This is a genomic window from Streptomyces sp. NPDC044704, assembly GCF_056433525.1.
The window spans coordinates 55,779-166,939 of record NZ_JBWKGY010000008.1 but is presented as its reverse complement, the minus strand read 5'-3'; the positions used below and the strand labels follow the sequence as shown (position 1 = coordinate 166,939).

Below are 111,161 nucleotides of genomic sequence, written 5' to 3'. Positions count from 1 at the left end.
GGGCCGGGGTGATCGCGGCGAGCGAGGCGATCTGGAGGAAGTAGCCGCGGCTCTCGGCGAGGACGGGCAGGAAGGCGCGGGCGGTGACCGCCCCGCCGATGAGGTTGACCTCGATCACGCGGCGCCAGGCCACGGGGTCGGAGTCGGCGAACGGGCCGCCGGCGGCGACGCCCGCGTTGGCGACGACGACGTCCACCTTGCCGAAGCGTTCCTTGACCTCCTGCGCGACGCGGGCCATCGCCTCGTGGTCGGTGACGTCGGCGTGCCAGTGGGCGCTGTCGGTGTGGAGCCGCTCGGAGACCTCCTTGAGGGCTTCCGGCTCCAGGCCCACCAGGGCGATCTTCGCGCCGCGCGCGGACAGCTTGCGGGCGAGGAGCTCGCCCACCCCGCGGGCGGCGCCGGTGACGACGGCGACCTGGCCTTCCAGACTGCTGCGGCTCACGGCGTCTTCTCCTTCTCGGCCTCGGTGACTGCTGCCCCGTCGGCCGTGGCGGCCGGCCGTACGGGGAGGTGCTCGGCGGTGAGGGCGCGCAGGGCGGCCGTGACCGCCTCCGGCGCCTCGACGGGCGTCATGTGGCCCGCGCCGGTGAGTTCGGTGAGGCCCGCGCAGTGCGGCAGGGCCGCGGCGAGGGCGCGGGCGTGCGCGATGGGGGTGAGCCGGTCGTCCGTGCCGCCGATGACGGCGGTGGGCACGGTCAGCCGGGCCAGTTCGGCGTCCAGGTCCAGGCCGGCCAGTACCCGGGACCAGGCGTGGCGGACCCCGGTGGGACAGCCGTGGACGATGCGGGCGCAGGCCTCCACCCGGTCCGGGGCGGAACCCGGGCCCATGGTCGCGTACTTGAGGACCGAGCGGGCGAGGGGCGTGACGGGCCCGAGGGGGGCGCGCGAGCCGAGCACCGCGTGCGTCGCCCGGGTCCGCAGCCGCCCGGGGCGCAGCGGCAGTACGGTCGCCTCCTCGACGAGCCGTGAGCTGCCGGTGCTGCACAGCAGGGCGGCCGCGGCGTGCTCGGCGAACTCGGGCCGTCCGGCGGCCGCCATGACGGTCATGCCGCCCATGGAGTGCCCGGCGACGACGGCCCGCTCGCCCGGGGCGAGGGTGGCCTTCAGGACGGCGACCAGGTCGTCGGCGAGGGCGTCGGTGCCGTAGGCCCGGGCTGCGGGGCTGCGGCCGTGGCCGCGCTGGTCGTAGGCGACGACGCGGTGGTCCTGCGCCAGGTCCCGTATCTGCGCGGCCCAGAAGGCGGTGGAGCAGGTCCAGCCGTGGGCGAGGACCACGGCCGGGGCGCCTTCGGCGCCATGGACCTCGGCGTGCAGGCGGGCCCCGTCGGCGGAGGTGACCTCCAGTACGCGGGCCGGGGCGGGCGGCGCGTAGCGCCCGGTGGTGACGTGCGCGGGCCGGCTCACGCCGCCCCCTCCTCGGCGACGGCGGGGGCGACGGCGGGGGCCGCGGCCGGTTCCACGGGTGCGGGGCGCGGCGCCGGCCCGGCGGGGGCCCCGGCCCGGGCCTTCCCGGCCTTCCCGGACGCCGCCGCGGCGACGGCCGGGGCGCGCTCGCGGTCCCGGACGCGGATGACCTCGTACTCGGAGAGGTCGACGGTCCGGGTCTCCTTGCGGAACTCGCCCGTCGTGCCCGGCCAGACCGTGGTGTTGCGGCCCTGGGAGTCCAGGTACCAGCTGGTGCAGCCGCCGGTGTTCCAGACGGTCCGCTCCATCCGTGCCTGGACGTTCCGGTTCCACTGGTTGACGGCGGAGGGCCGCGCGGCGAGCGCGGTCCGCCCGCCCTGACCGCCCCCGTCGAGGAGGGTGAGCTGGCGCATGTAGTCGGCCATGTAGTTCAGCTGGGACTCGATCATGAGGATCATCGAGCTGTTCCCGAGACCGGTGTTCGGCCCGATGATCGTCATCCAGTTGGGGAAGCCGGCCGCGGTCGCCCCGCGCAGCGCCTGCATCCCGTCCTTCCAGGCGTCGGCGAGGGTCCGGCCCTCCGCGCCCACGACCCGGTCGGCGATCGGCATGTCCGTGACGTGGAAGCCGGTGCCGAAGATGATCGCGTCGACCTCGGTCTCGGTCCCGTCGGCGGCCACGAGGACCGAGCCGCGGACCTCCTTCAGCCCGGAGGCCACCAGGTCCACGTCGGGCCGGGCCAGCGCCGGGTAGTAGGCGTTGGACAGCAGGATCCGCTTGCAGCCGATCCGGTAGGAGGGCGTCAGCTTGGCCCGCAGCTGCGGGTCCTTGATCGAGCGGGACATGTTGGCCTTGGCCAGGGACTCGACCAGGCCGAGCTGGTTCGGCCGCTTGGTGAAGGCGCTGACCTGGAGCTCGCGGATCCCCCACAGCAGCCCGCGGCGCGCGGCGCGGGTGAAGGGCAGCTGGCGGTGCAGCCAGCGCTCGACCGTGCTGATGGCCCGGTCGGTGCGCGGCATGACCCACGGCGGGGTCCGCTGGAAGAGCGTGAGGCGCTCCACCTCGGGGGCGATGGCGGGCACGATCTGGATCGCGGAGGCCCCGGTGCCGATCATCGCGACGCGCTTGCCGCGCAGGTCGTAGTCGTGGTCCCAGCGGGCGGAGTGGAAGACCTTGCCCGGGAACTCCGCCAGCCCGGGGATCTCCGGCACCTTCGGGTCCGACAGCGGCCCGGTCGCGGACACCACCACGTCGGCGGTGAGCTCCCCGGCTGAGGTCTCGATCTCCCAGCGCAGTTCCTCGGTGTCCCAGCGCATCATCCGGACCTCGTGGTTCAGCCGGATGTGGCGGCGCAGTCCGAAGACGTCGGCGACGTGCTCCAGGTACTCCCGGATGGCGGGCTGCCCGGAGAAGGTCCGCGGCCAGTCGGGGTTGGGCGCGAAGGAGAAGGAGTACAGGTGCGAGGGGACGTCGCACGCGCACCCCGGATAGCTGTTGTCGCGCCAGGTCCCGCCCACGGAGTCCGCCCGCTCCAGGACGACGAAGTCCGTGATCCCCTCCCGCCGCAGCCGTACGGCGGCGCCGAGCCCGCCGAACCCGGACCCGATCACCGCCACGCGTACGTGTTCACGTCCCACGTGTGCACGCTCGTCCATGCCGCCCATGCCCGCCGCCTTCCGCTTCCGCAGTCCCAGCCACCACACCGCAACACTGCCAGCAATCACTGGCACAATCGGGAGAGTAGAGCAGCGCCGTACCCATGGGTAGGGGTCGCGCCCGGAAAGTTACCGACGGTACGCCCTAGGCTGCCCGTGTGGCGGACGAAGTGACAGCAGTGACGACGGAGGACGGGCCCGCGATGGCACGCGAATACCGGACCGGGGAACTGGCCGAGGCGGCCGGCATCCCCGTGCGCACCCTGCGCTTCTACCGCGAGCGCAAGCTGCTGCCGCCGCCCCGCCGCGAGGGCCGGATCGCCTGGTACGACGACCACCACCTCGCCCGGCTGCGCACGATCGCCGCCCTGCTGGAGCGCGGCCACACCCTCGGCGGCATCGCCGAACTCACCGCCGCGTTCGAGAGCGGGCGCGACGTCACGCAGCTCGGCGAGCTGCTCGGCATCGGCTGGTCGGAGGAGACCCCGGTGCGGCTGTCCCCGGAGGCCCTGGCCGACTACTTCGAGGGCGAGGTCACCCCGGAGAACCTGGCGGCCTCCCTCGACCTCGGCTACCTCGCCGTCGACGGCGAGGCGATCGTGCACGTCAGCCGCCGCCTGCTGGACGTCTCGTCGGCGCTGGTCCGCGAGGGCGTACCGCTGGCGGTGGTGCTGGAGACGGGCCGCCGCGTGCGCGAACACGCGGACGCGATGGCCGCCCTGTTCACGGAGCTGATCTCCACGCACCTGTCCGAGGAGGCCCTGCCCCGCCTGCGGCCGCTCGCGAAGAGCGTGGTCGAGGCGGAGCTCACCATGGCGATGGACCGGCTGCTCGCCGCCGGTCAGGACCCGAGCGCGTAGACCACCGTCACCGGGGCGTGGTCCGACCACCGCTCCGGGTGCGTCTCGGCGCGCTCCACCCAGGCCTTCACGGCCTTGCCGGCCAGTCCCGGGGTCGCGACCTGGAGGTCGATCCGCCAGCCGGCGTCGTTGTCGAAGGCCCGGCCGCGGTAGGACCACCAGGAGTACGGACCCTCGGCGTCGGGGTGCAGCTCGCGGACGACGTCGACGTAGCCGGCCTCCGCGTACACCTTCCCCAGCCACTCCCGCTCCTCGGGCAGGAAGCCGGCGTTCTTGCGGTTGGTCTTCCAGTTCTTCAGGTCCGCTTCCCGGTGGCAGATGTTCCAGTCCCCGCACACCACGACTTCGCGCCCGTCCGCGGCGGCCCGCACCTTGAGCGCGGCCAGATGGGGGAGGAACTCGGCCATGAAGCGGTACTTCTCGTCCTGCTTCTCGGTGCCCGCCTCGCCCGACGGCAGGTAGAGGCTGGCGACGGTCACGCCCGGCAGGTCGATCTCCAGGTACCGCCCGGAGGCGTCGAACTCGTCGCTGCCGAAGCCGACCCGCACCCGCTCCGGGGCCCGGCGCGTGTACAGCGCGACCCCGGCCCGGCCCTTGGCGGCGGCGGGCGCGAACACGGTGTGCCAGCCCTCCGGCTGCCGCACCTCCTCCGGAATCTGCCCTTCCTCGGCCCGTACCTCCTGGAGGCACACGACGTCGGCGTCGGATCCCGCGAGCCACTCCCCGAAGCCCTTCTTGGCGGCGGCGCGGATCCCATTCACATTCACGGAGGTCACAGTGAGCATCCCAGCACCATAGCCGGACGCTTCCGTACGATGTCCTGATGTCTCACGGGATACATCTGCGCACCGTCGCCTACGACCACCCCGACGCGGTCAAGCTCGACGCCGAGGTCCAGCTCGAATACCAGGAGCGCTACGAGGGCGACGGCGACGCCACCTTCCTCGACCCCGGGATGTTCGTCCCGCCGAACGGCCTCTACCTCCTGGCCTACGACGCCTCGGACGCCCCCGTGGCCAGCGGCGCCTGGCGCCGCCAGGACAAGAGCGACGAGGGCTACTCCGACGGCGACGCGGAGATCAAGCGCATGTACGTCGTCCCCCCGGCCCGCGGCCTGGGTCTGGCCCGCCGCATCCTGGCCGAGCTCGAAGCCGACGCCCGCGCCGCGGGCCGCGTGCGGATGGTCCTCGAAACGGGCGACCAGCAGCCGGAGGCGATAGCCCTCTACCTCTCCTCGGGCTACACCCCGTCCGAGAAGTTCGGCTACTACCGCTTCCACGACTCCAGCCTCTGCATGGCGAAGCCCCTGAACCCCTGACCCGCCCCCGCCGCCCCGCCTGACGACGGCTCACCGGCGGGGCGGGACGGGCCGGCGCGGCCAAGTCCCCCCGCACGGTCCGGACATGCAGAAGATCCCGCCCGGTCTTCCGACCGGACGGGATCTCATGACGTTCCCGAGAGCTACTCGCGAACTGTCGTTTGTGGACCTGTGGGGATTTGAACCCCAGACCCCCTCGATGCGAACGAGGTGCGCTACCAGACTGCGCCACAGGCCCTTGCGACGTGTGAAACATTAGCATCCCCTCGCGGGTGCTCCAAAACGGGTTGTCGGGAGCGTCCGCGCAGGTCACCGATCACTCGTTCGCGGCGCGCGGCCGGTCCTCGCCCTCGTACTGGTCGAAGAGCGGGGTGCGGCCCCGGTCGCGGCCGCGGGGGCGCGGGGTGGCGGCGGCCTGGGGCCGCGGGTCCGGCTTCGGCTCCGGCGCGGGCACCGGCTCCGGCCTGGGCTCCGTCTTCGGCTTCGGGACCCCGGGCTGGGCGCGCAGCCGGGGCTCCGTGGGCTCGGCGGTGCTGGAGCGGGTCGCGCTCCAGGCGTCGGGGGCGGCCGGGCCGGTGGCGCGCGGGGCGACGGGGGCCGTCACGTAGGTCGGCAGCGGAACCGGGACCGGCTCCCAGCTGTCGCCGCGCGCGGGACCGCGTTCGCGCTCGCGCTGCTGGTCCACCCACTCGGCGTGGTCGGTCTGTTCGACGAGCGCCCGGCGCCCGGCCTCCTGGGGGGAGACCGGTGGCGCAGGGTCCGGTTCGGCCGCGCCCGCGGCGGCGGAGTCCTCGGAGGTCCGGCGGCGGGGGCGGTTCTCGCGCAGGTTGCGGGCGGCGGCCTCGGCGCGGCGCCGGTCCATCGTGAACTCGTAGCGGCGGCGCTCCTGGACGCGCAGGTGCACGATGTACGCGCTCAGCAGCAGGGCGGGCACCGCGGGCGCCCACAGGTACTGGAGTCCGCCGACGGCGGCGACGATCGCGCCGGCGCTGAAGGCGAGGAAGAGCAGCGCGGTGGTGCGCCGGCGGCGCGCGAGCACCTGGAGGCGCTGCTGGCGCCGCACCCGTTCGGCCTCGGCGAACCTCGGCTCGGTCCTGGTCGGGGGCACGCCGAAGGCCCGGGCGTCGGCGTCCACGGAATTCACCGTTTCCGTCGCGGCGTCCGGGTCCGCGTGGGGCTGGGGCTCCGCCTGTTCGTCACCGCGCTCACGCAGCCCCTTGGCGTAACGGCGCTCCATTCCCGCCCGGCCGGAAAGCAGCCGGATGGCAGTGGAGAAGCGTTCCGTCGGACGGGCTTCGTTCAGCTCGTCCTGCCTCCGGAGCCACATGGGCACCAAGTAGGCGGCCCAGGCCCCGACAATGACTGCGTAGATGAGGCCGCTGCTGCTCACACCCCACACCGTAGAGGGGCGCGGGCGGGGGGATCAGCCAATTGAGCCGGTGTGTCGCACGATCAGGCTGATATCACGGACTTTTTTTCCGATTCTTCGGATCAGGTTATGGGCGAATCGGCAAGAATTCGAACGCCTTTGCGATAACCGGGTTTCAGGCGTTCGCCGGGGGGCTTTCCTGCGGCCTCGTGCGGTGCCAGCGGCGCAGCAGTCCCTCCGGGACCTCCTCCAGGGTCAGCGCGTAGACGAGGTGGTCCCGCCAGGCGCCGTCGATGTGCAGGTACCGCGGCCGCAGGCCCTCCTCGCGGAAGCCGAGCTTCTCCACGACGCGGCGGCTCGGACCGTTCTCCGGGCGGATGCACACCTCGATGCGGTGCAGCCCGACCTTCCCGAAGCAGTGGTCCACGGCGAGCGCGACGGCCGTCGGCATCACCCCGCGCCCGGCCACGTCCCGGTCCACCCAGTAGCCCACGTGGGCGGCGCACATCGAGCCCCAGGTGATCCCGGCGACCGTCAGCTGGCCGACGAGGCGCCCCTCGTACTCGATGACGAAGGGCAGCATCCGGCCCGCGTTGGCCTCCGCCCGCAGGTGGCGGACCATCTGCCGGTACGTCGGCCGGTGGATGACCGGGCCCCACGGCGCGGGCGGCGGGATCGTCGCCTCCCACGGCCGCAGCCATTCGCGGTTCCGCCGGTTGACCTCGCGCCAGGCGCGCTGGTCCCGGAGCTTTATCGGCCGGAGCGTGACATCGCCGTCCGCCAGTGCCACCGGCCAGGACGGGCCGTTCAGCTCGGGCTCCCGGGAGCCGGCGCGGGTCTGGGGTGGTCGCCGCCGCGGATCTGGTCGACGGCGTGCGGCAGGATCCGCGCCAGCACGGCGAGGCCGTCCTTCACCCCGCCCGTCGAGCCGGGCAGGTTCACGATCAGGGTGCGGCCGGCGACGCCCGCCAGGCCCCGGGACAGCGCGGCGGTCGGCACCTTCGCGAGGCCCTCGGCGCGGATGGCCTGCGGGATGCCGGGGATCTCGTAGTCCAGTACGCGGGCGGTGGCGTCCGGGGTCCGGTCGGTCGGCGAGATGCCCGTGCCGCCCGTGGTCAGGACGACGTCGTACCCGGCGGCCACGCCCTCGCGCAGCGCCTGTTCGACGGGATCGCCGTCCGGGACCACGCGCGGGCCGTCCACCTCGAAGCCGAGCCCCTCCAGCGCCTCGGCGAGCAGCGGGCCGCCCCGGTCGGCGTAGACGCCCTGCGAGGCACGGTTGGAGGCGGTGACCACCAGGGCGCGCGGCGCGGGCGCCGGGGCGGCGGGCCGACCCGCCGCGGTCCAGGCCTCGCCGGCCACCGGCGGCACGTGGCTGTGCACCTCGCCGCCGCGGGGGGCGTTCATCCCCGGCTCCAGTCGCCGGACTTGCCGCCGGTCTTCTCCTCCACCCGGACGTCGGTGATGACCGCGCCCTTGTCGACCGCCTTCACCATGTCGATCACGGTGAGTCCGGCGACCGCGACGGCGGTCAGCGCCTCCATCTCGACGCCCGTGCGGTCGGTCGTCTTCACGGTGGCGAGGATCTCGACGGCGTCGTCGGCGACCGAGAGGTCGACCTTCACCCCGGAGACCGCCAGCGGGTGGCACAGCGGGATCAGGTCGGGGGTCTTCTTGGCCCCCATGATCCCGGCGATCCGCGCGGTGGCGAGGGCGTCGCCCTTCGGCACGCCCTCGCCGCGCAGCAGCTCGATCACCCGGGGCGAGACGAGGACGCGTCCGCTGGCGCGGGCCGTCCGGGTGGTGACGTCCTTCGCCGAGACGTCGACCATCCGGGCCGCGCCGGCCTCGTCGATGTGGGTGAGCCTGCTCTCGGTACTCATGCTGTGCCGCTCCGCTCTGGGTCCCGGGGGACCTGTGTGGTGCGACACACGCTACCCGCCCGGGCGGGTGGTCAGCCGAGCAGGATCACTTCCAGCTCGGTGCCCGGCTCGACCGAGGTGACGTCCTCCGGTACGACGATCAGGGAGTCGGCGTGCGCCAGCGCGGCGATCAGGTGCGAGCCCGATCCGCCGACCGGGGAGACCGTGCCGGTGCCGGCGTCGTACGTGCCGCGCAGGAACTGCCTGCGGCCGGACGGGGAGCCGATCGCCTTGTCGCTGCGGAGCCCGGCGCGCACGCTCGGCCGGCTGACCTCGGTGGCGGGCAGGCCCATCAGCGCCCGGATCGCGGGGCGCACGAACAGCTCGAAGGAGACGTACGAGGACACGGGGTTGCCGGGCAGCGCGAGCAGCGGGGTGTGGTCGGGGCCGACGGTGCCGAAGCCCTGGGGCTTGCCGGGCTGCATGGCGAGCTTGCGGAAGTCGACGTTCCCGGCCTCCACGGCCGCGTCGCCGGCCGAGACGGAGGTCAGGGCCTCCTTGACGACGTCGTACGCGCCGACGCTGACGCCGCCGGTGGTGACCAGCAGGTCGGCGCGGATCAGCTGGTCCTCGATGGTGGACCGCAGGGTGTCGGCGTCGTCCGCGACGGCACCGACCCGGTAGGCGATGGCCCCGGCATCGCGCGCGGCCGCGGCCAGCGCGAAGCTGTTGGAGTCGTAGATCGTCCCGGCGGTCAGCGCCTCACCCGGCTGGACCAGTTCGCTGCCGGTGGACAGGACGACCACCCGGGGCCGCGGCCGGACCCGGACCGTGCCGCGTCCGATGGCGGCCAGCAGGGCGATCTGCGGCGGGCCGAGGACGGTCCCGGCGGCCAGCGCCAGGTCTCCGGCCTGTACGTCGCTGCCGCGGGCCCGGACGTGCGCCCTCGCCTCGGCCGCGCGGTGGACCCGTACCTCGCCGCCCGCGCCCTCGGGCGCGGTGCTGGCCGGGGTCATCCCGGAGGCCGCGCCGCCACCCGTGCCGCCGTCGGTCCACTCGACCGGTACGACGGCTTCCGCGCCGGGGGGCAGCGGGGCGCCGGTCATGATGCGGGCGGCCTGGCCGGGGCCGACGGTGGGCAGGTCACCGCTGCCGGCCGCCACGTCCCCGATGACCGCGAGCACCGCGGGGAACTCCTCGCTCGCACCCTGGACGTCGGCCGTGCGGACGGCGTAGCCGTCCATGGAGCTGTTGTCGAAGGGCGGGAGGGCGACGGGCACGGTGACGTCCTCGACCAGGACACAGCCCTGGGCGTCGAGCAGCTGGAGCTCGATGGGCTCCAGCGGCCGGACGGCGGCGAGTACGTCCGCGAGGTGCTCGTCCACCGACCACAGACGCTGGTGGCCGGTGTCCTGCGGTGCGGGACTGCTCAAGGTGCTACATCTCCTCCGTGACGTAACGGTGAAGCCAGGTGCGGAACTCCGGGCCGAGGTCCTCGCGCTCGCAGGCGAGTCGGACGATGGCCCGCAGGTAGTCCCCTCGGTCCCCGGTGTCGTAGCGGCGGCCGCGGAAGACCACGCCGTGCACCGGACCGCCCACGCTCTCGTCGGCGGCCAGCTTCTGCAGGGCGTCGGTGAGCTGGATCTCCCCACCGCGGCCCGGCTCGGTCTCCCGCAGTATGCCGAAGATCGCCGGGTTCAGGACGTACCGTCCGATGACCGCGTAGTTGCTGGGCGCCTCGGAGGCGTCCGGCTTCTCGACGAGACCGGTCACGCGGACGACGTCGGTGTCGTCCGTCGGCTCGACGGCGGCGCAGCCGTAGAGGTGGACGCTGGCCGGGTCGACCTCCATCAGCGCGACGACGGTGCCGCCGGTGCGCGCCTGGATGTCGACCATCTGGCGCAGCAGCGGGTCACGCGGGTCGATGAGGTCGTCGCCGAGCAGGACGGCGAAGGGTTCGCTGCCCACGTGGGGCTCGGCGCAGAGCACGGCGTGACCCAGGCCCCGCGGGTCGCCCTGGCGGACGTAGTGCATGGTCGCCAGGTCGCTGGACTCCTGGACCTTCTTCAGCCGGTCGTCGTCGCCCTTGGCGATGAGCGCCGACTCCAGCTCGTAGTTCCGGTCGAAATGGTCTTCGAGGGCCCGCTTGTTACGTCCTGTGATCATGAGTACGTCGTCCAGGCCGGCCGACACGGCCTCCTCCACGACGTACTGGATGGCCGGCTTGTCCACGACCGGGAGCATTTCCTTGGGGGTCGCCTTGGTCGCCGGGAGGAACCGAGTGCCGAGGCCCGCGGCCGGAATGACGGCCTTTTTGATCACGGGGTGCGACTGAGTCATGGGCAGAACGATAGTGGGTCCGGCCGAACACCTCGTGAGATTACGGTGAATACCTCCCGTTATGCCCGAATGAGCAAGGAATTGAGACTCAACTGTGGTAGAAAATCCGCCCGAAAACGGACCCCGGACGCCCGAGAAGGCCTCCCTGCGCCGGGAACTGCTCGCCGCCCGTCGTGCCTTGTCCCCCGAGGCGCGCCGGACGGCCGCCCGCGCGCTCGCCCGCACCGCCCTCGCGCTGCCCGAACTGGCCGGTGCGCGCACGGTGGCCGCGTACGTCTCCGTGGGCGGCGAGCCGGGCACGCGTGACCTGCTCGACGCGCTGCGGGCCGCCGGGAAGCGGGTGCTGCTGCCCCTGCTGCTGCCCGACAACGACCTCGACTGGGCGCGGTACGAGGGGCCGGACGGCCTCGCCGAGACCGCGCACCCCGGCAAGATGCGGCTGCTGGAGCCCGCCGGGCCGCGGCTCGGGCCGGACGCGGTGACCGGGGCGGACGCCGTCCTGCTGCCCGGGCTCGCGGTGGACGGGCGCGGCATGCGGCTCGGGCGCGGGGGCGGCTCGTACGACCGGGTGCTGGCGCGGCTGGAGCGGGCCGGGGTCCATCCGGCGCTGGTGGTGCTCCTCTACGACGAAGAGGTGGTCGCGCGGGTCCCGGAGGAACCGCACGACCACCCCGTCCAGGCGGTCGCCACCCCGTCGGGGGTGGTGCGCTTCGGCTAGTTCGGCTTCAGCGTCAGGGTCTCGACCGTCGCCTTGTCGACGGCCGCCTTCCCGAAGGGCCAGTCCAGGAGCTCGCCCTTGGCCCAGAGGGTCGTCTGGTCCGTGTAGTTGGAGTGGTACGCGTGGCCGGAGGCGCCGGTGAGGTTGATCCAGCGGGACTTGTCCAGGTCGTTGAGGTTCACGACCATGCGCATCGACGGGACCCAGGTGACCCCGTACCCGCTGGAGGCGTTCCAGCCGGTCGCGTTGACGGTGGCCTCGCCGCCGCCCAGGTTCCACGGGCCGCGGTTGAGGAGCCACTGCATGAAGCCGGGGCCCTCGGTGCCGATGGTCTGGTTCTTCAGCGTCAGCTGGTGCAGCCGGCCCCAGCTCCAGGTCGACTGGTCCTTGCCGAGCTTGGCGGTCAGCTCCCAGCGGGCGTCCTCCATGGCCCGCGCGAACAGCTCGTCGCGGGTGGTGGTCGCCTTGTCGGCGCGGACCGCGGGGCTCTGCCACCACGCCGACTTCTCGTCCTTGACCAGCCTGCGGACCACCTCGAACCAGCGGTCGCCGCCGTCGGGCTGCGCCGAGTCGGGGCCGCGGGTGCCGCATTCGCGGACCAGCTCGGCGAGGTCGTCGGCGGGGCCGCGGGTCTCGTCACGGACGTTCACGCAGCTGCCCTCGACCCGCAGCTCCTTGGGCATCTTGTCGCCGAAGGCCAGCTTGAGGATGTTGCGCCAGACCGCGTTGAAGTACGCGGCTGCGGCCGAGTCGGGCTCCTGGGTGTAGTTCCAGCCCTCCAGCAGCTTCTGCGCCGAGCGCACGTCCGGGTCCGAGACCTGGATCTTCGCCAGCATCGGGGTCAGCAGCGCGGCGATCTCACTGCTGTTGTCCATCTGCATGGTGCGCATGTCGTCGGTGGAGATCTTGCCGCTGTCCTTGATCTTCGCCTCGATGAGGTCGTTGATCCGCTGGCTGCGGGCGCCGTAGCCCCAGTCGGTGGTCAGCAGGTGCGGGTACTTGCCCGCGCCGGTGCCGCTCTCCGTGACCGCCTGGTTCGCGGTGACCACGTAGCCGCGCGCCGGGTTGAGCTCCCACGGCATCTCGTTCTGCGGGATGTAGCCCGCGTTGCCGTCCTTGCCGCCCTTCCAGGCGTACTTGGGGTCCCAGCCGGGGGCGGGCATGCGGCCGTCGCCCTGGGTGCGGATCGGGATGCGGCCCGGGGCCTGGTAGCCGATGTTGCCGTTGGCGCCCTTGTTGTCGGCGTAGATCAGGTTCTGGGACGGGACCTCGAAGTCCGCGGCGGCCGCCCGGAAGCTGTTGAAGTCCTTGGCCCGGTTGAGCTTGAAGACCGCGTCCATCGACTTGCCGGGGTCCAGGGCGGTCCAGCGCAGGGCGATCGCGTAGCCGTCGCCCCGGTCGGGGGCGGAGCTGGGCACGGGGGCGCGGGAGCCGACGGTGCCGAGTTCGTCGCTGCGGTCGGAGATCAGCGGTCCGTTGTTGGTGGAGCGGACGGTGATCTTCTTGCTGGGGCCGCCCGCGACCTTGATGACCTCGTCGCGGACGGTGAAGGGCTGCGTCTTGTTGTCGAAGACGTAGCCGTCGGTCCGCACCTGCTCCAGGTAGAGGTCGGTGACGTCGGCGCCCAGGTTGGTCATGCCCCAGGCGATGTCGGCGTTGTGGCCGATGACCACGCCCGGCATGCCGGAGAAGGTGTAGCCCGCCACGTCGTACTGGCACTGGGGCGAGGCCGCCCGGCAGTGCAGGCCCATCTGGTACCAGACCGAGGGCAGCTGCGGGGAGAGGTGCGGGTCGTTCGCGAGGAGGGGCTTGCCGGTGGTCGTGTACTTGCCCGAGATGACCCAGGAGTTCGAACCGATGCCGCTGCCGTTGGGGCCGAGGATGGCCGGGATCTCGTCCAGGGTCTTGGAGAGGGCGGTCAGCTGCGTGCGCAGGCCGACGCTCGCGCCCTGGGCGGTGGCGTTGCCGGCGAGCCCGGTGGGGGTGCCGCCGTGGGGGGCGGCCTGCGAGCCGGTACCGGTACCCGTGCCGGTTCCGGTGCCCGTACCCGTGCCGGCGCCGTTGGACGTGCCGGTTCCGGTGCCGGTACCCGTACCCGTGCCGGTGCCCGTACCCGTACCCGTGGCCGGGGTGCCCTGGGGGGCGAACTTGCCGCCCGCGACCGTGCCGCCCTCGACGATCGGCTTGTTCCGGTCGAAGGGGTACGGCGGGTAGAGCTCGTCGATCTGCGCCTGCGACAGCTTGTTCGCCATCAGCGAGCGGTCGATCTCGTCCTGCATGTTGCCGCGCAGGTCCCAGGCCATCGCCTTGAGCCAGGCCACCGAGTCCACCGGCGACCACTGCTCCGGCGCGTAGCCCTCGCTCAGCTTGAGGGTCGCGTGCTCGACGGAGAGGTCCTTGCCGGACTTCCCCTTCAGGTACGCGTTGACCCCGTCGGCGTAGGCCTGGAGGTACTTCTTCGTCTCGGGCGAGAGCTTGGTGTCGTACTCGGCCTGCGCGACCTGCCGCCAGCCCAGCGTGCGCAGGAAGGCGTCCGTCTCCACCTGCCCGGAGCCGAACATCTCGGAGAGACGGCCGGAGGTCATGTGGCGGCGTACGTCCATCTCCCAGAACCGGTCCTGGGCGTGCACGAAGCCCTGGGCGCGGAAGAGGTCCTCGTCGTTGTCGGCGTAGAGCTGGGGGATCCCGTGCTCGTCGCGCTTCACGTCGACGGTCCCGGTCAGGCCTGGAACCTTCAGGGAGCCGGTCGTCTGCGGGAACGAGGCGCGCACGGTGTCCGCGCTCCAGTACGCGCCGTAGCCGAGGCCCGCCAAGAGCGCCAGGACCATGACGAGCACGAGCAGGCGTGCGCGTCGTCCCTTCTTCTTGACGGAAGGTCCGGATTCGTTGGCGGGCATCGCTGTCCTTAGAGGGGCAGGGTGGTCCTGGGAGTACTGGGAGCAACCATAGGCGCAGACCCGGGTGCGTTGATCCGCCAGGGGTCGAGGGGCTGCCCGGCCCGACCGGGATGTCCGGTCCCGGGTGCCGAGGACAAGGCCGGTGCGGCGTTTCACAATGTGAGGAGCGCGTTAAGGAAGCGTCAAAGATTAGGTAAGGTAACGAAGTACTTGCCGAACGCGCCCTCGGGAGGAACGATCCGCCGGGCGGCGCCTTGAGGAAGGGCCGCCCGCTGACTGTCCACACGCTCAATGAGCTCCTGCTGGTCTGCTCGCTCGTGCTGCTCGTCGCGGTCGCGGCGGTACGCGTCTCCTCGCGAAGCGGTCTCCCCAGCCTGCTCATCTACCTCGGCATAGGCGTCGCGATAGGCCAGGACGGCATCGGCAACGTCGTTTTCGACAACGCCGAGCTGACGCAGGTCATCGGCTACGCCGCGCTCGTCGTGATCCTCGCCGAGGGCGGTCTGGGCACCAAGTGGAAAGAGATCAAACCCGCGCTGCCGGCCGCGGTCATGCTGTCGCTCGTGGGCGTCGCGATCAGCGTGGGCGTCACGGCGGCGGGCGCGCACTACCTGGTCGGGCTGGAGTGGCGCCAGGCCCTGCTGATCGGCGCGGTCGTCTCCTCGACCGACGCGGCGGCCGTCTTCTCCGTCCTGCGGAAGGTCCCCCTCCCCTCCCGGATCACGGGTGTGCTGGAGGCCGAGTCCGGCTTCAACGACGCTCCCGTCGTCATCCTGGTGGTGGCCTTCGCGACGGTCGGGCCCGTGGACGAGTGGTACGTCCTGATCGGCAAGATCGCGCTGGAGCTGGCGATCGGCGCCGCCATCGGCCTCACGGTGGGCTTCCTCGGCTCGTACGGGCTGCGGCACGTGGCCCTGCCCGCCTCGGGCCTCTACCCGATCGCGGTGATGGCCATCGCGATCACGGCGTACGCGGCCGGCGCGATGGCCCACGGCTCCGGCTTCCTCGCGGTGTACCTGGCCGCGATGGTGCTCGGGAACTCCAAGCTGCCGCACTGGCCGGCGACGCGGGGGTTCGCGGACGGACTCGGCTGGATCGCGCAGATCGGCATGTTCGTGCTGCTGGGCCTGCTGGTCACCCCGCACGAGCTGGTCCACGACTTCTGGCCCGCCGTGATCATCGGCCTGGTGCTGACGATGGTGGCGCGGCCCCTGGAGGTCTTCGTCAGCCTGCTGCCCTTCCGGATCCCCTGGCAGGAGCAGGCCCTGATGTCGTGGGCGGGGCTGCGCGGTGCGGTCCCCATCATCCTGGCGACCATTCCCATGGTGTCCGGGATCGAGGGCAGCGACCGGGTCTTCAACATCGTCTTCGTCCTCGTCGTCGTCTACACCCTGGTGCAGGGACCGACGCTGCCGTGGCTGGCGCGCAAGCTGGAGCTCGGCGACACCGACGAGGCCGCCTCGGACCTCGGGATCGAGTCGGCGCCGCTGGAGAAGCTGCGCGGGCACCTGCTGTCCTTCTCGATCCCGCCCGCCTCGCGCATGCACGGCGTGGAGGTCGGCGAGCTGCGACTGCCCGCGGGGGCCTCCGTGACCCTCGTGGTCCGGGACGCGAAGAGCTTCGTACCGGCGCCGTCGACCGTGCTGCGGCGCGGGGACGACCTGCTGGTGGTCGCCACGGACCCGGTGCGGGACGCGGCGGAGGCGCGGCTGCGGGCGGTCGCGCGCGGGGGCAAGCTCGCGGGGTGGCTCGGAACCGGCGGCGCGACGTCACTCTAGGTGGCGGAGGGTGTCCGGAGCGGCCGCGCGCGTGACCGTTTTGACTTAGAGTGACGTTCTAATTCACACGGTTTCGGTGGCGTGTGCCCGCCCTTGCCCCCATATCGGTGGCAGGGGAATGCGAAATTCCAGTTAATCGCAGGTGAAGACACGAGTTGTCACCGTAATCACAGGGCGTGGTAGCGGATTCCCCTGTACGATGAAGGCACAACAGATCGAACCAACTCTGCCTGACGCAGAGCTGGCGCGACCGCAAAGCGGCCGTGGCTCCCTCCCGCAGTGGGCGCCCAGGTATCACTCGGTTCTGCGCAAGAGGACAGCTCTCGGGGCTCCCACATGTACGGGTGCGGCCGCTCACAAAGCGGCCCATCGTCCGCAGACGGGGAGTTCTACCAGGCAGCGGAAAGGCCAGGCCGTGACATCCGCGGTCACGACCGACAAGTCCGCACGACCCGGCTACGGGCAGCTCCTTCGCACGCCCGGTGCCCTCTCCTTCGTCCTCCCCGGCTTCGCCGCGCGCCTGCCCTTCGGCATGCTGACCATCAGCATCCTGCTGCTCGTCCAGCACGCCACCGGCTCCTACGGCTCCGCGGGCATCGTCGCCGCCGTCACCGGCGTCTCCATGGCCCTGTTCGCCCCGGTCATGGGCAAGTTCACCGACCGCCGCGGCCAGAGCGCCGTCCTCGTGCCGGTCGTGCTCCTGCACGCCGCCGCCGTGAGCGCGCTGACCGCGCTGGCCCTGATCGGCACCCCGCTGTGGGTGCTCGCGCTGGCCGCCGTCCCGGCCGGCGCCTCCGTCCCGCAGGTCGGACCCATGGTCCGGGCCCGCTGGGCGGCCAAGCTGGAGGGCTCCCCGCTGCTGCCGACCGCGGCCGCGTTCGAGTCCGTCACCGACGAGTTCACCTTCGTCGTCGGACCCGTCCTCGCCACCGCGCTGTGCACCGGCGTCCACCCGGCGGCCGGTCTGGCCACCGAGGCGGCCCTGACCCTGCTCGGCGGCCTGTTCTTCGCCGCCCAGCGCTCCACCGAGCCGAAGGCGGCCCCCGCCCTCGCGAACGGCGAGAAGCACGCCTCCGCGCTGTCGTTCCCGGGCCTGCGCGTCCTGATCGTCGCGTTCATCGGTATCGGCGCCGTCTTCGGCGGCATGCAGGTCTCCCTCGCCGCCTTCTCCAACGAGATCGGCAACCCCGGCGCCAACGGCCTGCTCTACGGCGTCTTCGCCGCCGGCAACATGACCGCCGGCATCGCGATGGGCGCCATCGCCTGGAAGATCGGCCCGCGCCGCCGCCTGATCCTCGGCTACATCGGCCTGACCGCCGCCGCCTCCGTCCTGTGGGCCGCCCACTCGGTGATCCTGCTGGGCGCGCTCGGCCTGGTCGTCGGCCTGTGCATCGCCCCCGCGCTGATCACCGGCTACACCATGATCGAGCAGCTCATCCCGGCCGCCTCGCGCACCGAGGCCTTCACCTGGCTGACCGGCGCGGTCGCCTTCGGTCAGGCCGGCGCCGTGACCCTGGCCGGCCGCCTGACGGACGCGCACGGGTCCTCGTACGGCTTCCTCGTGCCGCTCGTGGCCACCGCGCTCGCGCTGGCGACGCTGCTGGCGCTGCGTGCGAAGCTGGCCCCGCAGGCCCCGAGCCGGATCGTGAACTCGTCCTCGGCCGCCGTGCCGGCGGCCGCCGCGCCCGTCACCCGTAATCGGGTGAACGAGCGTGGGATCGGTCACCGCACGCCGGTGACGGTGGACTGATCCGCCGGAATACGTCACCATGGAGCGTCGTTAGCACTCATTGAGTGAGAGTGCCAGGAGGAAATTCGTGCCGACCTACCAGTACCAGTGCACCGAGTGCGGTGAGGGCCTTGAGGCCGTGCAGAAGTTCACCGATGACGCGCTGACCGTGTGCCCGAGCTGTGACGGACGCCTGAAGAAGGTGTTCTCCGCGGTCGGCATCGTCTTCAAGGGCTCCGGTTTCTACCGGAACGACAGCCGCGGCGCCTCGTCGAGCAGCACCCCTGCCTCGAAGCCGGCGTCCACGTCGTCCACGACGACGTCCACCGCTGCCGCCGCCCCTGCCGCTTCGTCCTCCTCGACGTCGTCCAGCACGGGCAGCAGCTCCAGCTCGGCTGCCTGACCTCGTACGTTCCGCCGCAAGGCCCCGCCGCCCACCACGGGCGGCGGGGCCTTGCGCGTACCCGGTTAGGGTGACGGCATGGCGAACGCAGAGATCGGTGTAATCGGCGGATCGGGCTTCTACTCCTTCCTGGAGGACGTCTCCGAGATCCAGGTGGAGACCCCGTACGGGGCCCCGAGCGACTCCCTGTACCTGGGCGAGCTGGGCGGCCGCCAGGTGGCGTTCCTGCCCCGGCACGGGCGCAGCCACACCGTGCCCCCGCACAAGATCAACTACCGGGCCAACCTGTGGGCCCTGCGCTCGGTCGGCGTCCGCCAGGTACTGGGCCCCTGCGCGGTGGGCGGCCTGCGGGCGGAGTACGGGCCGGGCACGCTGCTCGTCCCCGACCAGCTGGTGGACCGTACGAAGTCCCGCGCCCAGACCTTCTTCGACGGGGAGCCGCTGCCCGACGGGTCCGTCCCCAACGTCGTGCACACCACCTTCGCCGACCCGTACTGCCCCGTCGGGCGCTCCGTGGCCCTGGCGGCGGCGCGGGGGCGGGACTGGGAGCCGGTGGACGGCGGCACCATGGTCGTCGTCGAGGGGCCGCGGTTCTCGACGCGCGCCGAGTCCCGGTGGCACGCGGCGGCCGGCTGGTCGGTGGTCGGCATGACCGGGCACCCCGAGGCGGTCCTCGCCCGCGAGCTGGGGCTCTGCTACACGTCGATGGCGCTGGTCACGGACCTGGACGCGGGCGCCGAGACGGGCGAGGGCGTGTCCCACACCGAGGTCCTGAGGGTGTTCGGCGAGAACGTGGGACGGCTCCGCGAGGTCCTCTTCGACGCGGTGGCGGCGCTGCCGGCGACGGAGTCCCGGGACTGCCTGTGCACCCACGCCCACGACGGGTGGGACCTGGGCATCGAACTGCCGTAGGGCGGGGCGGGAGACCCGGTCGAGGGCCGGTCGAGACCCGGCACGGGACCGCCCGGCGGCCGGCTCCGGCGGGCTCCGGGGTGACCGGCCGGGCGGGTTCGCGCGTCCCGTGCGGAGGAATTCCGCGGGAGGTGTCACGTTCCGCGGGGCTCGCTTGTCCCTCTGGCGAAGGGGGCACCAAGCCCCCCCGACCGGAAGAGGCCGATCATGCCGCGCATCTCGCTCACCCCGCCGCGCACGCTCCTCGTGCGGATCGCCGCCTGGTACTCCCGCCGCACCTACGGCAAGGAGCTCGACCCCGGCCTGGCGTACGGCCACAACCCGCGCGTGCTGTTCGCGTACGTCCGCCTCGAACAGCGGGCGGCGAAGTGGAACAAGCTCGACGCAGGGCTGAAGCACCTCGCGGTGATGGCCGCCGCCGCGCGGGTCAACTGCTCCTGGTGCATGGACTTCGGCTACTGGGAGGGCCGGGAGCTGGGCCTGTCGCCGGAGAAGATCGAACGGGTGCCGCGCTGGCGGGAGGCCGGCGCCCGCGAGGCGTTCACCGGGGTGGAGCTGCTCGTCATGGAGTACGCCGAGGCCATGACCGAGACCGAGCCGACGGTCACCGACGGGCTGGCGGCGCAGCTGATCGCCCGGCTCGGTGAGGAGGCGTTCGTCGAACTGACCGCCGTGGTCGCCCTGGAGAACTTCCGCTCGCGGGTGAACAGCGCCTTCGGGCTGACCAGCCAGGGATTCGCCGAGGCCTGCACGGTGCCGTCCAGGCCCTGACGCCCCGGGCTCCGGTGGCCGGACGGTTCGGGGCCACTCGTGCGGGTGACCGCGTTGTCCACAACCTGGGGACGGTCCACAGGCGGGAGCGGGATCCGGGGCGGCGGCGGATCGTGAGGGGTGTCCGGGCACCGGCCCGGACGGCGGAACACGACCAGTTCGGCGGTGCCCACCATGTCCAGGACCTCTCCTCCTTCTCCTTCTCCTTCTCCTTCGGCTCCTTCCTCTCGTCTCTCCCCCTCGTTCCCTCATTCGCCCTCCGCGTGTCCCCCCGCGCGCCCCGTTCCCCTCTTCCCCCCGCTGCGGGTGGGGGGGAGCGGGCGCCGGCTGCGCCGCGCGGTACGGCGCCGGCGGCGTGCCGCGTCGGCCGCACTGGCCGTGGTGGCGGCCGCCCTGGCGGTCGGCGGGACCGAGGCGCGGGCCGCCCGGGGGGCACCTCCTCCCGAGGTGAAACCGCCTCCGGCGGTGGTGCGCATGGTGTCGGCTCCGGTGCGCATCGCGGACGGGGCCACGGTGGGGCTGCTGCGGCCCGGGGACCGGGTGGACGTGGTCGCCGCGGAACGCACGGGGCCGCCGCGGCTGGTGGCGGCCGGGGCGCGGGTGTCCGAAGTCCCGCGTACGGAAGGGGAGGTGGGGGAAGGCGGGGCCCTGGTGGTGCTGTCCGTGCCCCGGGAGACCGCGCGGGAACTCGTCGGTGCGGGCACGGTGACGAAGCTGGCGGTGACGTTGTGCTGAATCGCACGGACGAGCAGTCAAGTCACCGCGAGGAGGGCAGCGATTGGACACGCCCGGCCTTGACTGCCGTAGCTTTCGGAACCGTTGGCTCCGTGTTCCGTAGATGCGAAGAAAGGCTCAGTGGTGAGCGAGAAGAAGAAGGAGAGCGTCCTGGCGGGCTTCAAGGCCTTCCTGATGCGCGGCAACGTGGTCGACCTGGCGGTGGCCGTCGTCATCGGCGCCGCGTTCACGAACATCGTGAACTCACTGGTGAAGGGCATCATCAGCCCGGTGATCGGTGCCATCGGCACGAAGAACCTGGACGTCTACAAGTCCTGCATCAAGAACCCGTGCGGCGTCGGGGCGGACGGCCAGCCGACGGGGGTGGAGATCCTCTGGGGTTCGGTCCTCAACGCCACGCTGACCTTCCTGATCACCGCGGCCGTCGTGTACTTCCTGATGGTGCTGCCGATGGCGAAGTACCTCGCCAAGCAGGAGGCGCGCCGCAAGGCCAAGGAGGGCGTGCAGGAGACCATGGAGATCACCGAGCTGGAGGTCCTCAAGGAGATCCGGGACACCCTGGTCGCGCAGCGCGCGGCGAACGGCGGGGGCGCCCCCGGGGCGCCGGGGTCGCGCGACGCCTTCTGACCGCCCCGGCGGATCAGATGTGGTGCGGGGGCTTCTCGTCGAGGAAGCGGGCCAGGTCGGCCGCGCTTCCGCCGGCGGGGGCCCGCTCTCCCCAGCCGCGGTCCGTGTCGTCCGAGGACTGCTGGTCCAGCGGGTCGTCGAAGACCAGCCGGGGCCTGGGCTTGGCCGGCAGCGCCCCGGTTTCGGGCTGCGGGGGCTGCGGTTCGGAGGCGGGGGCGGTGCTCATGCCTCAAGGGTACGGCCGCCCCGGCAGCGGGCCCCGCTCCTGCCCCCGCCTCCCGCGCCGGTCAGCTGGGGGCTTCCGCGCCCTTGCGGGCGTAGAACCACCAGCACACGGCGAGGCAGGTGGCGTAGAAGCCGATGAACAGCCACAGCGCGTGCGGGACCGCCATGGCGGCGAACATCGCGGGGATGAAGAAGAAGCCGTAGGCGGCGATGGCGGAGGAGAAGCCGGTCACGGCTCCCGACTCCATCTCGGACTGCTTCAGCGCGGCCGCCTGCGCCTCGGGGCCCTTCCCCTCGGCCTCGCGCATGTGCTGGTCGCGGAAGATCACCGGGATCTGCCGGAAGGTGGAGCCGTTGCCCAGCCCGGAGAAGGCGAAGGCCGCCAGGAAGCCGATGAAGAAGGCCCAGAAGCTGCCCTGGTCGCCGCCGGCCGGAAGCGCGAAGACCACGACGACCAGGGACGCCGCCATCCCGACGAAGGACAGCATGGTCACCCTGGCGCCGCCCATCTTGTCGGAGAGCCAGCCGCCGGCCCACCGCATCAGCGCGCCGATGAACGGTCCGATCCACGCATAGGTGGTGGCCTGGTAGCCCTGGGACTCGAAGTTGTTCTTGATCAGCAGGGGCAGGCCCGCGGCGAAACCGATGAAGGAACCGAAGGTGCCCACGTAGAGCCAGGTCATCAGCCAGTTGTGCTTGCGCTTGAAGATGATCTTCTGCTGGCTGAAGGGGGCCGAGGCCACCCTGAGGTCGTTCATCAGGAACCAGGCGAGCAGCGCCATGATCACCAGAAGGGGCACCCAGAGGAAGGCGCCGTTCTGGAGCCAGATGTCGGTGTCCTTCTTCGCGTCGTGCTGCGGGCCGCCCGCCGGGGCGCCCAGTACGGCGGCGGTGACCACCAGCGGGGCCACCAGCTGGACCACGCTGACGCCCAGGTTGCCGAGGCCTCCGTTGAGGCCGTTGGCGCTGCCCTTCTCCCGTTTGGGGAAGAAGAAGCCGATGTTCGCCATCGAAGAGGCGAAGTTCGCGCCGCCGATGCCGCAGACGGCCGCGATGAGCACCAGCTCCCAGTAGGGGGTGCCGCTGTCCTGGAGCGCGAAGCCCAGCCACAGCATGGGGGCGACCAGGATGACCGTGCTGAAGGCGGTGAACCTGCGCTCGCCGAAGATCGGTCCGATGAAGGTGTACAGGATCCGGAAGGTGCCGCCGGTGATGCCGGGGATGGCGGTCAGCCAGAACAACTGCGACTTGGAGAAGGCGAAGCCGACGTCGTTCAGCTTGACCACGGTCACCGACCAGACCTGCCAGACCACGAAGCCGAGCATCAGCGCCGGGATCGACACCCACAGGTTGCGCTGGGCGACCTTGCGGCCGGTGGACTGCCAGAAGCCTTCGTCCTCGGGACGCCAGTCCCCGATGGTGGCACCCGGCTTGTAGGTCTCCGCGCGGTGCGAACGCACCGCGGACGGGGTGGGCGTGGGTATGGACATGGTCATCGGTCCTTCGGGTCGAGGAGCCACAGGCCGATCACGACCAGGAAGGACAGGACGAGGAATCCCGCCCCCCACCAGGCCGTGCCGGTGTTTCCCTTCATCCACTCGTTGACGGTCACGGTCAGCGCCCAGAGCTGTCCGATCACGACGGTGAGTGCCAGGGCCAGCCGGGCGTTGAGCTTCGAGGAGCGCTCCGGCTCCTGTTCGGTGCCGGCCCCGGGGCCGGGGCCGGTGTGCCGGATCCGCGGGTCTCCGTATCCGCTGGTGGAGCGGATCTGCGGATACCGCTCGCGCACGGGCCGGTTCAGCCGGGGCTCGGCGCTGCCGGGCCGGTACGCGGGACGGGGAGGCAGCTGCGCGTCGCTCACGTCCGCCTGCTCTCGGTCGAGGTGGCACGGTCCGCCACGGGACAGCCCAGGCGCTGGGCCATCTCCGGACGGGACTCGCCGATCTGCCGGCACAGGGCTTCCTGGGCCTGTTCCCCCGACCGGACGGTGGCGACGGCCCAGACGCTGCCGTCGGCCTGCTCGGTCAGGAGGATCCTGGGGAGGGGGCGTGGCGGCGGTCCGGCCGTCACCTCGCCGGTGCGGGCGTCGAAGACGCCTTCGTGGCAGGGGCAGTACAGCTCCCCGGCGGGGCCGCGGTCCTCGCGCCAGAGGACGCCGCAGGCCAGGTGGGTGCAGACGGCGGAGTAACCGACGAGGCTGCCGTCGGACAGCCGGACGGCCAGGGCTCGGTCCTCCTCGCCGGGGAACCGGAAGGCCACGGACTGTCCCGGGGGCAGGTCGTCGGCGACCTTCTTGGCCTCGGGCAGCCGCTCGCTGTCCCCGTGCCGGTGCAGGATGCCGGCGGCGACCCCGACCCCGCCGATGGCCAGGCCCCCGGAGACGGTGGCGACGATGCGCAGGTAGTCGCGGCGGGTGGTGAGGGAGTCGGCGCTGATCCGGTCGCGCAGCCGGTCGGCGGCGGCGTCGCCGTCCGAGTCGGGACCCGTTCCGGGTGCGGGCTGTTCGGTCACGCTCATCGGACATCCACTCCGTTGATCTCGACGACGGGCAGGCCGCCGGGAACGGGCCACTGGACCTTGTCGGCGGGTACGACCATCGCGACGCCCGTGCTGACCATGACGTCGCCGAAGACGAAGGAGTCGGCGACCTGCACGCCGGGACGCTCGGCCTGGAGCTCCTCGAGGGTTCCGTAGAAGAGGGCCCCGGTCGGGCAGACGGTGGCGCACATGGGGGCCAGGCCGTAGGCGGTGCGGTCGTAGCAGAGGTTGCACTTCATCTGGAGCTTCGCCTGGAGGTCGATCTTCGGAACTCCGAAGGGGCAGGCGTTGACGCAGTTGGCGCAGCCGATGCAGCGGGTGGTGTCGGCCTGCTGGACCACACCGTCGGCGGTGACCAGGATCGCGTCGGCCGGGCAGACCTCGGCGCAGGGGGCGACCGGATCCTCGCAGTGCATGCAGACGGTCGGGAGGGAGGCGACGGACATGCCGGGGTCGGTGTAGTCCAGGTGGATCATCGACTTGCCGCGGTGGGAATCGCATTCGCGGCAGGCGGAGACGCAGGCCTGGCACCCGATGCAGCGGCCCGGGTCGATGAAGATCGTGCGGCCCATCATGGCGCGTCAGCTCCTCTCGCCCGTGCCACGGCCCTGGGAGGACGTGGGGGGCTGGGCGTCGGTGCGTGAGACCTGCGTTTGCGGATAGGCCTGGTGGCCGGGGGCCGTGGGCGGCGCCGGAACCTCGTCGACCCGCTCCGCGGCCTCGATCCGGGCGGCGCACACCTTGTACTCGGGGATCTTGGACCGGGGATCGAGGGCGTCGATGGTCAGGGCGTTCGCGGCCGTCGGGACGGGCCAGTGATAGGGGATGAAGACCGTGTCGGGGCGGATGGCCTCGGTGACCAGGGCCGGGAAGACCTCGCTGCCCCGCCGGGTGACGACCCGGACCGGGTCGCCGTTGCGGAAGCCGTGCGAGGGGTGGACCTCCACCCAGGGCCGCGGGGTCTGTTCCACCAGGGCGCCCAGGCGGCGCGTCTGGTTCCCGGAGAGGAAGTGCGCGACGGTACGGCCGGTGGTCAGGGAGAGGGGGTACTCCTCGGTGTAGGGGTCCATCGGCGCGTGCCACTCGACGACCTGGAGGTGGACCTTCCCGTCGGGGTGGTAGGTCTTGCCGCCCTCGAACAGCCGGGGCGTGCCCGGGTGGTCGGTGGAGGGGCAGGGCCACATGATGCCGCCGGTCTCCTCCAGGCGCTCGTAGGTGATGCCGTAGTAGTCGTTGACGGTGCCGGCGGAGGCGACGCGCAGTTCCTCGAACACCTCGCGGGAGCCGGCGAAGTCGAACTTGTCGCCGACGCCGAGGCGGCGGGCGAGTTCGCACATCACCCAGGTGTCGGTGCGCACTCCGGCGGGGGGCTCCTGCGCCTTGTTGTGCTTGACAACGCGGGCCTCGGTGTTGGCCATGACGCCCTCGTCCTCCGCCCAGACGGTGACGGGGAAGACGACGTGGGCGTTGGTGGCGGTCTCGGAGAGGAAGAAGTCGAACTGGGCGTGGAATTCGAGGGTGTCGTAGCCGTCCTTGACCGCGCCGTAGTTGGGCAGGGACACGAACGGGTTGTTGCAGATCCCGATCAGGCCCCGGATCTCCTGACGCTGCATCTGCCAGACCATTTCCATCATGGAGGTTCCGGCGGGCGGCAGTTCGGACTCCTCGATGCCCCAGATCGCGCAGATCTGGCGGCGGTGCTCCTCGTTCATGATGGAGCGCCCGCCGGGCAGCAGGTCGGACTTCTGGCCGTGCTCGCGGCCGCCCTGGCCGTTGCCCTGGCCGGTGATGGTTCCGTAGCCGGCGCCCGGCTTGCCGAGGTTCCCGGTGGCGACGCACAGGTTGATGATGGAGAGACAGTTCTCGACGCCCTGCGAGTGGTGTTCGACGCCCCGCGCGTGGAAGGCCATGGCGCTCGCCGCCCGGCCGAACGTGCGGGCGACCTGGACGATCTGCTCTTCGGGGATCCCGCAGATCGCGGCGGACCGGGCGGGCGGGTAGTCCTGGACGTTCTCGCGGACCTCCTCCCAGCCGGTGGTGTGGGCGGCGAGGTAGTCCTCGTCGGCGAGTCCCTCGGCGACGATGACGTGCAGGACGGCGTTGAAGAAGGCGGAGTCGGTGCCGGGCTTGAGGGCGACGTGGATGTCGGCGGTGCGGGCGATGGCGGTCTCGCGCGGGTCGACGACGATCAGCGAGGCGCCCCGGTCCCGGGCGCCCCACACGTACTGGGTCATCACGGGGAAGCACTCCCCCACGTTGGACCCCGCGATCAGCAGGCAGTCGGTGAGGAGGATGTCCGAGAAGGGGTTCGCGGCCCGGTCGATGCCGAAGGCGAGCTTGTTGGCTCCGGCCGCGCTGACCATGCAGAGACGGCCGTTGTAGTCGACGTGCCGGGTCTTGAGGGCGACCCGGCCGAACTTGCCGACGAGGTAGGTCTTCTCGGAGTAGAGGCTGGCGCCGCCGAGGAGCCCGAAGGCGTCGTTGCCGTGGGCACCCTGGATCCGGCGGACCTCGGAGACGGTGAAGTCGAGGGCCTCGTCCCAGGAGCACTCGCGGAACTCCTCGTCGCGGGAGCGGCGCATGAGCGGGGCCGTCAGCCGGTCGGGGTGGTTGACCTGCTGGTAGGCGTTGATGCCCTTGGGGCACAGCCGCATCCGGTTGATGTCGTGGTTGCGGGGCTCCACGCCGAAGACCTTGCCGCCTCTGTCCACGCGCAGGTACATGCCGCACTGCACGCCGCAGAAGCAGCAGTGGGTGGGGACGAGCGTCTCGCCGTTCTGGTCGGCGTGCCACTGGTCGGCGGGGATGCCGCCGGCGTCGCGGAAGTTGCGGGTGCCGGGCGGGGCGATGGACGGGTCGAGCGGCAGCGGCGCCGTCTTGGCGGGGTCCGTCGCGGTCACTTGTAGCCCTTCTTGACGTGGGTCAGGTAGGCGTTGCCGCGCAGCACCCGCTTGCAGCGCGGGCAGTACTCGGCCCAGGCGTCGAAGCCGAGCTTCAGGTCCTGCATCGTGCCGCGCAGGTTCTCCACGTACGGGGTGGTGTCGATGGGCTCGCCGCAGCGCTTGCAGGCGAAGACCTGCTCGTCCTGGCGGGCGGTGTACTTGAAGAGCTGCATGCCGACGGCGGCCGGCCGCTGCACGATGTGGAAGAACTTCCCGAAGGGGATGTAGATGAGGGTGAAGACCACCGACACCATGTGCAGGATCGCCAGGAACTCGTAGCCGCCGCCGTGCAGGAAGATCGACGAGAAGGTCAGCAGCAGCCCGGTCACCGAGATGACGATCAGGCAGATCAGCGGGAGCAGGTCGTAGGCGAAGCGCTGGCCGGTGATGGCCCCGCGGTCCTTCATGCGGCGCCACAGGAAGTACGAGGCCCCGGGGATGACGAGGACGGCGGCGATGTCCAGGCCGTGGAACATCAGCCAGCCCAGGACGTTCAGCGAGTCGAAGCCGAGGACCTTGAACCCCCAGACCCGCATCTCGTACCCGGGCCCGGAGCCGCTGTCGGCGGTGAAGGTGAACCAGCCCCAGGTCAGGGGGAAGGTGATCGCGGCGGCCAGCAGGCAGCCCCAGAAGATCAGCTGGTGTGCGGCCCAGCGGCCGCGCGAGCGGGCGCCGAGGAACTTCTGGAAGCCGAGGTAGGTGGCGATCATCTTCGGCAGGGCCGTGGGCGCCTTCTTGAAGTTGGCCGCCGAGAAGAAGCTGCCGAAGCCCTTCTTGAAGAGGCGTCGCGCGCCGGGCGCCGAGACCCAGACCGTGTACCGGTAGGCCACGCCGAAGGCCAGGAAGACCGTCGCGACGGCGTACGGCAGCAGGGCGGAGTCGAAGTCCCGCAGGAGGCGGCTGCCGAGCACGATCGCGGCGATGAGCAGGAGCGAGACGACGACTCCGGCCAGGGTGGCCCGTGCGGTGACGGGCCGTCCGGCCGGAGGCGGGGGCTCCGGGGGGCCGGGCGGGGGTGGCGGGGCGTCGGCGAGTACTTCCGTGGGCTCGGACACAGCACCACGCTAGGCGGTTCGTACCGTTTCAGCCCGTTGTGCCGGATCTTCGGCTACTCCGAACGGGGTCACACGGCCGTCAGGCCGTGCGCGGCGAAGACGGCCTTCGCCCTGGCGACCTGCCCGGCGGTCGGCGAGGGGGTGTCGTGCAGGGTGAACGGCATCCCCAGGGCGTCCCACTTGCCCTCGCCCAGCTTGTGGAAGGGCAGGACGTCGACCCGCGAGACGTTGCCGAGCGTCGCGGCGAAGGCGGCGACGCCCTCGATGTTCTCCCGCGCGTCGGTGAGCCCGGGCACCAGGACGAACCGCAGGTGGACCTCCTTGCCGAGGTCGGCGAGTCGGCGGGCGAAGTCCAGGGTGGGCTCCAGCGGGCGTCCGGTCACCTTGCGGTACGTCTCGCGGTCCCAGGACTTGATGTCGAGCAGGACCAGGTCGACGTCGCGCAGCAGGGCGTCGGTGGCACGGGCTCCGAGGAAGCCGGAGGTGTCGAGGGCGGTGTGGAGGCCGAGGTCGTTCTTCATCCGGTGCAGCAGCTCGCCGGCGAAGACGGGCTGGAGCAGGGGTTCGCCGCCGGAGACGGTGGCGCCGCCCCCGGAGGCCGAGATGAACCGCGTGTACTTGCGGGCCTCGGCGATGATCTCGTCGGCCGAGGTGCGCTTGCCGTAGCGCATCCGCATGGTGTCGGGGTTGTGGCAGTACAGGCAGGTGAGCGGGCAGCCGGAGAGGAAGGTCACGAAGCGGGTCCCGGGGCCGTCGACGCCGGTGGACAGGTCCCAGGAGTGCACCGACCCCTCGCTCGGCCGCCGGGTCGCGGCGGCGGCCGGGGTGCGGCCGGCGCCGGCGAATGCGGCGGCGGCCGGGCCGACGGGGATGCTCGTACCGAAGAGGACGCTCATGGCAGGTGCTCCAGTGATCCGGTGTCTGTACGTGGGACGGCGCGGTCGTCCTAGAGAGAGCCGTGGAAGGTGCGGTTCAGCACGTCGAGCTGCTGGTCCCGCGTGAGGCGGACGAAGTTCACCGCGTAGCCGCTGACGCGGATGGTCAGCTGCGGGTAGTTCTCCGGGTGCTCCATCGCGTCCATGAGCGTGTCGCGGTTGAGGACGTTCACGTTCATGTGGAAGCCGTCGCTGGCCATGTAGCCGTCGAGGACGCCCGCCAGGTTCCTGATCCGCTCCTCGGGGGTGCGGCCGAGGCCGTCGGGGGTGACGGTGTTGGTCAGCGAGATGCCGTCCTCGGCGTCCTCGTAGGGGAGCTTGGCGACCGACAGCGCCGAGGTGACGTAGCCGTGGGTGTCGCGGCCGTTCATCGGGTTGGCGCCCGGGGAGAAGGGTTCGCCGGCGCGGCGTCCGTCCGGTGTGTTGCCGGTCTTCTTGCCGTAGACGACGTTCGAGGTGATCGTCAGCACGGACTGGGTGTGCTCGGCGCCCCGGTACGTCTCGTGCTTGCGCACCTTCTTCATGAACTCCTCGACGAGCCAGACGGCGATGTCGTCGACGCGGTCGTCGTTGTTGCCGTAGGCGGGGTAGGCGCCGTCGACGACGTAGTCGGTGGCCAGGCCGGTCTCGTCGCGGACGGCCGTGACCCGGGCGTGCTTGATCGCGGAGAGGGAGTCGGCCGCGACCGACAGTCCGGCGATGCCGCAGGCCATGGTGCGGCGGACGTCGCGGTCGTGGAGGGCCATCTCGATGCGCTCGTAGGCGTACCGGTCGTGCATGTAGTGGATGACGTTCAGGGCGTGGACGTAGGTGGCGGCGAGCCATTCCATCTGCTCGTCGAACTTCGCCATGACCTGGTCGTAGTCCAGTACCTCGGAGGTGAGGGCGCCGGTCTCGGGGCCCACCTGGGCGCCGGACTTCTCGTCCCGGCCGCCGTTGATGGCGTAGAGCAGGGTCTTGGCGAGGTTCACCCGGGCGCCGAAGAACTGCATCTGCTTGCCGACGGGCATCGCCGAGACGCAGCAGGCGATGGCGGTGTCGTCGCCGAAGCGCGGGAGCATCAGCTCGTCGGACTCGTACTGCACCGAGGAGGTGTCGATCGAGACGCGGGCGCAGAACTCCTTGAAGCCCTGCGGCAGTCGCGGGGACCAGAAGACCGTCATGTTCGGCTCGGGGGCCGGGCCGAGGTTGTAGAGGGTCTGGAGGTAGCGGAAGGAGGTCTTCGTGACCAGCGGACGGCCGTCCTCGCCCATGCCGGCGATCGACTCGGTGACCCAGGTGGGGTCTCCGCTGAACAGCTCGTCGTACTCCGGGGTCCGCAGGAAGCGGACGATGCGGAGCTTGATGATGAAGTCGTCGACCAGTTCCTGGGCCTGCTCCTCGGTGAGGAGGCCGGAGTTGATGTCGCGCTGGAGGTAGACGTCGATGAAGGTGGAGGTGCGGCCCAGCGACATGGCCGCGCCGTTCTGCTCCTTCACGGCGGCCAGGTAGGCGAAGTACAGCCACTGGATGGCCTCACGGCCGGTGGAGGCGGGGCGGGAGACGTCGTATCCGTAGGCGGCGGCCATCGCCTTGAGTTCGGCGAGCGCGCGGATCTGCTCGGAGAGCTCCTCGCGCAGGCGGATCGTCTCCTCCAGTGAACGGGGTCCCGCTGGGAGGGCGTTCAGCTCCTCCTTCTCCTCCTTCTTGAAGGCGATGAGGCGGTCGACGCCGTACAGGGCCACGCGGCGGTAGTCGCCGATGATGCGGCCCCGGCCGTAGGCGTCCGGGAGGCCCGTGACGATGCCGGCCTTGCGGGCGGCGCGGATCTCGGGGGTGTAGGCGTCGAAGACACCGGCGTTGTGGGTCTTGCGGTACTCGGTGAAGACCTTCTCCAGGTCCTCGGAGACCGGGTAGCCGTAGGTCTCCAGCGCGCCGGCGACCATGCGCCAGCCTCCGTACGGCATGATCGCGCGCTTGAGCGGGGCGTCCGTCTGGAGGCCGACGATCAGGTCCTTGTCGCGGTCGATCCAGCCGGGGGCGTGCGCGGTGATCGACGACGGGATGTCGTGCGCGATGTCGTAGACGCCCCTCTCGCGCTCCTCGGGGAACTTGTCCGTGATGGCCTTCCACACGGCGGTGGTGCGCTCGGTGGGGCCGGCGAGGAAGCTGTCGTCACCCTCGTACGGCGTGTAGTTCTGCTGGATGAAGTCGCGGACGTCTATGGCGTCGCGCCACAGACCGCCCTTGAAGCCGTCCCAGGCCTCGGCGTTCTTCGTGGTTTCCGCAGGGGTGGCAGTCATGGCCGGCACCTTCTTGAGTCGCCTCGTTGCTTGTGTCCATTGCACGCCTTTTGATCGATCATTTGGCGCCGCGTTGGTCCCGAGCTGGGGCCCGAAGGTCCCTCCCTGGGGGGCGGCCGGGCCTACACATGTGGCTTGACCTGGTGTTTCCGTAGGGTCGAAGGTCCGTCGTGCGCTTGTGAACGTATTCACAAGAATCTTCTGACCGGGTCGCCGGAGGCCCGATAAGTCAGATGATCCGCACCAGGGCGAAGCCTGTGGATACGGCGACGCACGTCGTGACGAGCCCCGGCAGCATGAAGGAGCCGTTCACCGCGGGCCACGCGGCGATCAGGGGGTCCGGGATGCCGAGGGCCGGACCCGGCGGCATCAGGGCCTTGGCGGTGGTGGCCTGGCCGAAGGGCAGGGCGGAGAGGAGGAGCAGCATGACCGGGGAGAACCAGGGGTGGGTCCGCGCCACGCCGCCGAGGGCGCCGGTGATCCGGGCCTCGTCGGCCCCGATGAAGGACAGGACGACGACGGCCACGGCCCCGCCGAGGAAGAGGTACGCGGACCAGCGCGCCCGCGGCGGCGCCGGCCGCGGGCCGGTTCCGGCGGGGGCGGTGGGCTCGATCTCGCCCGAGGCCGGCATCCGCAGGCACCCGGGATCCTGGTGGAGGTCCCGGCCGGTCCGGGCCTGCACGGTGGCCGCCACGAGGACGCCCGGCAGGGTCGCGGGCGGGCGCGACGAAGCCGACGCGGCGGGGGTTGCGCCGGAGCGTGCGATCGGCCCGGCCGACCAGGAAGTCGATGGCGCCCGCCGCTTCCCTCGCGGCGGGCGCCATGATCACCGCCAGGATGATCGGCATGGCGTCGACGATGCCGGGGGTGCCGGCGGGCGCCACCCCCGGAGCAGGTGGCCGGGACGAACACCCCGACGGCTCCCCACAGCCCCATGGCCACCCCTCCCTTGCTGGAGCCGCGCTCTAGCTGGGGGCTTCCGCGCCCTTGCGGGCGTAGAACCACCAGGCGACGACCACGCAGCTGGCGTAGAAGGCCACGAAGCCCCACATCGCGCTGGTGACCGCGAAGTTGGCGAACATCGCCGGGATGAAGAAGAAGCCGTAGGCCGCGATGGCGGCGGTGAAGCCGGTCACCGCACCCGACTCGATCTCCGCCTGCTTCAGGGCCGCCGCGTACTGTGCCGTGCCCTCCGTCAGGCCCTTCAGGTGCTGGCTCCGGAAGATCACCGGGATCTGGCGGAAGGTCGACCCGTTGCCGATGCCCGAGAAGAAGAACGCCGCCAGGAAGCAGAGGAAGAAGCCGGGGAAGGAGCCCGGACCGGAGCCGGCCGGCAGGAAGGTGATCACTCCGATGATCGAGGCGGCCATGCCGACGAAGGAAAGGATCGTCACCCGGGCGCCGCCCAGCTTGTCGGCGATCCAGCCCCCCGCCCAGCGTGCCAGGGCGCCCAGGGCCGGGCCCATCCACGCGTAGGTCGCGACCGAGTAGTCCGGGAAGGTGGTCTTGATGAGCAGCGGCAGCGCGGCGGCGAAGCCGATGAAGGAGCCGAAGGTGCCGACGTAGAGCCAGGTCATCAGCCAGTTGTGCTTGCGCTTGAAGATGATCTTCTGCTGGCTGAAGGGGGTGGAGGCGACCTTCAGGTCGTTCTGACCGAACCAGGCGACCGCCGCGAGCACGATGAGGACCGGGACCCACACGAACGCGGCGTTCTGGAGGTACAGCTCCGAGCCGTCGGCCTTCTTCTGGCCCGCGCCGATCGCCAGGACCGAGGAGGTGATCAGGATCGGCGTGAGCAGCTGCACCACCGAGACGCCCAGGTTGCCCAGGCCGCCGTTGATGCCGGTGGCGTTGCCCTTCTCCCGCTTCGGGTAGAAGAAGCCGATGTTGGCCAGCGAGGAGGAGAAGTTGGCGCCTCCGATGCCGCAGAGCGCGGCGATCGCGACCATCGTGGTGTAGGAGGTGTCCGGGTTCTGCACCGCGAAGCCGAGCCACAGCAGCGGGACGATCAGCACCACCGTCGAGAGCGCCGTGAAGCGGCGCTGCCCGATCATCGGGCCGAGGAAGGTGTAGAAGATGCGGGCGGTACCTCCGGTGATGCCCGGGACGGCGGTCAGCCAGAACAGCTGCGACTGGGAGAAGCCGAAGCCGACGTCCTTCAGGTTCGTCGCGGTGATGCTCCACACCTGCCAGACCACGAAGGCCACCAGCAGCGCCGGCACGGCGATCCAGAGGTTGCGCGTCGCGACCTTCTTGCCGGTGGTGCGCCAGAAGGAGGGATCCTCCGGCGTCCACTCGGTGATGGTGCGGCCCGGGCGGTACTGCGCCGGATCGGCCAGCACTTCTGGCGCTTGCTGCGTGGCGGAGCTCATGGCGTGGTCCTGAACGTCGAGAAGGGTCCTGACTTATCCAGGTTCATCCGCCGGGCGCGTCCCGCGTCAGGGGCGAACGTCGTGTGGGCGACAGGACAAGGTCCCGCCGCCCCCAGTGCGTTCGTCGCCCTCCGGGAGGCCGGGCACGACCGGGTCGCGGTGACCGCGCACCCGCCGCCCGGCCGGCCGCGGATCGCCCGGCCGGTGCCGGACCGGTACGGGTCCCAGGAGTCCGCCCGGGGTACCCGCGTGCCGCGGGCCGCGCGCCTCGCCTGCCAGGGCGCCCGGCTTTGCTGTCCTGGGCGGTATGACGACGTACGTACCGATGACCGCCCGCAGCCGCCACGAGGACCATCGGGCGGCGACCCCGCTGGAGCTGTTCTTCGACCTGTGCTTCGTCGTCGCGATCGCCCAGGCCGGGGCGCGACTGGTACACGCCCTCGCGGAGGGGCATCCGGGGACCGGCGTGATCGGCTACTTCTTCGTCTTCTTCGGCGTGTGGTGGGCGTGGATGAACTTCACGTGGTTCGCCTCCGCCTACGACTGCGACGACGTGCCGTACCGGATCGCCACGCTCGTGCAGATCGCCGGTGTCCTCGTCTACGCGGCGGGCGTGAGCCGCGCCTTCGACGACAACGACTGGGTGGTGGCCGTCGTCGGCTACCTCATCATGCGCGTCGCGCTCACCGCCCAGTGGCTACGGGCCGGGGCGGGCGAGAGCGGCCCGGCACGGACGGCGGCGTTCACGTACGCGGCGGGACTGGTGGTGTGCCAGGCGGGCTGGGTGGGGCTGCTGTTCGCCCCGGACGACTCGAAGCGCTGGCTGTTCGTGGTGCTGCTGTTCGCGGAACTGCTCGTCCCGGTGGTGGCGGAGCGCCACCACCAGACGCCCTGGCACGCCCACCACATCGTGGAGCGGTACGGCCTGTTCACCATCATCGTGCTCGGCGAGACCATCGCCGCGAGCACCGTGGCCGTGAAGTCGGCGCTCGACGAGCACGAGGCCCTGGGCGAGCTGCTGCCCATCGCCGCGGGCGGACTGCTGATCGTCTTCGCCGCCTGGTGGATCTACTTCGCGGTGCCGATGCACACGCGGCTGAACTCCAACCGCGAGGCGATCCCGTGGGGCTACGGCCACCTGCTGGTCTTCGGCGCGGGTGCGGCGATCGGCGCGGGCATCGAGGTCGCGGTCGAGCACGCCGTCGGCAAGGCGCACATCTCGCAGGTGGCGGCCAACGCCGCGGTCACCGTCCCGTCCGCGCTGTTCCTGATGATGGTGTGGGCGCTGCACTCGCGGCACTTCAAGCGCGGCCTCGCCCAGCAGCTGGTGCTGCCGCTCTCCGCCGTCGCTCTCCTCGCCTGCACCTGGGCGGGCCCGTACGCGGTCCTCTACGCGGGCCTGGTCGCGACGCTCACGGTGGCGGTCGGCCAGACCCTGGCGGTACACGGCCCGGGTGCCCGTACCGCGACCGGGTGAACGGCGCCCGACCCGTCACTCCCGCGCCCCCGGACCCGTTCAGCAGCTCAGCGCAACGGCGACAGGAAGAGACGGACCATGACACTCCCCCCACAACGCCACGCGGACGGCACCGGCCCCGGAGCGGAGCTCGCCGACCCGGGGTTCTGGCAGCTCCCACCGGAGCGGCGGCTGGCGGCCTTCGCCCGGCTGCGCGCCCTGGAATCGCCGGTGTTCGTGCCCGAAGGGGCCGGCCACTGGGCCCTCGTACGGCACGCGGACGTGCAGGAGGCGAGCCGCCTGCCCAAGGTGTTCGCGAGCGCGCCCGGAGTCACGACGCCCGAGCCCGCCCGGTGGGTGCGGGCCCTGTTCGGGGACTCCATGGTCAACCTGGACGGGCCGGACCACGCGCAGCTGCGGAAGATCGTGCAGCGGGCCTTCACGCCCCGGCTGCTGGCGGCCGCGGAGGAGGACATCCATGCGGTGGCGGCCCGCATCGTGGACGACGTACTGGCCGAAGAGCCGGACGAGTTCGTCTCGGCGGTGGCCTCGCGGCTCCCGCTGGAGGTCATCTGCAACATGATGGGGATCCCGGAGCGCTACCGGGCGGAGATCGCCGACCGGGTCAACCACGCCTCGGAGAACATCGGTGTGGAGCGCGGCCTGGCGGCCCGGCTGCGGATGCCCGGGCGCGGCCTCCGCGCCCTGGCGCGGATGCAGCGGATGGTCGCGGGCATCGGCCGGGAGCGGCGCAGGCACCCGACGGACGACCTGATCTCGGCGCTGGTCACCGCGAACGTGGACGGCCAGGCGCTCGGCGCCCGCCAGCTCGGCGCGTTCTTCTCGCTGTTGATGGTGGCCGGGGTGGAGACCACCCGCAACGCCATCACCCACGGCCTGACCCTGCTGACCGACTTCCCGGAGCAACGGGACCTGCTGCTCTCGGACTTCGAGAAGTACGCCGACGGCGCGGTGGACGAGATGATCCGGCACTCGACGCCCATCATCCAGTTCCGCCGGACGGTCGCCGCCGAACACACCCTGGGCGGGCACCTGTTCACGCCCGGCGACAAGGTGGTGCTGTACTACGCGGCCGCCAACCGCGACGAGGCGGTCTTCCCGGACCCCGACGCCTTCGACATCACCCGCTCCCCCAACCCCCACCTGGGCTTCGGCGGCGGCGGACCGCACTTCTGCCTGGGCGCGCACCTGGCGCGGGTGGAGATGAAGGCACTGTTCCGCGAGCTGCTCACCCGCCCCGTGGGCCTGCGGGCGGTGGGCCTCCCCGATCTGGCGGGGTCCAGCTTCGACAACCGGGTCCGTTCGCTGCGGTTCGCCTTCGAACGGCCCTGACCGGCGGCCCTGACCTCCGGCGGGCCGGGACCGGCGGCCCGGAGCGGCGGAACCGGCCACCGGGCAGGCTGGGAGCCCGGCGGCCGGAGCGGGTGGCGGCGCCGCCGTCCCCGCGGGCACCACCGCCCCCGCGGGCGGCGCTGCTGCGAGTGGCCGCCGCGGGCGCTACTTCTGCAGGCTCTGCACGGTGACGACGCAGTGGGCGCTGCTGGTGAGCACCTCCTCGTCACCGGCGAACGCCTGGAGGACCTCCGCGGTGACGGGCTTGCCGGGGACCGCCTCGGGCCAGGCGCGGGTGGCGAAGAGGAAGTACGCCTGCCCGCTCTCGTTGGCCGCGTCCACCCACTCCGGCGGGGCGGTGCAGGTCGCGTTCAGCCCCGGCATGGTCAGCGCGATCTGGTTGTCCGCGAGGAGGACCTTGACGTCGAACTTGTGCGGGTTGCGGGTGCCGTCCATGACCACGTCCCCGATGGGCAGGCCGATCTCCTCCAGCAGCCCGCGGGCGGCCGCCTCGCCGGCCTCCCGGCCCTGGGGACCGTCGCCCAGCGTGTAGGCGAGGAGGTACGGGATGTCGTGCCCTTCGGAGGGGTCGCCGATCCAGGCGAGCACCGAAAGGGTGCCGAGGTGGGACCGGTCGATTTCGGCTTGCGTTGAAGTCATGCGCCGCACCTTAGTGCTCCGTCACCCGGCCCTTTCACGGCCTTTCACCCGGGCGGGCTAGACCGCCCAGAAACCCCCTCCGGAATTCGGCAGCATGTTCGCGTCCTGGTACTGGACCCGTACGACGCGCGCGTTTTCCGGGATTTCGAACACGACCCATCCCTCGGCCCGCTCACCGACCGAGAGGGAATCGAAGACGAGGGGTTTGCCGGTCGTCAGTTCACCGGTGCGCACCACCGGGTGACGCTTTCCCGCGCTGTCGTGCGCCCACATGCGCCCGAGCGCCCCGTACGAGGCTCCGCCGACGTTGACGAACGACATCGAGGCGGCCACCCAGCGCTTCCCCGCGGGCGGCACGAAGTTCGGCTCGACGCTGACCGCCGGGTCGACGTACGCGGCGAGGACCACCTGGAGGTGGCGGCCCACCTCGCGCCCTTGCACCCGTACGGGGTCACCCACATGGGCTTCCTTCACGGCGGCCGGCACCGCCCCCTGCGCGGGTGCGGCCGGGTCTTCGTCGGCGCCGGGCGCGCCGTCGTCGACCGGGACGGCGGGCGCCGCGGCGGGGGCGAGCACGGGCGCCTCGGCGGTGCCGGAGCAGGCCGTGGCACCGAGGAGCAGGAGCGGGAGGAGGGCGGCGGCCGCGAGGGCGGGAGCGGAATGGCTGCGCATACGGGATCCCTTCGGGGATCTTCGGGGGATTTATTCCGGTCAGTCTCACGCGCCCGAGCGGGCAATTGCACACACCGACACGGGCGCGGGGAGCGAGTTGCCCGCCAACTGCCAGCACAATGCGTTCCGACGGAATGCCAACACCCTCGTCCACCTGGAGGAAGAATGCGTACGATCGGCAGCCGGCTGGCCCTCACGGCCTTCTCCGCACTGGCCGTCACGGCCGTCATGGCCGTGCCCGCGGAGGCCACCGTTTTCCATCAGGAGATTTCCGTACGGTCGGATGCTCACATCGCCGAGGACGGCCGGGTCATCCTTTCCGGGTCCTACCGCTGCGAGGCCGCGTCACCCGTGGGGGCGGTCCAGATCAAGGCCACGGTGATCCAGGAGGGCGTCCGCCTGACGATGGGCGGCGGCGAGGCCGTGTGCGACGGCCACGAGCACCCGTGGCGGGCCGAGAGCAAGCCGGGTCGCACCTGGGGCGTGCACGGGGGCGGGGCGCGGGCGGAGGGCCGCCTGGAGGAGATCCACTTCGGCGGCGGGATGCTGCCGCGGGCCGTCGACACGGTCGCCGAGGACGTCCGCGACGTCACGGTGTACGACCACCGCCGCTAGCGCCGTGGGGGCCCAACGGTCCGGTAGCCGCCGCTGCCGGCCTCCGGGCGCCCCGGGCAGGTGCTCCCGTACCGCGGGCCCGCGCCTACCTGCATTCGGGCGCGACGCCCGTCATCGACATGAACGCCACCGTCTGGCACCCGGGGTCCGCGTGCGGACGCCCCGTCGTCCAGTCCACGACCGTGGGGACCCCGGCCGCCAGGAGCAGCGCCGCCAGGAGCGCGGTGACCGCGCCCCGGTTCAGGCGGCGCACAGCGGGTTCCGTCGGGAAGCCTTCAAGACCGTCCGTTCCATGGCCGCATCATCACCCCGCACCCCGCCCGCCACAACCCGGGGTAGGCGGCCGGTCACCCTCCGGCGCGACGCACCCCTCCCACGTCGAACTCGCACCAGACGGCCTTGCCGTCCCCGCGGGACTCCACCCCCCAGTGCGTGGCCAGCGCGTCCACCAGCAGCAGCCCGCGCCCCGTGGTGGCCGCCTCGCCCGGGCTGCGCCGGCGCGGCCACACGCTGGAGCGGTCCTTGACCCAGAGCCGGATCCGCCGGACCGGCTCCGGCAGCACCTCCATCGTCAGCACCGCGCCGCCGTCCGTGTGCAGCAGGGCGTTGACCAGCAGTTCCCCTGCCGCGAGTTCCACGTCGTCGGCGAGCTCGGCCATGCCCCAGTCCCGCAGGGCCTGCCGCAGGGCGTAGCGGGCCTCCGAGAGCCCTTCGGGGTCGGCCTGGTGGACGTACTGGTGGATGCGGGGCGCGCGGTGCGTGCCCGGGTCCGGGGCGCGCCGCAGCACGAGCAGGGCTACGTCGTCCCCGGAGCCCCAGCGCTCCCAGAGCCGGTCCGAGAGGTGGTCGGCGAGCGCCCCCGCCCCCTGCGGGCCGCTGCGCACCGCGTGGGCGAGGGCCTCCATGCCCTGGGTGATGGCGGTACCGGGCTCCTCGACCAGGCCGTCCGTGCACAGCACGAGGGTCTCCCCGGGGACCAGGTCGAGACGCGTCTCGGGGAACTCCTCCTGCGCGAAGACCGAGGCGAGCCCGAGCGGCAGGCCGCCGCGCACGTTGGGCCAGCCGGTACGCCCGTCCGTGTGCCGGATCAGCGGGCCGAGGTGGCCCGCGCGCACGGCCCGTACGCCACCGGTCTCCAGGTCCACCTGTGCGTACATGCAGGTGGCGAAGCGTTCGGTGTCGAGCTCGGCGAGGAAGCGCGAGGCCCGCGCCAGCACGGTCGACGGCGAATGCCCCTCGCCCGCGTAGGCGCGCAGCGCGATCCGCAGCTGGCCCATGATGGCCGCCGCGTGCGTGTCGTGGCCCTGGACGTCACCCACGACGATCCCGACGCGGTCGCGGGGCAGCGCGATCACGTCGTACCAGTCCCCGCCGACCTCCCGCCCGCTCCAGGCGGAGTGGTAGCGGACCGCGATCTCCCCGCCGGTGATCTCCGGGATCCGGCGGGGCAGCATGGCGGCCTGGAGGCCCGTCGCGAACTCCCGCTCCTGGTCGAAGAGCAGCGCCCGCTGGAGGGACTGGGCGACGATGCCGGCCAGGCCGAGGCACAGGTTGCGCTCCTCGGGGCTGAACTCGCTGCGCCGCCGGTAGAAGAGCACGAGTCCGCCGATGGCCTTGGCCTGGGCGATAAGGGGGAGGTAGGCGGCCGCGTCGTAGCGGATCCGGTTCAGGTAGTCGGCCAGCAGCGGGAACTCGTCGGCGAGCTCGGTGAGCGAGGTGACGAAACGCGCCGTACGGGTGATCACCGCCCGGGACAGCGGAAGCGATCCGTCCAGCCGGGTGAAGCGCCGCTCGCTGAGGATCTCCAGCGTTTCCCCGCTCAACGCGATGATCTTGATGGCGCCGTTCTCGACCAGCCCCAGGGCCAGCCCGTCGGCGCCGAGCCGCTCCAGCGCGCCCGCGCCGGTCAGCGCGGCCGTGACGTCGTCGACCGTCACCGCCCGCGACAGTGCCTCCGTGGTGCGCTGCACGATGGTGGCCTGCTGGGCGCGCGCCGTCTCCAGCTTGCGCAGCACCGTGGCGTGGGCGAGCTCGGCCGTCGCGTCCCGGACGATGCCGACGATCCGCCGGGGGCGGCCGTCCGGGTCGCGCAGTACCCGGCCCTGGGTGTGCGTCCACTGGTCGACGCCGTCGCGCCGCTGCACCGTGAAGTAGGAGCCGTACGTCTCCCCGCCGCCGTCCAGGACCCCGAGCACGGTGTCCCCGAGGCGCGCCGCTTCGTCGGGCGGGATCCTCAGCCCGAGGCCCTCCGGGGTCCGGTCGAACTCCTCCGGCTCCAGGTCGAAGACGACCAGTCCGGCCTCGTCGAGCGTCAGCGTCCCGGTGCCCAGGTCCCACTCGAAGCTGCCCATGCCGTTCAGGGCGAGCCGCTCGCCCGGCCCGGTCAGGGGACTCTCCCGGCCCTGCTCGGATCTGTCGCGCTCCGCCGCTGCCAAGAGACACACCACCTAACGGCCGGGCCAGCACGGCTGGGAGATCAGCCGCTCCCATTCCTCGTCAGGATGCCCCGGAAGGGTGCGTCCGGCCTCCCGCCACCGCTTGACGAGGGAGAGGTAGATCGCGCACGGGTCCCCGGCCGGAAAGGCTCCGGATCCGCGGGGCTGCGGCTGGGGCGCGGCGGCCGTGGACCCGTACGCCGGAGCCCCGTAGGCCGGTGCCCCGTACGCCGGGGCCCCGTAGGGGCCGGGCGCGGCCGTCCTGGCCGGGGGCTGTTCGCCGCGGCTGGCGGGGATGCGCACCCAGCCACGGCCGCCCTGTGCTCGCTCCGCTCCCATCGCGGACCCCTCTCAGGTGGATCTCAGCGCAGATACGTCTTCGGATGACCGGCGGCCGCCCGGTCGGACCGGGCGCCGCCCGTGGAGCCCGGCAGCGGACCCCGGGCGCCGAGGCGCCTGCGGACTCCTTTCACCAGTCTCCCCGCCGTGAACCCCGCACCGTGCACGAATCGCATGGAAGGGCCGAATGAGGGAGCCGTCAGCAGTCCCGCGAAGAACAGTCCGGGCCAGGAGGACTCGAAGCCGGCGCTCAGCTCCGGCGTCCCGCCGTCCGCCACGGTCTCCAGCGCGGCCCGCAGCCGGGCGTCGAGGAGCTCCAGCCGCCGCAGGTCCGGCGCGAACCCGGTCGCCGCGATGACGTGCGCCGCGTCCAGTACGACGGACTCCCCCGCGGCGGTGGTCAGACCGAGCCGGGTCCGCCCGCCGACCGCCGCGGCCGCCCGCTGCAACCGGTGTCCCAGCAGCGCCGGCACCCGCCGCTCGAAGCGCTCCCGCAGCCACCAGGCCCCGGCGGGCCCGAGCGCCGTGGCCGCGATCCGCTCCCGCGTCGGCGCGGGCAGCCGCCGCACCGCCCAGGGCAGCTCCGACCACACCCAGCTGCGCCAGCCCGTGCCGAGTCCGCTGTGCGGTTCGCGCAGGGCCCGCAGCAGCGGCCGCTCCAGCGGCTGCGGGACGGTGTTCCAGTTCAGCCGGGCGCGCCGGGCCACCAGGCACGGCCGGGCGCCCGCCTCCGCGAGCAGCGCGGCCGTCTCCAGGGCGGCCTGCCCGGCCCCGAGCACGGCCACGTCGAGGCCGGCGAAGCGTGCCAGGTCGCGGTGGTCGCTGCTGTGCGACACGTGCCCGGGCGGCAGCGCCCGCAGGATCTCGGGGTACCGGGTGAAGGGCATCACCCCGACCGCTACGGCCACCGTCCGGGCCAGCAGCGGGGGCCCCTCGGCGGTGCGGATCAGGAAGCCCTCCCCCTGCGGGGTGACCTCGGTGACGGTCACCTCCTCCACCTCGGGCGCGGCCTGCCGGGCGAACCAGAGCCCGTACGCGCTGAAGGTGCCGATCGGCAGCGGGCCGCCGTGCTCGGCCGTCACGCCGAGCCCGGCGCAGTAGTCGGCCAGGGTGTGGCGCCCGCCGGGCGCGGAGAGGTTGGAGGACCAGGGCTCCGACTTGAGGAACATCCCCTCGGGCATGTGGTCCCGCCAGGACGCCATGGGCCGCCCCAGCACGCGCACCCCGAGCCCGGCCGCGGCCGCGTGCGCGGCGATCGACAGCCCGTACGGTCCCGCGCCGACCACCACGAGGTCGTCCACCCGCGTCACGGCCCCTCCTCCGATCCGATCGTCACCAACCCGGCCCGGCCCCCCGTGGGGGCGGACCCTCCCCTCACCGGGTCACCAGCTCGTCCGGCTCCGCCGAGGTCTCGGGCGGGGCCGGCCGGGACGTGCCGGACGCCGGGGGCTGCGCCCGCTGCCGGGGGGCCCGGACGGCGGCGCGGGCCGTACGCCGGCCCTGGGCCGGGACGCCCCGCAGGGCGCGGGCGCCCTTGCCGATCCCGCGTCCCAGGAAGGCGCCGAGCATCGCCAGGAACGGCCCGAGGTCGTCGGCGGCGAACCAGGCCGCCTCTGTCCGCCCCCGCTCCCCCTTCGGCGCCACCCGCACCGGCCCGCGCCGCGCGGCCCCGCCGACGGGAGCCCGTACGGGAGCCCGCCGCCCGGCGCCTTCGGCCGGCCCGGCCGGGGTGCCGGCCCCGGGGTCCGCCACCGGGGCCTGCGCCGCCGCCTCCGGACGCCGCCCGCCCGGCAGCAGCGGCGCCTCCGCGGCCCCGACGGCCGCCCCGGAGCCGCCGACACCGCCGGAATCCCTGCCTCCGCGCCGTCGCGGCAGCGACCGCCCCCGTACGGCCGCGAGCAGCGCGTAGTTCTCCGCGACGAAGACCCGGCCCGGGCCGCCGACGGGCTCCGGTACCCGCTGGCCCGTCAGGTCCAGGTACATCGCCTGGACCACGTCGAGCCCGGAGTCGTCCGTGAAGAGCCTGAACTGTGCGCCGGGGCGCGGGTTGAAGTCCACGAGCCGGAAGCAGCCCCCCTCGTCCCGCCGGAAGTCGAGGTCGAGGATGCCCTGGTAGCCGAGCCGGTCCGCGAGCCGCAGCCCCGCCTCCTCGACGGCCGGGTCCGGCAGCCAGCGGCCCACCGCCGTCAGCCCCGTGCGCACCGGCCACGACAGCTCCTTGCGGCCCGACCCCGCGATGAGCGGGTGCCCGCCCCGGGCGAAGGCGCCGTGGAAGAACCAGTCGGTGTCCGGTCCGGCCGGCAGGAACCGCTGGAGCAGCAGCCGGCTCCCCGCCTCCGCCGACCGCTCGTACAGCCCCCGCGCCTCGGCGGTGGTGTGCACGAGCGTGGTGCTGCGCAGCCCGGCGCCCGCGGGCAGCAGCCACGGCCGGCTCCACTTCGCCACCACCGGCAGGCCGAGCCGCCAGGTGGCCTCCGCCGCCTCGGCCCCGCTCGCCGGGATCACGGTCTCCGGGTGCGGGACGTCCCAGCGCGCGCACAGCCGCGACAGTTCGGCCTTGTCGGCCACCCGGGCGGGCAGGCCGTCGGGCTGATGGGGGATCCGGAAACGGTCCGTCAGCACCGGGGCCAGCCGTGACACCGCGATGGCGCTCAGGTCGTCCATGGCGACGAGCACGGCGGGCCTGCCGATCCGCTCCGACACCCCGGCGAGGCATTCCAGCAACGCGTCCGGCGCCTCGGGGTCGACGCCCCCGTCCGGACCGGGATGCGTGGCGCGCAGGTAACGCGAACGCCCCATGGGACCTCCCCCGGCCTCGACGACTGCATGGACCTCCACGCCCTTGCGCCCCAGGGATCTGACGGCGCCGAGGGTTCCGTGGTGGAACGGATTCCGATCGAGTCTGAGCAGAACTGCGGGCACATGGTTGGCGAACGCGTGCATGGAAACGGTGTCTTTCACCTAGTCGGACCAAGCGGGATGGATGCGCACCTGCGAATGGCCTACGCAGCGGCCACCGGACAGGCCATTCGTCAGATGTGATGCCTAACGTCTTTGGTAAGCACACCGGTTCAGGAAAGCTCGGGAGACGCCATGCCCAGACCACGCCGCCGACTGGCGAGCACCTGCATCGGTACGGTCACGGCCGGACTGCTCGCCACCGGAGCCGCCCTGGCGGCACCTGACGAGGAGTCGGCCAAGGGCTCCGACATCGCGATGGGCGCCTATCTCGACTACGGGCCCCCGGGAGTGGCCAGGATCCCGTTCCTGTCGCGCTGGCTGGGCGGCAAGGAGATCCGGGTCGGTCACACCTATCTGCCCGGTGACGTGTGGGCGGGCATCGAGGGCAACGTGAGCTTCCTGGACGACTGGGCCGACTGGCGCAAGGCCGAGGACGACCGGATGTTCGTGCTGAACGTGCCCATGCAGGCGCGCAACGAGAGCCGGGTGCCCGACTCCCAGGTGGCCCGGCTGATCCGGGCGGGCGCGGCCGGCGAGTACGACGGCCACTTCCGCAAGCTCGCCGAGCGGCTGGTGGCCCTGGGCGTACCGGACACGGTCATCGTCCTCGGCTGGGAGATGAACGGCACCACCTACACGCACCGCTGCGGACCCGACCCGGAGAACTGGAAGGCGTACTGGCAGCGCGTCGTCAAGACGATGCGCGCCGTGCCCGGGCAGGAGTTCAAGTTCGACTTCGCCCCCAACCGGGGCACGGACGCGATCGGCTGGACCAAGTGCTACCCGGGCGACGACTGGGTCGACGTCATCGGGATGGACTCGTACGACCAGGGTCCCGGCCGGAACTTCGACGAGCAGATCACCCAGCCCTACGGGCTCCAGCAGCACGTCGACTTCGCGAAAGCACACGGCAAGGAGATCTCGTACCCGGAGTGGGGCCTGTTCCGCAACGGGGACAACCCGGAGTACGTGCGGCGCATGCTGAAGTGGATCGAGCAGCACAAGCCGCTCTACCACACCATCACCGACTACTGCCCGCACGGCGTGTGGCAGTGCAAGGCGAACCCGGAGTCCTCCCGGGTGTTCCGCGAGGCACTGACCCCCGAAGTGCCGGGCCCGGTGATCCCGACGCCGGTGGTCCCGACCCCGGTGGTCCCGACCCCGGTCGTACCCACCCCGCAGGTGCCCACGCCCCAGGTCCCGACCCCCGAGGTCCCGACCCCGGCCGTACCCACCCCCGCCGTGCCCTCGCCCGCCGTACCCGCGCCGGAAGTCCCGACTCCGGTCCCGAGCCCCGACGTCCCGAGCCCGGCGGTCCCGAGCCCGGCGGTCCCGAGTCCGGTCCCGGGCCCCGTGGAGCCGTCGCCCGTCGACCCCGCTCCCGTGGAGCCGAGCCCCGCGGTCCCGAGCCCGGCGGTCCCGAGCCCCGTGGACCCCGGCCCCGTCGTGCCCAGCCCCGTCGTTCCCGGCCCCGTCGTGCCGAAGCCGGACGTCTCCGTCCCGCCGGTGCTGCCCCCGGTCCCCTCCCCGGAGGTCCCGTCCCCGGACGTCTCGGTGCCGCCCGTGCTCCCGCCGGTGCCGTCCCCCGAGGTCTCCGTGCCCGTGCCCGTACCCTCGCCGCTGACGCCCACTCCGCAGCCGCCCCAGCCCCAGCCGCCGAGGCCGCCCGTCAACAGCAGCCAGTGGTGCGTGCCGCTCAACTTCGGCGAGTGGCTGTCCAAGCTGGTCGGCGGCCAGGCGGTCTGCATCAAGCTGGACTGGGGTAAGGACAACGGCTTCTGGCCCTTCTAGCCCCCGCCCCCGTCCCCCGCGCGGCGAGCGCACCGGCACGGTCACCGGACCCGGAGTTCGTTGATCCGTGCCCGCCAGTCCCGCGCGGCCGGCAGGGCCTCCCGCAGCGCGTCCACCGCCCGCTCGCGCCCCGTCACCTGCGACTCGTGCAGCCGCAGCAGGGGGGCGAGCGCGGCCGTGGCCATCAGGAGCCGCTGGTTGACCACCGTCTCGGGGCGCCAGTGGTTCTTGTACGGCTCGCTGCCGCGCAGGAAGCTCACCACGGACCGGCCCTCGGCGAGGGCCCGGCCGGTCTCGTAGCGCAGCAGCAGCGTCGCCACGTCGACCTTCCGCTCGCGCAGGTCCGGATCGGCCCCGTACAGGTAGCCGCCGCTCAGCCCGGCGGACAGCAGCGTGACGTTCGCCGCCACCACCTTCCCGTCCAGCCGGAACTCGGTCAGCCGGCCTTCCCCGGTCCGCACCATGCGCCGCGTGGCCCGGGTCAGGTGCTCGGCGAACCGCGGCTTCACGTGCTCGGGGGTCACCCCGCGGCCGCGCCACTGCTTCTCGTGCAGCCGCAGCAGGGTGCGTACGGCCTGCGGCACCTCCGGCTCGGTGACCTCGTGCTCCTCGATCCCGGCGGCGTCGGTCTTGCGGAGCTTCGCCCGCACCCGCTGGGCGCCGGAGGCCGGCATCCGCTTGACCAGTTCGTCGAAGGGCAGCGCCGGCAGCTCCATGCAGGTCGAGTCGGCGAGCTTGCTGCGCACCCCCGGCCACGCCTCGTACAGCGCCTCGGCGGCGGCCCCGGGCCGGACCTCGCGCAGGTCGACGACCGCGGCCCGGGCGGCCCGGTGCAGCCCGCGGGCCAGCGCCGGGACGACCTGCCCGGCGTGCCCGGCGGCCACGAGGACGTCCGAGTAGTCGGTGATCGGACCGCCGAGCGGCACCAGCCGCGGCAGCGGCCGGTGCACGAGCATCAGCGGGGCCGCCCCCACCAGTTCCTCGCCGCGCCGCACGAGCACGGTCCGCAGCCGGCCCTCCTTCCCGTACGACAGCCACCACGAGTGCAGCCAGGCGTGGCTCTGGAAGGGGGTGGCGGTGGGACAGTCCCGGAAGAGCCGGTTCCACGGCTCTTCCAGGGCGGCGAACTGCCGGGGGTCGCGGCACAGCGTCACCGACAGGGCCCCCGCGGAGCCCTCCTTCATCGCGCGGGCTCCTTCTCCTTGGTCTCGGTGTGCTCGCCCTGCGCGGGCAGGGAGGCGTACTCCTCCACGACCGGCTGCGTCTCCAGGCCCTCCTCGCCCCGGGCCCGCCGGGCGGGACGGGCGGGCCGGGCCAGCAGCCACAGGCCGCCCAGCAGACCGCCCGCGCACAGCCCGACGGCGCCACTGACCGGGGCGGACGGCGAGGCCGGGTCGGCGGGGGCGACGGCCTGGTTGAACAGCAGCAGCTGCACGCCGGTGTTCTTGGCGGCCTGGTTGCTGCTCAGCGACAGCGCGTCGGCGACGGCGTTGGCGATGTCGGCGGCCTCGCTCGGGCTCTTGGAGGTCCCGGTGATGGCGATCATCGGGGACTCGGGGGAGGTCTCCGCCCGCACCTGGGTCCGCAGCCGCGCGGCGTCGATGCCCGCGCGGGGCTGGGCGTAGGCGAGGGTGGAGCTGCTGGTGGCGATGCGGGCGTACGCCTGGGCGAAGCCGAGCGCGGTGGCCGGTTCGGTGGTGTCGTCCGGGACGGCGACGACGTAGCTGGTGGCGGCGTACTCGGGGGCCTTCAGCACCCCGTACGCCCCGCCGGCGGCCAGCCCGAGCAGGGCGCAGGCGGGCAACGGCCACCACGCGGGCGGCCGCAGGGTGCGGCGCTTCTTCTCCGAGCGGTGGTCGGACTTCTTCTGGTCGGCGGTGTCGGCCATGTGCGGTGCTCACTTCCTGGGTGGAGGGGAGTGCGACGGTCCCGGCCGTTCCCCTGGCCGGGGGTGTGGGGTCGGATCAGCCGTTGCCGGCGGGCGCGGAGCCCGGTACGGCGGTGGTGGCGGCGCCGGGGACGGGTGCCGCCAGGGCCAGGGCGTAGACGTCGAGCAGGCGGCTCGCGCTGCCGGCGATGTCGTAGCGGCGCACGACGGGCGGCGGCGGCAGCCGGCGCGCGCCCGCCTCCATGTGCCCGCGCAGGGCGGCGACCAGTTCCTCGGTGCCCGGGCCGATGCGCCGCGCGCCCGGGGCCTGGGTGGCGGGGAGGTCGTCGATGGCCGGGCAGGTGACGTGCAGGACCGGGAGTCCGGCGGCGAGCGCCTCGACCACGGCGAGCCCGAACGCCTCCTCCCGCGAGGGCGACACGAAGACGTCCATGGCGGCCAGCAGGGCGGGGATGCCGGGGGTGCGTCCGTCGGGGCTGTCGCCCAGCGGGTCCCGCTCCCCCAGCAGGTGGATCCGGCTCTGCGCGCCCAGTTCGGCGGCCAGCGTCCGCAGCGCGGCCCGCTCCGGCCCGTCCCCGGCCAGCAGCAGGTGCGCCCCGGGCAGTGCGGCGACGGCCCGTACGAGGACGTCGAACCGCTTTCCCGGCACCAGCCGGCCGACCCCGCCGACGACGAAGGCCCGTTCGGGCAGCCCGGTCCGGGCCCGGGTGGAGCGGCGTACACCGGCGTCGAAGCGGAAGCGGACGGCCTCGATGCCGTTCGGTACGACGTGGATCCGTGGCGCGGGCACCCCCCACCCCTCCAGCCGGGCCGCCACCGTGTCGGAGACGGCCACGGTGGCCGCGCCGAGCCGCTCGCTGGCCAGGTACAGGGCCCGTACCCCGGCGGACAGCGGCCGGCCCTCGATCTCGGCCTCGCCGAGGGAGTGTTCGGTGGCCACCGTGGCCCGCACGCCCGCGAGCCGGGCCGCGAGGCGCCCGTAGACGCAGGCCCGGTAGAGGTGGGTGTGGACCAGGTCGTAGCGGCCGCGCCGGATGAACTTCACCAGCCTCGGCAGCGCGCCGAGGTCGCGGTTGCCGCTCATCCCCAGGTGAACGACCCGGACCCCGTCGGCGCGCAGCCCCTCGGCGACCTGTCCGGGGTTGGTCAGCGTCAGCACGTCGCAGTGCATCGGCATGTGCCGCAGCAGCAGCCGCAGTTGCTGTTCGGCTCCGCCGACGCCGAGCCCGGTGATGATGTGGAGCGCCTTGACGGTGTTCACGGGAGCACCACCCGGCGCAGCTCGCGCAGCCGGTGGCGGAGCTGCTTGACGCGCAGCCGGGCGCCGCCGTCGGCCTGGCTGACGTGGGTGCGGGGCAGGGCGTGCGGGCCGGTGAGCCGCCCGGGGACGATGGCGCAGGCGTACGCGTAGCCGGCGGCCCGGGCCGCTTCGGCGACGCGGGCGTCGACGTGCCCGTACGGGTAGCAGAACCCGGCGGGGAGGGTGCCGGTCAGCTCGCGCAGCAGGTCGCGGCTGCCCCGGAGTTCCTGCTGGAGGACGTCGTCGGGGGCGGCGGTGAGGTCCTGGTGGAGCAGCCCGTGGGAGCCGATCTCCTGTCCGGCGGCGGCCGCTTCGCGGATGCCCTCGGCGGTGAGGAGGGCCTTGCGCGGGCCGAGCGGGTCCCACACGTTGTCCACGCCGAGCCGGCCCGGCAGTACGAACAGGGTGGCGGTGCAGTCGTAGCGGCGCAGCAGTGGCAGGGCCCGGGTCAGGAAGTCGGTGTACCCGTCGTCGAAGGTGAGGCCGACCAGTCCGCGCCCGCGCCCGGCGGCGCGGGCCCTCAGCAGCTCGCCCACGGACACCCCGCGCAGCCCGCGGGCGCGCAGCCACAGCAGCTGCGCTTCCAGGGCGGCGGGGGTGACGGTGATGCCGTACGGGTCCTCGGCGGGGTCGGTGAACTCGGCGACCGAGTGGTACATCAGGACCCACGGCGATGCGGTCCTGCGGGTGGGGCCCACCACGGCGGGGGGCGCCGTGTCGGTGTCAGCGGACATTGCGGAACCTCTGGGTGAGCTGGGAGGAGAGCTGGGAGAGCTGTGCGGGCAGGGCGGTGACCTCGAGGGCCCGTATGGCCATCCCGGTCGCCCCGAACATGGCCGGGACCAGCAGGCAGCCGAGTGCGGCGCTCAGCAGCGGGTCGGGGATCATCGGCCCGGCGAGCCAGCCGGTGCCGCACGCCGCGGCGGCCGCGACCGCGAGCCGGCCGATGCTGACGGCGACGCGGCGGAAGTGGATGGAGATGATCCGGGAGCCGAGTCCGGTGAGGAGCAGGGCGGCGGTGGTGGTGATCCCGGCGGCGTTGGCGGCGGCGATCCCGTAGGTGCCCCACCAGCCGACGGCGAGGGCTCCGGCGACGACGTTGACGAGCAGCCCGGCGCCCATCGCGAGCGCCGGGAACCAGGTGGGCCGGGCGGTCGAGAAGAAGGGCCGGGACAGGGCTCCGACGAGGCAGTGGCCGAGGAGTCCGAGGCCGTAGACCCGCATGACGGACGCGGTGGCGAGGGTGTCCTGGTGGGTGAAGGCGCCGCGTTCGAACAGGACCTGGATGATCTGCGGGGCGTAGCCGATGACGAGCGCGGTTCCCATGAGGACGGCGAGGGAGGCCAGGGCGAGGTCCTGTTCCACGCGGCGCCGGGCCTTCTCCCGTTCGCCGCCGGCCATGGCCTGGGCGACGACCGGGAAGGTGACGGTGCAGATCATCAGGGACAGCACCATCGGCATCTGCGCGACCTTCTGCGCGTAGTTGAGGTGCGAGATGGCGCCGGAGGGCAGGGAGGCGGCGAGGAACCGTTCGACGAGGACCTGGGACTGCCGGAACACCGCGAAGAAGATCACGGGCGCGATGACCCCGAAGGCGATGAGGGTGGGGCGGTCGCGGTCGCGCTGGCTGCGGGGTGCGGTCTTGGTCCGGCGCGGCCCGAAGCCCACGTTCCGGATGAACGCGGGCAGTTGGACGAGCACCATCAGCAGTCCGCCGACGGCGACCCCGGCGGCGGCGGCCCGCACCCCCCACAGGGCGTGCAGGGCGACCATGGTGCCGATGATCCCGACGTTGTACGAGACGTAGATCGCGGCGGGTGGCAGGAAGGAGCGGTGGGCGCGCAGGGCGGCGCTGAAGTACCCGGCGATGCCGAAGGAGATGACGGTGAGCGCGGTCAGCCGGGTGCATTCGACGGCCAGTCCGGGGTCGGGCAGGCCGGGGGCGAGCAGCCCGACGACGAGCGGCGCGGCCACGACGAGGACGGAGGCCACGGCCGCCAGGAGCACGACGAGGCGCGGCAGGGTCGCTCCGACGAGCAGCCGTACGGGGTCCTGGTCGCGGGCCTCCCTGCGGGTCAGGCCGGCCCGGCTGGCCGCGCGCCGGGCCAGGGCGTGGCTGAAGGCGGGCACCATGAGCAGGGCCATGGCGTCCTCGATGAGCAGCGTCGAGGCCATCTCGGGGACGGTCCAGGCGATCAGGAAGGCGTCGCTGTCGTGTCCGGCGCCGAAGAGGTGCGCGATGGTCTGGTCCCGTACGAGGCCGAAGACGGCCCCGGCGGCGGTGAGTCCGGCGGTGACCGCGGCGGCCTTGGCGAGGAACCGGCCGAGCGGGGCGGGCGCGGGCCCGCCGCCGGGTGTCCCGCCGCCGGGTGTCCCGCCGCCGGGTGTCCCGGGTCCGGACGGGCCCGGACCGGACGGACCGGGGCCGGGCGCGCCACCGCCGGGCGGGCCGGCGTCCGTGCCGCCGGTCCCGCCCCCGCTGCGCCGGGTCATCGCGGGCCGGGAGTCAGCGGCGCGTGCGGGGCCGGCGAGCACCGGCCTGCGGGGAACGGGACCGGCGGCGCGCAGGCGCGCGTCGGCCGGGCCGCCGCGCGGGTCCGCGGGAGCGCCCTGGCCCCGGACCCGGCCCGCCCCGGCGGGGCCGGTGCCGGGCGCGGCGGGATCCGGGGCGGGGGTGTCGCGCCCGCCCCGGGTGTCGGCGGGTCCGGCGAGCACGGGCCCGCGGGCCGGGCCGCCGCGCGGGGCTCCCGCCACGAACCCGGGGCCGGGCGGGGCCGGTCCGGGGTCCGGTTCCGGCCTGGCCGGAGCGTCGGGAGGTCCGGGCGGGGCGGGCGGCGCCGGGCGCGGCGGACGGCCCGAAGCCGCGGCGACTTCGGTCGCCGCGGCCGCGGGCCGCCGCCAGGGCGTCGTGTCCGTCACCGGGTGGCCGAACCCTCGGGGATCCGCCCGGCGGGGGTGTCCGCCCGGTCGCCCGGGGAGGGCAGCGCCCACCAGGCGGCGAGTCCGATGATCACTCCGGTCAGGACGGTGGAGGGGCCGCCGATGTCCGCGTAGAGGAAGTCGGTCAGCTGCCAGAAGAGGAGGCCGACCGCGACGAGCCCGCAGTCGCGGATCCGGCTGCCGGAGGCGCACCGGCGCAGGCCCGCGACGAGCAGAACGGCCCAGCCGCCCGCGAGCGCGGTGAGCCCGATCAGCCCCTGTTCGCTGAGGATCAGCAGGTACATGTTGTGCGGGGACAGCAGTGGCTGGCGGATGTACGCCTGCCCGGCGCCGGCGGTGTCGCTGCCGGAGGACAGTCCCAGCGAGGAGTGTCCGTCGCGGTGGGCGGGGAAGCCCTTGAGGCCCACGCCGGCGGCGGGCCGTTCGCGCCACATCGAACCGGCGGCCGCCCACATCGTGTAGCGGTCGGTCACCGACTGGTCGGGGGCGCTGGAGACCTGGGTGATCGAGGTCAGCCGCTCGGCCACCATCTCGGAGCCGACCCCGAGGCCGCCGACCAGCACGACTCCGGCGGCGGCCAGCGCCACCAGCACCTTCAACGCCCGCCGGATCCCGGCCAGCACCATCACCAGTACGGCCGCGCCGAGGGTGGCGATCCACGCGCCCCGGCTGAACGACAGCACCAGCGGCACCACGAGCACCAGCGCCGAGGCCCCGGCGATCCGCCGCACCCGCCTCGGGAGCCCGGGCGCGAGGGCGGCGGCGGTCGCGACGACCAGCCCGTAGGCGACCACCGTGGCCATGCCCATGACGTCACCGGGGCCGAAGGTGCCGACGGCGCGGACGTCCTCGCCCTGGTACGAGGCACCGGTGTGGGTCGCGTACTGCACGACCCCCACCGCGCCCTGCACCAGCGCGAGGACGACGAAGCAGCCGGCGGCGAGCCGGAACTCCCGCGCGTCGCGCACCAGCAGCACCACGGCCGCCGGGACCAGTACGAACACCTGGAGGTAGCGGACGAAGCCCGGCAGGGCCGCGTACGGGTCACCGGCGGTCACCGTCGCCACCGCCAGCCCCACCGCCGGGATGCCGAGGACGAGCACGCCCAGCGGGCTCAGCGCCCGCACCCGGCCGCGCAGGGCCTGCACCCCGCAGACGAGGGCGAGGAGCAGCGAGGCGGCGTCGGCGGGGCCGACCTTCCCGGAGGCGGTCGCGTCGCCGGCCGGGAGAGGGGCGAGGAGGAACAGCACGGTCGCGGCGAGCGGCAGCAGCGGCCAGTGCCGGCGCAGGGTGCCCGGCAGGCCGGGGACCCGGAGGGCGGCGGTTGCGGCGAGGCTCATGTTCAGCTCCCTCCGAGCCGGAAGCGGAAGAAGGAGGCGGCGGTGCGGGCCAGGATCCACAGGTCCTGCCACAGCGACCAGGTGTCGATGTAGTGGTTGTCGAAGCGGGCCCGGTCCTCGATGGAGGTGTCGCCGCGCAGGCCGTTGATCTGGGCGAGCCCGGTGATCCCGACGGGCATCCGGTGGCGGGCCTCGTAGCCGGGGTGGACGCTGCTGAACTTGGCGACGAAGAAGGGCCGTTCGGGGCGCGGACCGACCAGGCTCATGTCACCCCGTACGACGTTCCACAGCTGCGGGAGCTCGTCCAGGGAGGACTTGCGCAGGAAGGAGCCGACGGGGCTCATGCCGCGGTCCCCGGCGACGGTCCAACGGGTCGCGGACTCGTGCTCGTCGGCGCGCAGGGTGCGGAACTTCAGCAGGGTGAAGGGGCGCCCGTACAGGCCGACCCGTTCCTGACGGAAGATCACGCCGGGTCCGTCGGAGAGCCGTACGGCCAGCGCGCAGGCACCCATGACGGGGGCGGCCGCCAGGAGCGCGAGGGCGGCGAGGGAGGAGTCGATGGCCCGCTTGGCGTGGCGCTCCAGCGGCCGGGAGGGGCGCGGCAGCAACGGCTGTACGGCGTACCCCCACAGCTGGTCGGCGGGCTGCGCGACCCGCATGCCGGTGACCTTGGCGGTCCCGGCGGGGTCGGCGAGCCAGAGCCGGCAGCCGTGGTCGTGGAAGAGCCGGACCAGGGAGGCGGTGCGCTCGTCGGCCTCGGGGGGCCGGGTGAACACGGCGTGCCGGACCGAGTTCTGGATGACGGCGCGGCGGATGTCCTCGTGGGTGGCGAGCAGCGGCAGCGCACCGTTCTCCGCGTCCGCGGCGGGGCCGGTGTCGGCGATGCCGACGGGCCGCAGCCCGTACTCGGGACGGCCGTGCAGGGCGGCGGCGACCGCTCCGGCTCCCGCGCCGGGGCCGACGACGAGCGCGGAGACGGGCCGTCGTACGGCGGTGCGGCGGCGGAGCTGGTTGACGAATCCGCGTCCCGCGCAGGCCAGGACGACCTGGAGGCAGACGGCGCCGAGGAGGGCGCTCCAGCCGAGGGCGCGCCCCGGCAGGGCGGCGGCGAGGACGGCGGCGGCCCCGCACCACAGCACGGCGGCCCGCCCGGCCAGCGCGGGCAGTTCGAGCAGGGCGGAGGGGGCGAGCCGGGGCCGGTAGAGCCCGGCCTGCGCGTGCAGGGCGGTGTGGGCGGCGGCGAGCAGGACGACGGCGGGGACTGCCGCGCCGGAGGGCAGTTCGAGCGCGGGGGCGGCGGCCGCGGTGGCCACGACGGCCAGCGCGTCCACGGTCACCAGCGGGACGACCCCCTGGCGGCGGCGGACCCGCTGCGGGCGGACGGCGGGCCGCGCCCGTTCGGCCCGGGGGCCGCGCGGAGGGTGGATGGCGGTCACGGAACGGCGGGCTTCCGCCGGCGGCGCGGGCGCGAAGGCGCTGCCGCCGGCGGGCCCCGTGCCGCCCTGCCCGCTGTGCCGGGCGGGTGCGCTGTCCATCGTCATCGGCTGATGCGCTCCTGGTTCAAGGGCCGGGGCCTGCCCAGCAGTTCGTGGTACAGGCCGGTGACCGCGTCCGTGGTCCGCCGCACGTCGAAGCCGGTCCGGGCGTGCTGCCGGGCCTGCTCCCCGAGTTCGGCGAGCAGCCGCGGTTCGGCGAGGAGCCGTCCCAGGGCCTTGGCCAGCGCCGTCGGGTCCTCCGGCGGCACCAGGCAGAGCCGTCCCTGGCCGGACGGCAGGCTCTCCCGTGCACCGCTGACGTCGGAGACCAGGACCGGGCGGCCACAGGCCATGGCTTCGAGCGGGGCGAGCGCCATGCCTTCCCACCGCGACGGCAGTACAACGAGATCGGCGGCCCGAAGCCACGGTCGGATGTCGGAGGCGGCCCCCGCGAAGAACACCCCGGGCGGGGCCGCGCGGCGCAGCCGCTCGGTGTCGGGGCCGTCCCCGACGAGGGCCAGCCGGGCGTCCGGAACGGTGCCCAGCAGCTCCGGCCAGGCCCGGAGCAGGACGTCCTGGCCCTTCTGCGGGCAGAGCCGGCCGACGCAGACGGCGAGCGGCCCGTCGCCGCGGAAGGCGGCGGGCAGCGGGAGCCCGGCCCGCGCCTCGGCCCGGTCGTGTTCCGGGTCGGGGTGGCCTGGGCCGAAGTGGCCGAGGTCGACGCCGTTGCGGATCACCGACCAGTGGGCGGCGATGCCCTCGGACTCCCCCGCCCGGCGCTCGGACTCGCTGACGCAGAGCACCCGGTCGGCCCAGCGGGCCCCGAAGCGTTCCCAGCGCAGCGCGAGCGCGGCGGTGGCACCGCCGACGGCGTCGAAGGACCAGGCGTGCGGCTGGAACACCGTGGGCAGGGAGCCCCGTACGGCGAGCCGGCCGGCGAGCCCCGCCTTGGCGCTGTGGGCATGCAGCAGGTCGGGGCGGACGTGGCGGATCAGCCGGGCGGCGCCGAGGACTTCGGCGGGCAGTCCGGGGCCGGAGGCCCGCCCGGCACGCCAGGTGAGCACCTCGGCCCCGGCTCCGCGGGCATCGTCGGCGAGCCGCCCGCCGCGCGGGCAGGCCACGACGACGCGCAGCTCGGCGGCGGCCTGCGCCCGTACGAGGTCGGTGACGACCCGGGCGACGCCGCCGTCGACGGGCTGCACGAGGTGCAGGACGGTGAAGGCAGAACCGGAAGGTGCTGGTGAAGACGGTGCTGGTGAAGACGGTGCTGATGGCACGTGGAGTGGTCTCCTGCGTTCAGCGGCGCGCGTCTGTCTGAACGAAGAGCACACCGAGGAATTGACCCTGGCTTTCGCCTGTGAACTTGAAACTCAGGCTGCGGGCACCACCGGACAGGGCGGGGCTCAGATCGAACACGTCCGCGTCGTATCCGAGATTGTTGATGTGTTCGGGCTGTCGCACGAACGAGGGACGTCCGAATTCCGTGATCGTGGAATTCATAACATCATTAAAAGGATTTTCTGCATCACTGAGGCTGACCCGGCGGCCACTGTCGGCCGTCACCGTGAGTGAGTCCCCCAGCGTCCCGCGGTCCCCGTCGTACGCGACCACCCCGGCCCGCCCGGCGGACCCGGCCGGCGCGTCCAGCCCGGTGATCTCCACCGTCTCCCCGGCCGCCTCGCCGCCCCCGGCCAGCAGCCCCTCGAAGCCGTCCCACAGCGAGATCCGCCGGAGCGGCTCCTGCGGGTGCTCGTAGGCGACCACCAGCGTCCACCCGCCCCAGGCGCCCACCTCCGAGTGCCCCATGGCGATGTTCAGCTGGGCGACGGTCCACAGGCCCGCGCCGCCCTTGCGCACCAGCGGGGTCACGTCGGCCGAGGCCTGGTAGGCGTCACTGCCGTCGTCGCTGCGGTGCCCGATCACGGTGTCGGCGAGCACCGCCTTGTACGCGCCGCCCGGCTCGGAGACGAGCACCCGGCCGTTGTCCTGCGGCGGCTTCTGCTCGCCGACCCGCAGGTTCCCGCCCCAGTAGAGGCGGGCGTACGAGACCTTCGCACCCTGCGGGACCTTGAGCTCGGCGCGGGTGGAGTTGTAGGTGTCGGGGTCCTTGTCGACCTCGCTGTAGAACATCTCGAAGTCGCTGTTGACCCCGGCCGCGCCCCGCTTGACCTCGGCGCACGGTTCGGCCTGCGGAGCCTCCTCCCGACGGCAGCTGATGCCCGAGTTCGAGGCCCGGACGAGCCCGCCGTGCTGGACGGCCTGATAACGCTGGGTGAAGGGGACCCGGGGCAATTCGCGCGGTCCGGCGGGCGCCACCGCCTCCGCCGCAGGGGCGTAAGCGGAAAGTGTGAGGCAGGACAGCAGGCCGAGTGTGCCGAGGATTCTGCGGGAGGAACCCATGTCCCTGTCTCCATTTTCGATCAAGGGGACAAAACAGGAGTGAACTTTGTCAGAAATCAGGCTGGAAATCACGTCGGACTCGCTCGTACGGCCTTTTGGGCGATGGCACGCACCCTCGTCGCGGGCGGGTCGTTATGGCCGTGCGCCGTCGTTCGAACGGATAAGGAAATCGCGCCCCCGGACCGCCGCGCGGCCCGCCCCACGGACCGTCCCGCGGACCGCCGCGGCGCCCCGTCGGCGGCCCGCGCGGGAACGCCTGAGCGTCAACCGTCCGGCCCGAAACGTCGGCATCCGGGTGAAGTCACGCAACCCGGGCCGGGGCGGGCCCGTTGTTCCGGGTGCTCCAGTACCGGGCAATCCTGCAAAAAAGGGACGAAAATGATCAAGAAGTTTGTGGCTGGCGCAGCGGTTGCCGCCTCCGTCGTGGGTCTGGGTGCCGCGATGGCCCCGCAGGCGATGGCGATCGGGAACGACAACGGCATCAACACCGTCAACGGCAACGGCGCCTCGCAGATCTACGGCAACCAGGCCACGTACGGCAACATGAGCCCGCAGATGGCGCTCATCCAGGGCTCGTTCAACAAGCCCTGCATCGCCCTGCCCGCCAAGGCCAACGTGCAGTCGGTCCTCGCCCTCGTCAACGTCGGCGTCCAGGACATCCCGGTCCTGTCCAGCCCGCAGAACCAGCAGTGCACCGAGAACTCCACCCAGGCCAAGGGCGACGAGGCTCTCTCGCACATCCTCGACAACATCCCGATCCTCTCGGGCAACGTCTCCAACGGCAGCTGACCACAGCCGGAGCCCCGCCCCGGCGAGGCCGTCGCACCCTCGGGTCGCGGCGGCCTCGCCGCGTGTCAGGGCCGTCGAATTCCGGAAGAAATCGTCCTGGAATTCCGCCCACGAACACCGGGGGCAACGGAGTGAATTCCCTCACGCCCCCCGCATATCTCCGGTTTCTTTTCCCGGAGCCGCTCGTTGTTATTTGTGCAGTGGATACGCCCCTGCGGGAAGGATTGAAATCAAATGAAGTACAAGAAGGCAGTGGTGCTGGCCGCCGGCGCGCTGATGGCCGCAGGTGTCGCCTCGCCCGCCATGGCCGACGCGGGGGCCGCGGGCCAGGCCGTCGGCTCCCCCGGTGTCCTCTCCGGCAACCTGGTACAGGTCCCGGTGCACGTCCCGGTGAACGTCTGCGGCAACACCGTCAACGTGATCGCGCTGCTGAACCCGGCGTTCGGCAACACCTGCGTCAACGCCTGACGAAGCGCCTGAGCCCGCGAGGGCGAACCTCCTCGGAGTGGCCTCGGAGTGCACGGCGGTGCACTCCGGGGCCACCTTCGATTCAGCACCGGCCCCAGCGCCGGTAGACAGGGAAGGACCCATGCGACAGGTACTGAGCCGACAGGTACTGGGCAAGGGGATGCTCACGGCGGCGGCCGCCTCCAGCCTGCTGTCGATCGCGACCGGCGCGGCCTACGCGCATCCCGGGTCGACGGCCGAGGCCTCGCATTCACCGGGCGTGCTGTCCGGCAACAGCGTCTCGGTACCGGTCACCTTCGCCCCGAACGTGTGCGGCAACAGCGTGGACGGGGGCGCCGCCCTCAACCCCGCGATGGGCAACACCTGCGCCACCACGACCGGCTCCGGCGTCGACCACGACTACGAGCGCTACCTGAGCCCCGAGCACGCCGAGGCCTTCGAGCGCTACCTCGACGGGCGCGGCGGCGGCCGGCACGCGCTGCCCGCCCAGCGCCAGGAGGAGGAACGCCGCTACGAGGTCCCCCGCACGCACGCCCCCCGGCACGCGGCGCCCCGGCACGAGGAGACCCCCCGCCACGACGGCTACGGCGGTTCCGGCGAGGAGGAGCAGCAGCAGCAGCCGGTCGAGGAGGAGTGCGACGACCACCCCGCGGGTCCCCCGCCGCCGCACGCCGAGCAGCCGGTCCCCCACCCGGCGCCCCCGGCACCGAAGCCCGAGCCCAAGCCGGAGCCCCTGCCCGAGCCCTTGCCCGAGGTTCCCGAGGCGGAGGTCCCCGAGCCGGAGCCGGTGCCCGAGCCCGTCCAGGAGCCGACTCCCGCGCCGCCCGTCGCGGAGGAGGGCCCCGGCGGACCGCCGCACGGCAGCCAGCCCGTGGAGCACCCCGCTCCGGCGCCCGTCCCCGTACCGGAGGAGGTACGGCCCGGCGACCAGCCCCCGGCCGCCCCCGACGGTGACGTCCCGGTGCACCTGCCGCCCGTACCCGCGCCGGCGCCCGCTCCGGAGCCCGTCCCCGCACCGGACCGGCCGGCTCCGGCGCCCGCCGTCCCCGCGCCGGCCCACGCGGCCGCGCCGGAGCTGGCCGCCACCGGCGCCGGTCAGCCGGCCGCCGCTGCGGCCCTCGCCTCGGCCCTGATCCTGGGCGGCGCGATTCTGTACCGGAGGTCCCGGGTCTCCTGACCGGGAATGACGGTAATCAGAAGAAATATCGGCCGGAGAATCCCTCGTCGGATTCTCCGGCCGTCGTCATGCCGCGAAGCCCGGCGTTTCCGCAGCGGCCGGTAATCGTTACCCAGGTCGAAAGCGGCGCGACGGTCGCCGCCGGCCCCTCCGCCCACGAAAAGAAGAGGATTTCGATAATGAAGCTCAAGCAGGTCGCCGCTGTCGTCGTCGGCTCCGTCGCCGCCCTCGGCGCCGCGGCTCCCGCCTTCGCCGCCGACGCCCCGGCGTCGATGCCCCCCATGAGCGCGACGAGCGGACTGTCGGACGCGCTGAACGCCGTCGGCCCCGTCACCGAGGCGCTCCCCCAGACGGTGGGCAACGGCCTCGCCGAGCAGGGCCAGTCCGTCGACAAGGTCTTCGGGACCGTCCAGACGCTCAACAAGGCCCGCAACGACCTGCCCGGCCAGGTGCTGGAGGTCGCGAACGTCGCCCCCCAGGCGTCCCCGGAACTGCTCGGCGGTGTGAAGCTCAACGGCGGCGCCCACTGAGCGGCCGCCGACACGACTGTGGGCGCCACCGGCGAGGCCGGGGGCGCCCACAGTCATGTGTGCCGACTGCGACGAACGTCAGTCGTTGACGCAGATGTTGCCGAACGCCGGGTTCAGCAGGCCGATCACGTTGACGGAGTTACCGCAGACGTTGACCGGGATGTGGACCGGAACCTGAGCCAGGTTGCCCGAGAGGACACCGGGGGAACCCACGGCCGCGCCCTCGGCCGACGAGTCGGCGACGGCGGAGCCGGCGGCACCGGCCGCGGCGAGACCAGCGGTGGCCAGGACCAGGGCGGCCTTCTTGGCAGCAGCAGAGTTCATGGGAAGTGCACCTTCTGTTCGATGTCCTGCCCCGATGCCGGGGCTCACACCGAGCGAAACGGTCCAGCGGCCCGGACGACACGGCTGCGCAGCCGATCAGACCTGTTCAGCCCAATAGTCGTAACTGCTAGTGGATCGGAATGTCGGGGATCGCCGGAATCTCCGGGATCGCCGGGACCAGTCCGTCCGTCGGGGGGACGGCCGGGGTGGTGACGGGGAGCTGCGGAAGCTGGGGGAGCTGCGGGATCGCCGGGAGGCCGGGGATCGCGGGGATCTCCGGGAGGGCGGGGAGCTTCGGCAGCTCGATCGGCGGCAGTGTCACCCCGGGCAGGAGCGCCTGGAGGGACTTGAGGAGATCGGCCAGGGTCGTGCCGATACCGGCCAGGAGGTCGTCGATCGGGCCGGCCGCGGCACGCGACTCCAGGCTTTCGATCTGTTCCTGCACGGCCTCCACCTTCTTCGTGAGGCCGGCAGCGCCCTCGCCGTCCGCGGCGACCGCGGGGGCAGCCGCGCCGGACAGTATGACGAGGGCGAGGGCCGACGGGACGAGGACGCGGAAGCGGGACGGCTTGGTGCGCTGCATGGAGATTCCTTCGGAGTGGTCGCAGAAGCGGACCCGAGCGATCCGCCTCCTCCTCACCCACCGTGCGAACACCTTCTACGGTCCGCAACCGGACGGCGGGCACCCGGGTGGGCCCGGTGGCTGCGTACGGGCTTCGCGCAGGCGTCCGGGACGGCCTCACCCGCCTCGGGGAAAAGCGGCGCCCGAACGGGCCGTTTGAGTGAAGGAGCGGAACCAAGCCCGCCAGCGGGAGTTGACCAGGGAGCTCCGCTAACGGGCACTCGTGCGACAAAAGGACCAATGATGCTCAAGAAGATCATGACCGCCGCCGCGGTCTCCGCCGTTGCCGTCGGCGCTGGCGCTGCGGCCGCGGCCCCGGCCATGGCCATCGGCAACGACAACGGGATCAACACCGTCAACGGCAACGGTGCCTCCCAGATCTACGGCAACCAGAAGACCCACGGCGACCAGAGCCCGCAGCTCGGCCTCGTCCAGGGCACGCTGAACAAGCCCTGCATCGGCCTGCCGGCCAAGGTCAACGCCCAGTCGATCCTGGCCCTGATCAACGTCGGCGTCCAGGACATCAACGTCCTGTCCAACCCGCAGAACCAGCAGTGCACCGAGAACTCCACCCAGGCCAAGGGTGACGAGCCGCTCTCGCACATCCTCAGCAACATCCCCGTCCTCTCGGGCAACGCCTCCGTCGGCAGCTGATCCACACCCCTCCGGCCGGGCCCCCCGGTGCCCGTGGAGCAGGGGGTACCCCGGCCGTGACCGGGGAGTGACGAGAGCCCCGGCAGCTTGCGGCTGCCGGGGCTCCCGTGCGTCCGTACCCGGCGGGCCCGGACCGTCAGCCGGTCCAGAAGTCCCACCAGCGGGTCAGGACCAGCATCGCGATCACCCCGATGTGCAGGGCGGGCGGCGCCCAGCCGAACTCGGTGAAGAAGACGCGCACCGGGCCGGGCGCGGGCAGGTGCCGGGCGCGGACGTTGTGCGCCGTGACCGCCCAGAACATCAGCAGCGTCGCCACCCAGGCCAGGCTGCACCACAGGCACAGGGCGTTGATCTCGTAGAGGGACTGGACCATCAGCCAGGCGCAGAAGCCGGTGCCGAAGAGGGTGCCGGCGTTCAGTCCCAGCCAGAACCAGCCGCGGTAGCGGGCCCCGGACAGCAGGCCCGCGCCCACGCAGACCACGACGGCGTAGCAGGCCAGTCCCAGCATCGGGTTGGGGAACCCGAAGGCCGCCGCCTGGTCGCTCTTCATGACGCTGCCGCAGGAGACCACGGGGTTGAGGCTGCACGCGGGCTTGAAGTCCGGGTCCTCCAACAGGAGGAACTTGTCCAGGGTGATCACCCACGAGGCCAGCAGACCGGCAGCTCCGGTGACCACCAGCAGCCAGGCCAAACCCCTTGGGGCCGGGCCGAGTTCGTCCTCGGGCCGGCTGCGGGTCCGGCGCTGCTGGCGGGGGACGCCCACTGTATTCGTTGCCATGCCGCCCATAGTCCCCCGCAGCGCCACAGAGCGGCACTAACCATGCCTATGCATACGGAAGTTGACCTGAAGGTGTGGCGGGAACCCCTGATACTTCCCGGACGTTTTACCGAACCCCGGACGTGATGTCAGAACCAGGGGCTACGTTGAGCGTCTGCGAAGTGACAACCTGCGACGGCCTGGAGACCCACCTTGAGCGATCCGTACGAGACAACCGAGGCGCACCTCGATCGACTCCTCGGCCGCGCACTCAACTCCTTCGACCTGCCGGACCAGCTGGTCGAGCGCCTGAACACGGCGCTCGCCCACAGCTCTTCGCTGTACACCACGCACCACAGTCCGGCGGCGGGGCTGTGGCGGGAGACCCACCGGCACACGTACCTGCTGGCCGACGGCGGTGCGGAGTCCCTGTGGGAACTGGCCTACCGGCTGAAGGGTGACCGCGCCACCCGCTGCGAGGTCTTCGCGAGCAAGGGCGAGCTGGTCCTGGCGGTGGCCGGGCTGTTCGGCGAGGGGCCGCAGGACGCGGTGCCGGATCCGTTCCCGGCCGGCCACGAGGGGCAGCGGGAGGACGACCTCGCGGTGCTGAGCGCCCTGTTCGCCACGCCGGCCCCGGAGGAGCGGCACCGCGAGTACACCGTGGAGGAGTCCGCCGACCACGCCCGCCGGGTGCTGCGCCGCGCGGAGAACTCCGACCGTCCCGGGGACGGGGTGGGGGCGCGGCTGCGCGAGGCGTACGCCCACCGGATCACCCAGGCCTTCGGGGGCCGGCAGTGCCTCGCCGACGGGCGGGACGCGGGCTTCAGCCTGTACGAGCACGCGTTCGTCCTGCTGGACGGGAGCGAGGTCAGTCTGTGGGAGGTCGAGCACACGGCCACGCCGGACGGCCGCCACATGTGCGAGGTCTACGAGAGCGAGGCCGCCGCCCGCGGTGCGATGGAGGTCCGCGCGCGGGTGCGGTGAACCCTCCCCGGGTCAGGGGGCGGGGTCAGGCCAGCGGGAGGTCCAGGGGCGGGTCCGCGGTCACGCGGACCGCTCCGGGGCGCAGGTCCGCGGGGGTGGGCATGGCGCTGCCCGGCAGCTGGACGGCCGCGGCTCCGTGGGCCAGGGCCGAGGCGAGGGCGGCCGGGCCGGTGCCTCCGGCGATGAGGAATCCGGCGAGGGAGGCGTCGCCGGCCCCGACGTCGCTGCGGACGGCGGTGACGGGCGCGGTGCCGTGGAAGGTGCCCTCCGCGCAGACGAGGAGCTGTCCGTCGGCGCCGAGGGAGGCCAGGACGGCTCCGGCGCCGAGCGTGCGGAGCTCCTCGGCGGCCTTGACGGCGTCGCCGAGGGTGGGCAGGGGGCGGCCGACGGCTTCGGCCAGTTCCGCCGCGTTGGGCTTGATCACGTCCGGGCGGGCCGGCAGGGCCGCGAGGAGCGCGGGGCCTGAGGTGTCCAGGGCGACCCGGGCGCCGCCCTCGTGGGCCCGGGCGACGAGTTCGGCGTACCAGCCGGGGCCGGGGCCGCCGGGGAGGCTGCCGCAGCAGGCGATCCACTCCGCCTGGCCGGCGCAGGTGCGGACGGTGTCCAGGAGCAGGGCCGCTTCGTCCGGGAGCAGCTCGGGGCCCGGCGCGTTGATCTTCGTGAGGGTGCCGTCGGGTTCGGCGACCGAGATGTTCGAGCGGGTCTGGCCGGCGATCGAGACGGCGGTGACGTCGACGCCCTGGGCGCCGAGCAGTTCGGCGAGGAGTATGCCCGGGGAGCCGCCCAGCGGGAGGACCGCCGTCGTGCGGACGCCCGCCGCGGCGACGGCGCGCGAGACGTTGACGCCCTTGCCGCCGGGGTCGACCCGGTCACCGGTGGCGCGCAGGACCGTACCGCGTTCCAGCGAGGGGACCTCGTACGTCCGGTCGAGGGAGGGGTTGGGGGTGACGGTGACGATCATACGAGCACGACTTCCGTACCGGCGGCTTCGACGGCCGCCTTGTGAGCCGGGTCGAGCCCGGTGTCGGTGATGAGGAGGTCCACGTCCGCGAAGGTCCCGAAGCGGGCGAAGTGTTCCTGCCCGGCCTTCGCGGAGTCGGCGAGCAGCACCACCCGGCGGGCTGCGGCGATCGCGGCGCGTTTGACGGCGGCCTCGGCCAGGTCGGGCGTGGTCAGGCCGGTTCCGGCGCTGAAGCCGTTCGTCGCGAGGAAGAGGACGTCGGCGCGGATCTCGGCGTAGGCGCGCAGTGCCCAGGCGTCGACGGCGGCCCGGGTGCGGTGGCGGACGCGGCCTCCGACGAGGTGCAGGTCGATGCCGGTGTGGTCGGCGAGGCGGGCGGCGACGGGCAGCGCGTGGGTGACGACGGTGAGCGCCGTGTCGAGGGGGATCCGGGCGGCGAGGCGGGCGACGGTGCTGCCGGCGTCGAGGATGACGCCCGCGCCGTCGGGGATCCGGGTGAGGGCGGCGGCCGCGATGCGGTCCTTCTCGTCGGCGGCGGTGGCTTCGCGTTCGGTGAGGTCGGGCTCGAAGTCGAGGCGGCCGGCGGGGATGGCTCCGCCGTGCACCCGCCGGACGAGGCCGGCCCGGTCGAGGGCCGTCAGGTCGCGGCGTACGGTCTCGGCGGTGACCTGGAAGCGGTCGGCGAGGGAGAGCACGTCGACGCGTCCGGCCTCGCGGGCGAGGCGCAGGATCTCCTGCTGGCGTTCGGGTGCGTACATGTGGTTTTCGGTCCGTTCCGTGCCCGACTCTGTGGATTCCCCTCCACCGTACGTCCCCGGAACGGGATGAGCAAAGCAAAACGGACATGCCCGCCGTCGGGGGGGCATGTCCGTTCAGGGCTTGGGGCAGCCGCGGACCTAGTGCGGTCACGGCACTAGGCGGCCGGAACCTTCTCGGGTGCCGGGGCGGATCCCTCGGCCGCCGCCGGGACGGCGCCTTCGCGCTCGCCCATCGGGACCTGCTTGCGGGGCAGCATGAACATCACCGCGAAGATCACGACGAGGACGGCGACGACCCACCAGAGCGCGCTGCGGAAGGCCTCGACGTACGGGGGTCCGTAGATCGCGTCGTTGTCCATGACCCCGAAGAAGACGACGGAGGTCAGGCCGAGGCCGAGGGCGTTGCCCATCTGGCCGGTGGTGTTGATCAGGCCGGAGGCGGACCCGGCGTGCTCGCGCGGGACCTGCGACAGGACGGTGTCGGTCAGCGGGGCGACGATGAGGCCCATGCCGGCGCCCATGACGATCAGCGGGGCAGCCATCTGCCAGGAGGCGATCCCCATGCCGTAGTGCTCGGACTCCCAGATGTAGAGGAGCAGGCCCGCGGCCATGGTCAGCGCGCCGGCCTGGAGCACCTTGCGGCCGAAGCGCGGGACGAGCTTCTGGACGGACATGCCCGCGGCGGCCGAGACGGCGATGGAGAACGGGATGCCGGTGGTGCCGGCGCGCAGGGCGCTCCAGCCGAGGCCCATCTGCATGTACAGGGTCCAGACGAGGAAGAAGATGCCCGTCGCTATGCCGAAGGTCAGCTGGACGGCGATGCCGCCCGCGAAGCTCTTGACCTTGAAGAGGGAGAGCTCGACGAGCGGCGAGCCGTCCTTCTTGATCTTGTACTTCTCGTAGGCGATGAAGGCGGCGAAGACGAAGGGCACCGCGCCCATGCACAGGAAGCCCCACAGCGGCCAGTCGTTCTCCCGGCCGTGGGTGAGCGGGAAGATCAGCATGACGAGGCCGGCGGTGGCGAGGACGACGCCGACCAGGTCGAGTCGCAGCGCCTGGGGGGCCTTGGACTCGGTGATGAACTTGCGGCCCAGGAGCACGCCGGCGATGCCGACGGGCAGGTTGATCAGGAAGATCGGGCGCCATTCGAGGCCGAAGAGGTTCCACTGGGTGAGCAGCGCGCCGAGCATCGGGCCCGAGACGGCGCCGAGGCCGACGATCGCCCCGAACATGCCGAAGACCTTGCCGCGCTCGTGCGGTGGGAAGGTGACGTGGATGATCGCCAGTACCTGCGGGACCATCAGGGCCGCCATCGCGCCCTGGAGGATGCGGGAGGCGACGAGCATGGACGGGTTCGCGGCGATGCCGCAGAGCAGCGAGGCGGCGGTGAAGCCCGCGATGCCGATGAGGAAGAGGCGCTTGCGGCCGTAGATGTCACCGAGACGGCCTCCGGTGATCAGGCCGGCGGCGAAGGCGAGGGCGTAACCGGCGGTGATCCACTGGATCGCGCTGGTGGAGGCGCCGAAGCCGTCGCGCATGCTGGGTATCGCGATGTTGACGATCGTGACGTCGACCAGGTCCATGAAGGCCGCGGTCATCACGATGGCGAGGGCCAGCCAGCGGCGGCGGTCGCCGGGCGAGCCCGCCCCCTCCGCGGGGGCGTCCTGGGAGGATCCGGCGCCCGGTGCGGCGCCCTTGTCCGGTGCGGGTGCGGCGGGTGCGTTCCGCTCTTCTCGTACGGGCCCGTTCTCTCTTTCGGGCGATGTCTGGGACGTCTCGGTGCTCATGGAGAGAAACCTAGACGGGATGTAGGTCAGATGGTGTCCTATTTCGGTGGCAGCCTTGAGCCATGAACGACACCCCGGCGCGGCTGCTCACCCTGCTGTCCCTGCTCCAGACCCCGCGCGAGTGGCCCGGGAGCGAGCTCGCCGAGCGGCTGCACGTCAGCGCGCGGACCATCCGGCGGGACATCGACCGGCTGCGCGACCTCGGCTACCCGGTCGAGGCCTCCCTCGGATCGGAGGGCGGGTACCGGCTGGTGGCGGGGGCGGCGATGCCGCCGCTGCTGCTGGACGACGAGGAGGCGGTGGCGATCGCGGTGGGGCTGCGGGCGGGGGCCGGGCACGCGATCGAGGGGGTCGAGGAGGCCTCCGTACGGGCCCTGGCGAAGCTGGAGCAGGTGCTCCCGTCGCGGCTGCGGCACCGGGTGGGCGCGCTCCAGTCGGCCACGGTCGCGGTGACCCGGGGCGACGGGGCGAGCGTGGATCCGCGGACGCTGACGACGATGGCGGCGGCGATCGCCGGGCCGGAGCGGGTGCGGTTCGCGTACCGGGCGCGGGACGGGGCGGACACCCGGCGGCAGGTGGAGCCGTACCGGCTGGTGAGCACGGGGAGCCGCTGGTACCTGGTCGCCTACGACCTGGAGCGGGAGGACTGGCGGACCTTCCGCATGGACCGGGTCAGCGAGCCCTTCGCCACGGGGGCCCGGTTCGCGCCGCGGGAGCTGCCGATGGAGGCGGCGGAGTTCGTCCGGCGCGGGCTGCGCGGCGGGGAGGGGTACCAGGTCGACGTGTCCTTCGCGGCGGCTCCGGAGGACCTCCCGGGCTGGCTGCGCGAGGCGGCCGAGGCGGAGGCGGGCGGCGCCCGGGTGCGCTTCGAGACGGCGGACACCCCGGAGTGGCTGGCGGCGCGGCTGGCGCTGGCGGGGCTCCCGTTCACGGTGCGGGAGCCGGAGTTCCTCGCCGGGGCGGCGCGAACGCTGGCGGCCCGGCTGTCGGGGGCGGCACGGATGTAGCGGAGCCGGCGCGGGTGGGGCGGAGCCCGCGCGCGGGGCGACCCGGTCGACCCGGAGTGAGGGAGCCCCGGCACCTGGGGGGGGTAGGTACCGGGGCTCGTCAGGGGGGCTGTGACGCGGGCCGGTCAGGCCACGGCGTCGAAGCCGGTGTCGCGGGCCATGCGCTTCAGTTCGAGCAGCGCGTGCTTCTCGATCTGGCGGATCCGCTCGCGGGTCAGGCCGTGCTGCTTGCCGACCTCCGTCAGCGTCCGCTCGCGGCCGTCCTCGATGCCGTACCGCATCTTGATGATGGACGCGGTGCGCTGGTCCAGCTTGCCGAGGAGGTCCTCCAGCTCCTCGCTGCGCAGCAGCGAGAGCACGGACTGCTCGGGGGAGATCGCGGAGGTGTCCTCCAGCAGGTCGCCGAACTGGGTGTCGCCCTCGTCGTCCACCGACATGTTCAGGCTGACCGGGTCCCGCGCCCAGTCCAGGACGTCGCCGACGCGCTTCTCCGTGGTGTCCAGCTCGGCGGCGATCTCCGCGTGCTCCGGGTCGCGGCCGTTCTCGCGGTTGAACTCGCGCTGCACCCGGCGGATCCGGCCGAGCTCCTCGACCAGGTGGACGGGGAGGCGGATGGTGCGGGACTGGTCGGCGATGGAGCGGGTGATGGCCTGGCGGATCCACCACGTGGCGTACGTGGAGAACTTGAAGCCCTTGGCGTAGTCGAACTTCTCCACGGCGCGGACCAGGCCGGCGTTGCCCTCCTGGATCAGGTCGAGGAGGGGCAGGCCGCTGCGCGGGTAGCGGCGGGCGACGGCCACGACCAGGCGGAGGTTGGAGCGGATGAACACTTCCTTGGCGCGCTCGCCCTCGGCGGCCAGGGCCTCCAGCTCCTCGCGCGCGGGGGCCTCCCCTTCGCGCTCTATCGCCTCGTCGAGGATCTGCCGGGCGTACACGCCCGCCTCGATGATCTGCGAGAGCTCCACTTCCCTGGCGGCGTCGAGCAGCGGGGTGCGCGCGATCTCGTCCAGGTACATGCCGACCAGGTCACGGTCGGCGATCTCCCCGCCCACGGAGCGGGCGCTGCTCGTGGACTGACGACGGGCGACGGCGCGGGTTGCCATGCGTGCTCCCTTGCGATGCGATGAGTCGGTCGCGGTGCGGCTGGTGGACGGCCCGGGGCCGCTGGTGGTGCGGCGGTCCGTCCTTCGGACACTCTCCCGAGTGCCCGCTTCCGATGGAAACAACGACTGGAATCGGGACAGAATTCCCACGGTGCTCCCTCTTTCTCGAGATCTTGCAGTATCCTGCCCCGCCATCACCCGGACACTCAGGGGGCGCGATGCCGCGAGAAATCGAAGGGGTGCAGGTCAGGCCCGGAACCGAGGCGGATCTTGCGGGCCTCACGGAGCTGTACAACCACTACGTCCGTGAGACCGCCGTCACATTCGACACGGTCCCCTTCAGCCCGGAACAGCGCCGGCCGTGGCTGCACTCCCACCCTGAAGACGGCCCCCACCGGCTTCTGGTTGCCTGGACTGGCGAGCGAATGGCCGGATACGCGACAAGCAGCGCTTTCCGCCCCAAACCGGCGTACGCGAGCTCTGTGGAGGTCAGCGTCTACCTCGCCCCGCACGCGGTGGGCCGGGGCATCGGCACCCTGCTCTACGACGCCCTCTTCGCAGCGCTCGCCGACGAGCCCGTGCACCGGGCGTTCGCGGGCATCGCCCTGCCGAACGAGGCCTCGGTGCGCCTGCACGAGCGGTACGGCTTCCGCCGCGTCGGGGAGTTCACCGAAGCGGGCTGGAAGTTCGGCCGCTACTGGGACGTCCGCTGGTACGAGAAGCCCCTGCAGCCGCCCCGCCACCCGCCCGAGTGAGCCGGGGTCGCACTCCTGCGGCCCATCCCCGGCCCCACCCAAGGTCGGGGGCGTCGCTTGTGCCGCCCGGCCGGCGGCGCCCACACTTGAGGAGGAGGTGCTGCACCCATGACCGCTCTCGCCCGCGAGACCGCCACACCCCCTTCAGATCTGGACGAGGCCCTGTGGCTCGCATGGCAAGCCGCAGTCGAGAAACTCCCCGAGGGCTTCCACGCCGAGATCATCGAGGGGAACATCGAAGTGTCACCCACCGGGCGCTTCTCGCACGGCGAGACCGCCAACGTCCTGCGTGACGCCCTCGTGGTGTTCCTGGCCGGCAGCGGCTACGCCGCGCGACAGGCCATGAAGGTCGTCCACGGGCGCAAGGTCTCGATCCCCGACCTGTTCATCGCACCGAAGGACGCCCGGGAACACGTCACCGAGGACGGCATCGGCATCATGGCCTCCGGCGTGGAGCTGATCGTCGAAGTGGTCTCCCCCGGTCACGACAGCGTCTCCCGCGACCGGATCCGCAAGCGGCGGGCCTACGCCCGCGCCGGCATCCCGGTCTACCTCCTGATCGACGACCACGACGACCGCGGCACCGTCACGGTACTGAGCTCACCCGATCCCGAGAAGGCCGTCTACGACGACGAGGTCCGGGCGGCCTACGGGACCGCGGTCACCATCCCCACGGGACCCGCCAAGGGGTTCACGGTCGACGAATCGATCACCGGGGCGCCCCGCGGCGGCTAGCCGAACTGGAGGGAGCGCTTCGAGAGGCCCATCCAGAAGCCGTCGACCGGGGTGCGCTGGGCGGCGAGGTCGGCTTCGGCCGCGCCGAGGGTGACGAACAGCGGGGCGAAGTGCTCGGTCCGGGGATGGGCCAGGCGGCCCGCCGGGGACTTGGTCTCGAAGTCGAGCAGGGCGTCGACGTCGGCGGCGGCGAGTGCCTCGCGGCCCCAAGCGTCGAACTCCGCCGACCAGCCGGGGACGCCGGGGCCGGTGTGCCGCAGCGCGGCCAGGTTGTGGGTGAAGAAACCGCTGCCGACGATGAGCACGCCCTCGTCGCGCAGCGGGGCGAGCCGGCGGCCGATGTCCATGAGGCGGGCGGGGTCGAGCGTCGGCAGGGAGATCTGCAGGACCGGTATGTCGGCCTCGGGGTACATCTCGACCAGGGGGACGTAGGCGCCGTGGTCGAGGCCGCGGTCGGGGATGTCCTGGACGGGGGTGCCGGGGGCCCGCAGCAGGGAGCGGACCGAGGCGGCGAGTTCCGGCGCGCCGGGGGCCCCGTAGCGCACCGCGTAGTAGTGCTCGGGGAAGCCCCAGAAGTCGTAGACGAGCGGGACGGGCTCGGTGGCGCCGAGGGCCAGGGGGGCCTCCTCCCAGTGGGCGGAGACCATCAGGATCGCGCGCGGCCGGGGCAGCTCCGCCGACCAGGCGGCGAGCTCGGCGGGCCAGAGCGGATCGTCGGCCAGCGGCGGGGCGCCGTGGCTCAGGTACAGCGCCGGCATGCGGGCGGGAGTGGGCGCGGTGGTCATCGGGCGCTCCTCGGTCGTCGGGAGTTCGGTACGGGGCCTGCCGGGCCGCCGTACGGAGCCGGGGCCGCCGGACAAAAGACTAACCCCGCTTCGTTCAAATTTGAACGAAGCGGGGTGATCAGTCATTCCCGCACCGGGAGCCGCGTCAGTGGGCGATCACCGGGACCTTGAACTCGGCGTCCTCGGAGCCGGAGCCGGAGGCCACCGGCGCGCCCGAGCCGGGACGGCCCGTGTTGATCAGGGTGAGCGCGATGGTCGCGCTGATCACGAGGATGCCGACGGCCCACCAGATCGCGGACGAGTAGCCCTCGACCATGGCCCGCGCCTGCACCAGCTGCGCCGCCGGTCCGCCCGCCGCAGCCTCGGCCGCGTGGTCGGTCAGGTACGCGGTCGTCGCCGAGGCGGCGATCGTGTTCAGCAGGGCGGTACCGATGGCGCCGCCGACCTGCTGCGAGGTGTTGACCATGGCCGAGGCCACGCCGGCGTCGGCCGGGTCGACCCCGTGGGTGGCCAGGGACATGGCCGGCATGAAGGCCGTGCCCATGCCGAGGCCCAGCAGCAGCTGCGCCGGCAGGATCAGCGCCGGGTAGGAGGAGCCGACCTCCAGCTGGGTCAGCAGCAGCATGCCCGTCGCGGCGATCAGGAAGCCCGGGCCCATGAGCAGGCGCGGCGGCACGCGGGTCATCAGACGGGCGCCGATCTGGGTGGATCCCGTGATCATGCCCACGATCATCGGCAGGAAGGCGAAGCCGGTCTTGACGGGCGAGAAGCCCTTCACGACCTGGAGGTAGTAGGTGAGGAAGAGGAACAGGCCGAACATCGCGATGACGGCCAGACCGAGCGAGAGGTAGACGCCACCGCGGTTGCGCTCCAGCAGGACGCGCAGGGGCAGCAGCGGGGACTTCACCTTGGACTCGACGTACACGAAGGCCAGCAGCAGCGCCGCGGAGGCGATGAACAGGCCGATGGTGACCCCGTCCGACCAGCCCTCGGACTCGGCGCGGGTGAAGCCGTACACGAGCGAGACGAGACCCAGGGTCGAGAGGACCACGCCCGGGACGTCGAGCTTCGCGGCGTTGCGGGAGCCGGCCGGCTCGCGGATGACCATCCAGGCGCCGACGGCGGCGACGATCGCGAAGGGGATGTTCACGTAGAACGTCCAGCGCCAGTTCAGGTACTCGGTGAGGAAGCCGCCGAGGATCAGGCCGACGGCGCCGCCGCCGCCCGCGATCGCGCCGTAGATGCCGAAGGCCTTGGCCCGCTCCTTGGCGTCGGTGAAGCTGACGGCCAGCAGCGAGAGCGCGGCCGGTGCGAGCAGCGCGCCGAACGCACCCTGGAGGGCGCGGGCCCCGAGCATCATCGCCTCGCCGGTTGCGGCGCCGCCGAGCGCGGAGGCCAGGGCGAAGCCCGCGAGACCGATGACGAAGGCGTTCTTACGGCCCCACTTGTCGGCGATGCGGCCGCCGAAGAGGAGCAGTCCGCCGAAGGCCAGCGCGTACGCGGTGATGACCCACTGGCGGTTCCCGTCCGAGATGCCGAGGTCGGTCTGGGCGGACGGCAGCGCGATGTTCACGATGGTCGCGTCGAGGACGACCATCAGCTGCGCCAGGGCGATGAAGACGAGCACCTTCCACCGATTGGGATCGGCGGCGACCGGCGGCGCGGTCACGGCGGTTTTTGACATGGGGGTACCTACTTCACTGTGCGGGGTGACTGAAAAGACTACTTAATGAGGGTTTTGTACGTCATGTGGTTTTCCGTCTGAGGTCCTGCAAGGTGGCCGCGGCGCCGGGCAGTTCGGAGCGGGCCGGAGCCCGCAGGCCGTCGAGGAAGAGCTGGAGGTGACGGTGCGCGTACCGGTCCGCGTCCGGGCAGCCCGTACCGGGGAGGGGTCGGCTGAGCTGGGACAGGGCGACCATCAGATCGCCGGCGCCGATGTCGGTGCGCACCAGTCCGCCGTCCTGCCCGGCGGCCACGAGGGCCTCGACGGCCTCCGCCAACACGTCGCGGGACGCGAGGAGTTCGGGGTGGTCGTGGTCGAAGCCGCCGGCGAGCATCGGGCACAGGGCACCGATCCGCTCGTCGGCCGCCGCGTGGGCGAAGCGGCAGAGCGCGGCGAAGGCGTCGGGGAGCTCGGCCCGCGCTTCCTCGGCGAGGACCTCGTCGGCGAGGGCGGCGACCCGGCCCGTCACGTAGAGCACCACGTGGTGGACGAGGGCGGCGCGGTCGGGGAAGTGCCGGTAGAGGGTGGCGTTGCCGACGCCGGCCCGGCGGGCGATCTCGTCGAGCGGGGCCTCCGAGCCGTGCTCCACCAGCATCTCGCGCGCCGCCACCAGGATCCGCTCCCGGTTGCGCACGGCGTCCGCGCGCGGCTTCGGCAGCCGAGTCGGGGTCGCGGCCCGCTCCGGCGCCGGGGCCGCGAGGTCCACGGTCGCCGCCGGGAGGCCCACGGTCTGCTCCGCGAGGTCCACGGCCTGCTCCGCGAGGTCCACGGTCGCCGCCGGAGCGGCGGTGCGCGTGCGGGTCGGGCTCTTCATTCCGGGGGCCTTCCTGGGGCGAGTACGGCGGCGGCGGGTACCGCGGTGACTGCGGCCGGATGAAACGGGGAAACGGTCCCCGCTTCGTGCGACGTACGTGCAAACGGGGATCGAGTCCCCGGTTATTTCACTCGTCCGTGTGAGCTGGGTCACAGGTCGGTTCGGGGGCCCGGTCCCGTTTGGACGCTCCCGGCGCGCGGGCGCGCCGCAGCCGTCGGAGGGTGGGCGGACAGAGCGCAGACCGGACCCGGCCGGCTGCCGCGGACCCGAAGGCGATCTCCATGCCGCAGACCCGCCACCGGATACGCAGACCCTGCCGCACCAGCGCGTTCATCGGCCTGACCGCGCTGGCCCTCGGCGTGACGGCGACCGCGAGCACGGGCATATCCGGCCGCGGGCACTCGGCGGCCGGTCCGGTGGCCACCACCGCGGAGTCGGTGCTGGCGCCCTGCCGGATCACCGGGACCATGGGCGTGCAGATGTCCGAGGGCCTGCCGACGCCGCCCGGGTACTCGCGCTCGACCGGTGAGGTGCGCGCACTGAACCTGATGATCGACTTCCCGGACGCCAAGGGCGAGGGCACCGCGATGGACCGGCTGTCGGAGTTCTTCCCGCAGACCTCCGACTGGTTCCGGATCAGCTCCTACGGCCGGCTCACCTACCGGGCCGAGGCGCCGATAAGGGACTGGCTGCGGATGCCGATGCCGTTCGCCGCGTACGGGATCGGGCGCGGGTCCCCGTACGAGCCCGGCTACCGGCAGCTCGTCGAGCACATCGCGAAGGCCGCCGACAGCGACGTCGACTTCGGCAAGTACGACCTGGTCAACGTCCTGGTCACGCCGAACGCCGGACCGTCCGCCCTCGACACCGTCCTGTCGGTGACCTTCTCGGGCAACGGCGAGGCACCGGTGGCCGACGGCGTACCGCTCGCGAACACGTCCTTCGTCTACAGCCGGCAGGACGACGGTTCGGGCTCCTACCGGGAGACCGGCTACCGGGTGCTCCCCCACGAGAACGGGCACGTCTTCGGACTGCCCGACCTGTACACCGCCGACGGCGGCGGCACGGTCGGGCACTGGGACATCATGAGCGAGGACTGGGGCGCCAACAACGACCTCCTCGGCTGGCACAAGTGGAAGCTGGGGTGGCTGGACGGGGAGCAGATCAGCTGCGCCTCCAAATCGGGGGTCAGCGACCACGTCCTGTCGCCGCTGGCCGTGGAGGGCGGCACGAAGCTGGCCTTCGTCCCGCTGTCGGAGAGCTCCGGGTACGCGGTGGAGGTGCGGACGCGGGCCGGGAACGACGAGGCCGTCTGCAAGCCGGGCGTGCTCATCTACAAGGTGGACTCGGACGTCGACACCGGGCGCGGCCCCGTCACGGTGCGGGACAGCGCGGTGGAGAGCGGCGGCTGCACCCGGCGGCCGAACGTGCACGCCGAGCTGTCGGACGCGCCGTACGTGCCGGGCGAGACCTTCACCGACGACAAGTCCGGCATCAGCGTCTCGGTGGTGGGCGAACTGCGCAACGGCAGCTACCAGGTACGGATCACCCGGCCCTGACGGGCGGGCGGCTCCGGGCCGACGGCCCCCGGGACGGGGCGTGTGATGACCACCCGCGAACTCCTCTTCACCCGGGTGGAGGAGGCCTTTCGGCGGCTTTCGGCGCGGGAGCCGGGCATGGTCGAACCCATCGTCCGCTTCCCCCGAAGGAGCCCGTCGTGACCGTGACCCCCACGACCCCCGAAGAGCGCCTGGCCGCGGCCGGGCTGACGCTGCCGCCCGCCCCCGCCCCGGTCGCCGTGTACGTGCCGGCCGTGCTGAACGGCCACTACGTGTACACCTCCGGCCAGCTGCCGATGGTGGACGGCGCCCTGCCGCTGACCGGCAAGGTGGGGGCCGGTGTGACCCCGGAGCAGGGCAAGGACCTGGCCCGGCAGTGCGCGCTGAACGCGCTCGCCGCCGTGGCGTCGGTCGCCGGGGACCTGTCCGCGGTCAAGCGGGTGGTGAAGGTCGTGGGCTTCGTCGCGAGCGACCCGTCGTTCACGGGCCAGCCGGGCGTGGTCAACGGCGCGAGCGAGCTGCTCGGCACCGCGTTCGGCGACGCCGGCATCCACGCCCGGAGCGCGGTCGGGGTGACCGTGCTGCCGCTCGACGCGCCGGTCGAGGTGGAGCTGGTCGTGGAACTGCACACCCCGATGGGGGTGTGAGCCCGTGACGGCCCGCCAGGAGGCGTCGTAGGCACGGCCGTCCGGCGGCGTCGCGGCGCGATCCCCTCCGCCGCGCCGCCGGGGGCGAACCCCGGTCCGGTCCCGGGCGTCCTGGAAGGCATGACCGCGATACCCCGCCAGGACCCTCCCGGCGCGCCCGACGCTCCCGGCGCTCCCGACCCGGGCCGCCCTCCCGGCGCTCCCGACCCGGCCGCACGGCGTACGGGCACCGGCGCGGCGGCCGCCGTGACGGCCGGTCCCGGGCGGCCCGGGGGCGGGGCGGCCTCCTCCGCCCGGGGCCGGATCCTGGCCGGGCTCTGCCTCCTCACCGCCCTGGTGATGCTGCTGAACCCCTGGATCCCCAACGGCCGCGCGACCGGCAACCTCGGCAGCCTCGTCCAGACCTTCCTCCCCTGGACCGGCCTGCTGGTCCTGCCCCTGCTGGCCGGCGCGCTGGCGCGCCGCTCGCGGACCGCCCTGGCCGCCGTCCTGCTGCCCGCGCTCACCTGGACCGGGCTGCACGGCACGACCCTGCTGACCGACCGGGGCGCGGGCGGCCCCGCCGACCTGACCGTGGTCACCCACAACGTGGACGACGCGAACCCCGACCCGGCCGGCGCCGCCCGGGCCGTCGCCGCGTCCGGCGCGCAGCTGATCGCCCTGGAGGAACTGACCCCGCCCGCGACGGACGCCTACGAACGCACCCTGGCCGCGACGCACCCGTACCACGTGGTGCGGGGCACGGTGGGGCTCTGGAGCACCCACCCCCTGCGCGACGCCGAGGCCGTACCGATCATGCCGTGGACCCGCGCCCTGCGCGCCACCGCCGACACCCCGAAGGGGCCCGTCACCGTCTACGTCGCCCACCTGGCCTCGGTCCGGCTCCGCCCCGCCGGCTTCACCACCGAACGCCGCAACGAGGCCGCCCGGAACCTCGACGCCGCCCTGCGCGCCGACCCCGCCGAGCGGACCCTGCTGGTCGGCGACTTCAACGGCACCACCGCGGACCGCGCCCTGGCCCCGCTGATGTCCCGCTTCCGCTCCGCCCAGGAGGCGGCGGGCGCCGGCCCGGGCTTCAGCTGGCCGGCCCGCTTCCCGGTGGCCCGCATCGACCAGATCCTGGTCCGCGGCCTCACCCCGGTCTCCGCCCACACCCTCCCCCCGACCGCGAGCGACCACCTCCCGGTCGCGGCCTCGCTGCGGTTCCCGTAGCCCCGCCCGGCCCGAATGGGGCCGCTGCCAAGGAGGTTGCCCACCACCGCCCGAACACCCCGGCCACCACCCCTGCCGCCCCCACCCCGAATCGGGGCGACCACCCGCATCCTGATCCGCTAGGCTGTCAGCGGTCTCCGCCTTCGTAGCTCAGGGGATAGAGCACCGCTCTCCTAAAGCGGGTGTCGCAGGTTCGAATCCTGCCGGGGGCACCAGGGACGACGGCCCGGAGCGATCATGCTCCGGGCCGTTTGACGTCGCCCTCCGACAGCGCCGGGGGCACATCGGTGGCTCAGTGGCCGACGGCTGCTTTCGCTGCCACGATGAGCAGCACGAACAGCAGGTTGACCAGGCCCTCGACGGTCGCCTGGGTGCGGGACGCGCCGGCGTTCAGGGCTCCGAACAGGGCCCAGGTGAACTGCTGCACCCCCGTCACGGCCAGGGCGAGCCACGCCGTGCCGCTCAGCCCCAGTCCCAGGAGCGGGCTCACCGCCACTGCCGCCGCCGGCAGTACGGCCGCCTCGATGATGGGCAGCTCGCGCCGTCCGGTCCCCCGGACCTCGGCCCAGCCGACGGACCGGCCGACGAGCCGTTCGGCGGCGAGGTTCGCGTAGACGTGGGCCGCCCAGAAGACCGCGCCCGTCACGAGGAGCAGCACGATGAGCTGGAGGCGCGGGAAGGCACCGACCGCGCTGGCCGTGGCGATCACCGAAGCCGCGAGGAGCGATCCGTAGACCGCGCCCGCGTGCTCCGTCCGCGAGGCCGTCCCGGTGTGGTCGGATCGGCGGGGCCATCGGAAGAGGCGGTGCACCCGTCCAACCTATAGACCGCGGGCCGTCGTCGGCCGCACCACACGCTGAGGCGGTGCCGGGACGACGACGGCCCTCCCGGCAGGAGCCGGGAGGGCCGCTCACGTCATGGGCCGGGGCAGTGCGCGGCCGTCAGCTCAGGCCTCTGCTGCGCTCGCCGATCCGGTCGCCCTGGGGAGTTCCGGCCCGCTTGAGGGCCGCCTTGGTGTGCGCCCCGCCCTTGACCTTGCTCCGGACCGGACCGTCGAAGCCGTGACCGGCCGTACGGGGCAGCTGGACCTGTTCCGTCGCCTTCGCGATCGCGGCCTGGACGTCCTGCTTCTGCTCTTTGCTCATCCCGTCGTCAACTCCCTCGGGAAGCACCCAATCGGACTACTCGGATCGTATGCAGATATACGGAGCAATGCACCCGGAGCAAGACGTAAAGAAATCCCTTGCAGCAAGAATGACGGCTCAGGGCGCCGTCGGGGCCGCCGACGGCGACGGCCGCTCCGGCGTCCCCAGGGTGGCGCGGACCAGCTCCTCCGGGCAGGGCGTTCCCCGGGGCAGCTGGTACTTCGCGGACACCCGGTACTCCCCCGCCACCGGGGCCAGCAGCTCCGTCCACACGTCCCCGGCGTCGTCGGGGGCCGCCTTGAAGAGGCACCCGGCGGTGTTCGCGTACTCCTTCGGCTTCGCGGAGGCGCCCCGCGCCTTCGAGGAGAACGTCTCCTGCGGGGGCAGGACCGCCTTGCCCTCGGAGTCCACCAGGCCCAGCCACGGCGAGTGCGGGATGCGCACCAGCACCCGGCCGCGCCGCTTCACGTCGATGACCAGCTGGTCGGCGCCCGCCCGCACCACCGTCGCGGGTCCGGCCACCAGGCTCGTGGGGTCCTGCACCTCGAACAGCTGCCAGTTCTCGTCGCCCCACACCTGCCGCAGGTACGGCAGGCCCCCGCGCACGAGCTTCGCCTCGTCCTCCCCGCCCGAGTCGGGTTTGCCGGCGGGCAGGACCACGTAGTGCACGGCCCAGCGTTCGAGCCAGGCCCGGTAGTTCTCGGCGGTGAGGGTGTCGTCGTAGAAGAGCGGGTTGCGCTCCAGGTCGGCCTGCCGGTTCCAGCCGCGCGCCAGGTTCACGTACGAGGGGAAGGCCGAGGATTCGCGGTGGCTGCTGGCCGGGACCACCTCGACCCGGCCGCGGTCGGCGTCCGCCTTCTTCAGGCGGTCGACGAGCGGGGCCAGCTCGCGGTTCCAGGCGGCCACCGGGGTGGTGCGGACGATGTCGGTGACGCTGTTGGTGGTGATCCATACGGTGAGCCCGGCGAACCCGAGCAGCACCAGGCGCCGGCGCCGCGAGCGCGGGGCGGTGTACGGGACGGCGGCGAGGAACACCGCGCCGCCGAACAGCATGACCAGCCGGGTGACGTTCGAACCGACCTGGGAGTCGATCGCCCAGGTCAGGAACACGCCGAGGGCGTAGACGGCGGAGGCGATCCGGACGGTCTTCCACCGCGCGGGCACGAGGAAGACGAGGGCCAGGCCGAACACGAAGGGCAGCCAGGCGGAACCCAGCTTCATCGGCTGCGTCCCGGAGAAGGGGAACAGCCACGCCGACAGCCCGACGACGGCCACCGGGGCCAGCCCGAGGGCGTACGCGCCGGGCCGCCGCCGGCTCAGGAACAGCGCGGCGGCGATCACCCCGAGGAACAGGCCCGCGACCGGGCTCGCGGCGGTGGCCAGCCCGGCGAGCGGTGCGGCGACGGCGGCCTTGGCCCAGCGCCGCCGGGCCCACCGGCGGGGCCAGCAGAAGACGGCGGCGACGGCCCCGAGCGCGAACAGCACGCCGAGGCCGAAGGTGACCCGGCCGGACAGGGCGTTGCACAGCAGCCCGTAGACCCCGGCCAGGGCCGGCCACAGGGGGCGCCGGACGGCGCCGCGGCAGCGGGTGAGGATCAGCGCGAGGAGCCCGGCCGAGGCCGTCCCGGCGATCATCATCGTGGTCCGGACGCCGATCATGTGCATGACGTACGGGGACACCACGCTGTACGAGACCGGGTGCATGCCCCCGTACCAGGCCAGGTTGTACGCGGTGTCGGGGTGGCGGCCGACGAACTCGGCCCACGCGTCCTGCGCGGCCAGGTCGCCGCCGCTGTTGGCGAAGGTGAAGAACCAGACGACGTGCAGGACGGCGGCGAGCGCGGTGGCGACGGCCACCGGATGCCGGTGCGCCCGGCCGAGCAGGCGGGCCCCTATGCCCTCGGGCCCGGCGGGCACCGACGACTGCTCCCCGGCCCCGGAGGCCGCGGACGGCTGCTCCCCGGCCCCGGGGGAGCCGGACGCGCCCGAGGACCCGGACGGTGCCGACGGCGCGGCGAGGCCGCCCGGCCGGCCCGACTGCTCGGAGGACCCGGACTGCTGGTGCTGCTCAGCGGTGGTCACTGATGACGCTCTCTCCCGACACGACACGGCACGGCGCGCGAGCCCCGTCCCGGTCCCCTAGACGCGCCGCGGCGCCCCGGGGTTGCCCGGGGCGCCGCGGCGCAGCAGCGGTCAGCCGACGCGGACCAGCTTGCTGCCGATGCCCGGCGCGGCCAGCTCGGTCTTGAGCGCCACGGGCACCTTCACCTGACTGGCTCCCTCGCCGACGGTCAGCACGCCGACCTCGGTCCCGGCCTTGGCGGTCTCGGGGAGCTTGGCGCCCCCGTCACCCAGCTTGATGTCCACGGTCAGCGAGGACCAGCCGACCGCCTGGACGTCGGCCGTGGCGACGACCGGGGTCCGGCCGCCGAGGCCGTCGTCGACGTACCCGACGACTTCGCCCTTCTTGACGACGGTCGCGCCTTCGAGGGACTTCTGGGTGGCGACCAGCAGGGTCCGGCTCGCCGCGATGACGCTGTCGATGATCGGCGGCTTGTGCTGTCCGAGGACCGCTCCGACGATCAGCTGGTTGGTGCCGCCGATCTTCTTCTGGGCGGCGAACAGGAGGTTTCCGCCGGCCTTGGTCGTCGTACCGGTCTTGATGCCGAGCGAGTCGTTGTACGGGACCAGGCGGTTCCAGTTGGGCCAGGTCTTGCCGGACGGGTCGACCCAGCTGGGCTTGCTGGTGATCTCGATCAGGGCCGGGATCTCGACGATCTTCAGGCCCAGCTTGACCTGGTCCTCGGCGGTGCTGACCGTGGTCGCGTCGAGGCCCGACGGGTCCGTGTACGTGGTGTTGGTCATGCCGAGTTCCTTGGCGGTGTCGTTCATCTTCTTGACGAACGCCTCCTGGGAACCGGAGTCCCAGCGCGCGAGGAGCCGCGCGATGTTGTTGGCCGACGGGATCATGAGGGCGGCGACGGCGTCGTACTCCGAGATCTTGTCGCCCTCCTTGACCGTGTTGAGGGTCGACTCGTTGTCGGACTTGTCCTTCTGGCCCTCGGTCTCGGCGGTCTTGTCGACGTCGATCATCGCGCCCTTCTCACCCTTCTTGAAGGGGTGGTCGCGCAGGATGATGTACGCCGTCATCGACTTGGTGACGCTGGCGATCGGCACGGGCTTCTGCTCGCCGGACGAGCCGATCGTGCCGAGGCCGGCGGCGGCCATGGAGGCCTGCCCCTCGGTGGGCCAGGGCAGCTCGGGCTTCCCGCCGGGGAAGGCGTACGTGGCCTTCGCGGTCATCGCGAGCTTCGGAGCGGGCAGCGGGCGCACCAGCTGCACGACGGCGAGGACGACGGCCAGCAGCAGCACGACCGGGGCGTAGATCTTGAACCGCCGGACCGCGGTGCGCAGCGGGCTGGGCGGCGGGGGCGGGTTGTTCGTCAGGTCCGCCAGCATGTCCAGCGGCGGCCTCGGCGGCAGCGGCTGCTGCGTGGTGCGCTCGCTGGGGTCGAGCCGGTTCGCGGCGGGCCCCGGGGGGGCCGGGGGTGCGGGTGCGGGCGCGGGCTTCGGCGGGGCGGGGGCGTCACCGCGCAGCGGTACGAAGGTGCTGGACTGGCGCTCCCCCGCCTTCGGGGCGTCACCGGCCGGAGCCGGGGCGGGGGCGGGGGCCGGGGCGGTGCCCGGCTTCACGGCCCGGAAGACGGCGGTGCGCTCGCTGTCGGAGCCCGTGTCCTGGCCGTCCTTCTTGGCGCCCGGGGTACTCGGGCGGCCCTGACCGTCCTGGCCGTCCCGGCCGCCTTCCTTGCCCTTCGCGCCGGTCGCGGGCCCGGAGCCTGCGGCGGAGGGGCGCTTCGGAAGGCCCGGAGCGCCGGTGGCCGGCTTGCCGGGAGCGGCGGGGGCCGCATCCGGCTTCACCGCACGGAACACCGCGGTCCGCTCACTGTCGGACTCGGCGTCCTTCGGAGCCTTCGCGGGCGCGGAGGGAGAGGAGGGCGCGGAGTCGGCCTTCACGGCCCGGAACACGGCGGTACGGCTGTCCTGGCCGTCCTCCGCCCGGTCCTCAGCGCCCTTCGCGGACCCGGAGCCCTCGGAAGGCCGCTTCGGACCGCCGGGGGCACCGGGAGCGTCGGACGCGGGCTTGCCGGGAGCCTCGGAAGCGGAGGTGCCGGAAGCGGGAGTACCGGAAGCGGGCGTGCCCGGGACACGCGGAGCGGCGGAAGCGGGCTCGTCGCCGGTGTCCGGGGCCTCGGAAGAGGTCTTGCCGGGGGCGCCCGGAGAGCCCGGGGCGGGCTTCGCCGGGGCGTCGGGAGCCGCATCCGGCCGTACCGTGCGGAACACTGCGGTCCGCTCGCTGTCGGGCGCGGCGGGCTTCTGCTCGGGCTTGACCACCCCGAAGGCCGTGGTGCGGGATTCCGCGCCCGGCTTCTTCCCCTGGTCCGGGGCCGGACCGGAACCGGAAGCGGAACCCGGACCCGAACCGGAGCCAGCACCGGGCTTGACCACGCCGAACGCCGTCACCTCGGGCTTGTCCGACCCGGCCGGCGCGTCCGCCGAAGCGGAATCCGGCTTCACGGCACGGAACACCGCCGTGCGCTCACTCTCGACCGCCCGGGACTCCCCGGCCCGCTTCCCATCCGCCTCGGCCGGACCGGACTTCGCAGCCCCGGTCTCCTCGGCGGGCTTCCCCGCACCCCGCGGGTCCCGCGCCGGACCAGAAGCGGAACCAGAACCGGAACCTGATCCGGAGCCAGAACCGGGCTTGACCACGCCGAACGCCGTCACCTCGGGCTTGTCCGACCCGGCCGGCGAGTCCACCGAAGCGGAATCCGGCTTCACGGCACGGAACACCGCCGTGCGCTCACTCTCGACCGCCCGGGACTCCCCGGCCCGCTCCGCATCCGCCGCGGCCGAGCCGGACTTCGCGGCGCCGAACGCCCTCGCGAGTCCGGGCTTGCCCGCCTCGGACGTGGTTTCCCCGGCGGGCTTCCCCGCACTCCGCGGGTCCCGCGCCGGACCAGAAGCGGAACCAGTATCAGAACCGGAATCAGAACCGGAACCGGACTTCACTACGCCGAAAGCCGTCACGGCCGGCTCGTCCGACCCGCCCGGCTCCTCACCGGAAGCGGAATCCGGCTTCTGCTCCGCGTCCGCCGGCAAGGCCTGCCGTACGACCCCGGAGGGCTTGGTGCGCCCGGCCGGGGAGTCCACCCGACCGGGGGACGGTTCCGCAGCGGTGACGGCTTCGAACGCCTCGGTCTCGGCGCCCGCGTCCGTACCCGTGTCCGCGCCCGCCTTCCCGCCGGACGCGGCCGGCTCGGCCGTGGCGACCCAGGCCGCGACGGCCTCCTTCAGGGGGTCGCGCGGCTGGAACACCGAAAGCCTCGGATCCCGCTCCGCGGAGGAGGACTCCGCCGCCCCCGACGCTCCTTCATCTACCGACTTGTCGGGGGACTCGCCCGCCACCGTTCCTCCTCGATCGCCGTCCGGTCACTGTCCGAACCGTCTAACAGTGTCCCGTCTAGGGGGCATCGCCCCCGTGCTAGACGAGAACGACATAGCTGCGGGTTCCCGCACAAAGCGGCCACGCGCTCTCGACAGATGAATGTGAGAGGCGTCACCCTGTCACTCATCCACGCGGGGAGGCATGGATGGGCAGGAGCCGCAGAACAATTCCGGAGGAGCTTCTGCTGCTCGCCTTGGACCCGACCACGGGAACCACGGCGCAGCCGCAGTCGCTCGACCTCGGCCTGGCCGGGGCACAGCTAGTGGAGCTGGCTCTGGCAGGACGGATAGCCCCTGATGGGGATCGTATCGCCGTGGTGATGCCACGGCCGACAGGAGATCCGACTCTGGACTCCGCACTGGAACTGCTGCGCAGGCGCGGCAGCCCGGTACGGGCCGTCCACTGGATCGGCGGACCCCGGCTGGGGCTCCGCCAGATTTACCTCGCTCATCTGGAGCGCTGCGGCATGGTCCATGCCGTCGCGGGACAGATGTGCGGGGTGCTGCCGACGACTCGCTACCAGGCGACCGACACGGCGATCAGCCGGGAGATCCGTGCCCGGCTCGACAGTGCGATCCGCACCGGTGTACCGCCGGACCCGCGGACCGCGGCGCTCGCCGCTCTGGCCCACGCGGTCGGACTCGGCAAGCACCTGTACCCCGGCAACGAGGGGCGGTCGTCCAGGTCCCGGCTGCGGGACCTGATCCGGCACGACCCGATGGGCGGACTCGTGGCGCACGCCGTGATGGACGTCCAGAACGGTGTGGCCGCCCAGCCACGCCGCGACCGTGCTCCGGCTCCGCCGGCCGCCCGGCCGCCGGCGAACGGCGGCGTACCGCTGCAACCGCGCCGGACGGGTGCGATGGCACGGGTGGCCGCGCACTGAACGGCGGCGACAGCGGCACCGGGCACGAACCGTAGGACACGTACGACCCGTAGAACACGTAGGACCCGTACGACCCGTAGGACCACGCACGAAAACCCGTAGTGTCCGCGACACCCCTTGACCCATCGCGGGGACTACTGCCGCACCGCTCCACCGCATTGTCAGCGCCTCGGCCGGTAGTCCCCCAAAGACCCGGTCCGCAGGACGCCTTCGCGCGGGGTGGCGGGGCCGGACCACCGGCCCCGCCAGCCCGCGCGTCCGCATTTCCGGCCCGTTCGCCAGCGGCGTCGCGCCTTTCGGTGGCAGTCTGCTGAACACCAGACACACAGAGAGAGGTGCCGACCCGTGGCGTCCAATGTCAATCCCACCGTCCGACGCCGCCGACTGGGCATGGAATTGCGCAAACTCCGCGAGGACAAGGGCATGACGGCCGAACAGGTCGCCGAACGCCTCCTCGTCTCCCAGTCGAAGATCAGCCGGCTGGAGAACGGCCGCAGGTCCATCAGCCAGCGCGACGTCCGCGACCTGTGCGAGGTGTACGAGGTCGAGGACCCGCGGCTCGTCGACTCGCTCATGCAGATGGCGAAGGACTCCCGCCAGCAGGGCTGGTGGCACGCCTTCGGCGACATCCCGTACAGCGTCTACATCGGTCTGGAGACGGACGCGGCCAGCCTGCGCACCTACGAGCCGCAGATGGTCCCCGGGCTGCTCCAGACGCCCGAGTACGCGCAGGCCCTGATCCGCGGCGCCCTGCCCGAGACGGCGCCCGCCGACGTGGAGAAGCGCGTCCAGGTCCGGATGCACCGGCAGAAGCGGCTGTCGGAGACGGACAACAACAACCCCGAGGTCGGGCCGCTGCGGCTGTGGGCGGTGATCGACGAGGCCGCGCTGCGCCGGCACGTCGGCGACCCGCAGTTGATGGTGCGGCAGCTGGAGTACTTGATAGAGCAGTCGGAGCAGCCGTACATCACGGTGCAGGTGATGCCCTTCTCGATGGGCGCGCACCCCGGCGTGAACGGCCAGTACGCCATTCTGGAATTCCCGGACGCCTCGGACTCGACGGTGGTCTACATCGAGGGCGTGACGAGCGACCTGTACCTGGAGAAGGCCAACGACGTTCAGAAGTACAGCGTGATGTACGAGCACCTGCGCGCCCAGGCGCTCAATGTCGAGCAGACCCGGCAGTTCATCTCGGAGATCATCGGCCACTACGCCGTCAAAGCGGGGTAGCGGGGCCCGAAACACCCGTGACCGAGGTGGCGGAAGTGGCAGGGGATGACGGAGGGCCCGGTACGGTACACCGTCCATCCCCGGCCACAGAAGGCCTGAATGGAATATGCCACCCGGTCGAGTGAATGCCTCCTTCACCCCTCGGGAGGTGCGGGTAGCGTCGATCACGTCAGCCGGGGAATTGGCTGGCACGACACCGGAACTACTCGCTGAACCGGAGAGAAACATGGCTATTCGTCAGGGCGCCACGGAAAACTGGACCAAGTCCTCGTACTCCGGCGGAAACGGCGCCTGCGTCGAGGTCAAGTCCCCCGTGGTCGAGTCCATCTCGGTCCGCGACTCGAAGGTGCAGGACGGTCCGTCCCTCACCTTCGCGCCGGGTTCCTGGACCTCCTTCGTCGCCGACGTCATCGAGGGCCGGCCGGGACGCCTCGTCTGAACCCCTCGGCATCCACTCCGACCGTTGTCCCCGTACCACTGACCAGAGCCCTCTCGACCGGCCCGCCGTCCTGGCCGAGGGGGCTCGGCCGTGCCCGCACGCACCCCTCGGCGGCACGGTCAGCCCGAACGGCTACCGGAGTTCATCGACGTACCGGTCGGTGCCCGGCACCGTGGGAACGAACGGGGCCACCAGCTCCACCCGGCCCAGCCCCGATTCCGCGACCTCCGCGTCCAGATCCCGGAAGCGGTCCCAGCAGGTCCGCGGGTCGGCCTCCAGGAACCACAGCAGCGTCAGCCGGCTGCCGACCCCCTCGACCTGCTTGACGTAGGTCATCCGGTCGCCGGGAAGCGGCGTCGGCTCGAAGACCGTCACCATCGCCGCAGGAGAACCGTTCAGCCGCTGCGGCAGGGCCCGCGAGCGCAGCCACTCCAACAGCTCCGCCCGCTGTCCGGGGCCCTCGGCGTCGACGACCTGGAGCACCAGCCCGGCGTACGGGTGGTCCAGGGCGTGGAAGTCCCGGGGGCCGGCGGCACCGTCGCGGTAGACGGTGGCCGCGTGGTCCTGGAAGGCGGTGAAGACGTGGGTGCGGTCGCGGTAGACGCGGCCGTCGCGGTTCAGCCGCTTGTTGATGCCGACGGTCCACTTCATGTGCTCGTCGTAGCGGCCCTCGGTCACCCAGTACGTCGAGAGGTAGCACCCGGCGGTCACGGGCTGGGCGACCGCCGACTTCTCCGGGTAGCGCAGCTCCTGGAGCTCCCGGGTGGCCACCCAGCGGCGGCCCGCGTACATCCACGGCATGGCCATGGCGCCGGCGTAGTAGTGGTCGTCCTCGTACCAGCGGTTGTACGCGAACTCGTGGCCCGGGTGCGGTTCCACCATGGTGATCAGCGCGTGTCCGGGCCGGACCCCGTAGGGGCCGACGGCCGCGAGCGCGGCGTAGTCATCGGCCCGGGTGCCCCGGCCGTCGCTCTCGTCCCGGTCTGCTGCTCGCTCGTCTGTGGTCATGGCACCGGTGTATCTGATGATGCGTCAGTTGGGGAGGGGGTGGGCGGCGTTCACCTGGCGGACGAGTAGGTGCCGTCTGCACCTTTCGCCGTTAGGCTGCGCCCACCCGCCGCCCGAAGGAGCCCCCATGAGCGCCCACGCCGAGCCCCGGCCCCTGCCCGCCTTCGCCGCCCGCGCCGTCTCGGTGGGCGGCTCGCCCGTACGGGAGATCCTGGCGCTCACCGAACGCCCCGGGGTGATCTCCTTCGCCGGCGGCCTCCCCGCCCCCGAACTCTTCGACACGGCCGGACTGCGCTCCTCCTACGCGGCCGCCCTCAGCGGCGCCACCAGCGCCCGGGCCCTCCAGTACTCCACCACCGAGGGAGCCCCCGAGCTCCGCGAGGCCGTGGCCGCCCGGGCCGGGGCGCGGGGCCTGGCCACCACCGCCGACGAGGTCCTGGTGACGACCGGTTCCCAGCAGGGGCTCGCCCTGCTGGCCGCCACGCTCCTGGAGCCCGGCGACACGGTGCTCGTCGAGAACCCCACCTACCTGGCGGCCCTCCAGTGCTTCGGCCTGGCGGGAGCCCGGGTCGTACCCGTCCCCTGCGACGGGCAGGGGCTCCTGCCCGACGCCCTGGAGGAGGTCCTCGTCCGGGAGCGGCCCAAGCTGCTGTACACCGTCCCCACCTTCCAGAACCCGACCGGCCGCACCCTGCCGGGAGCCCGCCGGGCCGAGGTGGCGGCGATCGCGGCCCGCCGGGGCCTCTGGCTGGTCGAGGACGACCCGTACGGGGACCTCCGCTACGAGGGGACCCACGTGCCGTGGCTCGCCGCCCACCCGGGCGCCGAGGACCGCACGGCCCTGCTCGGCAGCTTCTCCAAGGTGATGGCCCCGGGGCTGCGCCTCGGCTGGCTGCGCGCCCCGGCCGCGCTGCGCCGTGCGGCGGTCGTCGCGAAGCAGGCGGCCGACCTGCACACCTCGACGGTGGACCAGCTGGCCGCCGCGCACTACCTGGCCGCCCACGACCTCGACGCCCACGTGGCCACGGTCCGCGAGGCCTACCGGGCCCGCCGGGACGCCCTCCTGGCGGGCCTCGGCGCGGCGCTCCCGGCGGGCTCGGAGTGGAACCGCCCCGAGGGCGGCATGTTCGTGTGGGCCCGCCTCCCCGAGGGGTACGACGCGACGGCCCTGCTGAAGTCGGCCGTCGCCCACGACGTGGCCTACGTGCCCGGCGCCCCCTTCTTCACCGGCGCCCCGGACCCGCGCACGCTCCGGCTGTCGTTCACCACGCACACCCCCGGCGAGATCGCCGAGGGCCTTGAGCGGCTGGGCCGGGCCCTGCGGGGCTGACCCGGAGCCCGAGGCGCCCGTCAGCCCCCGTACAGCGCCTCGATCTCCGCCGCGTACCGTTCGGCGACCGCGCCCCGGCGCAGCTTGAGCGTCGGGGTCAGCGTCCCGGCCCCGACCGAGAACTCCTCGTCCAGGACCCGGAACGCCCGGATGCGGGCCGGGCGGGAGACGGTGGCGTTGGCCGCGGCGACGGCCTCACCGACCAGGGCGAGCACTTCCGGATGGGCGCCCGGACGGTCCCCGAGGTCGAGGGAGCGCCGGGCCGCCCAGGCGGCGACCTCCGCTCCGTCCAGGGTGATCAGGGCGACCGGGTGGGGGCGCCGGTCGCCGATCAGGACGGCCCGCGAGACGTACCGGGAGGCCGCCTGGACGGCGAACTCCACCTCGGTCGGGGTGATGTTCTTGCCGGCGGAGGTGATGACGAGTTCCTTCTTGCGGCCGGTGACGGAGAGGAAGCCGTCGGCGTCCAGTTCGCCCAGGTCCCCGGTGTGCAGCCAGCCTTCGGGGTCGAGCGTGCGCTCCGTCGCGTCGGCGTTGGCGTGGTAGCCGGGGAAGACCATGGGGCCCCGGGCCAGGATCTCCCCGTCCGCCGCGATGCGGACCTCGCAGCCCGCGACGGGACGGCCGACCGTGCCGTAGCGGACGGCCTCCGGGTGGTTGAGGCTGATCACCCCGCCGGACTCGGTCATCCCGTAGCCCTCGAAGACCCGTATCCCGCAGGCGCGCAGGAAGTCCAGCGTGGCGGGGGCGATCGGGGCGCCGCCGGTCAGCGCCCACTTCAGGCGGCCCCCGAAGGCGGCCCGGACCAGGGAGTACAGGGACCGGTCCGCGGCCTCGTGCGCGGCCCGCAGTTCCTCGGGGAGGCGGCCCTCCGCGGCCAGCACGCCCAGCCGGACGGCCTCCTCGAAGCGGGCGCGGCCGCCCTCCTGCCCCTCCGCCAGGGCCAGCACCACCGAGTGGACCTTCTCGAACAGCCGGGGCACGGACGGCAGGTGGGTGGGCCGGGCCTCGGCCAGCTCGGCCAGGACGTCCTCCACCCGGCCCCCGAAGTAGCAGAGCTCCCCGCCCTCCAGCAGCGTCGTGAACTGGATGAGCTGCGCCAGCAGGTGCGCCAGCGGCAGGTACAGGTACGTGGAGTCCCCCGGGCCGCCCCGGATCAGCGGGAGCGTGCCGTCCTGGACGGCCCCGAAGTTGCCGTGGGTGAGGCGGCAGCCCTTGGGCAGGCCCGTCGTGCCCGAGGTGTAGACGATCGAGGCGTCGTCCGCCGGGGTCACGGCGGCCGCCCGCGCCCGCAGGGCCGCCTCCGGGGCGGCGGCACGCTCGGTGACCGCGTCCATCCGTACGACCGCCCGCAGCGCGGGCAGTCCGGGCCGCAGCGCCTCCACCCGGGCCGCCTGGGCGGCGTCGTCGCAGACGGCCACCACCGCCTCGGAGTCGGACAGCACCCAGGCCAGCTCCTCGTCCCCCGCCGTCGGGTAGACGGGCACCAGGACCGCGCCGGCGGCCAGCACCGCGAAGTGGGTGTACGTCCACCGCGGCCGGGTCTCCGCCAGGACCACGACCCGCTCGCCCGCGGCGACGGCCAGGTCGGGGCCGATCAGGGCCCGCGCGGCCGCCCGTACGGCCGCGGCGAGTTCGGCGTAGGTCCTGGTCCGCCATCCGTCCGACCCCGCCCGGAACCGCAGGGCCGTCTGCGGGCCGTACCTCTCCTCGGTCCACTGGGTGAACTCCGCCAGGGTCTCCGGCCGACCGTCCATCGCATGCCCTCCCGGGATAGGTGACACCCCGACGCTAGGCATCGGCGGACCGCGTCCGGCATGACCGGACGCGTCAGCACCGCTGACCCCAGCGCTCAATGCGGCTACCGTCGAAGCCATGGGGAGGCGGACGATCACCGTGCACCACGTGCGTGCCGTGCTCGCGGGGGCACGGCGCGGGGGCTTCGACCTGCTGCCGCTGCTCCAGGAGGCGCAGATCCCGCCGCTGTTGCTCGGCGACGACCGGGCGCGGATCACGCCCGCGCAGTTCGCCCGGCTCTTCCGGGCGCTGTACCGGACCACGCAGGACGAGTTCCTCGGGCTGTCGGCGGTCCCGAGCCGGCCGGGCACGTTCGCGATGATGTGTCACGCCTCGCTGGGCTGCCGGGACCTCGGGGCGGCCGTGGAACGGGCTGCGGCCTTCTACGGGCTGTTCCCCGGCGGGCCGGAGCTGGCGCTCGAAGTCGACGGCGGCGAGGCCCGGTTCGCCGTCGGCAACGACTTCGAGCGGGACGAGGAGCGCTTCCTCACCGAATGCGTGCTGGCCATCTGGCACCGGCTCGCGAGCTGGCTGATCGGGCGGCGCATCCCGCTGTCCGCCGCGGCCTTCAGCTATCCGGCGCCGCCGCACGCGGACGAGTACGAGCTGCTCTTCGACTGCCCGGTCCGCTTCGGGGCGCGGCGCACGCAGGCGGTGTTCGGCGCACAGTGGCTGACGGCCCCGCTGGTGCGGGACGAGGCGGAGCTCGACGCGATGCTCCGCCGGGCCCCCTTCGACCTGCTGTCGCGCCCCGAGTACGGGACGACGGTCGCGGAGCAGGTACGCCGCACCCTGACGCAGCGGCTGCGCAGCTCTCCCCGGCTGCCCGAACTCGGGGAGGTGGCGGCCCGCCTCGCCGTCTCCCCGGCCACGCTGCGGCGCCGGCTGCGGCAGGAGGGGACCTCCTTCCAGCAGCTCAAGGACCACGTCCGGCGGGACGCGGCCATCGCGGGACTCGCCGAGAGCGGGGAACCCATCGCGGAACTCGCCGCCCGGCTGGGCTTCTCCGAGGACACCGCCTTCCACCGCGCGTTCCGCCGCTGGACGGGTACGACCCCGGGGGCGTACCGGATCGCTTCCGGGGGCTAGGGAACGTCCGCGCGCCGGGGGGCGTGCGGGGACCGGCGCGCAGGGCCGGCGAGTGCGTCCGGGCTCCGTTGACCACGTACCGCGCACGCCAGGAAACTCGGCGTGGCGAACGCCCGGCCGGGCTTCGCCCGGGGATTCGCCGGTGGAGAGGTGGACGCATGGGCTTCCTGACAGAGGGCGAGAGGGATCCGCGGCCGGACCGCAGGAAGGTGCTGACCCGGGCCCTGGGCGCGGCGGCGGCCGGGCTGGCGGGCGCGGCACTGGCGACGGGAGCGGCGGCCGGTCCCGCCGCGGCGGCGGTCCGCGCGAACCAGACGGACTGGCGGTTCTGCACCAAGTGCTACGGCATGTTCTTCCGCGGCTATCCCACGGACGGCGTCTGCCCGGCGGGCGCGGGTCACGACGCGGCGGGCTTCAACTTCAACCTCCCGTACAACGTGCCCGAGACGCCGAAGGCGCAGCGCAACTGGCGCTTCTGTACGAAGTGCTACGGCATGTTCTACTACGGCTACCCCACCAACGGCCGCTGCCCGGCCGGCGCCGCGCACAGCATGGCCGGGTACGACTTCGTCCTGCCCCACGACATCCCCGAGCCGGCGGGCTCGCAGCGCAACTGGCGCTTCTGCCCGACCTGCTACGGCCTCTACTACTACGGCTACCCCACCAACGGCCGCTGCCCGGCCGGGGGCGCCCACGGCGTGGCCGGGTACGACTTCGTCCTCCCCCACCTGTAGGAACGGGCCGCCGCCGCGCCCCGCGACGGGGTGCGGCGGCGGCGTGGCGCTGCCCGGCGGCGGTGCGGGCGGGGGTGAGGGTGGGACTCCGGGTCAGGAAAGGTGAGCTGCGCAGTCAGCGACATCCTGACCGGTCGGTCACTACCTTCGCCTGACCCACCCCGTACGGACCGTTGGGAGAGCCGCCCCATGCGTTTCCGCAGGACCGCCCTCGCCGTCGTGGCCGCCATGGCCATGTCCGCCTGGATCCCCTCCGCCGCAACCGCCGCCACCGAGAACGAGACCGGGACCGAGACCGCCACGGGCACCGTGTCCGGCCGTCCCGGCGACCTCGTCTCCAGTGCGCCCTCCGCCTTCCACCCGCTGCCCGGACAGCCGACGAACACCAAGGCGTGGAAGGTGCGGTACCGCTCGACCACCGCCGACGGCGCCCCCAACGTCGTCTCCGGCACCGTCATCGTCCCGCAGGACGGCCGCACCGGCCCGCGCCCGCTGGTCACCTACGCCGTCGGCACCGTCGGCATGGGCGACTCCTGCGCACCGAGCGAGAACCTGCCGTACGGCACCTCCATGGAGGCCAACCTCATCCAGCAGCTCACCCTGCGCGGCTGGGCCGTGGTCGTCACCGACTACGAGGGCCTCGGCACTCCGGGCGTGCACACGTACACCGTCGGCCCGTCGGCGGGCCACGCCGTCCTCGATGCCGCCCGCGCCGCCCTCCGCCTCCCCGCGGCCGGGCTCGGGCCGGACACCCCGGTCGGCATCATGGGGTACTCGCAGGGCGGCCAGGCCAGCAGCTGGGCCGCCGAGCTGCACGGTTCGTACGCGCCCGAGCTGAAGGTGAAGGGCACGGCGACCGGTGGCGTCCCGGCGGACCTGATGAAGGTGGCCGACTTCAACAACGGCTCCTTCGGCTCGGGGCTGATCTTCATGGCGGCCGCCGGCCAGGACGCCGCCTTCCCGGAGCTGCGGCTGGACTCCTACCTCAACCCGGCGGGCAAGGCCCTGGTGGCCGGGATGAAGGAGCACTGCGTGGCCGTCGACGCGATCGCCGGGTCCTTCAAGCGGATCTCCGACCTGACCGTGCGCAACCCGCTGGAGCAGCCCGACTGGCGGGCCCGCCTGGACCAGAGCCGGCTCGGGCGCACCGCCCCGGCCGCGCCCGTGTACCAGTACCACGCGCTCGCCGACGAGCTGATCCCGTACGGGGTGGGCAGCCGGCTGCGCTCGGAGTGGTGCGCGAAGGGCGCGAACGTCGAGTTCGACACCATCTGGCTCGGTGAGCACGTCAGCGGGGTGATCACCCACTCGCCGGCGGTCGGGAACTGGCTGGCGGACCGCTTCGCCGGGCGCCCGACGCACGCGAACTGCTAGTTCCGGTACGCCCCTGCGCCCCGCCGGGCCGTTCGCCCCGGCGGGGCGCAGGCGTGTCGCGCCCGGCGCCGGCCGGCCCGGCGGCGGCGGTCAGTGCCGGTCGACCTCGACCTCGGTGATCTCCACCTTCGGTTCGGCGGGCGCCGCCCGGCCCGGCATCGAGACCTTGACCTCGGTGGGCCAGGACGCGCCCGGGTACACGCCGACGGTGTCGGTGCTGAAGCTGCCCGTGGCCTCGTAGCCGTCGGGGCCGGTCACGCGCACGGTGACCTCGTAGAAGGACCGCACGGTGCTCTGGTTGGTGAGGGAGACGGGCACCCGCAGCGCACCGCCGCCGTCCGGTACGGCGGCGTAGGCGCTGGCGTCGCCCTCGCGGTCGACGACCGGGCCGAACTCCTCGGTGCCCGCCGGGGGCGGCGGGGGCGCGGACGGGGACGGGGTCCGGGTGACGACCGGGGGCGGGGACGGTACGGCGTCCGCGGTGGGGTCCGCCTTCGGTTCGGCCTCCGTGCACCCCGCGAGGGCGCCGACGGCGGCGACGGCCACGAGCACGGACACGGCCCTGGTCAGCATCTTGGAGTGGTACTCGGGCACGGCTTCCCCCCGGAGCGCGGGTGCGCGGTCGGTCCCCGCGCACCGGATCGCCATGATCATATGACCGGCACTCCGGAGGGTCCCGGGCTCAGTGCTCGCGCGGCCCCCGGTACAGGGCGTCGATCTCGGCGGCGTAGTCCCGGGCCACCGCGCCGCGCCGGAGCTTGAGGGAGGGCGTGAGGTGCCCGCGCGCCTCGGTGAACTCCCCCGGCAGGACGGCGAAGCGCCGGATGGACTCGGCGCGCGAGACCAGCTGGTTCGCCTCGTCCACCGCCCGTTGCAGGTCGGCCAGCAGTTCCTCGTCGGTGACCAGCTCGCGGACCGGCACGCCCTGCTTCTTGTGCATCTGGCGCCAGTGCGCCAGCCCGTCCGGCTCCAGCGTGACGACGGCGGTGACGTAGGGCCGGTTGTCGCCGATCACCATGCACTGGCCGACGAGCGGATGGGCGCGCAGCCAGTCCTCCAGGGGCGCGGGGGCGACGTTCTTGCCGCCGGAGGTGATGATCAGGTCCTTCTTGCGTCCGGTGATGGTGAGGTACCCGTCCGCGTCCAGCTCGCCGATGTCCCCGGTGGCGAGCCAGCCGCCGGCCGGCTGGGCGGCGACGTTCCAGTAGCCGGCGAACACGTGCCGGCCGTGCAGCAGCACCTCCCCGTCGTCGGCGATCCGTACCGCCGTGCCCGGCAGCGGCCAGCCGACCGTCCCGAGCCGGGGCCGCAGGGGCGGGGTGACGGTGGATGCGGCCGTGGTCTCGGTCAGCCCGTAGCCCTCGAAGACCTCGATGCCCGCGCCGGTGTAGAAGGCCGCGAGCCGCCGGCCGAGCGGGGAACCGCCGCTGAGGACGTAGCGCACGCGCCCGCCGAGGGCGGCCCGGATGCGCCGGTAGACCAGCGGGTCGTAGAGGGCGTGGGCGGCGCGCAGGCCCATGCCGGGGCGTTTGCCCTCGACCGCTTCGCCGATGCTCCGCGCGATCCGGGCGGCCCGGTCGAAGGAGGCTCCGCGGCCCATCCGTTCGGCGGTGGCGCGGGCGGTGTTGTAGACCTTCTCCAGCACGTACGGGATGGCGAGCAGGAACGTCGGCCGGAAGCTCGCCAGGTCGGCGAGCAGGTCCTCGGTACTGATGCTCGGCGCGTGTCCGAGCTTGACCCGGGCCCGCATGCAGCCGACCGCGACCATCCGCCCGAAGACGTGGCTGAGCGGCAGGAACAGCAGGGTGGAGGCCGGATCGGTGGTCACCGACCGGAAGACCGGGTGCAGCAGTTCCACCGCGTTGTCGACCTCGGCGAAGAAGTTGCCGTGGGTGAGGACGCAGCCCTTGGGCTGTCCGGTGGTGCCGGAGGTGTAGACGAGCGTGGCGACGGAGTCCGGCGTACGGGCGGCCCTGCGCGCGTGCACGAGCGCGTCGGGCAGGTGCTCCCCGGCCTTCACCAGGCGGGCGACGGCGCCTGTGTCGAACTCCCACAGGTGCGTCAGCCAGGGCAGGTTGCCGCGCTCGGCGCTGATGATCCGGGCCTGGGCGGTGTCCTCGACGGCGCAGGCCACGGCCCCGGAGTCGTGGATGATCCAGCGCGCCTGCACGGCGGAGGAGGTCGGGTAGATCGGTACGGTGACCAGTCCCGCGGCCCATCCGGCGAAGTCCAGCAGGGTCCACTCGTAGGTGGTGCGGGCCATGATGGCCAGCCGGTCGCCCTCCTTCAGCCCCTCGGCGATGAGGCCCTTGGCGACGGCGAGCACCTCGGCGGCGAACTGGGCGGCGGTGACGTCCCGCCAGGTGCCGTCGCGGTCCTTGCGGGCGAGGACCGCCTCGGCGGGGGCTTCGCGGGCGTTGTCGAAGGGGATGTCGCCGAGCGAGCCGCTCCGTGGCATCCCGGCGAGCGGGGGCAGGGACACCTCGCGCACCACCCCGCCGACGATCGTCTTGACGGGTTCCACCAGCTTCGGCTCGGTATCCACGGCACGCTCTCCTCGGGTCGATCGGAGTTACCGCCGGTAATCTACGCACGGGTAACCCGGTCCGACCACCCCCCGGACCGGGTCTTTTCCCTCGCGGGGGCCGTTCAGCCCCGGGTTTCGGCGGGCCGCACGGGTCCACGAGCCGCACGGCGTGGGGTACTTGCGGGCGGGGCCGGGCGCGGAGCCGTGGGCGAACCGGGGACTCAACCGGGGCGGCGGGCGGCCAGGGAGTTCAGGAGGGCCGCGCCGCGTTCGGCGTCGTCCACGCTGACCGCGAAGTCCTTGCCCTGGGAGCGGACGACCAGGCACCCGCCCGCGCGCAGCATCACGGTCGTGCCGAGTCCGCTGAGCCGGTAGCCCCAGCCGCCGACCTGGGCGGGCTCGCGGTCCTCGACGCGCGCGGAGTCGACGTCCTCGGCGGCCCAGCGGCGCACGGGCCACCGGAGCGGCCCGAAGGCGACCTCCAGGCCCTGTGCGCCGACCCGCGCCTGCGCGGAGGAGAAGGTGAGGACGAGGACGGACGCCACGGCGAAGGGGGCGACCAGCAGCCACTGCGGCCCCGTCAGCCCGCCCAGCCCGGCGAGTGCGCCCGCGACGGCCACGAGTCCGGTGACGGCGGCGGTCAGCTGGAGCCATCCGTTGGAGGCGCGCGAGAGCCAGAAGAGGCGTTCGCCCTCCGGGATGTCCATGGTGGGCCCCTGCGGCGGCTCCGCACCGGCTCCGGGGCGGCGGGCCAGGAGCGCTCCGACGACGCCGGCCACCGAGGCCGCCACGACGACGGCCAGCACCCAGCCCGACACGGACCCGGCCTGTCGCCAGTCTTCCCGGTCCAGGTTGGCCCGGACGATCGAGGCCTGTCCGCCGGCCAGGAACACCCCGCCCGAGAGCAGGGTCGCGGCGGTCCACCCGCCGGCCGCGGCCCCGGCCCGGCGCCGCGCGAGGGCGGCGCCCAGTACGAGCAGGGCCCAGACCAGTGCGGGGGCGAGCGCCGCCGCCCACAGCGGCATCGAGCCGTCCGGGGCTCCGGAGTCCCCGGTGTTCCAGTGCGTGGCGAGCCGGTCGGGCAGCCGCCCGCTCGCGGCCGGCGGCAGCGCCACGAGCAGCACCAGGATTCCGGCCGCCCAGGCGACGGCTCCCCACGCGCGCACGCTCCTCGTACCGACGTTGCGGTCGTTCACGGCACCTCCCTGATCATTTCTATGAGATCGGCCTTGCTGTAGCCCAAGTGCGCGCCGTCCTCGACGAGTTCGCGCACCCGCGCCAAGAGCGCCGACCGCCGGTCCGCGCCGTCGGCCACGGTCACCCCGCGGCCGCGCCGGAACTCCAGCAGTCCCTCGTCGCGCAGGGCGCGCAGACCGCGCAGCACGGTGTTCGCGTTCACTCCGAGCGCCTGCGAAAGGTCGCGGGCGGGCGGGATCCGGTCACCGGGGGCGCATTCGCCCTCGGCGATGGCGCGCCGGATCGCCCCGGCCACCTGCTCGTGCAGGGGGCGGTTGTCCGCGGTGTTCAGCTTCAGCAACATGATGCTAATAACGCTAGCACCATCGATGTCAGTTCGGGGGATCGTATCCGGACAGCCCGCGGCCGGAAGCAGCCTGGCGCTCCGCCGCGCCAACTCCCCTGTCCTGTAGGGCGGAACGGCTGCGTCACCCGTCGCCCACCGGGCAGAATCCGTGGGGGTCCGTCCGACGCCACGGCCCCCTCACCCCTAGGAGACGCCGGTGCCGTCCGAGGAAATCGCGTTAACGCTCACCGCCCAGCAGGCCGCCACGGGTGTGACCGTCAAGGTCCCCCTGGCGACCGGCACGGTCAGCCTGAACATCCCGCCCGCCCGCAACGGCGACCTCGTCCGCGCCCGTGTCGCGGGCGAGGAGGTGCTGATACGGATCCGCGTGAGCGGGACCCCTCCCGGCGCGGCGTTCCCCGCCGCGACGCAGAGCACTCCGGTCGCGTCCGGTACGGGTTCCAGAACGGGCCGCGGCGGCTGCCTGGTGGCCCTCGGCGTGGTCGCGGCCCTCGTCGTCGGCATCGTCCTGCTGGGCAACGACGGCGACGACTCCGACAACAAGGCCTCCACTTCCAGCAGTTCGACACCGGAGCCCCGCGGTGGGAACTACAGCCCGACGTACGCGCCCGCCCCCACCTACATGGCGACGGAGCCGGCCCCGTCGCTCAGCGCCGCCCCGGCGCCGGATCCGACCACCGCGACGCCCGACCCCGTCACCCCGACCACCGAGGCCGCCCCCACCCCCTTCGACCGGGGCACCTGCCTCAACGGGGAGCTCCCCGATTCGACGACGGCGCAGCGCGTCACGAACGTGGAGGAGGTCTCCTGCTCGGCGGGCGACGCCCACTACCGGGTGATCGAGAGCATCCCGCTGACCTCGGACATGGACCGCTGCAACGGCAACCCCAAAACGGAGTACGCCTTCTCCTACCGGTACACGATCAACGGTGCGGTCGTGAACGAGTACGTGTACTGCCTCGTCGGCATCGGCTCGTACTCCCGCGGTTGACGCCTCCCGCCTGATAAACAGGGAGGCTTCCGTTCCGCAACTCGGCAGACGCAAGGGCGACATGATGCTCCACCACCTGGACCACACTCTCGACGAGATCGACGGCCCCCCGTGGCCGCCCGCGCCGCCGAACGCGACGAGCCTCGTCTCCAAGGTCCACGCCCTGCGCCGCCGCCCGCTGGGCAGTCTCGCCCCGGCGGACCTGCGCACGCTGATCAGCCAGGACGTGGCACTGCCCTACGTGCTGCCGCTGGCGGTGGACCTCCTCGTGGAGGATCCGCTGCTGGACGCGTACTTCTACGAGGGTGATCTGCTGCACGCCGCCGTCACCCGGCCGGCCACGGCCTGGATCCCGTTCCCGGACCTGGCGGCCCGCCTCGCGCAGACCGTCGCCACCCTCCCGGACACCCCCGAGCGCTCGGCGTTCCTGGAGGAGCACGCGGGCTCCTGAGCGGCGGCTCAGGCCGCGGCCGCCGTCGGCGCGCCCGGGGGCGGGCAGTCGCGGCAGCGGCCGGGCTCGGGGGCCCGGAAGGCGCGGTCGCAGCCGTCGCAGTTCTGGAGCGGGTCCGGGCGGGCGGCGGGAGCCGGGGCCGGGGCGGGCGACAGGCGGGGCGGCCTGGACGACCTGAGCCGGTAGCCGAGCAGGGAGGCCGCGCGGCGCAGGTTCGGGGGCAGGTCCGCGGCGAGGGCCGTCCGCACGGCCTCGGGGGCGGCACCCCGGTGCAGCCAGTCGGCCACTCCGGGCGCGAGCCGCCGCACGTCCCGCTCGGAGAGCAGCAGCCGGTGGTCGTCCTCCCGCAGCCGGGCGAGCAACACCTCGGCCTCCCGCAACTCCGGCCCGCCGGCAGCCGGGGCGGGGTCGGGGTACGGGTCGGGGTCGGGGTCGGGATACGGCTCGGGATCAGGCTCCGGCTCGGGCTCGGGCCCCGGGTCAGGCTCCGGCTCGGGATACGGCTCCGGCTCCGGCTCTGGGTACGGCTCCGGCTCGGGTTCCGGTACCGGTGCGCGGTCGCCCGGCGGGGGCGGGGGCGGGGGCGGCGGGGGCGGGGGTTCCCCCTTCGGCTGGTTGTAGGACACCGTCCTGGTCACGATCCGCCCGTCGTCGACCCGTACGCGGCGCCGCTCCAGGTACCCGTACGCCTCCAGTTCCCGCAGGGCCGTCGCGATCCGGACCTCCCCCTCCGGGAACCGGTCGGCAAGGACCTTGATGCCGACGAGGGCACCGGCCGGCAGCGACTGGATGTGCAGGGCGAGCCCGATGGCCGTCAGCGACAGTCCGCGGTGCTGGGCGAGGTGGTTGCCGACCACGGTGTAGTGATCGGTGTGCCGCACGTTGACGTGAACGACACCGGATCGGATGGTCCCGGCAGGAACTCGGGACGAGGCGCCAGAGGGCGCGCTAGGCTGCATTGAAGCCATTGGGAAGGTGCTACTTCCTGGTTGGTCAGGCCCTCGCCCGGGATGCCAGTCCCGGCGGGGGCCGTCTCATGTCTGGGGTTGTCGGGCCGAGCATATGCCCGGCAACCATCCCGAAATCCAGCCCAGTTGGGACAGTTCACCCGTGCGAGTGAGCGGGGAGCCGGAGGGGTGGGGTTGGTTGGTTTCCCCTCGGTACTTGAACGGGGTTGGACGTCTCATCAGACCGGATCCCGAGGCCCCGCGTCATGGTTTCAGGCCCTCACCGGACAGATCCACCTCCGCCCACACCGCCTTGCACGGCGGCAGCCCCGGCTCCACACCCCACCGGTCGGCCAGCGCGGCCACCAGCACCAGTCCCCGCCCGCCCTCCGCACCCGGACCCGCGTCGCGAAGACTCGCGACACGGTCCCCGCGCGTGTCGACCACCTCGATCCGGAGCACCTTCGCGCCCCGGGTCAGCACCACCTGGAAGCCCCGCCCGGGCACCCGCCCGTGGGTCACCGCGTTGGCGGCCAGCTCCCCCACGATCAGCCCGGGCCCCTCCACGGGCAGCCCCCAGGAGCGGAGTTGCCCCACGGCGAGCAGCCGCGCCTGCCGGGCTCCTCGGGGCGTCGCGGGCAGACGGACGGCGAACTGCGCCTCGGTGTAACCGATATGAGTATTCACGTCACCCAGCGTGGCGTTCCGTGCGTACCGTGAGAAGCGCCAACGCCCGTGCGTCCGGGCTTTGTCCCGCGCTTGTCCGGCGCTGTCCCGGCTGTCCGGAGGCCGTACGGGCAGGGCGTGTGGAGACATTCGGTACGTCGGAGGTGGGCGCGCATGAGCGTGGACAGTGACGGTACGGAAACGGAAGACACCGGCTGGGAGATCGACCCCGAGGACGAGCAGGGCGCGGCCGTCCTGTCGGCGCTCGGCCGCCAGCTGAGGGCGTGGCGGGAGGAGGCGGGCAAGCGGGCCGCGGATTTCGGCGTCGAAGTCGGGTACGGGGAGGCGCTGGTCCGCAAGATCGAGGGCGGCAAGCGGATCCCGCGCCCGGAGTACCTGGACCGGGCGGACGAGGTCCTCCGGGCGAACGGGAAGATCGCCGCGATGAAGGCGGACATGGAACGGGTCCGCTACCCGAAGAAGGTCCGGGACCTGGCGGACCTGGAAAGCCGGGCCGTCGAGCTTTCCGCCTACGGCAGCCACAACATCCACGGCCTGTTGCAGACGGACGGCTACGCACGCGCCCTGTTCGAAATGTGGCAGCCCCCGCAGACCAAACAGGAGGTGGAACGGGGCCTGGCTGCCCGGATGGCACGCCGGTCGATCTTCGAACGCAGTCCCGCCCCCGCGCTCTGCTTCGTCCAGGAAGAGGTGACCCTTCGACGTCGCATCGGAGGGACAATGGTGATGCGTGCGCAGCTCGAACGACTGCTGGAAGTTTCCGCGTTGCGGCACGTGACGATCCAGGTCATGCCCACCGATCTCGAAGAGCACGCCGGTATGGGTGGGTTGATACAGGTACTGAAGTTCGCGGATGGATCAGCTGTAGGGCGCTCCGAAGGCGCCTTCAACGGCCGACCCGTTTCCGATCCGCGGCGGCTTCGGGTCCTCGAACAGTGCCATGCCATGATCCGGTCTCAGGCTCTCGCGCCACGGGAGTCCGTTGCATTCATCGAGCAAGTGCTTGGAGAGACATGATCGACAAGTCCGAGCTGGAGTGGTTCAAGAGCAGCTACAGCGACAGCGGCGACATCAACGACTGCGTCGAGGTGGCCTACACCTGGGTCAAGAGCAGCTACAGCGACAGCAGCGACGGCCACGACTGCGTCGAGGTGGCCCGTACCCCCGCCACCGTCCACGTGCGGGACTCCAAGGACACCGCCCTCCCCCACCTGGCCTTCGCGGCGACCGCCTGGGCGGAGTTCGTCTCACGCGCCTGACCCCCGTGCTACACAATGTCCCCTGTTCTTGGCGGCACGTCTCAGGGGGCCCAATGCGGGCGGGGGAGCACTTCTCCGGCAGGTACCGGCTCGACGCCCGGCTAGGGCACGGCGGCATCGGGGAGGTGTGGCGGGCGTACGACGTCGACCTCGGCCGGGCCGTCGCCCTGAAGGTGTTGCTGGAGTTCGACGCCCCGGACGAACTGCTGCGCCGCTTCCGGCGCGAGGCGGCGATCGGGGCGCGGCTCCAGCATCCCGGCATCACCGTCGTCCACGACATCGGGCACCACGAGAACCGGCTGTTCATCGTGATGGAGCTGCTGGAGGGCGAGGACCTCGCCCACCGGCTGGCCCGCTCGCCCGGCGGGCTGCCCGTGTCCGAGGCCCTCGAACTGGCCCTCCAGGCAACGGAAGCGCTGGAAGCCGCGCACGCGCAGAAGGTCGTGCACCGGGACCTCAAGCCCGCGAACCTCTTCCTCCTCGCCGACGGCCGTCTGAAGATCTGCGACTTCGGCATCGCGCGCACCGCCGACGCGACGGGCGGGCTGACGGTCACCGGCCGGCCGTTCGGCACCCCGTCCTACATGGCGCCCGAGCAGTGGCGCGGCGAGCACGTCGACGCCCGCTGTGACCTGTACGCCCTGGGGTGCGTGCTGCACGCGCTGCTGACGGGTGACACGCCCTTCCCGGCGACGGAGCAGCCGTGGGCGCTGATGCGCCGCCACCTGGACGAGGTACCGCCGGGCCTGCGGTCGGTGCGGCCGGACGTGCCGGTCGGCGTCGAGACGCTGGTCGCCTCGCTGCTGGCCAAGGACCCGGCCGAGCGGCCCGACGCGGCCGCCACGGTCCGGATCCTGCGCGCGCTGTGCCGGCCGGAGCCGGGCCCGCACACCGCCCCCACCGAGACCGCCCCCGCCCCGCCCGCCCCGCCCCGGCCCCCGGAGCCGACGGAGCCCGGCCCGGCCGCACCCGACGTACGCGGCGCACCCGACGCGGGCGGTCCGAGCCGCCGCAACGTCGTCCTCGGCGGCCTCGCCGCGCTCGCCGTGGCCTCGGGCGGCACCTTCGCCGCGCTGAAGCTCACCGGGGACGGAAACGGCGGGGGAACCGGCGGCGGAAAGGGAAGCGGGAACGGCGCCGCTCCGCAGTCCTCCGTCCTCACCGACGACGCCGGGGCGGTGTCCTCGGTGGCGTTCAGCCCGGACGGCAAGACCCTCGCCTGCGGCAACAGCAGCAAGACGGTCCGCTTGTGGAAGCTGGCCACCCGCGCCAAGACCTCGCCCTTCGGCACCCACGCCAACGCGGTGGCATCGGTGGCGTTCAGCTCCGACGGCGCGAGCTTCGCCAGCGGCAGCCTCGACAACAGCATCCGGCTGTGGGACGTCCGCAGGCGCAGCGCCGACGTCCTCACCGGGCACACCAGCAGCGTGTGGGCGGTGGCGTTCAGCCCCGACGGCAAGACCCTGGCCAGCGGCAGCTGGGACCACACCGTCCGCCTGTGGAACGTCGCCGACCGCACCAGCGGCTCCCTCACCGGGCACACCAGCAGCGTCTGGTGCGTGGCCTTCGGCCCCGACGGCACGGCCCTCGCCAGCGGCGGTGACGACAACACCGTGCTGGTGTGGGACGTCGCCACCCGCGCCGTCGACACCACGCTCTCCGGCCACGGCGGCGCGGTCGCGTCCGTCGCGTTCAGCCCCGACGGGAAGACCGTCGCGACCGGCAGCAGCGACAACACCGCCCGCCTGTGGAACCTCGCCAAGGGCACCAGCGTCACCCTCGCCGCCCACTCCGGCGCCGTGTCCTCGGTGGCGTTCAGCCCCGACGGCCGGACCCTCGCCACCGGCAGCAGCGACAACACCGTCCGCCTGTGGAACGTCGCCGAGCGCTCCCCCACCATCTTGACCGGCCACACCGGCGCCGTGTCCTCCGTCGCGTTCAGCCCCGACGGCCGGACCCTCGCCACCGGCAGCGCCGACAACACCATCCGCCTGTGGAGCCTCAGGTGAGGGAGAACGTCGACCTGCCCGAGGACCAGGGGTGCCTGCGCTGGGTGCTCGGCGTCCCGCTCGTCCTGATCTACGTACCGGCGGTGCTCTTCTGCTGGTCGGCGCTGGCCATGAGCCCCGGCCCGGCGGACGATCCGCTGCGGGAGGACGTCCGCTTCGCCGCCGGTCTCACGATCGCCGTGTGCTTCGCCGGGCTGCTGCTGACCGCCGTACCGGTCTTCCACCGCACCATGGGCCGCTGGTGGTACGCCGGCCCCTTCCTCCTGGCCTCCGTCGCCTGGGTCCGCGCCCTGACCGTGTGACGTGACGACAGGCGGGCGGACCGGGAAACGCCGCGGCCCCCGCCCGGACGGGGGCGGGGGCCGCGGTGGGCGCGCGCGGGGCGCGTGCCCGGATCAGGCGGTGACGGCGACCGGGGCGCCGGCCTTCTCCTCGGCCGGGGCGGCGGCCTTCTCGTCCAGCGGGGAGGAGGAGGCGGTGGCGTAGGCCTCCTTGTCCAGGATCCCCTCACGGGCCGCGACGATGACCGGGACGACGGCCTGGCCGGCCACGTTGGTGGCGGTGCGCATCATGTCCAGGATCGGGTCGATCGCCATGAGCAGGCCGACACCGGCCAGCGGCAGGCCCAGCGTGGACAGGGTCAGGGTCAGCATCACGGTCGCGCCGGTCAGACCGGCCGTGGCGGCGGAGCCGACCACCGAGACGAACGCGATGAGCAGGTACTCCTTGATGCCCAGCTGCACGTCGAAGATGTTCGCGATGAAGATCGCGGCGAGCGCCGGGTAGATCGCGGCGCAGCCGTCCATCTTCGTGGTGGCGCCGAACGGGACGGCGAAGGAGGCGTACTCCTTCGGGACGCCGAGGCGCTCGGTGACCTTCTGGGTGACCGGCATCGTGCCGACCGAGGAGCGGGAGACGAAGGCCAGCTGGATCGCGGGCCAGGCGCCCTTGAAGAACTGGACCGGGTTCACCTTGGCGACGGCCCACAGGAGCAGCGGGTAGACGCCGAACATCACGAGGGCCGAGCCGATGTACACGTCGGCGGTGAAGGTGGCGTACTTGCCGATGAGCTCCCAGCCGTAGCTGGCGATGGCGGTGCCGATGAGGCCGACGGTGCCGATCGGGGCGAGGCGGATGACCCACCACAGGGCCTTCTGGAGGAGTTCCAGGACCGACTCGGCGAGGCTGAGGACCGGCTGGGCCTTGCTGCCGAGTTGGAGGGCGGCGATGCCGGCGACGGCGGCCATGAAGACGATCTGGAGGACGTTCAGCTCGGTGAACGGCGTGATGACGTCCTTCGGCACGATGCCGGTCAGGAAGTCGATCCAGGAGCCCGTCCGCTTGGGCTCCTTGCCGTCGGCCGGGGTGAGGCCGGTGCCCGCGCCGGGGTCGGTCAGCAGGCCTATCGCGAGGCCGATGGCCACCGCGATCAGCGAGGTGATCATGAACCAGAGCAGGGTGCGGGAGGCGAGCCGCGCGGCGTTGTTCACCTTCCGCAGGTTGGTGATGGACACCAGGATCGCGAAGAAGACGAGCGGGGCGACGGCCAGCTTCAGCAGCTGGACGAAGATGTCGCCGACCTGCTCCAGCGTGGTCTTCAGCCAGCTGATGTCCTGGCTGCGGGCGAGCCAGCCGAACAGCACGCCGAGCACGAGACCGGTGACGATCTGGGCCCAGAAGGGGAACTTGAAGGAGGCCTTGGCGGGGGCCGGGGCCTGGGGGGTCGCGGACACGGACACTCTCCGGGGGTGACGCACAACGTACGGCGGAAGGTTCTGCAAGGGGTGCGGTGCGGCAGCAGCCGGAAGGGGCCGGGCCGGCCGGGACCGCTGCTGTATCGATTCAGCTCAACGGCAGAGGGAATCAGCGGCAACAGCAACAGGCCGCGGACACGCGGCGGCAGAGGTCGACGTGCAGGCGCTCCACGAGCGGAAGGCTCGCGGTCATCGGGTGCGCAACTGTGGTCAACATGTTGAACACGCTAACACTTCTCCTTTGAGAAGCCCAAAGGCATTCTTTGATCCAGAGCGCCCGGGAAGCCGCCGCGCCGGGCCCGGAAAACACGAAAGCCCCAGCGTTACGGGCGGTATTCCCGTAGCTGGGGCGGTTCGGTGTGTGAGGAAGCCAACCCGCCTCGCGTCAGTTCACGCGGGCGGCGTCGTCGGCCACGTCCTCCTGGCTGCGGTTCGCGGCGAGCTTCTGCTTCGCACCCGCGACGCGTCCGGAGATCTGCTCGGACATCTCGTCGCGCTGCTTGCGCAGCAGGACGAACGACAGCGGGGCCGAGATCACCAGCGCGAGCAGCACGATCCAGACGACGTTGGCGTCACCGAGGGATGCGGGCACCCACTTCAGGCGGACCAGGACGGTCACGAAGACCAGGCATCCGACGAAGATGCCCAGGCGCATCGCGGTGTAGCGGATCGTCGCGCTCGGCTTGAGGGACACGGTGACCCCTTCTCTCTCGTCGTCCTGCGGGCTTGGCGTGCCCGTCCAGTGAAGCACGCCGCTCCCCGGCGGCGGCCCGCCGGGGGGAGCGCCCCGGCCGGGCGCGGGCCGGGGCGAAGGGAGCGGCGTCAGAGGCGCATGGCCTGCGGCGTCTCGCGCAGGGCGGCGTCCGGGCCGGGGTACTCGCGGATGATCTCGTAGCGCGTGTTGCGCTCGACCGGGCGGAAGCCCGCCTCGCGGATGAGCTCCAGCAGGTCGTCGCGGCCCAGCTTGTTCGGGGTGCCGTAGTTGTCGGCGTCGTGCGTGATCTTGTACTCGACGACCGAGCCGTCCATGTCGTCCGCGCCGTGCAGGAGGGCGAGCTGGGCGGTCTGCACGCCGTGCATCACCCAGAAGACCTTGACGTGCGGGACGTTGTCGAAGAGCAGCCGGGAGACCGCGAAGGTCTTCAGCGCCTCGGCGCCGGTCGCCATCGTCGTCCGCGCCTGGAGCTTGTTGCGGACCTTGCCGTCCTTCATGTCCACGAAGTCGTGCTGGTAGCGCAGCGGGATGAAGACCTGGAAGCCGCCGGTCTCGTCCTGGAGCTCGCGCAGCCGCAGCACGTGGTCCACGCGGTGGCGCGGCTCCTCGATGTGCCCGTAGAGCATCGTCGCGGGCGTCTTGAGCCCCTTCGAGTGCGCCAGGCGGTGGATGCGCGACCAGTCTTCCCAGTGGGTGCGGTGGTCGACGATGTGCTGGCGGACCTCCCAGTCGAAGATCTCCGCGCCGCCGCCGGTCAGCGACTCCAGTCCGGCCTCGATCAGCTCGTCGAGGATGTCGGAGGCCGACATCCCGGAGATCGTCTCGAAGTGGTGGATCTCGGTGGCCGTGAACGCCTTCAGCGAGACGTTCGGCAGCGCCTCCTTGAGGGCGGACAGCGAGCGCGGGTAGTACCGCCACGGCAGGGTGGGGTGCAGGCCGTTGACGATGTGCAGCTCGGTGAGGTTCTCGTTCTCCATGGCCTTGGCCAGGCGGACGGCCTCCTCGATGCGCATCGTGTACGCGTCCTTCTCGCCCGGCTTGCGCTGGAAGGAGCAGTACGCGCACGACGCGGTGCACACGTTCGTCATGTTGAGGTGGCGGTTGACGTTGAAGTGGACCACGTCGCCGTTCTTGCGCGTGCGCACCTCGTGGGCGAGGCCACCGAGCCAGGCCAGGTCGTCCGACTCGTAGAGGGCGATCCCGTCCTCACGCGTCAGCCGCTCGCCGGAGCGGACCTTCTCCTCCAGCTCACGCTTGAGCCCAGCGTCCATGCCGGTGTCTCCTCTTTGTCCTGACCTGCCTGCAACCGCCACCCACCGTACTCTCAGCTCTCCTCGGGCAGCTCCCCGACCCGGTTCTCCCACTTGGTGGAGAGCACGATCGTGGTGCGGGTGCGGGAGACGCCCTTGGTTCCCGACAGCTTGCGGATGATCTTCTCCAGGCCGTCGACGTCGCTGGCGCGGACCTTCAGCATGAAGGAGTCGTCACCCGCGATGAACCAGCAGTCCTCGATCTCCGCGAGGTCGCGGAGCCTGCGCGCCACGTCCTCGTGGTCGGCGGCGTCGGAGAGGGAGATGCCGATCAGGGCGGTGACGCCGAGGCCGAGCTCCGCGGCGGCCACCGTCGCGCGGTAGCCCGTGATGACGCCGGCCGTCTCCAGACGGTTGATGCGGTCGGTGACGCTGGGGCCGGAGAGGCCCACGAGACGGCCCAGCTCCGCATACGAGGCACGACCGTTCTCACGAAGTGCCTGGATGAGCTGCCTGTCCACCGTGTCCATTACGTGGAGCCTTCCATTATTCGGCGATTCTGCAAGTCTAGGTATAGAATCTAAGGCACGCAGGGTCAACACCCTGCGAATCTTTTAGTCAGATCAATGACGATCTTCAGGAGTGGTTCACCGTGTACACGATCGAGATGGCCTACGCACACATGCGACAGCTCCAGGAGCTGGCCAACCGATCCCGCACCGACCAGCCGTCCGCCGCTCACCGCGTGGACAAGACCCGCAAGCCGCGCAGCGCCAAGAAGCGCTAGTCACCGCCGCTCGCCCCCTCGGGAGAGCGGGAGCCACCGAGCTCCCCCTCCCACCGGCGGTACAGCCGGTGCGGCACACCCGCCGCGTCGAGCACCCGCCCCGCGACGAAGTCCACCAGGTCCTGGATGTGCGTCGCGCCCGCGTAGAACGCCGGAGAGGCGGGCAGCACGACCGCGCCCGCCTCGTCCAGCGCCACCAGCTGCTTGAGCGTCTGCCCGCTCAGCGGGGTCTCCCGCACCGCGACCACCAGCCGCCGCCGTTCCTTGAGCGTCACGCTCGCGACGCGCTGGAGCAGGTCCTTCGACAGTCCGAGCGCCACACCGGCCACGCACGCCGTCGACGCCGGGACGATCAGCATCCCCTTGACCGGGTACGAGCCCGAACTCGGCCCCGCCGCCAGGTCCCCGGCGGCCCAGTACCGGACGTCGTCCAGTTCCGGCCGCGCGAAGGTCCCGGGCTTCCCGTCGGCCCCCCACCGCAGCCACTCCCCCAGATCGTCCCGCCAGTGCGCGTCGCGGAAGGCGATCCCGGTCTCGTCCAACAGGGTGAGCCGCGAAGCCCGGCTGACCACCAGGTCGACGCTCTCCCCCGCAGCCAGCAGCCCGCGGAGGACCGCCGCCGCGTACGGCGTCCCGGAGGCCCCGGAAACCCCGACCACCCACGGGGTGCGCTTGCGCTCAGTCATACCTCCGAGACTATCCGGCCACCCCGGGCGGGCACTCGGTAAGGTGCCCGCACGTTCCGAAGACGGGGCGGCGATCAGGGGGGACGAGCGGGATGAGTACGACGACGCGTCAGGACGAGTGGCGCCGGCGGGACCGGGCGAAGGCCGCCGCGCAGCTGATGCTGGGCTGGGTGGCCCTGCTGTGGGTGCTGGAGGCCGTCGACTACGCCACCGGGCACGCGCTGGACGCGTACGGGATCGTGGCCCGGGACCCGGGCAGTCTGACGGGCGTCGTCACCGGGTCCTTCCTGCACTTCGGCTTCGGTCACGTCTTCGCCAACAGCGTCCCGCTGCTGGTGCTCGGCTTCATCACGGCGCTGTCCGGGATCCGGCGCTTCCTCGCGGTGTCCGGGCTGATCATGCTGGCGGACGGGATCGGCACCTGGCTGATCTCCCCGTCGGACACCATGACCCTGGGCGCCTCGGGCGTCGTCTACGGCCTCTTCGGCTACGTGGTGGTGCGCGGGTTCGTCGAACGCAAGCCGCTCGGGATCCTCGTCGGCGTGGCCGTCGCCGCCTACTGGGGAGGAACGTTCTTCCTCGGTCTGCTGCCGCTGGATCCGACGATCAGCTGGCAGGGACACCTGTGCGGCCTGGCGGGCGGGGTGCTGACGGCCCTGTACTTCCGCCGCCCGGACCACCGCCCCGCCCTCGCCGCCTAGCGCTGCGGCCTGTTACGGCGTCAGGCCCCGCACCGCGAGGTCGAGCAGCGCGCACACGAACAGGGCGATCCCGATGAAGCCGTTGACCGTGAAGAAGGCGCGGTTCAGGCGGGACAGGTCGTTCGGCTTGACGATGGTGTGCTCGTAGCAGAAGGCGACGGCCACGATCGCGAGGCCCGCCCAGAACAGCGGGCCCGCGTCCGTGGCGACGGCGTACCAGGCCAGCAGGGCCGTGGTGACGACGTGCGCGCCGCGCGCTCCCCACAGGGCGGCCGCGACGCCGTAGCGCGCGGGGACTGACTTGACCCCCTCCGCGCGGTCCGCGGCCACGTCCTGGCTGCCGAAGATCAGGTCGAAGCCGCCGATCCAGACGCCCACCGCGAGACCCAGGATCACCGCGTCCCACGACCACGTGCCGGTGACGGCCAGCCAGGCCCCGACCGGACCGATCGCCTGGGCGAGGCCCAGGATGGCGTGCGGGAAGTTCGTGAACCGCTTGCCGTACGGGTAGACCACCATCGGGATCACGGCGACCGGCGCCAGCATCAGGCACAGCGGGTTCAGCAGCGCCGCCGAGCCGAGGAAGACGGCCAGCGCGATCCCGGCCCCGGTCCAGGCGGAGCGCACCGACACCGCGCCGGTGACGAGCTCGCGCCCGGCGGTGCGCGGGTTCCGGGCGTCGATCTCGCGGTCGATGATCCGGTTGGCGGCCATCGCGAAGGTCCGCAGCCCGACCATGCAGACGGTGACGAGCAGCAGCGTGCCCCAGTGCACCGTCCCGTCGAGCCGGAACATCGCGGTGAACGCGGCGAT

General features: G+C 72.7%; 108 protein-coding genes, 2 tRNA genes and 1 pseudogene (2 of these 111 cut by a window edge). 42 read left to right on the top strand and 69 right to left on the bottom strand.

Features of this window, described 5'->3' with window-relative positions; genetic code table 11:
* The 3 genes in view from AC07B0_RS21470 to AC07B0_RS21460 are tightly spaced (each overlapping or abutting the next) and all read right to left on the bottom strand, a layout consistent with a single transcriptional unit that may run on beyond the window.
* Positions 1-442: the 5' portion of an SDR family oxidoreductase gene (locus AC07B0_RS21470; RefSeq protein WP_467296254.1), read on the bottom strand. Its footprint begins 440 nt before the window's first position; 442 of the gene's 882 nt are visible here — the first part of the coding sequence; the start codon lies at positions 440-442; the stop codon falls past the left edge of the window.
* Complete coding sequence (locus AC07B0_RS21465; protein WP_478865395.1) at positions 439-1,404, bottom strand: alpha/beta fold hydrolase; 966 nt, start codon at positions 1,402-1,404, stop codon at positions 439-441. Before AC07B0_RS21465 ends, AC07B0_RS21470 begins: the two co-directional genes overlap by 4 nt.
* Positions 1,401-3,059: a flavin-containing monooxygenase gene (locus AC07B0_RS21460; RefSeq protein ID WP_478898766.1), complete on the bottom strand. Its 1,659-nt coding sequence runs from the start codon at positions 3,057-3,059 to the stop codon at positions 1,401-1,403. The genes AC07B0_RS21465 and AC07B0_RS21460 overlap by 4 nt, the downstream gene beginning before the upstream one ends.
* A 203-nt stretch (positions 3,060-3,262) precedes the next feature.
* Between AC07B0_RS21460 and AC07B0_RS21455 the strand changes: the two genes are divergently transcribed.
* The gene (locus tag AC07B0_RS21455; RefSeq protein ID WP_356872448.1) at positions 3,263-3,919 is read left to right on the top strand and encodes a MerR family transcriptional regulator; all 657 of its coding nucleotides are present in this window, start codon (positions 3,263-3,265) and stop codon (positions 3,917-3,919) included.
* Here the strand turns inward: AC07B0_RS21455 and AC07B0_RS21450 are convergent.
* Complete coding sequence (locus AC07B0_RS21450; protein ID WP_356872116.1) at positions 3,901-4,704, bottom strand: exodeoxyribonuclease III; 804 nt, start codon at positions 4,702-4,704, stop codon at positions 3,901-3,903. The two genes, AC07B0_RS21455 and AC07B0_RS21450, sit on opposite strands and share 19 nt — an antisense overlap.
* Positions 4,705-4,742: 38 nt before the next feature.
* Between AC07B0_RS21450 and AC07B0_RS21445 the strand changes: the two genes are divergently transcribed.
* Positions 4,743-5,237, top strand: coding sequence for a GNAT family N-acetyltransferase (locus tag AC07B0_RS21445; RefSeq protein ID WP_356872118.1), 495 nt, complete (start codon positions 4,743-4,745; stop codon positions 5,235-5,237).
* Between the two features lie 164 nt (positions 5,238-5,401).
* Here the strand turns inward: AC07B0_RS21445 and AC07B0_RS21440 are convergent.
* From AC07B0_RS21440 to galU, 7 genes are all read right to left on the bottom strand, one after another.
* A tRNA-Ala gene (locus AC07B0_RS21440) sits at positions 5,402-5,475 on the bottom strand.
* Between the two features lie 78 nt (positions 5,476-5,553).
* On the bottom strand, positions 5,554-6,627 hold the full coding sequence (gene sepX, locus AC07B0_RS21435; protein ID WP_356872120.1) for a divisome protein SepX/GlpR: 1,074 nt from the start codon (positions 6,625-6,627) through the stop codon (positions 5,554-5,556).
* Between the two features lie 154 nt (positions 6,628-6,781).
* Positions 6,782-7,396: a GNAT family N-acetyltransferase gene (locus AC07B0_RS21430; protein ID WP_356872122.1), complete on the bottom strand. Its 615-nt coding sequence runs from the start codon at positions 7,394-7,396 to the stop codon at positions 6,782-6,784.
* A gap of 17 nt (positions 7,397-7,413) precedes the next feature.
* A complete protein-coding gene (locus AC07B0_RS21425; RefSeq protein ID WP_356872124.1) occupies positions 7,414-8,013 on the bottom strand; it encodes a MogA/MoaB family molybdenum cofactor biosynthesis protein in 600 nt (199 codons plus the stop codon).
* Positions 8,010-8,489 carry a cyclic pyranopterin monophosphate synthase MoaC gene (gene moaC / locus AC07B0_RS21420; RefSeq protein ID WP_281207673.1) on the bottom strand — a complete coding sequence of 160 codons (480 nt, stop codon included), beginning with the start codon at positions 8,487-8,489 and terminating at the stop codon, positions 8,010-8,012. Before moaC ends, AC07B0_RS21425 begins: the two co-directional genes overlap by 4 nt.
* A gap of 71 nt (positions 8,490-8,560) precedes the next feature.
* Positions 8,561-9,901 carry a molybdotransferase-like divisome protein Glp gene (glp, locus tag AC07B0_RS21415; RefSeq protein ID WP_467296242.1) on the bottom strand — a complete coding sequence of 447 codons (1,341 nt, stop codon included), beginning with the start codon at positions 9,899-9,901 and terminating at the stop codon, positions 8,561-8,563.
* Between the two features lie 4 nt (positions 9,902-9,905).
* Positions 9,906-10,808 (bottom strand): UTP--glucose-1-phosphate uridylyltransferase GalU, encoded by a 903-nt coding sequence (gene galU, locus AC07B0_RS21410; protein ID WP_356872128.1) that lies wholly within the window; start codon positions 10,806-10,808, stop codon positions 9,906-9,908.
* Between the two features lie 94 nt (positions 10,809-10,902).
* On the opposite strand from galU, the gene AC07B0_RS21405 reads away from it, so the two are divergent.
* Entirely contained in the window at positions 10,903-11,526 is a 624-nt protein-coding gene (locus tag AC07B0_RS21405) for a 5-formyltetrahydrofolate cyclo-ligase (RefSeq protein WP_356872130.1), read from the top strand.
* Here AC07B0_RS21405 and AC07B0_RS21400 read toward each other — a convergent pair.
* Positions 11,523-14,423 (bottom strand): penicillin acylase family protein, encoded by a 2,901-nt coding sequence (locus tag AC07B0_RS21400; RefSeq protein WP_469380479.1) that lies wholly within the window; start codon positions 14,421-14,423, stop codon positions 11,523-11,525. The genes AC07B0_RS21405 and AC07B0_RS21400 overlap by 4 nt on opposite strands.
* A 317-nt stretch (positions 14,424-14,740) precedes the next feature.
* On the opposite strand from AC07B0_RS21400, the gene AC07B0_RS21395 reads away from it, so the two are divergent.
* From AC07B0_RS21395 to AC07B0_RS21365, 7 genes are all read left to right on the top strand, one after another.
* A complete protein-coding gene (locus AC07B0_RS21395) occupies positions 14,741-16,201 on the top strand; it encodes a potassium/proton antiporter (RefSeq protein WP_356872450.1) in 1,461 nt (486 codons plus the stop codon).
* A 415-nt stretch (positions 16,202-16,616) separates the two neighbouring features.
* Positions 16,617-17,951 (top strand): MFS transporter, encoded by a 1,335-nt coding sequence (locus tag AC07B0_RS21390; protein ID WP_356872134.1) that lies wholly within the window; start codon positions 16,617-16,619, stop codon positions 17,949-17,951.
* Between the two features lie 67 nt (positions 17,952-18,018).
* A complete protein-coding gene (locus AC07B0_RS21385) occupies positions 18,019-18,333 on the top strand; it encodes an FmdB family zinc ribbon protein (RefSeq protein ID WP_356872136.1) in 315 nt (104 codons plus the stop codon).
* A 78-nt stretch (positions 18,334-18,411) separates the two neighbouring features.
* Positions 18,412-19,245: an S-methyl-5'-thioadenosine phosphorylase gene (locus AC07B0_RS21380; RefSeq protein WP_478898721.1), complete on the top strand. Its 834-nt coding sequence runs from the start codon at positions 18,412-18,414 to the stop codon at positions 19,243-19,245.
* 207 nt (positions 19,246-19,452) lie between these two features.
* Positions 19,453-20,016: a carboxymuconolactone decarboxylase family protein gene (locus AC07B0_RS21375; RefSeq protein ID WP_356872140.1), complete on the top strand. Its 564-nt coding sequence runs from the start codon at positions 19,453-19,455 to the stop codon at positions 20,014-20,016.
* Between the two features lie 474 nt (positions 20,017-20,490).
* The gene (locus AC07B0_RS21370; protein WP_478865392.1) at positions 20,491-20,751 is read left to right on the top strand and encodes a hypothetical protein; all 261 of its coding nucleotides are present in this window, start codon (positions 20,491-20,493) and stop codon (positions 20,749-20,751) included.
* Between the two features lie 174 nt (positions 20,752-20,925).
* Complete coding sequence (locus AC07B0_RS21365) at positions 20,926-21,378, top strand: large conductance mechanosensitive channel protein MscL (protein ID WP_467296355.1); 453 nt, start codon at positions 20,926-20,928, stop codon at positions 21,376-21,378.
* A gap of 13 nt (positions 21,379-21,391) precedes the next feature.
* On the opposite strand, the gene AC07B0_RS21360 is transcribed toward AC07B0_RS21365, so the two are convergent.
* The 12 genes and pseudogenes from AC07B0_RS21360 to AC07B0_RS21305 form a co-directional block, all read right to left on the bottom strand.
* Positions 21,392-21,604, bottom strand: a complete 213-nt coding sequence (locus AC07B0_RS21360) for a hypothetical protein (RefSeq protein ID WP_356872146.1) — start codon at positions 21,602-21,604, stop codon at positions 21,392-21,394.
* A gap of 61 nt (positions 21,605-21,665) precedes the next feature.
* Positions 21,666-23,093: a NarK family nitrate/nitrite MFS transporter gene (locus AC07B0_RS21355; protein WP_356872148.1), complete on the bottom strand. Its 1,428-nt coding sequence runs from the start codon at positions 23,091-23,093 to the stop codon at positions 21,666-21,668.
* Between the two features lie 2 nt (positions 23,094-23,095).
* Positions 23,096-23,464, bottom strand: coding sequence for a hypothetical protein (locus AC07B0_RS21350; protein WP_356872150.1), 369 nt, complete (start codon positions 23,462-23,464; stop codon positions 23,096-23,098).
* Positions 23,461-24,120, bottom strand: coding sequence for a QcrA and Rieske domain-containing protein (locus AC07B0_RS21345; RefSeq protein ID WP_356872151.1), 660 nt, complete (start codon positions 24,118-24,120; stop codon positions 23,461-23,463). Before AC07B0_RS21345 ends, AC07B0_RS21350 begins: the two co-directional genes overlap by 4 nt.
* Positions 24,117-24,716, bottom strand: coding sequence for a 4Fe-4S dicluster domain-containing protein (locus tag AC07B0_RS21340; protein WP_356872153.1), 600 nt, complete (start codon positions 24,714-24,716; stop codon positions 24,117-24,119). The genes AC07B0_RS21345 and AC07B0_RS21340 overlap by 4 nt, the downstream gene beginning before the upstream one ends.
* Positions 24,717-24,722: 6 nt before the next feature.
* Positions 24,723-27,041 (bottom strand): molybdopterin oxidoreductase family protein, encoded by a 2,319-nt coding sequence (locus AC07B0_RS21335; protein WP_478898720.1) that lies wholly within the window; start codon positions 27,039-27,041, stop codon positions 24,723-24,725.
* On the bottom strand, positions 27,038-28,138 hold the full coding sequence (locus tag AC07B0_RS21330; RefSeq protein WP_478865390.1) for an MFS transporter: 1,101 nt from the start codon (positions 28,136-28,138) through the stop codon (positions 27,038-27,040). The genes AC07B0_RS21335 and AC07B0_RS21330 overlap by 4 nt, the downstream gene beginning before the upstream one ends.
* Before the next feature lie 68 nt (positions 28,139-28,206).
* Positions 28,207-29,034, bottom strand: coding sequence for a pyruvate formate-lyase-activating protein (gene pflA / locus AC07B0_RS21325; RefSeq protein WP_478898719.1), 828 nt, complete (start codon positions 29,032-29,034; stop codon positions 28,207-28,209).
* Between the two features lie 50 nt (positions 29,035-29,084).
* Positions 29,085-31,355 carry a formate C-acetyltransferase gene (pflB, locus tag AC07B0_RS21320; RefSeq protein ID WP_478898718.1) on the bottom strand — a complete coding sequence of 757 codons (2,271 nt, stop codon included), beginning with the start codon at positions 31,353-31,355 and terminating at the stop codon, positions 29,085-29,087.
* Between the two features lie 229 nt (positions 31,356-31,584).
* Entirely contained in the window at positions 31,585-32,049 is a 465-nt protein-coding gene (locus tag AC07B0_RS21315; RefSeq protein WP_478898717.1) for an anaerobic C4-dicarboxylate transporter family protein, read from the bottom strand.
* A gap of 82 nt (positions 32,050-32,131) precedes the next feature.
* Positions 32,132-32,179: pseudogene (locus AC07B0_RS21310) on the bottom strand (hypothetical protein); the annotation flags it as partial.
* 141 nt (positions 32,180-32,320) lie between these two features.
* The gene (locus AC07B0_RS21305; protein WP_478898716.1) at positions 32,321-33,727 is read right to left on the bottom strand and encodes a NarK family nitrate/nitrite MFS transporter; all 1,407 of its coding nucleotides are present in this window, start codon (positions 33,725-33,727) and stop codon (positions 32,321-32,323) included.
* A 307-nt stretch (positions 33,728-34,034) separates the two neighbouring features.
* On the opposite strand from AC07B0_RS21305, the gene AC07B0_RS21300 reads away from it, so the two are divergent.
* Together AC07B0_RS21300 and AC07B0_RS21295 are read left to right on the top strand one after the other, a co-directional pair.
* The gene (locus tag AC07B0_RS21300; protein WP_478898715.1) at positions 34,035-35,204 is read left to right on the top strand and encodes a low temperature requirement protein A; all 1,170 of its coding nucleotides are present in this window, start codon (positions 34,035-34,037) and stop codon (positions 35,202-35,204) included.
* 78 nt (positions 35,205-35,282) lie between these two features.
* Positions 35,283-36,536, top strand: coding sequence for a cytochrome P450 (locus tag AC07B0_RS21295; RefSeq protein ID WP_356872169.1), 1,254 nt, complete (start codon positions 35,283-35,285; stop codon positions 36,534-36,536).
* Positions 36,537-36,701: 165 nt separating this feature from the next.
* On the opposite strand, the gene AC07B0_RS21290 is transcribed toward AC07B0_RS21295, so the two are convergent.
* Together AC07B0_RS21290 and AC07B0_RS21285 are read right to left on the bottom strand one after the other, a co-directional pair.
* Positions 36,702-37,196, bottom strand: a complete 495-nt coding sequence (locus AC07B0_RS21290) for a DUF5949 family protein (RefSeq protein WP_356872171.1) — start codon at positions 37,194-37,196, stop codon at positions 36,702-36,704.
* A 57-nt stretch (positions 37,197-37,253) separates the two neighbouring features.
* Positions 37,254-37,868 carry a DUF4352 domain-containing protein gene (locus AC07B0_RS21285; protein ID WP_469380500.1) on the bottom strand — a complete coding sequence of 205 codons (615 nt, stop codon included), beginning with the start codon at positions 37,866-37,868 and terminating at the stop codon, positions 37,254-37,256.
* Between the two features lie 165 nt (positions 37,869-38,033).
* Here AC07B0_RS21285 and AC07B0_RS21280 point away from each other — a divergent pair, with 165 nt between their 5' ends.
* Entirely contained in the window at positions 38,034-38,483 is a 450-nt protein-coding gene (locus AC07B0_RS21280) for a DUF6299 family protein (protein ID WP_478898714.1), read from the top strand.
* Positions 38,484-38,568: 85 nt separating this feature from the next.
* Here the strand turns inward: AC07B0_RS21280 and AC07B0_RS21275 are convergent, their stop codons facing one another.
* From AC07B0_RS21275 to AC07B0_RS21255, 5 genes are all read right to left on the bottom strand, one after another.
* Entirely contained in the window at positions 38,569-38,736 is a 168-nt protein-coding gene (locus AC07B0_RS21275; protein WP_356872177.1) for a hypothetical protein, read from the bottom strand.
* Between the two features lie 94 nt (positions 38,737-38,830).
* The gene (locus AC07B0_RS21270) at positions 38,831-40,918 is read right to left on the bottom strand and encodes a SpoIIE family protein phosphatase (RefSeq protein WP_356872179.1); all 2,088 of its coding nucleotides are present in this window, start codon (positions 40,916-40,918) and stop codon (positions 38,831-38,833) included.
* 12 nt (positions 40,919-40,930) lie between these two features.
* Entirely contained in the window at positions 40,931-41,257 is a 327-nt protein-coding gene (locus tag AC07B0_RS21265; RefSeq protein WP_478865387.1) for a hypothetical protein, read from the bottom strand.
* Between the two features lie 23 nt (positions 41,258-41,280).
* Complete coding sequence (locus tag AC07B0_RS21260) at positions 41,281-42,558, bottom strand: NAD(P)-binding domain-containing protein (RefSeq protein ID WP_478898765.1); 1,278 nt, start codon at positions 42,556-42,558, stop codon at positions 41,281-41,283.
* A 73-nt stretch (positions 42,559-42,631) separates the two neighbouring features.
* Positions 42,632-44,056 (bottom strand): carboxylate--amine ligase, encoded by a 1,425-nt coding sequence (locus AC07B0_RS21255; RefSeq protein ID WP_478898713.1) that lies wholly within the window; start codon positions 44,054-44,056, stop codon positions 42,632-42,634.
* A gap of 294 nt (positions 44,057-44,350) precedes the next feature.
* Between AC07B0_RS21255 and AC07B0_RS21250 the strand changes: the two genes are divergently transcribed.
* Positions 44,351-46,009, top strand: coding sequence for a glycoside hydrolase family 26 protein (locus tag AC07B0_RS21250; protein ID WP_478898712.1), 1,659 nt, complete (start codon positions 44,351-44,353; stop codon positions 46,007-46,009).
* Between the two features lie 41 nt (positions 46,010-46,050).
* Here the strand turns inward: AC07B0_RS21250 and AC07B0_RS21245 are convergent, their stop codons facing one another.
* The 9 genes from AC07B0_RS21245 to AC07B0_RS21205 all read right to left on the bottom strand — a co-directional run bounded on the left by AC07B0_RS21245 (position 46,051) and on the right by AC07B0_RS21205 (position 57,352).
* Positions 46,051-47,193: a GNAT family N-acetyltransferase gene (locus AC07B0_RS21245; RefSeq protein WP_469382229.1), complete on the bottom strand. Its 1,143-nt coding sequence runs from the start codon at positions 47,191-47,193 to the stop codon at positions 46,051-46,053.
* The gene (locus AC07B0_RS21240; RefSeq protein ID WP_356872187.1) at positions 47,190-47,897 is read right to left on the bottom strand and encodes a YveK family protein; all 708 of its coding nucleotides are present in this window, start codon (positions 47,895-47,897) and stop codon (positions 47,190-47,192) included. The genes AC07B0_RS21245 and AC07B0_RS21240 overlap by 4 nt, the downstream gene beginning before the upstream one ends.
* A 76-nt stretch (positions 47,898-47,973) precedes the next feature.
* Positions 47,974-49,158: a glycosyltransferase gene (locus AC07B0_RS21235; protein WP_356872189.1), complete on the bottom strand. Its 1,185-nt coding sequence runs from the start codon at positions 49,156-49,158 to the stop codon at positions 47,974-47,976.
* The gene (locus AC07B0_RS21230; protein ID WP_356872191.1) at positions 49,155-49,931 is read right to left on the bottom strand and encodes a polysaccharide deacetylase family protein; all 777 of its coding nucleotides are present in this window, start codon (positions 49,929-49,931) and stop codon (positions 49,155-49,157) included. Before AC07B0_RS21230 ends, AC07B0_RS21235 begins: the two co-directional genes overlap by 4 nt.
* Complete coding sequence (murJ, locus tag AC07B0_RS21225; RefSeq protein ID WP_478898764.1) at positions 49,921-51,690, bottom strand: murein biosynthesis integral membrane protein MurJ; 1,770 nt, start codon at positions 51,688-51,690, stop codon at positions 49,921-49,923. Before murJ ends, AC07B0_RS21230 begins: the two co-directional genes overlap by 11 nt.
* Before the next feature lie 422 nt (positions 51,691-52,112).
* Entirely contained in the window at positions 52,113-53,477 is a 1,365-nt protein-coding gene (locus tag AC07B0_RS21220; protein ID WP_356872193.1) for an O-antigen ligase family protein, read from the bottom strand.
* 2 nt (positions 53,478-53,479) lie between these two features.
* A complete protein-coding gene (locus tag AC07B0_RS21215) occupies positions 53,480-55,012 on the bottom strand; it encodes an exopolysaccharide biosynthesis polyprenyl glycosylphosphotransferase (RefSeq protein WP_469382272.1) in 1,533 nt (510 codons plus the stop codon).
* 2 nt (positions 55,013-55,014) lie between these two features.
* Complete coding sequence (locus tag AC07B0_RS21210) at positions 55,015-56,154, bottom strand: glycosyltransferase (RefSeq protein WP_478898711.1); 1,140 nt, start codon at positions 56,152-56,154, stop codon at positions 55,015-55,017.
* 94 nt (positions 56,155-56,248) lie between these two features.
* The gene (locus tag AC07B0_RS21205) at positions 56,249-57,352 is read right to left on the bottom strand and encodes a DUF3344 domain-containing protein (RefSeq protein WP_469382231.1); all 1,104 of its coding nucleotides are present in this window, start codon (positions 57,350-57,352) and stop codon (positions 56,249-56,251) included.
* A gap of 378 nt (positions 57,353-57,730) precedes the next feature.
* Here AC07B0_RS21205 and AC07B0_RS21200 point away from each other — a divergent pair, with 378 nt between their 5' ends.
* The 3 genes from AC07B0_RS21200 (at position 57,731) to AC07B0_RS21190 (ending at position 59,786) form a co-directional block, all read left to right on the top strand.
* Complete coding sequence (locus AC07B0_RS21200; protein ID WP_356872201.1) at positions 57,731-58,141, top strand: rodlin; 411 nt, start codon at positions 57,731-57,733, stop codon at positions 58,139-58,141.
* Between the two features lie 276 nt (positions 58,142-58,417).
* Positions 58,418-58,609, top strand: coding sequence for a chaplin (locus tag AC07B0_RS21195; RefSeq protein WP_356872456.1), 192 nt, complete (start codon positions 58,418-58,420; stop codon positions 58,607-58,609).
* A gap of 121 nt (positions 58,610-58,730) precedes the next feature.
* Positions 58,731-59,786, top strand: coding sequence for a chaplin (locus AC07B0_RS21190; protein ID WP_478898710.1), 1,056 nt, complete (start codon positions 58,731-58,733; stop codon positions 59,784-59,786).
* Positions 59,787-59,802: 16 nt separating this feature from the next.
* Here AC07B0_RS21190 and AC07B0_RS21185 read toward each other — a convergent pair whose 3' ends face one another.
* A complete protein-coding gene (locus tag AC07B0_RS21185; RefSeq protein ID WP_356872205.1) occupies positions 59,803-59,976 on the bottom strand; it encodes a hypothetical protein in 174 nt (57 codons plus the stop codon).
* Between AC07B0_RS21185 and AC07B0_RS21180 the strand changes: the two genes are divergently transcribed.
* Positions 59,966-60,316: a hypothetical protein gene (locus tag AC07B0_RS21180; protein ID WP_356872207.1), complete on the top strand. Its 351-nt coding sequence runs from the start codon at positions 59,966-59,968 to the stop codon at positions 60,314-60,316. The genes AC07B0_RS21185 and AC07B0_RS21180 overlap by 11 nt on opposite strands.
* 78 nt (positions 60,317-60,394) lie before the next feature.
* On the opposite strand, the gene AC07B0_RS21175 is transcribed toward AC07B0_RS21180, so the two are convergent.
* Positions 60,395-60,640 (bottom strand): chaplin, encoded by a 246-nt coding sequence (locus AC07B0_RS21175; RefSeq protein ID WP_356872209.1) that lies wholly within the window; start codon positions 60,638-60,640, stop codon positions 60,395-60,397.
* A gap of 127 nt (positions 60,641-60,767) precedes the next feature.
* Positions 60,768-61,223: a hypothetical protein gene (locus AC07B0_RS21170; protein WP_356872211.1), complete on the bottom strand. Its 456-nt coding sequence runs from the start codon at positions 61,221-61,223 to the stop codon at positions 60,768-60,770.
* A 282-nt stretch (positions 61,224-61,505) separates the two neighbouring features.
* Between AC07B0_RS21170 and AC07B0_RS21165 the strand changes: the two genes are divergently transcribed.
* Complete coding sequence (locus AC07B0_RS21165) at positions 61,506-61,916, top strand: rodlin (protein ID WP_467296187.1); 411 nt, start codon at positions 61,506-61,508, stop codon at positions 61,914-61,916.
* Between the two features lie 136 nt (positions 61,917-62,052).
* Here the strand turns inward: AC07B0_RS21165 and AC07B0_RS21160 are convergent, their stop codons facing one another.
* Positions 62,053-62,694, bottom strand: a complete 642-nt coding sequence (locus AC07B0_RS21160) for a vitamin K epoxide reductase family protein (RefSeq protein WP_356872215.1) — start codon at positions 62,692-62,694, stop codon at positions 62,053-62,055.
* A gap of 192 nt (positions 62,695-62,886) precedes the next feature.
* Here AC07B0_RS21160 and AC07B0_RS21155 point away from each other — a divergent pair, with 192 nt between their 5' ends.
* Entirely contained in the window at positions 62,887-63,657 is a 771-nt protein-coding gene (locus AC07B0_RS21155) for a DUF6227 family protein (protein WP_356872217.1), read from the top strand.
* 25 nt (positions 63,658-63,682) lie between these two features.
* Here the strand turns inward: AC07B0_RS21155 and pfkB are convergent, their stop codons facing one another.
* The 3 genes from pfkB to AC07B0_RS21140 form a co-directional block, all read right to left on the bottom strand.
* Positions 63,683-64,618, bottom strand: a complete 936-nt coding sequence (pfkB, locus tag AC07B0_RS21150; RefSeq protein WP_478898709.1) for a 1-phosphofructokinase — start codon at positions 64,616-64,618, stop codon at positions 63,683-63,685.
* The gene (locus AC07B0_RS21145; RefSeq protein ID WP_356872221.1) at positions 64,615-65,376 is read right to left on the bottom strand and encodes a DeoR/GlpR family DNA-binding transcription regulator; all 762 of its coding nucleotides are present in this window, start codon (positions 65,374-65,376) and stop codon (positions 64,615-64,617) included. Before AC07B0_RS21145 ends, pfkB begins: the two co-directional genes overlap by 4 nt.
* 155 nt (positions 65,377-65,531) lie before the next feature.
* Complete coding sequence (locus AC07B0_RS21140) at positions 65,532-67,163, bottom strand: MFS transporter (RefSeq protein WP_478898708.1); 1,632 nt, start codon at positions 67,161-67,163, stop codon at positions 65,532-65,534.
* Between the two features lie 62 nt (positions 67,164-67,225).
* Here AC07B0_RS21140 and AC07B0_RS21135 point away from each other — a divergent pair, with 62 nt between their 5' ends.
* On the top strand, positions 67,226-68,170 hold the full coding sequence (locus AC07B0_RS21135) for a helix-turn-helix transcriptional regulator (RefSeq protein WP_478898707.1): 945 nt from the start codon (positions 67,226-67,228) through the stop codon (positions 68,168-68,170).
* Positions 68,171-68,295: 125 nt separating this feature from the next.
* Here the strand turns inward: AC07B0_RS21135 and AC07B0_RS21130 are convergent, their stop codons facing one another.
* Positions 68,296-69,273: a sigma-70 family RNA polymerase sigma factor gene (locus AC07B0_RS21130; RefSeq protein WP_356872227.1), complete on the bottom strand. Its 978-nt coding sequence runs from the start codon at positions 69,271-69,273 to the stop codon at positions 68,296-68,298.
* A 218-nt stretch (positions 69,274-69,491) separates the two neighbouring features.
* Between AC07B0_RS21130 and AC07B0_RS21125 the strand changes: the two genes are divergently transcribed.
* Entirely contained in the window at positions 69,492-70,028 is a 537-nt protein-coding gene (locus AC07B0_RS21125) for a GNAT family N-acetyltransferase (RefSeq protein WP_469382237.1), read from the top strand.
* 108 nt (positions 70,029-70,136) lie between these two features.
* On the top strand, positions 70,137-70,763 hold the full coding sequence (locus AC07B0_RS21120) for a Uma2 family endonuclease (RefSeq protein ID WP_469382238.1): 627 nt from the start codon (positions 70,137-70,139) through the stop codon (positions 70,761-70,763).
* Here AC07B0_RS21120 and AC07B0_RS21115 read toward each other — a convergent pair.
* From AC07B0_RS21115 to AC07B0_RS21105, 3 genes are all read right to left on the bottom strand, one after another.
* Positions 70,760-71,548, bottom strand: coding sequence for a dioxygenase family protein (locus AC07B0_RS21115; RefSeq protein ID WP_467296171.1), 789 nt, complete (start codon positions 71,546-71,548; stop codon positions 70,760-70,762). The two genes, AC07B0_RS21120 and AC07B0_RS21115, sit on opposite strands and share 4 nt — an antisense overlap.
* A 145-nt stretch (positions 71,549-71,693) precedes the next feature.
* The gene (locus AC07B0_RS21110; protein WP_356872235.1) at positions 71,694-73,232 is read right to left on the bottom strand and encodes an MFS transporter; all 1,539 of its coding nucleotides are present in this window, start codon (positions 73,230-73,232) and stop codon (positions 71,694-71,696) included.
* 61 nt (positions 73,233-73,293) lie between these two features.
* Positions 73,294-74,085: a TetR/AcrR family transcriptional regulator gene (locus AC07B0_RS21105; protein WP_478898706.1), complete on the bottom strand. Its 792-nt coding sequence runs from the start codon at positions 74,083-74,085 to the stop codon at positions 73,294-73,296.
* 281 nt (positions 74,086-74,366) lie between these two features.
* Here AC07B0_RS21105 and AC07B0_RS21100 point away from each other — a divergent pair, with 281 nt between their 5' ends.
* From AC07B0_RS21100 to AC07B0_RS21085, 4 genes are all read left to right on the top strand, one after another.
* Positions 74,367-75,644 carry a M6 family metalloprotease domain-containing protein gene (locus tag AC07B0_RS21100; protein ID WP_356872239.1) on the top strand — a complete coding sequence of 426 codons (1,278 nt, stop codon included), beginning with the start codon at positions 74,367-74,369 and terminating at the stop codon, positions 75,642-75,644.
* A 164-nt stretch (positions 75,645-75,808) separates the two neighbouring features.
* Positions 75,809-76,291, top strand: a complete 483-nt coding sequence (locus tag AC07B0_RS21095) for a RidA family protein (RefSeq protein WP_356872458.1) — start codon at positions 75,809-75,811, stop codon at positions 76,289-76,291.
* Between the two features lie 120 nt (positions 76,292-76,411).
* The gene (locus AC07B0_RS21090) at positions 76,412-77,503 is read left to right on the top strand and encodes an endonuclease/exonuclease/phosphatase family protein (RefSeq protein ID WP_478898705.1); all 1,092 of its coding nucleotides are present in this window, start codon (positions 76,412-76,414) and stop codon (positions 77,501-77,503) included.
* A 139-nt stretch (positions 77,504-77,642) separates the two neighbouring features.
* A tRNA-Arg gene (locus AC07B0_RS21085) sits at positions 77,643-77,718 on the top strand.
* A 77-nt stretch (positions 77,719-77,795) separates the two neighbouring features.
* Here the strand turns inward: AC07B0_RS21085 and AC07B0_RS21080 are convergent.
* The 4 genes from AC07B0_RS21080 to AC07B0_RS21065 form a co-directional block, all read right to left on the bottom strand.
* The gene (locus AC07B0_RS21080) at positions 77,796-78,314 is read right to left on the bottom strand and encodes a hypothetical protein (protein ID WP_356872279.1); all 519 of its coding nucleotides are present in this window, start codon (positions 78,312-78,314) and stop codon (positions 77,796-77,798) included.
* Between the two features lie 130 nt (positions 78,315-78,444).
* Positions 78,445-78,648 (bottom strand): hypothetical protein, encoded by a 204-nt coding sequence (locus AC07B0_RS21075; RefSeq protein ID WP_356872281.1) that lies wholly within the window; start codon positions 78,646-78,648, stop codon positions 78,445-78,447.
* Positions 78,649-78,765: 117 nt separating this feature from the next.
* Entirely contained in the window at positions 78,766-80,730 is a 1,965-nt protein-coding gene (locus tag AC07B0_RS21070; protein WP_478898704.1) for an MFS transporter, read from the bottom strand.
* 111 nt (positions 80,731-80,841) lie between these two features.
* A complete protein-coding gene (locus AC07B0_RS21065; RefSeq protein WP_469382242.1) occupies positions 80,842-84,114 on the bottom strand; it encodes a D-alanyl-D-alanine carboxypeptidase family protein in 3,273 nt (1,090 codons plus the stop codon).
* Positions 84,115-84,299: 185 nt separating this feature from the next.
* Here AC07B0_RS21065 and AC07B0_RS21060 point away from each other — a divergent pair, with 185 nt between their 5' ends.
* From AC07B0_RS21060 to AC07B0_RS21050, 3 genes are all read left to right on the top strand, one after another.
* The gene (locus AC07B0_RS21060; RefSeq protein ID WP_356872285.1) at positions 84,300-85,040 is read left to right on the top strand and encodes a GOLPH3/VPS74 family protein; all 741 of its coding nucleotides are present in this window, start codon (positions 84,300-84,302) and stop codon (positions 85,038-85,040) included.
* A gap of 345 nt (positions 85,041-85,385) precedes the next feature.
* Positions 85,386-86,270 carry a helix-turn-helix domain-containing protein gene (locus AC07B0_RS21055; RefSeq protein WP_356872287.1) on the top strand — a complete coding sequence of 295 codons (885 nt, stop codon included), beginning with the start codon at positions 85,386-85,388 and terminating at the stop codon, positions 86,268-86,270.
* Positions 86,271-86,496: 226 nt separating this feature from the next.
* Complete coding sequence (locus AC07B0_RS21050) at positions 86,497-86,709, top strand: DUF397 domain-containing protein (protein WP_356872289.1); 213 nt, start codon at positions 86,497-86,499, stop codon at positions 86,707-86,709.
* A 132-nt stretch (positions 86,710-86,841) separates the two neighbouring features.
* Here the strand turns inward: AC07B0_RS21050 and AC07B0_RS21045 are convergent, their stop codons facing one another.
* Positions 86,842-87,717, bottom strand: coding sequence for a hypothetical protein (locus AC07B0_RS21045; RefSeq protein WP_469382243.1), 876 nt, complete (start codon positions 87,715-87,717; stop codon positions 86,842-86,844).
* 127 nt (positions 87,718-87,844) lie between these two features.
* On the opposite strand from AC07B0_RS21045, the gene AC07B0_RS21040 reads away from it, so the two are divergent.
* Positions 87,845-89,047 (top strand): aminotransferase-like domain-containing protein, encoded by a 1,203-nt coding sequence (locus tag AC07B0_RS21040; RefSeq protein WP_356872293.1) that lies wholly within the window; start codon positions 87,845-87,847, stop codon positions 89,045-89,047.
* Between the two features lie 20 nt (positions 89,048-89,067).
* Here the strand turns inward: AC07B0_RS21040 and AC07B0_RS21035 are convergent, their stop codons facing one another.
* Positions 89,068-90,804: an AMP-dependent synthetase/ligase gene (locus AC07B0_RS21035; protein ID WP_478898703.1), complete on the bottom strand. Its 1,737-nt coding sequence runs from the start codon at positions 90,802-90,804 to the stop codon at positions 89,068-89,070.
* A gap of 118 nt (positions 90,805-90,922) precedes the next feature.
* On the opposite strand from AC07B0_RS21035, the gene AC07B0_RS21030 reads away from it, so the two are divergent.
* The 3 genes from AC07B0_RS21030 to AC07B0_RS21020 all read left to right on the top strand — a co-directional run bounded on the left by AC07B0_RS21030 (position 90,923) and on the right by AC07B0_RS21020 (position 94,041).
* Complete coding sequence (locus AC07B0_RS21030) at positions 90,923-91,933, top strand: AraC family transcriptional regulator (RefSeq protein ID WP_356872297.1); 1,011 nt, start codon at positions 90,923-90,925, stop codon at positions 91,931-91,933.
* Positions 91,934-92,091: 158 nt separating this feature from the next.
* Positions 92,092-92,667 carry a hypothetical protein gene (locus AC07B0_RS21025; protein WP_469382245.1) on the top strand — a complete coding sequence of 192 codons (576 nt, stop codon included), beginning with the start codon at positions 92,092-92,094 and terminating at the stop codon, positions 92,665-92,667.
* Positions 92,668-92,856: 189 nt separating this feature from the next.
* Positions 92,857-94,041 (top strand): lipase family protein, encoded by a 1,185-nt coding sequence (locus tag AC07B0_RS21020; protein ID WP_469382246.1) that lies wholly within the window; start codon positions 92,857-92,859, stop codon positions 94,039-94,041.
* 90 nt (positions 94,042-94,131) lie between these two features.
* On the opposite strand, the gene AC07B0_RS21015 is transcribed toward AC07B0_RS21020, so the two are convergent.
* The 4 genes from AC07B0_RS21015 to AC07B0_RS21000 form a co-directional block, all read right to left on the bottom strand.
* Positions 94,132-94,635, bottom strand: coding sequence for a hypothetical protein (locus AC07B0_RS21015; protein ID WP_469382247.1), 504 nt, complete (start codon positions 94,633-94,635; stop codon positions 94,132-94,134).
* Between the two features lie 88 nt (positions 94,636-94,723).
* Positions 94,724-96,586, bottom strand: a complete 1,863-nt coding sequence (locus AC07B0_RS21010) for an AMP-dependent synthetase/ligase (protein ID WP_356872305.1) — start codon at positions 96,584-96,586, stop codon at positions 94,724-94,726.
* A gap of 203 nt (positions 96,587-96,789) precedes the next feature.
* Positions 96,790-97,764, bottom strand: coding sequence for a DUF1648 domain-containing protein (locus AC07B0_RS21005; protein WP_478898702.1), 975 nt, complete (start codon positions 97,762-97,764; stop codon positions 96,790-96,792).
* On the bottom strand, positions 97,761-98,108 hold the full coding sequence (locus tag AC07B0_RS21000) for a GntR family transcriptional regulator (protein ID WP_356872309.1): 348 nt from the start codon (positions 98,106-98,108) through the stop codon (positions 97,761-97,763). The genes AC07B0_RS21005 and AC07B0_RS21000 overlap by 4 nt, the downstream gene beginning before the upstream one ends.
* Before the next feature lie 199 nt (positions 98,109-98,307).
* Between AC07B0_RS21000 and AC07B0_RS20995 the strand changes: the two genes are divergently transcribed.
* The gene (locus tag AC07B0_RS20995; RefSeq protein ID WP_356872311.1) at positions 98,308-99,102 is read left to right on the top strand and encodes an LppU/SCO3897 family protein; all 795 of its coding nucleotides are present in this window, start codon (positions 98,308-98,310) and stop codon (positions 99,100-99,102) included.
* A gap of 61 nt (positions 99,103-99,163) precedes the next feature.
* Entirely contained in the window at positions 99,164-99,553 is a 390-nt protein-coding gene (locus AC07B0_RS20990) for a contact-dependent growth inhibition system immunity protein (RefSeq protein WP_356872313.1), read from the top strand.
* 8 nt (positions 99,554-99,561) lie between these two features.
* On the opposite strand, the gene AC07B0_RS20985 is transcribed toward AC07B0_RS20990, so the two are convergent.
* Together AC07B0_RS20985 and AC07B0_RS20980 are read right to left on the bottom strand one after the other, a co-directional pair.
* Positions 99,562-100,434, bottom strand: a complete 873-nt coding sequence (locus AC07B0_RS20985; RefSeq protein ID WP_469382249.1) for a helix-turn-helix domain-containing protein — start codon at positions 100,432-100,434, stop codon at positions 99,562-99,564.
* Positions 100,435-100,764: 330 nt separating this feature from the next.
* On the bottom strand, positions 100,765-101,187 hold the full coding sequence (locus AC07B0_RS20980; protein ID WP_356872317.1) for an ATP-binding protein: 423 nt from the start codon (positions 101,185-101,187) through the stop codon (positions 100,765-100,767).
* Between the two features lie 153 nt (positions 101,188-101,340).
* Between AC07B0_RS20980 and AC07B0_RS20975 the strand changes: the two genes are divergently transcribed.
* From AC07B0_RS20975 to AC07B0_RS20960, 4 genes are read left to right on the top strand one after another with little or no spacing between them, the layout of a single operon-like run.
* Entirely contained in the window at positions 101,341-102,204 is an 864-nt protein-coding gene (locus AC07B0_RS20975; RefSeq protein WP_469382250.1) for a helix-turn-helix domain-containing protein, read from the top strand.
* Positions 102,201-102,446, top strand: coding sequence for a DUF397 domain-containing protein (locus AC07B0_RS20970; protein WP_469382251.1), 246 nt, complete (start codon positions 102,201-102,203; stop codon positions 102,444-102,446). Before AC07B0_RS20975 ends, AC07B0_RS20970 begins: the two co-directional genes overlap by 4 nt.
* Before the next feature lie 53 nt (positions 102,447-102,499).
* Entirely contained in the window at positions 102,500-104,455 is a 1,956-nt protein-coding gene (locus tag AC07B0_RS20965; protein ID WP_478898701.1) for a WD40 repeat domain-containing serine/threonine protein kinase, read from the top strand.
* Entirely contained in the window at positions 104,452-104,757 is a 306-nt protein-coding gene (locus tag AC07B0_RS20960) for a hypothetical protein (protein WP_356872325.1), read from the top strand. Before AC07B0_RS20965 ends, AC07B0_RS20960 begins: the two co-directional genes overlap by 4 nt.
* A gap of 93 nt (positions 104,758-104,850) precedes the next feature.
* Here the strand turns inward: AC07B0_RS20960 and AC07B0_RS20955 are convergent, their stop codons facing one another.
* The 4 genes from AC07B0_RS20955 to AC07B0_RS20940 all read right to left on the bottom strand — a co-directional run bounded on the left by AC07B0_RS20955 (position 104,851) and on the right by AC07B0_RS20940 (position 108,704).
* Positions 104,851-106,194: a dicarboxylate/amino acid:cation symporter gene (locus AC07B0_RS20955; protein WP_356872327.1), complete on the bottom strand. Its 1,344-nt coding sequence runs from the start codon at positions 106,192-106,194 to the stop codon at positions 104,851-104,853.
* 400 nt (positions 106,195-106,594) lie between these two features.
* Positions 106,595-106,903 (bottom strand): DUF4229 domain-containing protein, encoded by a 309-nt coding sequence (locus AC07B0_RS20950; RefSeq protein WP_356872329.1) that lies wholly within the window; start codon positions 106,901-106,903, stop codon positions 106,595-106,597.
* Positions 106,904-107,031: 128 nt separating this feature from the next.
* A complete protein-coding gene (gene mqnE / locus AC07B0_RS20945) occupies positions 107,032-108,195 on the bottom strand; it encodes an aminofutalosine synthase MqnE (protein ID WP_356872331.1) in 1,164 nt (387 codons plus the stop codon).
* Between the two features lie 53 nt (positions 108,196-108,248).
* Entirely contained in the window at positions 108,249-108,704 is a 456-nt protein-coding gene (locus tag AC07B0_RS20940; RefSeq protein WP_356872333.1) for an Lrp/AsnC family transcriptional regulator, read from the bottom strand.
* Between the two features lie 122 nt (positions 108,705-108,826).
* Between AC07B0_RS20940 and AC07B0_RS20935 the strand changes: the two genes are divergently transcribed.
* Complete coding sequence (locus AC07B0_RS20935) at positions 108,827-108,961, top strand: hypothetical protein (protein ID WP_266947896.1); 135 nt, start codon at positions 108,827-108,829, stop codon at positions 108,959-108,961.
* Here the strand turns inward: AC07B0_RS20935 and AC07B0_RS20930 are convergent.
* Positions 108,958-109,647 (bottom strand): UbiX family flavin prenyltransferase, encoded by a 690-nt coding sequence (locus tag AC07B0_RS20930; RefSeq protein ID WP_356872336.1) that lies wholly within the window; start codon positions 109,645-109,647, stop codon positions 108,958-108,960. The two genes, AC07B0_RS20935 and AC07B0_RS20930, sit on opposite strands and share 4 nt — an antisense overlap.
* Before the next feature lie 92 nt (positions 109,648-109,739).
* Between AC07B0_RS20930 and AC07B0_RS20925 the strand changes: the two genes are divergently transcribed.
* Positions 109,740-110,348, top strand: coding sequence for a rhomboid family intramembrane serine protease (locus AC07B0_RS20925; RefSeq protein ID WP_478898700.1), 609 nt, complete (start codon positions 109,740-109,742; stop codon positions 110,346-110,348).
* 12 nt (positions 110,349-110,360) lie between these two features.
* Here AC07B0_RS20925 and mqnP read toward each other — a convergent pair whose 3' ends face one another.
* Positions 110,361-111,161, bottom strand: partial view of a menaquinone biosynthesis prenyltransferase MqnP gene (mqnP, locus tag AC07B0_RS20920; protein WP_356872340.1) — the 3' portion only. Its footprint extends 129 nt past the window's final position; only the last 801 of its 930 coding nucleotides appear in the window; the start codon falls outside the window, past its right edge — the gene reads right to left on this strand; its stop codon occupies positions 110,361-110,363.

Excerpts from the sequence above, each read along its gene's own strand:
- AC07B0_RS20975 (WP_469382250.1), top strand. The coding sequence starts at position 101,341 with ATGAGCGTGGACAGTGACGGTACGGAAACGGAAGACACCGGCTGGGAG.
- AC07B0_RS21180 (WP_356872207.1), top strand. The coding sequence starts at position 59,966 with ATGAAGCTCAAGCAGGTCGCCGCTGTCGTCGTCGGCTCCGTCGCCGCC.
- AC07B0_RS21165 (WP_467296187.1), top strand. The coding sequence starts at position 61,506 with ATGCTCAAGAAGATCATGACCGCCGCCGCGGTCTCCGCCGTTGCCGTC.
- AC07B0_RS21220 (WP_356872193.1), bottom strand. The coding sequence starts at position 53,477 with ATGAGCCTCGCCGCAACCGCCGCCCTCCGGGTCCCCGGCCTGCCGGGC.
- AC07B0_RS20940 (WP_356872333.1), bottom strand. The coding sequence starts at position 108,704 with ATGGACACGGTGGACAGGCAGCTCATCCAGGCACTTCGTGAGAACGGT.
- AC07B0_RS21455 (WP_356872448.1), top strand. The coding sequence starts at position 3,263 with ATGGCACGCGAATACCGGACCGGGGAACTGGCCGAGGCGGCCGGCATC.
- AC07B0_RS21040 (WP_356872293.1), top strand. The coding sequence starts at position 87,845 with ATGAGCGCCCACGCCGAGCCCCGGCCCCTGCCCGCCTTCGCCGCCCGC.
- AC07B0_RS21375 (WP_356872140.1), top strand. The coding sequence starts at position 19,453 with ATGCCGCGCATCTCGCTCACCCCGCCGCGCACGCTCCTCGTGCGGATC.
- AC07B0_RS21255 (WP_478898713.1), bottom strand. The coding sequence starts at position 44,056 with ATGGGGCGTTCGCGTTACCTGCGCGCCACGCATCCCGGTCCGGACGGG.
- AC07B0_RS21125 (WP_469382237.1), top strand. The coding sequence starts at position 69,492 with ATGCCGCGAGAAATCGAAGGGGTGCAGGTCAGGCCCGGAACCGAGGCG.
- AC07B0_RS21365 (WP_467296355.1), top strand. The coding sequence starts at position 20,926 with ATGCGCGGCAACGTGGTCGACCTGGCGGTGGCCGTCGTCATCGGCGCC.
- pflA (WP_478898719.1), bottom strand. The coding sequence starts at position 29,034 with ATGAGCGTCCTCTTCGGTACGAGCATCCCCGTCGGCCCGGCCGCCGCC.
- AC07B0_RS21145 (WP_356872221.1), bottom strand. The coding sequence starts at position 65,376 with ATGTACGCACCCGAACGCCAGCAGGAGATCCTGCGCCTCGCCCGCGAG.
- AC07B0_RS21305 (WP_478898716.1), bottom strand. The coding sequence starts at position 33,727 with ATGAGCTCCGCCACGCAGCAAGCGCCAGAAGTGCTGGCCGATCCGGCG.
- AC07B0_RS21135 (WP_478898707.1), top strand. The coding sequence starts at position 67,226 with ATGAACGACACCCCGGCGCGGCTGCTCACCCTGCTGTCCCTGCTCCAG.
- AC07B0_RS21425 (WP_356872124.1), bottom strand. The coding sequence starts at position 8,013 with ATGAACGCCCCCCGCGGCGGCGAGGTGCACAGCCACGTGCCGCCGGTG.
- AC07B0_RS21200 (WP_356872201.1), top strand. The coding sequence starts at position 57,731 with ATGATCAAGAAGTTTGTGGCTGGCGCAGCGGTTGCCGCCTCCGTCGTG.
- AC07B0_RS21360 (WP_356872146.1), bottom strand. The coding sequence starts at position 21,604 with ATGAGCACCGCCCCCGCCTCCGAACCGCAGCCCCCGCAGCCCGAAACC.
- AC07B0_RS21130 (WP_356872227.1), bottom strand. The coding sequence starts at position 69,273 with ATGGCAACCCGCGCCGTCGCCCGTCGTCAGTCCACGAGCAGCGCCCGC.
- moaC (WP_281207673.1), bottom strand. The coding sequence starts at position 8,489 with ATGAGTACCGAGAGCAGGCTCACCCACATCGACGAGGCCGGCGCGGCC.
- AC07B0_RS21445 (WP_356872118.1), top strand. The coding sequence starts at position 4,743 with ATGTCTCACGGGATACATCTGCGCACCGTCGCCTACGACCACCCCGAC.
- AC07B0_RS21075 (WP_356872281.1), bottom strand. The coding sequence starts at position 78,648 with ATGAGCAAAGAGCAGAAGCAGGACGTCCAGGCCGCGATCGCGAAGGCG.
- AC07B0_RS21100 (WP_356872239.1), top strand. The coding sequence starts at position 74,367 with ATGCCGCAGACCCGCCACCGGATACGCAGACCCTGCCGCACCAGCGCG.
- AC07B0_RS20925 (WP_478898700.1), top strand. The coding sequence starts at position 109,740 with ATGAGTACGACGACGCGTCAGGACGAGTGGCGCCGGCGGGACCGGGCG.
- AC07B0_RS21195 (WP_356872456.1), top strand. The coding sequence starts at position 58,418 with ATGGCCGCAGGTGTCGCCTCGCCCGCCATGGCCGACGCGGGGGCCGCG.
- AC07B0_RS21400 (WP_469380479.1), bottom strand. The coding sequence starts at position 14,423 with ATGCCCGCCAACGAATCCGGACCTTCCGTCAAGAAGAAGGGACGACGC.
- pflB (WP_478898718.1), bottom strand. The coding sequence starts at position 31,355 with ATGACTGCCACCCCTGCGGAAACCACGAAGAACGCCGAGGCCTGGGAC.
- AC07B0_RS21160 (WP_356872215.1), bottom strand. The coding sequence starts at position 62,694 with ATGGCAACGAATACAGTGGGCGTCCCCCGCCAGCAGCGCCGGACCCGC.
- AC07B0_RS21115 (WP_467296171.1), bottom strand. The coding sequence starts at position 71,548 with ATGACCACCGCGCCCACTCCCGCCCGCATGCCGGCGCTGTACCTGAGC.
- AC07B0_RS21340 (WP_356872153.1), bottom strand. The coding sequence starts at position 24,716 with ATGATGGGCCGCACGATCTTCATCGACCCGGGCCGCTGCATCGGGTGC.
- AC07B0_RS21205 (WP_469382231.1), bottom strand. The coding sequence starts at position 57,352 with ATGGGTTCCTCCCGCAGAATCCTCGGCACACTCGGCCTGCTGTCCTGC.
- AC07B0_RS21380 (WP_478898721.1), top strand. The coding sequence starts at position 18,412 with ATGGCGAACGCAGAGATCGGTGTAATCGGCGGATCGGGCTTCTACTCC.
- AC07B0_RS21030 (WP_356872297.1), top strand. The coding sequence starts at position 90,923 with ATGGGGAGGCGGACGATCACCGTGCACCACGTGCGTGCCGTGCTCGCG.
- AC07B0_RS21460 (WP_478898766.1), bottom strand. The coding sequence starts at position 3,059 with ATGGACGAGCGTGCACACGTGGGACGTGAACACGTACGCGTGGCGGTG.
- AC07B0_RS21345 (WP_356872151.1), bottom strand. The coding sequence starts at position 24,120 with ATGAGCGTGACCGAACAGCCCGCACCCGGAACGGGTCCCGACTCGGAC.
- AC07B0_RS21290 (WP_356872171.1), bottom strand. The coding sequence starts at position 37,196 with ATGACTTCAACGCAAGCCGAAATCGACCGGTCCCACCTCGGCACCCTT.
- AC07B0_RS21045 (WP_469382243.1), bottom strand. The coding sequence starts at position 87,717 with ATGACCACAGACGAGCGAGCAGCAGACCGGGACGAGAGCGACGGCCGG.
- AC07B0_RS21450 (WP_356872116.1), bottom strand. The coding sequence starts at position 4,704 with ATGCTCACTGTGACCTCCGTGAATGTGAATGGGATCCGCGCCGCCGCC.
- pfkB (WP_478898709.1), bottom strand. The coding sequence starts at position 64,618 with ATGATCGTCACCGTCACCCCCAACCCCTCCCTCGACCGGACGTACGAG.
- AC07B0_RS21240 (WP_356872187.1), bottom strand. The coding sequence starts at position 47,897 with ATGGCCGACACCGCCGACCAGAAGAAGTCCGACCACCGCTCGGAGAAG.
- AC07B0_RS21000 (WP_356872309.1), bottom strand. The coding sequence starts at position 98,108 with ATGTTGCTGAAGCTGAACACCGCGGACAACCGCCCCCTGCACGAGCAG.
- AC07B0_RS21285 (WP_469380500.1), bottom strand. The coding sequence starts at position 37,868 with ATGCGCAGCCATTCCGCTCCCGCCCTCGCGGCCGCCGCCCTCCTCCCG.
- AC07B0_RS21245 (WP_469382229.1), bottom strand. The coding sequence starts at position 47,193 with ATGAAGGAGGGCTCCGCGGGGGCCCTGTCGGTGACGCTGTGCCGCGAC.
- AC07B0_RS21035 (WP_478898703.1), bottom strand. The coding sequence starts at position 90,804 with ATGGACGGTCGGCCGGAGACCCTGGCGGAGTTCACCCAGTGGACCGAG.
- AC07B0_RS21090 (WP_478898705.1), top strand. The coding sequence starts at position 76,412 with ATGACCGCGATACCCCGCCAGGACCCTCCCGGCGCGCCCGACGCTCCC.
- AC07B0_RS21060 (WP_356872285.1), top strand. The coding sequence starts at position 84,300 with ATGGGCAGGAGCCGCAGAACAATTCCGGAGGAGCTTCTGCTGCTCGCC.
- AC07B0_RS21105 (WP_478898706.1), bottom strand. The coding sequence starts at position 74,085 with ATGAAGAGCCCGACCCGCACGCGCACCGCCGCTCCGGCGGCGACCGTG.
- AC07B0_RS21265 (WP_478865387.1), bottom strand. The coding sequence starts at position 41,257 with ATGGGAGCGGAGCGAGCACAGGGCGGCCGTGGCTGGGTGCGCATCCCC.
- AC07B0_RS21355 (WP_356872148.1), bottom strand. The coding sequence starts at position 23,093 with ATGTCCATACCCACGCCCACCCCGTCCGCGGTGCGTTCGCACCGCGCG.
- AC07B0_RS20930 (WP_356872336.1), bottom strand. The coding sequence starts at position 109,647 with ATGACTGAGCGCAAGCGCACCCCGTGGGTGGTCGGGGTTTCCGGGGCC.
- AC07B0_RS20970 (WP_469382251.1), top strand. The coding sequence starts at position 102,201 with ATGATCGACAAGTCCGAGCTGGAGTGGTTCAAGAGCAGCTACAGCGAC.
- AC07B0_RS21295 (WP_356872169.1), top strand. The coding sequence starts at position 35,283 with ATGACACTCCCCCCACAACGCCACGCGGACGGCACCGGCCCCGGAGCG.
- AC07B0_RS21175 (WP_356872209.1), bottom strand. The coding sequence starts at position 60,640 with ATGAACTCTGCTGCTGCCAAGAAGGCCGCCCTGGTCCTGGCCACCGCT.
- mqnE (WP_356872331.1), bottom strand. The coding sequence starts at position 108,195 with ATGGACGCTGGGCTCAAGCGTGAGCTGGAGGAGAAGGTCCGCTCCGGC.
- AC07B0_RS21370 (WP_478865392.1), top strand. The coding sequence starts at position 20,491 with ATGGTGTCGGCTCCGGTGCGCATCGCGGACGGGGCCACGGTGGGGCTG.
- AC07B0_RS21120 (WP_469382238.1), top strand. The coding sequence starts at position 70,137 with ATGACCGCTCTCGCCCGCGAGACCGCCACACCCCCTTCAGATCTGGAC.
- AC07B0_RS21215 (WP_469382272.1), bottom strand. The coding sequence starts at position 55,012 with ATGGACAGCGCACCCGCCCGGCACAGCGGGCAGGGCGGCACGGGGCCC.
- AC07B0_RS21300 (WP_478898715.1), top strand. The coding sequence starts at position 34,035 with ATGACGACGTACGTACCGATGACCGCCCGCAGCCGCCACGAGGACCAT.
- AC07B0_RS21230 (WP_356872191.1), bottom strand. The coding sequence starts at position 49,931 with ATGTCCGCTGACACCGACACGGCGCCCCCCGCCGTGGTGGGCCCCACC.
- AC07B0_RS21110 (WP_356872235.1), bottom strand. The coding sequence starts at position 73,232 with ATGTCAAAAACCGCCGTGACCGCGCCGCCGGTCGCCGCCGATCCCAAT.
- AC07B0_RS21170 (WP_356872211.1), bottom strand. The coding sequence starts at position 61,223 with ATGCAGCGCACCAAGCCGTCCCGCTTCCGCGTCCTCGTCCCGTCGGCC.
- AC07B0_RS21250 (WP_478898712.1), top strand. The coding sequence starts at position 44,351 with ATGCCCAGACCACGCCGCCGACTGGCGAGCACCTGCATCGGTACGGTC.
- AC07B0_RS21280 (WP_478898714.1), top strand. The coding sequence starts at position 38,034 with ATGCGTACGATCGGCAGCCGGCTGGCCCTCACGGCCTTCTCCGCACTG.
- AC07B0_RS21020 (WP_469382246.1), top strand. The coding sequence starts at position 92,857 with ATGCGTTTCCGCAGGACCGCCCTCGCCGTCGTGGCCGCCATGGCCATG.
- murJ (WP_478898764.1), bottom strand. The coding sequence starts at position 51,690 with ATGACCCGGCGCAGCGGGGGCGGGACCGGCGGCACGGACGCCGGCCCG.
- AC07B0_RS20990 (WP_356872313.1), top strand. The coding sequence starts at position 99,164 with ATGATGCTCCACCACCTGGACCACACTCTCGACGAGATCGACGGCCCC.
- galU (WP_356872128.1), bottom strand. The coding sequence starts at position 10,808 with ATGACTCAGTCGCACCCCGTGATCAAAAAGGCCGTCATTCCGGCCGCG.
- AC07B0_RS20965 (WP_478898701.1), top strand. The coding sequence starts at position 102,500 with ATGCGGGCGGGGGAGCACTTCTCCGGCAGGTACCGGCTCGACGCCCGG.
- AC07B0_RS21025 (WP_469382245.1), top strand. The coding sequence starts at position 92,092 with ATGGGCTTCCTGACAGAGGGCGAGAGGGATCCGCGGCCGGACCGCAGG.
- AC07B0_RS21190 (WP_478898710.1), top strand. The coding sequence starts at position 58,731 with ATGCGACAGGTACTGAGCCGACAGGTACTGGGCAAGGGGATGCTCACG.
- AC07B0_RS21050 (WP_356872289.1), top strand. The coding sequence starts at position 86,497 with ATGGCTATTCGTCAGGGCGCCACGGAAAACTGGACCAAGTCCTCGTAC.
- AC07B0_RS21140 (WP_478898708.1), bottom strand. The coding sequence starts at position 67,163 with ATGAGCACCGAGACGTCCCAGACATCGCCCGAAAGAGAGAACGGGCCC.